The sequence below is a fragment of the Spirillospora sp. NPDC048823 genome, assembly GCF_043198445.1.
In the GTDB taxonomy this organism is placed as follows: Bacteria; Actinomycetota; Actinomycetes; order Streptosporangiales; family Streptosporangiaceae; genus Spirillospora.
In genome coordinates, this window is record NZ_JBICUT010000014.1 from 127397 (window position 1) to 224975 (window position 97579).

Sequence of the window (97579 nt, forward strand, 5' to 3'; positions counted from 1 at the left end):
CCGGGCGTGCGGCCCCGTTGTCGGCGACGGCTGCGATGCTGACCGACATGAGCCCCTGGAACCTCCTCATACTCGATAAGGCGTTGCGCGCCAGTTGGGCCCCGGATACCTGTTCTCCAGACGATCTCGCTCGCGGTGGCTGGCAGCCCGACAACCCCGCGCGGGGCCACTGCGACATCACAGCCCTGATCGTCAATGACATCTTCGGTGGTGACCTAGTGGTGGGCCAGGTCCACGCTGACGGGGAACAGCACGGCTTTCACTGGTGGAACCGCCTGCCGAGCGGCGCCGAACTCGACCTGACGCGCGAGCAGTTCCAGCATGGTCAGACAGTGACCGATGCCCGTATCGTTCAGCGTCCACCAGGGCCATTGCGTCGACGCCATGGGGAGTACCTGATCCTGCGCGAGCGACTCGTCAAGTACCTTGGTTACCTCCCGGGGCCTGCCATGTGACCGAGCGTAGGCATCCCGTTGCACTCGCATCGCATTGGTCAACATGCCGCCTGCCGGACAGCGGAAGCCGACCCGATCCCCTCGGCACATCGCGGCCGGTAAACCGCTTGGGCTACCTCGTGGATGGCGTCCGACAGGCTCCGATCAGCTACCTCTTGACGCCTGATCGAGGTTCGGCGAAAACGGTTTGGCCGCGCCGTGAGGCTTGCAGCGTGAGGCGGACTCGTTCGGCGACGGCGGGATGAAGCCACTCGTCCAGGGACGCCTGATCACACCATTGAAAGCCGATGATCTCGTGCCCGTCCGTCCTCACGCCTGCTGCTTGCTGGAGCGTGAGTCTGGCCGCGTAGTACATCAGGAGGCGGTCGCCGGCGTGCGGCGCCCACGCGATGACCGAGGGTGCGGGAGGTAGCCGGGGCGAGATGGCCAGCTCCTCCCGCACCTCGCGGGCGACTCCGACGGATGGCAGTTCGCCCTCGTGGACGAATCCGCCGGGCAGGTGCCATCTCTTCTTGTAGATGGGGTTGACCAGCAGGACGAGCCCGCGAGAGTCGGTCAGTACGGCATGAGCTGCCGTCTGCGGAGCCGCGATGTTCGTTGACACCTGGGTTCAGTGCAGGCGGGTGCCAGCGATGATGCTTCGGGCGTTCTTGCGGGTGAGGCTCGCGGCGACGAAGGCGCCCAGCTCGTAGGCGTGCTCGGGCGTATCCCACTCGTGGGCGTAGGCGAACGTCGCGCCGTCGCGGCTGAACACCATGCCGATGAGGCTGAGCTGGCCGTCGTCGGTGGTGTGGCAGTGTCCCGCGATCGGGCTGTTGCAGTGCCCTTGGAGTGCGTGCAGCATCGTCCGTTCGGCGAGGATGTGGGTTCGGGTCTCGGCGTCGTCGATGACTTGGAGGAGTTCCACTATCCCTTCGTCGGCCTTGCGGCACTGGACGCCGACGACTCCGGCGCCGATCGCGGGGCACATCTCGTCCAGGCTGAGAAGCTGCGAGATGCGGTGCTCCATGCCGACCTTGGCCAGGCCGCCGCCCGCCAGGACCAGGGCCTCCACCTCCCGTTCTTCGTCGAGGCGGGTGAGGCGCGGGACGACGTTGCCGCGGAACCGCTGAACGTTCAGGTCGGGCCGCGTGCGCAGGAGTTGGGCTTTACGCCGGACGGCGGACGTTCCGATGCGCGCGCCCGGCGGGAGGTCGCTGATGGTGGCGTACTTCGAGCCGTCCGGAAAGACGACGGCGTCGCGGACGTCGTCGCGCTGGAGGTAGGCGGCGAAGACGAACTCCTTGGGCAGAGGGACGTCGCCAGGAACGTCCTTCATACAGTGCACGGCCGCGTCGATCTGGCCCATCATCAGGGCTCTGTCGATCTCCTTCATGAACAGGCCTTTGCCGCCCAGCTCCGACAGGTCGCCCTTGTATCGGTCCGCCGAGGTCTCGATGGGGACGTACTCGATTTCCAGGTTGGGCACGACGGCCGCCAGGGTGTCGATGACGCGACGGGCGTAGGCGCGGGCGAGGTGGCTGGTGCGTCCACCGAGCCGCAGTGCTCGCTCGGGCAGCGCGTTCTCGAAGTACGCGGCGGCGGGAGAGAGGGGACTGCTCGAACCCATGGGAACGATGGTCATGTCAGTGTCTTCCGGGGTGTCGGGACAGTGGACGACGCCTCACCGAGCGTAGCGGCGAGGGTGAGAGCGGCATGGCTGACCACCCGCGATGCCCCTGCGCGTAGGAGCATGGCGTACTCCTCGGCCAGCAGTTCGGGCGCAAGGGTGGTGCATTCTCCGGAGACGGAGAAAGGCAGTAGCGGCACGCCGGCTCGGGCGTGTAGGGCGCAGAGGATGTCGGTGGAGAACAGGGCGGGCTCGATCAGCAGTGAGTCAGCGCCCTCGGACAGCATCATGAGTCCCCGCTCGACTGCCGTGGCGGTGTGGCCCGAGGCGGGGAGCTGGAACGGCCGGTTCCGGGAGTGGATACTCATTGCGGCCCGATAGCCGCCGTAGAGGCGCGAGTTCACGATCAGGTGCGGCATGATGCGGACCCGGTGGAATCCGGCGGAGTTCAGGGCACTCCGGCACGCCGCGATCGAGCCGGGGATCATCGCGGCGGGGCCGATCACGTCGGCCCCTGCCTTGGCTTGGGCTACGGCCTGGTGCGCCAGCGCCGCAATGGTCGCCGTTTGGTCGGGCTGTCCGTTGCGCGTGGTGAGATGGCAATCGCCGCTGGACAGGTAGCCGCACAGGCAGGTCTCCGTCATCACCTGCACACCGACGCGCGTCGACTTGATGGCGCGGATCGCACGCGTCATCACCGAGCCGTCCGTCGTGCCCCGTGTCCCCGAGGCGTCATGCCGATCGGTGGCGAAGACCTTCATAGCGGTGATGCCCGCCTCGTGGGTGCGTGCCGTCACCCGAGGCAGTTGGTCCAAGGTGTAGGTAGGGACCGGACTGGGCGGACGACTGGTGTCTCTTCCGTCTTCCCGGACAAGCACGACCATGACGAGACGATCCGCCGAGAGCCGAGGGCGAGAGTCTTTGACCACGTGCGACCTCGCTTTCTAAAGGAGTTGCTAAAGGAGCGGACGGAAACCGGTGAGAGCGGAGGCGCTCGCCTGGCATCTGGATGGGTCCTGGGACCGCCCGGTCATCGGCGGCCCAGGACCCGCGCCTCGCAGCGCCTCCCTCCCCGCGCTGCGAGCCGTGACCTCTACGACAATCGGGAGCGATGGGGGATCGGGTCCACGCCCAGGGTGCGTATTTGGGCCTGCAACAACTCGTGCCGGACGGAGCCGGTCTGCTCGGGCTCCACGCGCGGTTTCGGGCTTTGCCCGCTTGCCCCGGTCGACTGCCGCACGAGCGTGACATGCTCGTCCACGATCTCTTCCAGTTCCAGACGGACTTGTCGTTGGCACTGATCGATCGTTCGGCGGAACATCCCGTGCATGGTCATCGCCTCGTCCCATGCCTTCGCGACGACGCCGAGGGCCGCTGCGATCGCCTCGTCAGCGGGGCGGCGCTTCATGCTCGCCAACTCCGCTGTTGCGTGCTCCTCCACGTAGACCGTCATCAGCCCGACGCGCAGGTAAGGGATGCCATGCTCGAGCAGCCGGTCGGCGAAGAGAGTGGAGATCAGCGCGCCCATGGCTTCCGGCCGGGCCCCGTACCCCATCGGCCCGATCGTGGCCATCAGGGCCCTCCCACCGTGCGCAGCGCCGCCTTCACCTGGACCATGGCCTCGGTCGGGTTGTCGGCCTCGCACAGCCAAACGCCGCCGCCCCAGCTGAACCACCAACGGTCACCGTCGCTCGCGCGGCGTCGACACTCGATCGCGACCCCACGTGAGGCTGCATCCTTGGTGACGCGTAGGCGCTGCTCACTGAGCGTCTCGGGCGAGAGCTTCTGCCCGCGCAGCAAGTTTGCGAGTGTGGCCAGGAACGCCGCGCTCTCCGCACCGTCTCGGCTGAGGGTGTCCGTCTGCTGGGCGCCGGTGTTCGTGGAGCCGTCCGGCAGGTCGTCGTCACGCTCGTCATGCAGACGGGAGGTGAGGTAGCGGCGCAGGGCCCGCAGACTCGGCGGGCCGTTGGTTCCCAGCTTGGCGACGATCTCCAGTTCCGGTTTGAGGTACCGCCGCGGCGATCGCTCGGAGTCCTGGGCAACCGATATGAGGCCCTCTTCCTCCCAGCGCACGAGTACACCGGACCTGAGCCCGGTGATGACGAACGCCTCGCGCACGGCGATCCACGGGCCGTCGGCGATGGTCATGCCGTTGAGCTCGGCGACCTTGCCGACGTGTTTGCGGGGGTAGTCCGATACCACCAAGGTCATGCCGCTGCTGCCTCTTCCATCTTGGTCCTGATCAGGTGGGCCGTCACCTTCGTGTCGTTCGCCGGCCGGATGGACTCGCCCGTGCGGGTGTCGTAGAACCACCACGCCCCGTCGCGGCAGTAGCGGCACCCGACCGTGACGGCCCGTCCGGGCACGCCCAACGGGATCACGTTGAGGACCACGTATCCCTGCGCGTCGGTGAAGACCGTGACGACGCCCTCCACGTGGGCGAATGACTTCGAGAGCTGCGCCAGGAAGGTGACTCGCTCGCGCTGGGGGATCAGGGGGGTGGGGCTGCTCGTCTGACTCGGCTCCGGACGTTGGGGGACGTAGCGTGCTCCGGAAGGCCGCACGTGTGCTCCCACGGCTCACACTCCGGGGGAGCGGCCGTCGTCGTCCGCGCCTCGGTATCCGTGAATGATCTTCATGAGCGTCTTCTTTCGTGCATGGGGCGTTTGTTCTCTGCGGTGGCGAAGCGCGGAGCGGGCGCCCTGACCGGCTCGCCGAGATCACGGATTGTCGCGAACTACCTCCGTGCTGACTCCGAGTAGAGCACTATGAAAACCGGCACTGCAAGGCTTCAGGATGATTCTCCGCGCCAAATTTCCGCAGGTCGGAGGCTCATTGCGAATCGTGCGGGGGGATGCTTTCATTTCGAGTGAAAGACCGCCCCGGGATGGAGGTGAAGTGGATGATGGAAGCCGCGACGGGATCGACCGTCCCCAGGAGGCAGCTTGGCCGGTACCTCCGCGAACTTCGGACAAACGCGCGTCTAACTGTGCAGGCCGCCGCGAAAGCGCTCGAATGGTCCGAGGCGAAGATGTGGCGGATCGAGACCGGGCAAACGTCCCTGCGGTCTCACGATGTCGAGACCATGTGCCGCGTCTACGGGGCACCCGACGAGCTGAAAGTGGCCCTGATGGGCCTCGCCAAGGAAACCAAGGGAAAGGGGTGGTGGCACGCCTACGGCGACGTCATTCCGGACGGCTTCGACCTGTTCATCGGCCTGGAAGAAGCGGCACGCAGCCGAGAGGAGTACTCCCCCGAGCTGATCCCCGGACTGCTCCAGACCCCCGACTACCTTCACGCGCTCTTCCGAAAGAACCGGCCCGATCTCCAGGCCGAGGAGGTCGAACGACGGGTCCAACTGCGAGTACAACGGCAGGCCCTGGTCACGCGGGTCACAGCACCCCCCGAGCTGAAGGTCGTTCTGAACGAGGCCGTAGTCCGCAGGGTCGTTGGTGGCCCAGCGGTCATGGCGGCCCAGCTCGACCGGCTTGCGGAGGCCAACGAACGTCCCAATGTCTCCATCCGCGTCCTGTCGTTCGCGGAGGGCGCCCATCGAGGGCTCGATACCGGACCCTTCATCATCCTGAGATTCCCGACCAACGGAGCCGGGCGCGATCACGAACCGCCCACGGTGTATGTGCAAGGCTTCACCGGGGCTCTGTATCTGGACAAACCCCGCGAGATCGACCGCTACGCCGAGGCGTTCGCGGTCATCTGGGACAACGCTCTGTCTCCGGAGGACAGCGCGGCGTTGTTCCGGCAGACAGCAAGGGAGATGAACAGACCGTGAGTGCTGACTTCGGTGCGGCCAAGTGGCGCAAGAGCAGTCGCAGCAACACCGAGCAGGAGTGTGTGGAGGTCGCACGTGTGTGGGCCACCATCGGCATCCGCGACAGCAAGAACCCTGAAGGCGGCCACCTCGCTCTCGACCGTCCCACGTTCACTAGTCTCGTTAACCAGGTGAAAGCCGGCGACCTGGACCTGTAACCGAACTACTGGTCGGCTCTCGACGTGAGCCGGTCACTGTCGGCAACATCATGCGTTCTCCAAGGCATGGCTTCGTCCGTCTGTGGTGCGGTTGAGGAGGCGATGAGACGCAAGCGGGCCCGGGTAGGCGGATCGCCACCCGGGGCCAGTGCGCGCCGTCCGGTGGCCGGGACGCCAGTCGGATTCCGCTTTCGTCCCGCAAGGCCCAGACTACCTATATGAAGTGCATTCGACTACAATCACGGCGTCTCTTTGTCTATCATCGGCCTACTCGAGAACCTATGCAAGCCCTTTTCTGTTTCCATTTTTATTCTGTTTAGTCTTGACAGTAGAGCCTGCTCCTCGTTGGACAGATAGTCACCTGTGTCGATTTGTTTATGCAGGTCATCGATGTTCTTTGACAGGATATCCAAGCAGATGTGGGCTGCCGCTTCGAAGCCTTCGGTAAATGTATTATCGTCGTGGCGGTCGAGGGCTTCTCCAAAAAGGTTTTGTAGCCGGTACATGGCATCCTGCATGATCTTATTCGCGCTCGACATGTCACCCCGTCATAATCGTGGTCGATGATAAAATTGATTAATGCTACCACTTATTGAGGTTAGGGAAGGGCTGCGAGGGCGGGTCACTCCCTTGCTTGAGGGTCATGGCTGTGGCTCTGAAGGGTACTCGCTCGTCAGGGCTTCTTCATGTCAATCAGGTCCGAGAGACACGCCCATAGCCGGCCTGAAGTAGACAACTTCAATCACCGCGGCGCTGAACATTGAGCAGAGGACGTGTGGTGCCGATCCAGTCGGGGCGGTGGTAGGTCTCTACGCCGATGGCTGGGTGGCAGGTGGAGCAGCGAGCGGCGATCATTTGGCCGTGGCCGATGACCAGGCCGACGTGGCCAGGGTTGTTGGTGGAGGTGCCGGGACCGGAATTGAAGAAGACGAGGTCACCGGGTTGGGCTTGGTCGTTGGGTACGCGGACGCCGAAGGGCCATTGGGTGAAAGTGGTGCGTGGGATGGTGAGGCCGGCGGCTGCGTAGGCGGCTTGGACGAGGCTTGAGCAGTCCCAGGCGTCGGGGCCGGTGGCGCCGAAGACGTAGGGCTTGCCGCGTTGGGCCATAGCGAAGGCGATGATCTTCGCGATGGTCTCGTTAGGTGCGGTGATGGCGGCGGCTTCGGCGCACTTGGCTGGAGGTGTGACCTCGGTCGGGGTGGCCCTACCGGTGGGCGCCTTCTTGTAGGTGCGGGCGCGGTTGAGAACGTTCTCGACGTAGGTAGTGCTGTGGTTGTAGGCGAAGAGTGCGGCGCGCATCTTGGGCGGTGCGCCGTTGTGGCGGAGGTAGTTTGCTGCGGCGGGGATGGCGTCGGCTGGGTCGTGGCGGTCTTTCTTGCCGTCGTGGTTGCCGTCGACGCTGTAGCTGGCCCAGGTGCCGGAAAGGAACTGCATGGGACCGCCAGCTCCGGCGTGGTTTTCGCCCGACTGGACACCTGGGGCCTTGGACCGTCCGTGATCTGACTCGATGGATCCGACGGCGGCGAGGATCTCCCAGGGGATGCCGTAGTCGGTCGCGGCTTTGCGGTAGAGGGCGAGGTACGCGGCGGGGATTCCGGCGACTGGCGGTGCAGTGGTCTGCTGTCGGCATGCGTCGGGTGGGGACGTCGAGCCGGTGACGGCACCGATAAGGACGACCGCAAGGACGACGAGAGCGACCAGGAGCGCGATTACCGGCAACCAGTGCCCTCCGTCCTACTGGGGACATTGACGGGCCGTGGCGGCGCTGCGGTGGCCAGGTCGGTCAATCGGCGGCGGGGGCCGTCCTGCCCTGCGGGTAGCCATACGGGTCCGGCGGGGCCGCCGGTGGCGGTGTCGGCGGGCGTGTGGACGGCTGTGGCGACCGGGACCGCTGGTGTGCCCAGCAGGCCGCGCAGGTGCGTTTCGCGGCGCGTATTGGGCAGCCAGAACAGGACTGGCGTGGTGATTCCGGTGGCTTCGGTGAGGGCCTCGTAACCGCTGAGCTTCGCGGCGACTTTGGCGAGGGTGACGCTGCCGGTGTCGTGCTCGAGGAAGAAGTCGACCGTCGCCAGCCTTTGGGAACCGGGGGCGGCTTCGGTCCATCGACCGTAGGCGTCGGGGCGGGCGAGGTCTCCCCATAGGTGGGCGCAGCGGCGCTCGGGCCACCATTTATCGAGGTGGGCGTCGGGTGTGCGGCGGGCGTAAGCGTGGAGTTGGGTGAAGAACTCGTTTACGCCGACCTGGTGGGCGAGGTGCCGGGAATGGCTGATCTGAAGTGCGGTGGTGCGGCGATAGCCGAGGCCGGACAGGTTGGTGTCGCGATGGGCGGCCAGGTGCTGGGCGCCCAAGGGGCCGAGAACCCAGTGGTAGGGCGCTGCTCCGACGGGAACCCAGGGCTGGAAGCGTTCGAGGGCCTTGAGGCGGAAGAGTTGCAGGAGCCGGTCACGGGCCTTGCCCGGCGTGGTGAAGAAGATGGCGGCGAGCTGGTGCGTGGTGAGGACGCGATGTTCCCAGACCAGCTCCAAGATCGCCTGGTCGCGGTCGGTGAGACGCGCGCGGAGTTCGAGGAACAGTTCGGGTGTCGCTCGTCTTGGCGTGCTGGCCGTCCGGCGCTGACGGATCGTCTTCTTCACTGGGAGTGGTTCCCTTCGGCGGTTGGGCTCTCGGCGCGCGGGTCGGACGGCGGCCCGCCTTTTCCAATCGCGGGCTTGGTCGTTGTCACACGTGGTGCGAAGCGTTGGCGGGAGGCCGCGCGAATGTGGTCGGCGCGTCCAGGGATCGGGTCGCGGAGTGGGCGCGTGCGGAAGGTGAACGCCTGGGTCGGCTGGCCGGCGGTGACGAGGCGTCCGGCGGCTTGGTAGGCGCCCAGGTGGGCGAGGTCGTGCGCGGACAGGACGGGGCCGGCGTGTCGGGCGAGGTCGTTCGCGTCTTCAGGCGAGGCGGCGAAATAGATCTTGTTGCGGGCGTCGGCGGAGACCGCATCACGCAGGTCCTTGGGCAGTTGGGACAGGTGCTGATGGACCAGGACGAGCGAGAGCCGATAGCCGCGGGCCTCGGCCAAGATGTCGGACACCGAGCCGGGCAGGTTGAGAAAGTTGTGACACTCGTCGATGTAGGCGGCCGAGTCCGGGCGCTCGTCCTCAGGAAGGTCGGCGCGGCGGGTGACGCCTTGCCAGGTGTGCGCCAGCAGAAGTGACCCCATGAGGCGGGCGGCGTCCTCGCCGAGCACGCCTTTGGGGAGGCGGGCCAGGACGAGGCCGCCGTGGTCGAGATGCTGGGCCAGGTCGACGGTGGATCCGGTCGCAGACAGGGCTTGGTGGACGAATGGGCGAAGCAGGACGGCGCGGAGCTTGTTCATCACAGGGCCGATCGTGGCGGCCCTTCCGGCCGGTGACAGCTCGTCGTAACCGGCCCAGAAGCCGCGTAGAAGATCGTCGGAGAGCCGTCCGACCACGCGGGCACGAAAAGCTGAATCGGTGAGGAGCTGCGGTACCTGGGCGAGGGTCGCTCGGGAACCGTGAGCCCGCATGAGGCTCAAGCAAGCCGACCGCAGCAAGTCGTCCAGGCGCGGCCCCCAAGACGAACGAAAGCAGCGATGAAAGATCGACACCACCGAGTCCACCGCGAACGCCGGATCGGGGCCGGACAGGATCCCGACCGAGGGCGGCGGTCCAGGGTCTGACGGGTCGAACACCACCGTCCGCCCTGCCATGCGGCTCGGAAGCCGGTCCAGCACGTCGGCGATCAAGTCGCCCTTGGGGTCGATGACCAGCGCGCCGCGGCCCTCGCGAGCATCGCCCAGGATGAGTGAGGCGAGCAGGGTGGACTTGCCGACGCCGGTCTGTCCGAGGACGTGGACGTGTTGGCGTGCCCCGACGACCGGCATCGCAACGGGGCGGTCGTGGCCCGCGTCGGCGTCTCCCAGCACCCGTGCGGCCCCGTGCGCGGTGTCGGGGCCGGTGGGCACGTCCGGGGACGGGGCGACCGGTCGGGCACCGGCGCGCGTGATCGCGGGTGCGTCCGGATCGAGTGGCAGGTGGGCGAGTGCGGCCAGTTCGGCGGCGCCCAGCAGATAGCCGCGCCCCAAACGGTGCCCGGCCAAGGCGAGTGCCGGGTCTCGGAGCTTGCGGCGGCGTAGGTGCTGGTGGCCGGAGGCGTACAGCGCGGCGACCGAGGCTAGGGCGTGGGCGCGTCCGCGCAGCCACTTGTCGACGTTGGTGGCGTGAGGCATGGCGACGGCGTAACGGATGTCAACCTCGAACCGTGGCTGCGTCGCCTTGGCCAGGATCGCGCGGACCTGCTCAGCCCGTTCCGGGTGAACCCCTGCATGAGCGGCACCGGTTGGGTAGCTGGAGTGACCGGTGCGTGTCCCGGGTGTGAGCAGGTCGAAAAAGAAGCCTCGCGATGTGGCCGGGTTCCCGCCTTTGAGCCTGGACGCGACGCGGTGGGCGCGCGCAAGACGTCGGCCCGTCACGGGGCGGGCGAGGATCTGGACGGCGGCGCATTGGCCCTGGTCGAGTCCGGAAACCGCGCCGAGGAGTGAGCGGACCGGGTCGGCGTGGTGATCGGTCTTCAGCGGATAGGAGTCCTCGCGCGCTAGCACGAGACGGCCTCCGGCCGCCGGGATGGACGGCGGGATGGGCGGAGCGGAAGCACGGGTCGTGGTGGTAGCGCCTGGCCAAGCAGCCCGGATCGTCTCCTCGACCATCCCGGGCGGCACCGTCCCGGGCACCCAGATCTGTACTCGGACCCCGGCTGCGCTGGCGATGTACTCAAACGCCAAGTACGGCTGCCCGAAGATCCAGCGCTTCCATGCCGGGGCGAGCAGGCCGGTCTGGTGGGCCCACCATGCGGGCGCACTGGCCGGATCGACTTGGGGCGGTACGGACACGGTGATCAGGCGGGCGTCGCGTGCCAACCGTTGTGTCTGCCAGCGCCTCAGGGTTGCCCGCGCGATTTTGAAGGCGAGGACGGCGAGGCCGGTCGCGAGAGCGGCTGTCGGCCCGTAGTGGGCGACCAGTACGGGAATGCGTTCGGCCTGGTCGAAGATGCGCGTCCACTCGGGGGCATCGCTGGTCGAGGTCACAGCGGGTCGGTCTCCTGGCCGTCGCTGCCCAGCAGTTCGGCGGGATCGGTGGTGATCACCTTGTGTTCGGCGGGTGAGGAGATGGCGGCGAAGGCTGCCCGGTCGCCGGCGTTTCCGCCGCACAAGAGGCCCTCGCCCCTTTCGGCCGATAGCAAGAACGCTCGTTCGCCTTCGGACAGGCCGAACGCGTCGCCGACGGCGGTGATGGCCTGGGGCGCCTGGCGGAGCAGGATCTGGGTCGCGGAGTTGGCGACGACGGCGCGGCCGAGGTCGGAGGCCAGCAGGTCGGCGGCGTCCTGGGTGACGACCGTCAGCCCGGCCCAGTGCTTTCGGGCGGACTTGGCGAGCCGGTACAGAAAGCGGGCGCCCTCGGCCTCCTTCATCAACATCCACGCCTCGTCGACGATCACGAGGCGGGGGCGGCGGTCGGCAGGATTGGCGACCTTGCGCCAGATGGCGTCCAGCGCGAGCAGGACCCCGACGGACTTGACCTCCTCGGGCAGATCCCGCAGGGAGAACACCACCAGATGCCCATCCGGACGGGTCGTCGTGGCCTGCGCGAACAGCTCCTTGTAGGACCCGACGACGTACGGCGCAAGACGTTCGGCGATCGCCTCGCCCTCAGGATGGGAACTGATCGCGAGTTGTTCGACCAAGTCGGCCAGCAGCGGCGCCGGACGGGTCCAGGTGACGGGCGCGGAGTTGATGCCCTTCGCGGCATAGGCGGCCAGGACGGCGCGGTCGAGGACGGGACGCGCAGCGGGCGTCAAGGCCTCGCCGAGCATCGCGGCGACGAGCGTCTGGGTGAACAGGGCCCGGCGGATCAACGTGTCATCGCCCTGGTCGGTGGGCAGGTCGAACGGGTTGAACGCCACGCCCTTGGCACCGAGGCCCAGATGGGTGCCGCCCGTCGTCTCGGCCAGGGCCCGGTACTCGTCCTCCGGATCGATCACCGACACCTCGACGCCGTGATACAGCAGCCGCAGCGCTTCGAGCTTGGTGAAGTAGCTCTTGCCCGCACCGGACCGCGCCAGGACGACGGAGTTGTGGTTGTCCTGCGCGAACCGGTCCCACACCACGACACCGGAACTGGCGACGTTCACCCCGTACAGCACCTCATTGGAACCGGTCGGCGCGTTCAGGTCCGGGGACGCGAACGGGAACGACGCAGCAAGCGCGCTGGTGTCAAAGGTGCGGCGCTGCCGGATCGCGTCCGTTCCGAGCGGGAGCGTCGACACCCAGCCCTGCATGGCACGGAACGTGGTCGGCTGCGCGTCCAGCAGAAGGGACGCGGCCAGGGCGCGGACCTGCTGAACCTCGCCGTCCAATTCCTCGGCTCCCCAGGCGTGCACGGTGAGGTAGAGGCCGACGCGAAACAGGCGGCCGTCTCCGCGCGCCAGCGACGAAGCCAGATCGGCCGCATCGTCGGCGGCGGCCTCGACACTGAAGTCAGCAAGCCGGCCCGCCTCGGCGTTCGCGCGCGCACCGGACTCCAGCCGGGCGAGCTGCCGCCGGAGCCGCTGCGCGGCGACCATCGGCGGGATCGGCTCCACGTGCAGGGAGACGTCCAGACGCCCGGGATAGGTGAGCAGCGGCTCCAACCAGCCCGCGCCGACCTCGCGCGGATACCCGGTGACGGCGAAAGACGCGCAGCAGCCGTCCGGCAGCTCCAGGGATGAGGCGTTCACACGGAGTGCGGCGGGCGCGAGCAGATCACCCAGCCCCGCGCTCGTACCCAGGGCGTCTCCTTCGGTTGATGCGGGTGGGGTGACGGCGGCACGAATGAGTGCGGGCAGCTTCACCGGATCACCACCTGGGCGGCCGGCTGGCCGCTGGCTCGCACGATCGCGGCCAGAACGTGGGTGAGGTTCTCCCGGTCGAGGCTGCTCAGCGCCGAGGCGGGGAATGCGCCGCCGGTGGCCAGCGCGGCGGCTACCTGGAGGACGGCGGCCTCGCCCGCCGAGCACACCAGGCGCCCACACGCCAGCGCCGTGGTGGCCCGGTCCCACTTCACCCAGGCGAGGCTCTCTCCGTGGGCACCCGGGTCGGTGTCACGCTCGATGAACTGCGAACGGAAATCGGCACGTGTCAGCCAGAACCGGTGGATGATCAGCAGTTCGACCGCCGCGAGTTCCCCGCAGGTGCCTTGCGCGTAGCGGCGAAGCCCCTCGGCGAGCTCGTTGGCCGCCGGTCGCTGCGAACGCCGATGGGTGTGCATCATTCCGAGGCTCCTTCGATGGTGTGGGCAGTGACGGGCTGATCCAGGTCGGCGGGCGGAGCAGGCCGCTGGGAGCCGGGCGAGAACGCGTCCGACAGCACGCGGACGCAGGCGTCGGCGTCCAGGACCTCGGCCGTGACGCCGAACCCGGTCAGCGTCCGGACAGCTTCAACGGCGCGGCGGGTGACGACTGCGGCGCTCGCCTGGCGCGTGCGTCCTCGACGTCCCGTACCAGGGGCGGGCTGGTCGCGGACGACGACGAGCACTTCACGCACGAGCAGCGTGCGTGAGTCGCCCAGTTCGTCGAGGTAGGCGGCGTGGTCTTCGGCCGCTTGCCGCAACGCCGAGTGCGGCAGGTCGGGGGCGGATTCGGCCACCCGGGTGGCGAGGTCGGATAGGTCGACCGGTCGGGCCTGAATCAGAATCTGCACGGGGGCCTCAAGCGAGTTGAGCCATCGTCCGAAGAACCCGACCAGCGCGGCCTGCTCGGCGGCCGTGCGCAGCCCGAACGAGATCGTCCCCGCTCGCACCAGCGCAGCCGTCCCCTCACCGCCCAGGTCCATGACGCCGTCTTGGCGGACGGCACGGACCGGGAACCGCAGGGCGCCCGGCAATTCGCCTCGCACCCTGCACCAGGCCGGAGCCCGCGGAACCGGTTCGGGTGCCGCGACGAGCGTGCGCCGTCGGCGAAGGTGGGACAGCGCAGCGAGAACGTACCGGTCCAGGCCCATGCCGTCGCGCCGGCCGAGCGCCATCGCGCATCCCGCCGTCATCAGCGGGAAGCACAATCCGGCCGTGACCGCGACTGGCAGCAACGGCGAGACGGCGACGAACACCGACGCCGAGGTCACCGCGGTTGCGGCGAGGACGACGAGCTGACGCGCGGTGAGCCCGTACATGATCTTGTCTGGCTGCTCGACGTCGGCCGGGATGCGTGCCGACAGCGGCTCGTGATCGTCTTTCACCGGTTCCTCCTGCCGTGACGCCGGTAGCGGGGTGGGTCGAGCCGCACGAACCTGCGCGGTGCTGGACGACGCGGGGCCTCGGCCCGCCGGTAAGGGCGGGTCGGTGGCTGCGTCGGGATGCGCGGGTGCGGCCGGGCCGGACCACCCGCGCCCGTCCGGCCCGGGACGGGCGGGACGGGCGGCCGGTGCGGTGCGCCCCTGGGTCCCGCGCCGTGTCCGGCGCGGTGGTGGGCGCCGGTGCTCCCGTGCGCGGTGCTACGGGCCGCGTTCGCCGGGCCGGGGCGGGGACCGTGCCGCCGGTCGGGGCCGCGCGGTTCGCGGCATCGGGGGCCATGACCGGGCCCGCGATCGGGGCGCGGTGCCGGGCCGCCGTGCGGGCCACCGGACGGCCCACCACGGGGCCTGTTCGGGCCGTTCCGCCGTCGGTGTCCGCCACCGGGGCCGGAGCGGGTGCGTCCGGCGTTCGCGGTTGCCGCGCGTGCTCCACGGCCGACCCGCGCCGCCTTCCCGACAGCGCCCAGCACCGCGCCGACTCCCTTGTAGACGACGAAGGTCCGTACGAGCTGCGAGAGGATGCGCGGCTGGGCGGGCTGCCAGACGGTGCGCGCTACCCAGCGGGGGATGCAGATCAGGATGTACAGCAGCGCGATCACGAGCAGTAGGTCGATCAGCTCGGCCTGCTCGGTGGGGACACCGTAGAAGGTGTGGTTGTTGTCGTTGTGCTGTGACAGCAGCAGCCGCAGCGCGGTGATGAACACGAACGACTGGCAGACCTGGATCGCCAGGGCGCCGGTGATCCCGCGCCACCACAGCCGGGCGAGGCCATCGGTGAGCGGCAGCGCGTGGAACATCAGCGCGATCGGCGCGACGCCGATCAAAATCATGATGATCGCCAGCCGCATCACGTAGATGAAGGCGAGGATGCAGGCCAGGACGACGACCACGAGCGTGACGAGGACGAAAAAGATGCCCGCGGTGTTGACGGACGCGCCGACACCCTCGGCGAAGATGCGTCCGGCCTCGTCCGGGTCGATCTGGTCGGCGCCGCTCATGAGAATCGAGCGGGCGAGCCCGTTGGCGAGCTGGATGCCGTACCCGATCACGATGAGGCTGATGTTCATCGCGACGAATGAGGCCACCAGGCGCACGATCGCCTGCCCGGGGCCGGCGACGCCGGAGAAGGTCTGACCTGCCATCAGCAGCACGCCGGCGACCAGTACCAGGAGCACGAAGCAGGTATTGGCGATCACGCGGGACGTCGCCCAGATCTCCTCGGCCTGATTCATCGGCGCCGATCCGATCTCAGGCGTACCGAGCTGGGTGCTTGCGAGGAACCCCAGCACCGGCTTGAGGGCGCTTTTGGCCAGCGACCGGAACCAGCCGGTGATCGCTTCCTTGGTGTGGCAGCCCATGTCCACCCAGCCGCAGTCGTCCTCTTCCTCCTGAGCGTCTCCGGAGTCGCCGTCGTCCCCAGGGTCGAATGGGGCAACGGCGGACACCGCGCTCACGTGTTTAGGCGAAGGAGTGTCAGCGGTGGCGTGCAAGACCAGACTCAACACCGACGCACCCGCCAAAAGCCCAGCGGCGATCAGGCCGCACCTTCGCCGAGCCGTGCGGATCCAGGTCCACATGGTCAGGGCCCAACGATGTACTTGAGGATCTGTACCAGTACCGGGGCGAGCGCGGCGATGCCGTAGCCGATGGCGGCATTGCGCAGCGTGCGTTTCCCCGCCTCGGCCTCGCCGGGGTCGCCACCGGCCAGCAGATAGCGGACTCCACCGATCGTGGCGAACAGCGTGGCCAGCGCGACCAGCAGACCGACAATGACATTGCGCAGGTTGGAGATGACCTCCTGAAGACGGGCATTGTCCGGCGGAGCGGAAATGACGTGCGCCTCGGCCGCTGAGGCCAGTGTCGCGGCGATCACCAGGCCGCACACCAGAATGCCCACGCACCACAGCACAACCGCGGCGGCGAGACGACCACGGCTCACTTCAGGCCGGCGAGACGGAAGAAGATCGGACAGCGGACGGATGCTCAACGGGCAGCCCTCCAGGCATGTGCTGAGGCAGCGAGCGGGAATGGCGGTTACGGCCATCGGATGGAAAGTGAGAAACCACGGGGTGAAGACGGGCCGGGCCTTGCGGGTGTCCTCCTTCGGCAAGGGCACTCGGCGAACGGCCTGACGGATGGGGACCGGGTGACCATCCGGCCCGAGCCCGTCTTCAACCCCGGGTTTCTTTCACTAAGTAACTGGACCGCTCACACCCCGGTTTTGGACATCAGCGATGCGAAGTCGTCCCGCAGGCCCCCGTCGCGCATCGCGGCGACGAGACGCTTCTCGGCGCGGCTGCGGCGCTTCACCAGCGCCGCGTAAGACATCCCGATCCGGTCGCCGAGGGCGCCCAAGTTCACGCCCTCCAGTCGGGTCAAAGTGATGATCTCGGCCTCGAACGAGGTGATGACGTCCTGCCGGACGGCCGACTCCAGGAGCAGGTCCACGTGCCCCTCCGACGTGTCGGCGGGGTTGACCCGCGCCAGCGTGCAGGGGTCCACCGGGATCACCTGCGCGTGCCAGTGGTAGGCGCGCTGGACGGCCTTGGCCGACCGCCCCACCAGCCGCTGCGAGATCCGGGGCTGCTCCAAGTCGATCTCGTGTAGCGCCTCGCAGAACGCCGACAGCAGGTCCCCGGCCACCCGCGAGGTGCCGGCCCCCGGGTCGCCCTCCAGACCGCGCAGCCTGGTCCGCACGATCCCCTTCAGCCCGGGGAGCGCGACCCCGACGCATCCCATGACCCAGGACGAGCCCTGGTGGCGGGCGCGCAGCACCAGCTCCCTCCAGACGGCGTCACGGGCCTGCTGCCCGGTGGACGGGTGCAGCAGGATCGCCCGGACCTCGTCCAGCGCGATCACGCGGGCGGGCAGCCCGTGCCCGAGCGCCGCGCCGTCCACCGACAGCGGAGCCGGGCTGCGCGTCAGCAGATCGAACGTCGTCTCGGCGACGTCCAGGACGTGCCCGATCTCGGCACCGGAGCGGCGGGTTGGGCGGTCGGAGCGGTCGGCCGGACGGGCGGCGGTGACGGTGCTGGTCGTGGTCATGGGAACCCCCGAGAGGTCGGTGAAGCGGTCACCGACATCTCGGCAGAGCCCATGTGCAGATCATGAGCAGATGATCAGCAAGCACCCTCGACCCGATGTGCTCATGATCTGCTCAAAATCGCTGTGACCTGCGAAAACGTGATCTGCTGATCGTGTGCACATGCTGTCAGCGCCGTGAGGTCAAGCGCGCACATGTGTTGAGATTGCCGCTGACCAGCATGAACACCTGCACAGCAGAGCGCCGCACCAAGAAGGATCAAAACTCCGAGGCGAGCCGTTGCGACGCCGCTGCATGCGCAGAAAGTGAGAGGTCGCCTGCCGCCATAGCGGCTCGTCGGCAGCGGAGGTGCCGACAGTGGAGAGCGATGCGGAGCGGGCGAACTGCCCTGCTTCTGGACATGCGTGCCGTTAGCCGCATCTCCTATCAATTGCACGGGCGCGATCCGGGAAGCGAGGCGGGGGTACATAGGCGAGTGCGAAGGGGAGTGGTCCAAGCAAGACGGCAATCGGGGGAATGGTGACGAAGTTCGGAACCGCGTTCGCGGTGGGGACGATCGCGTTTGTGGTGCTCACTGGCTGCGGAGGAGGCAACGAGAAGGAAGCCGGACGCACCGGAGCCGGTGAAGAGACCACCGGTCGAAGCCCAGTTCAAACCTCCTCGCCCACTCCTTCCGGCGAGGTGTTGCCCACGCTGGAAGTCGGCAAGCCCCTGCCTGTGAACCTGAGCAACAGCGGAACCGACGAGTCCAGCACGGCCAGCGAGCAGTTCACCCTCAAGAAGATCGACAGGTTTAAGACCTACGCCGACAGGTTTACAGACGAGACACAGCGAGCCCAGAACGGCGAATTCGTATGCCTCGTGCTCGATATCAAGAACGTGGGCACGGCTGAGGGTGACACCTACACCTCCGCGCACTGGGTAGGCGCAGACGGCGAGGTGGTGTCCAGCATTGACACCATCGGTGGTGTCTGCGAGGCCAAGGGCCTGCCCGACAGCATTCTCGGCCAGGACAGCCCCGGACCCGGGCAGTACATATCAGGAACGATCAGCTACGACGTACCAACCGACCAACCAGGCGCGATCGCCGTCGAAGACCGAAACGGAATGCTGCTCTTCCGGATCAACTACGCACCGGAATCGGCTACCGTAAAAGTCACCCAGTAACAGGATGGGGAGGGGAACACGCATGGCTCAGAAGGTCATAGTTCAGATGACAGACGACCTCGACGGGGACGAGGCCCACGAGACGGTGTCGTTCGCCATCGACGGCAAGGCGTACGAGATCGACCTCAGCGAGAAGAACGCCGACAAGCTTCGCAGCACTCTGCACCCGTTCATGGACAGCGGGCGTCGGCTCAAGGCCATCCGAGGCGGCAAGGCCACGGCTCGCGGCACCAGTAGCCGGGAGCGCAGCGCCGAGATTCGCGAGTGGGCGAGATCCGCCGGCATCAAGGTGAACGACCGCGGGCGCATCCCCGCCAACGTCATCGAGCAGTACGAAGTGGCTCACTAGCCGAACGCGCGTAGAGGGGCCCACCTATACCGGGTGGGTCCCTCTACGTGGTGTGCCCAGCATGGGCGATCGCTTGGGGGTGTAAGTCCCCTGGAGGAAGAGGTGGTGCTAACTCCGAGCCGGAGGCAACTGCGTCGTCGTGAGGCGGGGTGGGAAGGAAGCCCGAGGCGAAACCCTGCACCGAGGAACACGAACCGCGTATGAGGCCGGACGAGCTTGGGTGAGCCCGCCATGGAGGGTGAAGCCCGTCATCACCGACAGGGCTGTCAGGTAGACGCGGCGGGCGCAGGGGGAAGGTGGTCGTTCTTACCTGGGGAGATCTGCCGGGGTGTCGGTTGGGCTGTCGTTGTCGCCACGCTGACGGGTCTGGGCCGTGAGGCTGGGGTCTGACCTGGCAGAAGTCAGCAGAGGCCGTAGTACCGGTGAGGGGAACGGACAATCAGCCGGGAAGGGCCGAACGTCTAGTAGAGCGGAGGAATCGGTGCGGCTCGTGCCGGTCGCTTTGATCGCAGTCATCCCACGGATGTGGGCCCGCGGTGTGAGGGGCCGGTGAATCCCGGTGAGTAGCGCAGTGGAGCGTAGCGGCAGGTCGGCGCCCGTCGAGGAGGCCGTGAACCCCGGCCAGGAGGTGTCGTTGTGGGAGCGGATGCTCTCGCCGGGCAACCTGTTCGGGGCGTTGAGGCGGGTTGAGGCCAATCGGGGTGCGCCCGGTGTGGACGGCATGACCACGGAGGAATTGCGTCCGTGGCTGGTCGGGCATTGGGCGGGGGTCCGGGAGGCTTTGAACGCGGGCACGTACCGGCCGTCGCCGGTCCGCCGGGTGGTGATCCCCAAACCCGGAGGGCGTGGTGAGCGGATGCTGGGGGTGCCCACTGTGCTGGATCGGATGATCCAGCAGGCGATTGCGCAGGTGCTCACGCCGGTCTTCGATCCGGAGTTTTCGGGTTCGTCGTTCGGGTTCCGTCCCGGCCGGTCCGCTCATCAGGCGGTCAGGGTCGCGCGGCGGGCCATCGCCGATGGGCATCGCTGGGTCGTGGACGTCGATCTGGAACGGTTCTTTGACCGGGTCAACTTCGATGTGCTCATGGCGCGGGTGGCGCGCAAGGTCATCGACCGAAGACTCCTCAAGCTCATTCGGGCGTATCTGGAGGCCGGGGTGATGGTCGATGGGATCGTTCAGGCGACGCAGGAGGGGACTCCGCAGGGGTCGCCGCTGTCGCCGATCTTGTCGAACATCATGCTGGACGATTTGGATGCCGAGTTGTGGGAGCGCGGTCACCGGTTCGTGCGCTATGCCGACGACGTCCGCGTCTTCGTGCGCAGCAGGCGGGCCGCTCACCGGGTCCTCGACAGCGTAACCAGCGTGGTCGAGGGGCGGTTGAAACTCAAGGTGAACCGGGAGAAGTCCTCGGTCCGGCATGCGTCGGAGGCGACGCTGCTGGGGTTTGGGTTCTACTTCTCCCGCGCCGGGGTGGGCATACGGGTCGATCCCAGGGCGGTCAAACGCCTCAGGGACCGGATCCGGAAGCTGACGTCCCGGAGGTGGAGGGTGCCGATGCCCTACAGGATCGGCATCCTCAACCGGTTCATCACCGGGTGGATGGCCTACTTCCGGCTCGCGCAGCTGTCTCATCGGCTTCGTGAGCTGGACAAGTGGCTGTATCGCCGGATGCGGCAGATCCGCTGGAAGGAATGGAAACGGTACTCGGCCAAACGCCGGAACCTGCGCAAGCTGGGTATCCCCGACCGCATTGCGGCCGAGTGGGCTGCCAGCAGCAAGGGCTACTGGCGGATCGCCGGGTCGGCCGTCCTCCAGCGCTCCCTGCCCACCGCCTACTGGGAAGACCTTGGCCTGCTGGGACTACAAGCCACCTGGCGCAGGCTCAGAACAACGGCTTGACGAACCGCCGGATGCGGGCCCGCATGTCCGGTGGTGTGAGAGGAGGGCCGGGCGACCCGGCCCTCCTACTCGATTATCCGAAGAGGACACCTTGGCGGTGCGGCCAGCACCGGAGCAGAAACCTGGGCCGGGCGTGTCCAAAATCGGGCAGGCCGCCGTCCAGTTACTTAGTGAGACAGGGGACCGGGCGACCATCACGGGTCACCCGATATGACCAGCACCAACAAGCCGAACTCGACACCCGCCAGCGGCGCGCGGCAGCTCCTGCCGCTCAGCGTCTGGCTCTGCCCGGACGACACCACCGAGCAGCCCACCCACGACGCGCGGCCCTGCCAAGGTCCCGCCCACCGGGCACCACGCACCCGCACTTGTGAACGGCACCTGGGCACCATCAGTTCCGGGCTCGCGCGCCACCTCATCACCACCACTACCGGCGAAGGCGACGTCATCGCCGAGGCGTTCACCACCAACTCCGCTGTCCTGGGTGCGGCGGCCGAACTCGACCGGCGCGCCGTCGGATGCATCCCGCACTTCCCGCTCGCCCAGCACATCGGCGCGCGACTACGCGCCCACCTGCCGCACGAACACCTCGGCCGAGTCGCGATGCGGTCGTGCCGCGCCGACCAGATGCACCTGGGGATCGCCGACCACTCCGGACACGTCGCGCTGGTCATCGCGGTCCCGCCCACGGTCGGCAGCCGCACCACCGAACCAAAGCCCAGGCAGGCGCGAGGAGCGTGCCCGGCGTGCCTTTCGGACGTCCTGACCGACAGCGCCTTCCACGCCCAGTCATTCCTGCCGGCCGCCTACCGGGTGCTGCGGCCCGGGGGCCACCTCGCCGTAGTGACCACGGCCAGGCACCACAACGGGCACCTCATCGACCCCGCGCCGGGGATCATCCGCGAGGCGCGCAAGGCCGGGTTCCGCTACAGCCAGCACATCATCGCCGTCCGCGTCCCCGTCGAAGGCGACACCCTTCTCATCCAGGCCGGTCCCGGCAGCCTCGGGCAGCTCCGCGACATCCGTTCCCGGGCCCTGCCACCCGCGGCCCGAGTGCACGCTGACGTCTGCATCCTCACGCGACCGGGCAACAGCGGCCAGGAAGGTGACCGATGAACACCAGCTCCCACACCGAGACCCGCATGCTCGCGTCCGTGCTGCTCACCGGGCAGCAGCCCTCACGCCTCCAGCGCAAGGGCCGCTACACGCCCGAGTCGATGACCCACCCGGCCAAGATGCTCCCCGCGATCGCCGCCCATGTCATCGCCACCTACACCGAACCCGGCGACCTGGTGATCGACCCCATGTGCGGCATCGGAACCACCCTGGTCGAAGCCGTCCACCAGGGACGCCAGGCCACCGGCATGGAGTACGAGGCGCACTTCGCGCAGATGGCCGCCGGTAACCTCCGCCACGCCCGCGCCCAAGGAGCCACCGGCACCGGACAGGTCGTCCACGGCGACGCCCGCAACATCGCCACCGCCCTCGCCGACCTCACCGGAACAGCCGCGCTCGTCCTGACCTCGCCGCCCTACGGGGCGACCACCCACGGGCAGGTATGCACCGGCCGAGACAATGGCGGCGGAAAGATCGACAAGTCCCACAACCGCTACTCCACCGACCGCCGCAACCTCGCCCACCGCCCGACCGCCGAACTCGTCGCCGGATTCGGGCAGATCCTCACCGGATGCGCGGCCCTGCTGCGCCCCGGCGGAGTCATCGCCGTCACGGTCCGCCCCTTCCGCGTCGCCGGCGAACTCGTCGACCTGCCGGGCCAGGTCATCACCGTCGCCGAAGACAACGGCCTGGTCCTGGCCGACCGGTTCGCGGCCCTGCTGTGCGGACTCCGCGACGGGCAGATCGTCACCCGCGCGTCGTTCTTCCAAATGATCGAATCCCGCCGCCTCCGCGAACACGGCATCCCCGCCATGGCCACCGCCCACGAAGACCTCCTGGTTTTCATGCCTGTGGAGAAGGGGCGCCGCACGGCCGGAGAGGCACCCCGCCTTGACCTTGACGGCGGAGGTGTGCCGTCATCCCCGGACCGGCTTGACATCGGGACCACCGACGCCGACATCCGGCGGACAGGGACGCGGTGACCAGGCCGGACAAGCAAACCCGGAGTGACAACGAGGAGCTGACGATGACCTGGCGACTGGTCCAGGCGGAGCCGTCCGTTCAGGCGCAGCTCACCCGGGTGCAGGCACACGCGATCAAGGAGGTACTCACGTGGTGGACCAGGTACGCAGCCCGATCCCACTCGACGTCTTCACCAGAGGAACCCACAGCAGCCGATCCGCAGGACTGACCGGACCCGGCGGAGGGTTCCAGCTGGACGGTCCGCTCAAGGTGGCGTTCGCGGGCCGGACCTCAACCGAGGACAAGCAGGACCCGACACTGTCGCTTCCGCGTCAGCTCGCCAACAGCCAGACCGCCCTGCACACATCCCTGCCGGGACGTGCGGTGATCGTCGCGCACTTCTACGACATCGAGTCCGGGCGCAAGGACCTCGCCGCGCGCGGGTTCGGACGCGGGCACGAGCGGTTCAACATCCCGGTTCCGCGTGACGGCGGCATCCAAGACCTGCTGTTGGAAGCGTCCCAGGGGGATCGGCGGTTCGACGCGGTGATCTGCGAGTCGGTCGACCGGATCGCACGTCGGACCTACATCGGCACTCAGATCGAGAACACCCTGGAGAAGCTCGGCATCCCGCTGTGGGCGTCCGACGAACCGATCACCCTGAACGGAAAACGCTCCTCCCAGGTGCTCACGCGGCGGGTGAAGCAGGGCGTGGCCGAGTGGTACGTCCTGGAGATGCTGGAGAAAGCCTGGGGCGGCTTCGAAGCCCACACCGAACAGGGCTTTAACGTCGGGCGACCTCCGTACGGGTACCTGGCGGACAAGGTTCCTCACCCCGTCGCCGCTCGCCGCGAACAGGGAGCCACCAAACATGTCCTGGCTCCCGACCCGGTGCGCGGCCCCGTAGTGCGGACTATCTTCGAGATCCGCGTCAGTGAGCGCCTCGGCTACCAGGCCATCGCCGACCGACTCAACAACGATCTGGATCGCTACCCGCCGCCCGTCGCAACCGCGAAGCACCGCAGCGTGGGCAGATGGACCTACTCCTCGGTCCGAGAGGTGCTGACCAATCCCAAGTACACCGGCTACATGGTGTGGAACCGCAAGGCGACCACCTCGGCAGGAGGCCGGAACAACCCTCCCGAGGCGTGGATCTGGTCGAGCGCACCCACCCATCCCGCTCTGGTGAGCGTCGAAGCCTTCACTGACGCCCAGAAGGTCGCCCGTGACCGGGAGGGCTCCCGCAGCTGTCCGGGGCCCAACACCGCGCACGCCGACACCCGCCGCTCCTACGGGCTCCGTTCCTACATGACCTGCGGACTGTGCGGGCGGCGGATGTTCGGCAAGGAGAGCCGGGGCCGCATCTACTACATCTGCCGTCCCGCTCGTGCTTACCGTCCCGAAGGGCACCCGGCGAGCATTTGGGTCCGCGAGGAACCGCTCATGGCGGGCCTGACCGAGTTCTTCAACCGTGAGATCTTCGGACCCCACCGCCGTGAACGCCTGCGCGTGCTGCTCGCCCGGGTCGATGACAGGCACCTCCACGAACATCGGGAACGCCTGGTGGCTGTCGAGCGACAGATCGCGGAGTTGAAGCGGCGCAAGGAACGCGTCCTCGACTCCTTGGAGACCGCCGACGACCCCACACCCGCCTTCGTCAACTCCATCAACGAACGCACCACACGCATCGGCGCGGACCTGGAGGCCAAACAGACCACGCTGCGCGAACTGCGGGAGGAGATTCCGGTGGCACCGTGTCCCCAACTCCTGGACCACTACCCGACCGGGACGGTCGACCTAGACCTGCTACCTGAGCCGACCCTGCGGCGCCTGCTGGACGCCTTCGCCGTCCAGATGCGCCACGACAAGCAGAGCAACCAGGTCGACGTTCAGGTCACGATCACGCCCGAAACGGCGGACACGCAACTACGGGCCGCCAATGCGGCGATCATGGGGGACGACGGCGGAGCGGATGGTGGTCTTGCAGCCATGCGCGTGGTACCCCCTACCGGATTCGAACCGGCGCTACCGCCTTGAAAGGGCGGCGTCCTAGGCCGCTAGACGAAGGGGGCCCGGATGTGGCGAGGTTGGCTGCCACGCGACTCGGCCAAGTGTAGAGGACGGGACGGGGCGGCGTGCAAACGGTTACTCGGGATCGGGGGAGCGGGTGGGGGATTCGCTGCTGGTGGGGGTCGGGCTGCGGGACGGCCAGTCGGACGGGAACTCCGACGGGAACGGGGAGGACGGGGACGGGGGCGGGGACGAGGCGGGCGGCTGCGGGCTGATGGGGCGGTCGGGGGCGGGTTCCAGGTGGCGTTCGATGTGGGCGGAGGTGAGGCCGAGGCCGCCGAGGCGCAGGTCGTCCCAGCCCTGGAGGCGGTGGGTGGCGCGGCTGAAGTACAGGACGGACAGTTCGATGGGGGTCGGCTCCTCGTGTTCGAGGCCGCGGAGGCCGGCGCCGCCGGTGGACCCCTGGACGAACAGGCGGGTGCCTGTGGGCAGGAGCTTGGTGGAGCGGGCGTGGGCGTGGCCGCCGAGGATGAGGGGGGTCAGGCCGGTGAAGGCCTCGCCCTCGGTGGGGTCGTGGGTGACGACGAGGTCGGGGGTGGTGCCGGCGGCGCGGAGCCCGTTCGCGAGGCGGAGGCCCTCGGCGCGGATCGCGTCGGCGCCGGTGAAGTCGTCGCGGGTGCTCTTGTCGGGGGTGAAGCGGGGGTCGCCGACGCCGTAGATGCGCAGGCCCTCGACCTCCTGGGTCTTGCCGTTCAACACGACGGCGTTCTCCTGGTCGGCGACGGCCTCCTCGGTGCCCACCGAGTCGTGGTTGCCGCGGACGTAGACGTAGGGGACCTTCAGGTTGGAGATCTCGTCGGCGAACTTGTCCTCGGCTTCGCTGCCGTGGTCCATGAGGTCGCCGGTGTCGACGATGATGTCGACCTTGAACTGGGTGGTGACGGACTTGATCACGTTCCAGGCGGCGGGGTTGAGGTGGATGTCGGAGACGTGCAGGACGCGGATGGTGGACGGGTCCGGCTCGTAGGTCGGGAGGGTCGAGGTGGTCGCGTACAGCTCGGAGACGTTGCCGACGAGGCGGGCGAGCTGGGCGCGGTACTCGGAGAAGCGCTGGACGATGCTGCGGGCGTCGCCGACGATCTGGGGGGCGTTGGCGAGCAGGCCGGTGTAGCGGGGTTCGGCGATGGAATGGGGGTTGAACGTCGCCCAGGTCAGGATGGTGACGGCGACGAGGCCCAGCGCGGTGGACGTCATGCCGAGGATGGCGTGCCGCCAGGACCGGAAGAGGGCCAGGCCGGCGATGAAGCCGGCGGCGAGGGCGATGAGGGCGGCGCGGACGAGGAGGTCGACGACGCCGTCGCGGATCTGGTCGGCGATCCGGTCGGTGAGGCGGTCGATCTCGGTGTCGTTCTCGATCAGCTTCTGGGCCTGCTCGGGGCGCACGTCCTTGAGGCTCGCCTCCAGTGACACCGGGCCCCAGTGGGTGTCGAGCTGGAGGGAGCCGAGCGGCGGCAGTTCCAGGTTCGTCCCGCCGTGCAGGGACGGGTGGAGGCTGAGCTGGACGTCGGTGGGCCCGACGGGGGTCACGGTGCGTCCGCCGAGGAGGAGGCCGACGTAACCGGCGCCCAGGCCGACGACCACGACGAGGAGGAGCCGGGACGCGCGGCCGGTGACGACCGGGCGGACGCGGCGGGTGACCGGGGACCAGAATGCCCGGACGCGGGCGCCGGCCGCCGCGGCGCGGGCTCTGGCGGGGGCGGAGCGGTCGAGGAGGTGGCGGGGGATTCTCAGGAAGCGGGAGACGCTGAGACGCAGGATCGCGAGGGTGCCGGCCAGCGCGGCGCGAACCTTGGGCACGTGTTCCCCTTCTGTCGAGCAGAATGGCCAGTGTGATCGAGTTGTCGCGTGACGCGTTCGAGGACCTGGTGGGCGAGGCCCTCGACACGATTCCACCCGAGTTGACCGCCCGCATGCGCAACGTCGTCATCGTCGTCGAGGACGATGCGCCTGAACGCGGACTTCTCGGCCTGTACCAAGGCGTACCCCTCACTGAGCGCGGCGACTGGTACGGCGCCGTCCTTCCCGATCACATTTCGATCTACCGCAATGAGATTCTCGAAATTTGTGACACCCCGGACGACGTGGTGGAAGAGGTTCGGATCACCGTGGTGCATGAGATCGCTCACCATTTCGGGATCGATGACCGGAGGCTACACGAACTCGGATACTGAGCCGGTGAATTGCGCACTGTAGGTCACACAACTGCCACGCAGCGTGAGTTAATGGAAGGGTCGCCCAACACCGGGCGGGCTGAACTGGAGCGTGCGTGGCGGGAAGGCAGACCGGGCGGCATCGTCGTCCCCCGGAGCAGCAGGCGACCTACCGCGAGGTGTTCGCGGTCGGTGAGTTCCGTGCCCTGTGGCTGGCGCAGGCGCTGTCGTTCATCGGAGACCAGCTGGCACAGGTCGCCCTGGCCGTCCTCGTGTACGACCACACCAGGTCGGCGCTGCTGACCGCGCTGGTGTACGCGCTGACGTACATTCCGCCGATCGTGGGCGGGCCTGTGCTCTCCGGGCTGGCCGACCTGTTCCCCCGCCGCACCGTCATGGTCGTCTGCGATGTGGTGCGGGCGGGGCTCGTGACGTTCATGGCGCTGGTGCCGATGCCGGTCGCCGCGCTGTCGGTCCTGGTGTTCTTGACGGTCCTGTTCGGCACCCCGTTCTCCGCGGCCCGCGCCGCGACCCTCCCGGACGTGCTGGAGGGCGACCGGTTCGTGGCGGGGACGGCGATCAACAACATCACCCACCAGGGCACGCAGATGCTCGGGTTCCTGGCGGGCGGCGCGGTCGTCGCCGTCGTCGGGACGCATGAGGCGCTCGCCCTGGACGCGCTGACGTTCGGCGCCTCGGCCGTCATCCTGATCGGCGGGCTGCGGCGGAGGGCGGCGCCCAAGCGGCGGCGCGGGGGCGACTCGCTCGGCCTGTGGCGCGGCACGCGGGACGGTGCGCGGCTCGTGTTCGGCGACCCGGTGCTGAGGTCGCTGGTGCTGTTCGCGTGGCTGTGCGCGTTCTACGTGATCCCGGAGGGGCTCGCCGCGCCGTATGCGGCGACGTTCGGCGGCGGCGCGGTCACGGTGGGCCTGCTGCTGTCGGCGATGCCGACGGGGATGGTCGTGGGCGCGCTGCTGTTCAGCCGGTTCGTCCGCCCCACGAACCGGCTGCGCGCGATGGGGTGGATGTCGATGCTCGCGTGCCTGCCGCTGATCGGGGCGGGCCTGCACCCGCCGCTGTGGGGCGTCGTCGTGCTGTGGGCGCTGTCGGGCGTCGGCAGCGCCTACCAGCTCGCCGCCAACGCGGCGTTCGTGACCGCGGTGCCGGCGGCGGGACGCGGGCAGGCGTTCGGTCTCGCCCAGTCCGGCATCCTCGCCGGGCAGGGCGCAGGCATCCTCGTCGGCGGCGCCATGGCGCAGGTCCTCGGGCCGGAGACGGTGGTGGCGCTCGCGGGCGTGGTCGGCCTGTCGGCCGCGGCGATGCTCACGCTCGTGTGGAACCGGCTCCGCGGCGGTGTCATCGGCGGCGTCCGGGAGCGCGCCGAGCCCGTCGTCGTCGCCGCGTCCCACGCGGGCGGCGACGACCTGCACGGCGGCGTCAGCCGCTCGGCGTCCGCCTCCTAGGCGCCCGCGATCGAGGGCGCCCGGCCTCCACCGCTCGGGCCGCGTCCTAGGCGTTCGTGCGGTTCTTGTTCTTGTTGACCGCGTCCTTGGACTTCTGGACGGCGTCCTGGATGGTCGGGGAGTCGCTCGCCTTCTTGAACCAGTCCTCGGCGAGCGACTTCGGCGCGCCCTCCTCGGGGATGATCACCCAGGCGATGGCGTACAGCGCGATCCCGGCGCCGCCGAACAGGGTGAAGACGGCGAGTCCGAGCCTGATGATGTTGGCGTCGACGCCGAGGTACTGCGCGGCGCCCGAGCAGACGCCGGCGAGGATCCGGCCGTCGCGCGTGCGTCGCAGCTTCTTGTCGGTGCTTTCCGGGGTTCCGGTGGTGTTCTTCTCCATGTCCATGCCTCGATCATGCCCATCGGCGGGCGACTCTTACATCCGGATTCGCCCTGATCGATCCCTGAGTGAACCCCTGCCCGGTCCCAGTGCCGTCCCCGACGTACCCTCATGGGCGGAACCGCCCCGCAGGAGGAGGCCGACATGGACGTGCTGCGCGTCGACGACCAGCTCACCGACGAGGAACGGATGGTCCGCGACACCGTGCGCGCCTTCGTGGCGGAACGGGTCGCGCCCCGGGTGGCCGGCTGGTTCGAGGACGGCACGTTCCCCGTCCGGGAGCTGGCCCCCGAGCTGGGCAGGCTCGGGCTGCTCGGCATGCACCTGAAGGGCCACGGCTGCGCCGGGATGAGCGCAGTCGCGTACGGGGTGGCGTGCCGCGAACTGGAGGCCGCCGACTCGGGGCTGCGCAGCTTCGTCTCCGTCCAGGGGTCCCTGGCGATGGCGGCGATCCACAAGTACGGGTCGGAGGAGCAGAAGGGCGAGTGGCTGCCGAGGATGGCGGCGGGGGAGGCGGTCGGCTGCTTCGGCCTGACCGAGCCCGACCGCGGCTCCGACCCCGGCACCATGCTGACCCGCGCCCGCCGGGACGGCTCCGACTGGATCCTGAACGGCGCCAAGATGTGGATCACCAACGGGTCCGCCGCCGACATCGCGGTCGTGTGGGCGCAGGCCGACGACGGCATCCGCGGATTCCTCGTCCCGAAGGGCACGCCCGGGTTCACGACGGGCGACATCCACCAGAAGATGTCGCTGCGCGCGTCGGTCACGTCCGAGCTGGTCCTGGACGACGTGAGGGTCCCCGCGGACGCGATGCTCCCAGGGGTGCGGGGTTTGAAGGGGCCGCTCGGCTGCCTGTCCGAGGCGCGCTACGGCATTCTGTGGGGCGCGATCGGCGCCGGACGGTCCTGCTACGAGACGGCCGTCGAGTACGCCAAGACCCGTGAGCAGTTCGGCAAACCCATCGGGTCGTTCCAGCTCACGCAGGAGAAACTCGCCTGGATGGAGGTCGCGCTCGGGCAGGCCGGCCTCGTCGCCCTGCACATCGGGCGCCGCAAGGACGAGGGGACCGTCACGCCGCAGCAGGTCTCGTTCGGCAAGCTCGCGAACGTCCGCGCCGCGCTGGACGTCGCCAGGCAGGCCCGCACCGTCCTCGGCGCCAACGGGATCACGCTCGAATACCCGGTGATCAGGCACATGAACAACCTGGAGAGCGTCCTCACCTACGAGGGGACGCAGGAAGTGCATCTGCTCACGCTCGGGAAGGCCGTCACCGGCCTGGACGCGTTCCGTTAAGGAGGGCTTGAACCCTCCACGTAGGGTTATTGACTGGACGTCCTGCCACGGACCTGGGCAGACTCACCCGCCCAGGTCGGATCTACCAGAGGGAGCGGCATGAGAGTCGGCATCGTCGGGGCCACCGGACAGGTCGGGGCCAAGATGCTCGAAATCCTGGCCGAACGCGGATTCCCCGTCGACGAGCTGCGGCTGTTCGCCTCGGCCCGGTCGGCGGGACGCAAGCTGCCGTGGAACGGCGCCGAGGTCACCGTCGAGGACGCGGCGGCCGCCGACTACTCCGGCCTGGACGTCGTGCTGTTCTCCGCGGGCAAGACCACCTCGAAGGCGCTCGCGCCGAAGGTCGCCGCCGCCGGCGCCGTCGTGATCGACAACTCTTCGGGCTGGCGGCTGGACCCCGACGTCCCGCTCGTGGTCGCCGAGGTCAACCCGCACGCCGTGGCGAACCGCCCCAAGGGGATCATCGCCAACCCGAACTGCACCACGATGGCCGCGATGCCGGTGCTGCGGCCCCTGCACGACGAGGCGGGGCTGTCCGCGCTCGTCGTGTCGACGTACCAGGCCGTGTCCGGCAGCGGCCTCGCGGGCGTCGCCGAGCTGCACGACCAGGCGTCCAAGGTCGTCCAGAACGCCGACCGGCTCACCAACTCCGGCTCCGCCGTGGAGTTCCCGGAGCCGGGCGTGTACGTGCGGCCGATCGCGTTCAACGTCCTGCCGATGGCCGGGTCGATCGTCGAGGACGGCCTGGCGGAGACCGACGAGGAGCAGAAGCTCCGCAACGAGAGCCGCAAGATCCTGGAGATCCCGGAGCTGAAGGTGTCGGGCACCTGCGTCCGCGTACCCGTCTTCACCGGGCACTCCCTGCAGGTCAACGCCCGGTTCGACCGTCCGATCAGCCCGGAGCGGGCCGGTGAGCTGCTGGCGGGCGCCCCCGGCGTCGTCCTGTCGGACGTCCCGACGCCGCTGCAGGCCGCCGGCCAGGACCCGACGTACGTGGGCCGCATCCGCCGCGACGAGACCGTCGACAACGGCCTCGCCCTGTTCTGCGCGGGCGACAACCTCCGCAAGGGCGCGGCCCTCAACACCGTCCAGATCGCCGAACTGGTCGCCGCCGAATAGCGGCCGGGTACGTCTAGCTCGCGCGGCTGCCCCGGACCTCCAGGGAGTCCAGGAGGGCGGCGGTGCTGCGGGCGATCTCTTCGACGGCCCGGTCGAACGCCTCCGCGTTGTGGGACGCGGGGGCGCGGAACCCCGAGATCTTGCGGACGTACTGGAGCGCTGCCGCCCGGACGTCCTCGTCGGTCACGTCGGCGGAGTACGGCGGACGGAGCGTCTTGATGCTGCGGCACATGCCCCCATTGTGCCTCGGGCCCCGGACGTTTCACGGCCGGACGTTCACGGCCCCCCGGCGCTGCGAGCGCCGGGGGGCCGGGCGGGGGGCGGGGTCCCCGGTGGTGCGGCGGTGTGCACGATCCGGGCCGAGATTCGTCCCGTGCGACCGCCTGCGGTCAGCCCTGGGGGGCGGGGGGCTGTCCAAAAATGCACCGTGACGACCGGCCGGGTCAACGGATCAAGCCGCCACTGGATTTTCAATGCCGCTGAACAGGGCCGTGGAAAACTCTGAAACCGGCTCCTGAGCAGCGCGGACGCCCCCCTACTTGGTGATCGTTATGTTGTCCAGCCCGGCCTCCACGAGGCTTCCGGTGCCCGCGTCGGCGGCCTCCACGAGGATGCGGACGGTCTGCCCGGCGTAGGCGGAGACGTCGGCGCTGTGCGTCTGCCAGTTGCCCGACCGGTTCGTCGCCGCGCCCGCCTGGTTCAGGACGGTCGTCGACCCGTTCGGCCCCACGACCGACACCCGCAGGAAGTCGGACGAGGAACTGTTGTCCAGGTGGGCGAGGTACCAGGCGAACGACAGGGTCCGCGTCCCGGCCGGCAGCGGGATCTCCGCCGACCGGATGCTGCTGGTGCCGCCGTCCAGGTCGTAGGACCCGGCGCCGGACCCGGCCGCGGCGCCCGTCGTCAGCGCGCCGCTGCCGCCGGCCGCGGACAGCTGGAGGCTGGTGCCCGACCAGCTCGTCGGCTGCGGGGTACCGCGCTCCCACGTGCCCGCGGTGGCCGAGTCGGTGCCGCCCGGGTCGGCCGTCCAGGAGGTGCCGGATTCGAGGTCGTCGGAGTAGACGGTGTCACCGGGCGGCTCCTGCGTCCCGCCGTCGCCGCCCAGCGTCCAGACGGCGTGGGCGATGGCGTCGGAGTTGCGGTCCAGCGCGGTGTCGTTGATGTTGGACGTGGTGTCGCAGTACGCGTGGTAGCAGCGGTCGAACGCGACGCCGGCCTGGCCGCCCCACATCTGCGCCTGCGCGGACGTCTTGCGTCCTTCGGCGCCGGTGAACAGCCCGCCGGCGGGGATGCCGACCCGGATGAACGGGCCGTAGTCGGAGCGTCCGTCGAACGCGGTGTCCTGGACGGGCACGTTGATGGTGGCGAAGTGGCTCCGCAGCACCTGTTCGATCTCGGCGGAGCCGGCGGGGCCGCCGCTTCCGCTGGACCCGTCGCCGTCGTAGGCGAAGTAGCCGGGGTTGGGGGAGCCGATCATGTCGAAGTTGAGGTAGCCGCCGATGTCCGACCGTTCGCCGGACGACAGGTTGTTGACGTAGTACGTCGACCCGACGAGGCCGAGTTCCTCGGCGCCCCACCAGGCGAACCGCAGGTGCCGGTCGGGCTGGTAGTCCTCCCGGGCGACGGCGAGCGCCGTCTCCAGGATCGCGGCGGAACCGGAGCCGTTGTCGTTGATCCCGGGCCCCGCGGTGACGCCGTCGAGGTGCCCGCCGACCATCAGGGTGTCGTTGGTGTCGCCGCCCGGCCAGTCGGCGATCAGGTTGTAGCCGGTGGCGCCGCTGTAGCTGAACGACTGGATGCTGGTCTGGTATCCGGCCGCGTCCAGCCTGCCCTTCACGTAGTCGAGGGAGGCGCGGTAGCCGGGACGGCCGTGGGCGCGGTTTCCGCCGTTGCTGTCAGCGATGTTCTGGAGCTGCGACAGGTGGGCCTTGACGTTCGCGAGCGGGATGTCGGGGGCGGCCACGGCCGCGGAGGGCGCCGCCGACGCGGTGGCGCCGGGCAGGAGGGCGGCCACCAGCAGGGCCGCCGTGCCCAAGGTCGCGATCTTGCGCGATCTCATGTGTTCCTCCAGTGGGAGAGCGGCCCGTGACGGGGGAGCGGGCCCCGTCACGGGCCGCGGACGGGGGGCGGTCAGGAACTGGTGATCAGGATGTTGTCGATGCCGGCCTCGACGAGGCTGGCGGTGCCGGCGTCGGCCGCGTCGACCACGATGCGGACGCTCTGGCCGGCGTAGGCGGACAGGTCGTACGTCGCCGTCCGCCACGCCCCGCCGTTGTTCGCGGCGGCGCCGGCCTGGTTCAGCACGGTGCTCGACCCGTTCGGCCCGACGACGCGGACCCGCAGGTAGTCGGCCGTCGAGCTGTTGTCCAGGTGGGCGAGGTACCAGGAGAAGCTCAGCGACAGGGTGCCGCTGGGCAGGCTGATCGCCGGCGACCGGACGCTGGTGACGCCGCCGTCGAGGTCGTAGCTGCCCGCGCCCGTCCCGGCCGCCGCGCCGGTGACCAGGTCGGCGCTGCCGCCGGCCGCGCCGATCTGCAGGTTCGTCCCCGACCAGCTGGTCGGCTGCGGGGTGCCGCGCTCCCAGGCCCCCGCGGACGCGGTGTCGGTGCCGTCAGGGTCGGTCGTCCAGCCCTGGCCGGACTCGAAGTCGTCCGAGAAGACCGTGCCCTGCTGGCCGTCGCCGACGGTCAGCGTGAACGTGGCGGTCCGCTCGACGGAGGCGCCCTCGGCGAGGACGGTCAGCCGGTACGTGCCGTCAGCGGTTCCGGACGGGACGTTCACCGTCATCGTGGACGACTGGCCCGTCGTCACGGTGCTCGGCGAGAACGTCGCGGTCGGGCCGGACGGGCTGCTCGTCGCCGACAGCGAGACCTGCTGGGCGCTGCCGCCCGTGGTCTGCGTGCCGACCGTCGCGGTCGCCGTCCCGCCCGCCTGGGTCCGGCCGGTGCCGGGGCTCAGCGAGATGGAGAAGTCGTTCTGCTGGGTGCCGCAGCCCGCCTCGCCGCTCTGCGCCGGGACGTTGACCGCGCTCCAGGCCGCCTTCACCGCGTTGCACTCGGTGGCGGACCCGGGGAACAGCTGCAGTGCCGCGTTGACCGTCTCGACGCGCGCCCTGGCGTGGCTCCAGTTCGACACCTTGCGGTTCAGGCCGCCCATGAAGATCTGGCCGGCCTTCTGGACGCCGATGCCGGTGACGGTCGAGCCGTTGCATGTGGGGCTGCTCGGCCCGTCGCTGGGGTTGGAGCCCTCGGCGAGCAGGTAGAACCAGTGGTTCTGCGGGCCCGCGGCCGCGTGCACCTCGGTGCTCGGGATCGAGGACGAGTAGCAGTTCGGGTCGCCGAGCGCGCCCGGGTTGTACATGTTGCGGATCGGGCCCGAGCCGACCAGGTCGACCTCCTCGCCCACCAGGTAGTCCGGCGGGTCCAGGTTGGACGGCTCGTTCATGTAGAACTCGGTCAGCGCGCCGAAGATGTCGCCGGCCGACTCGTTCATGCCGCCCTTCTCGTTGCCGTTGCCGCCGCCGGCGCCGCCGGGGGTGGTGCTGAAGACGGCGTGGCCGTTCTCGTGCGCGACGACGTCGGCGCCCGTGGCCTGCCGGGTACCGGACGAGTTGCGGCCGTAGTTGGTGTAGCTGCCGTTCCAGTACGCGTTGGCCTGGTTCAGGCCGACGCGCATGGGGAAGCCGCCGCCGCTGCCGTCGATGCCGTTGCGGCCGAGCCACTCGTCCAGCATGTCCCACTCCTTCTGGAGTGCATGCATGGCGTCGACGCAGGCGGTCTCCAGGCTGGTGCCGCTTCCGTTGCCCCAGGCGCTGTCGCTGCCGGTGTAGGTGGATCCGTTCTGGCCGCCGCACCGGACGCCGGAACGCTGCGGGTCGCTCATCGACGTCGCCGCGGTGCTGATGTCGACGGTGCCGTGGTAGTAGCTCACGTCGTCGGCCGCGTCCATGACCTCGTCCCAGGTCCGGACGACCTTGCCGGTCTTGGCGTCGACGAACACGTGCAGCTTCGTCGGAGCCTTCTTCTGGACGCCGCTGACGACGGTCTCGTAGACGAGGCGTCCCGAGCCTTCGGCCATGACCTTCAGGACGGGCGTGGACGCGCTCTCGACCTTGGACACGCGGGCGCGGGAGGTCTTCGCGGCCTGCGCCGCCGAGACCTCCGCCGTGGTCGAGACGTCGAGCTTCCGGGTCTGCCCGACGGACGTGCTCAGCACTCCGCCGCTCGCGTTGGTGGTGACGACGAAGTCGCCGCCGTACACGGGCAGGCCGTCGTAGGTGCGATCGTAGGAGACGTGCTGGAGGCCGTTGAGGCCGGACGTGACGCCGCGCCGGACGATCTTCTCTTCGGGGGCCTTCTTGAACTCTGCGGGCTTCGCCGCGACCAGGCGGTCCGCCGAGGCGGCGGCGACGGTGCGGGGGTCCGGCTTCGCCGGGGCCGCTGGGGCGGTGCGGATCGTCGCACCTGTGGCGGGAACGGACATCGCCACGGCGAGGCCGGCGGACAGTACCGCCGCCCCGAACGCGGTCTGGTGTCTCACGGGGGGTGCTCCTTCCACGTGCCGGGCAGGGCGGGGCACGTGGACGTCCTTGTGGGAGCGTTCCGCGGGCCCGCCGCCCGTCCGGCGGGGTTGGGATGGGGGGACTCATCCGGATGAGCTGCCCCGAAGTGCACTCCCTGGTGTGAAAAGTGTCAATGAATCCATTTAAGACTGGATTTTCAATTCCCGCGGAGCTGTTAATGGAAGTTCGGAAAACAGGGTTTACGCAGCGCGGACGGGCCGGGCCGGTCGAGCCGGCCCGGCCCGTCCGCCGGGGAACGTTCGATGCCGGGTGAGCGTTCGGCGGCCGCCCCGGCCCCGCGCCGCCGCGTCAGGGAGCGATCTTGTGGCAGAGCCAGGAGAGGGCGAGCGGGTAGCGGTAGTCGATGCCGCCGTGCCCGGCGTCGAACAGCTCGAAGTGGATCACGTCCTCGGCGACGCCCGCGTCCAGCAGGGCCCGGTGGAACGCCTGCGCGCCCACGTCCAGATACCACTCGTCGCGCGTCCCGCCGTCGATCCAGATCGCCCGCTGCGAACGCATCGCCTCGGCGTGGCCCGGAACCATCCGCACCGGGTCCCAGGCGAGCCAGCGCTCCCAGACGTCCTGGCGGATCACGCCGTTCACCGGGTCGAACGGCAGCTCGGGCGTGCCGTCGTCGCGCGCGGAATAGCACAGGGCCATGCCGAGGATGTTGAGCAGTTCCATGTCCTCGGGCTTGGTGAACGACGTGCGCCCGTTGAAGTCGGCCCACCACCGCCAGATATCGCCGTCGTACTTGCGCAGATGCCGGACGCATTTGGGGAACTCGGTCAGGTAGCAGTACTCGAACAGGGCGTCGCCCGCGTGCGTCGCGAGCGCGCCGAACAGGTCGGGGCGCAGCATCGGCGTGATCATCGCGCCGTAGCCGCCGCTGGACTTGCCGCTGACCGCCCGGTGCTCCGGCGCGTCCAGTGTCCGGTAGTGCCCGTCCACCCACGGGACGACCTCGTCGCAGATGTAGGAGTGGTAGCGGCCCGTGCCGGGCGAGTCGACGTACTGGCTGCCGCCGTGCGCCGTCCACGCGTCCACGAACACCACGACCGCGGGCGGCGCCTCCCCGGACGCGAACACCGCGTCGGCCGTCTCGGGGAACGGCTGCCGGTAGGGCATCCGGTTACGCCAGATCCCGACATGCCCGGTGAATCCGGTGATGACGTACACGCTGGGGTAGCGGCGCCTCGGCTCGTCGTCGTAGCCCGGCGGTACGTACACCAGGACGGGACGCTCGTGCGGATCCTTCAGCGGGTTGCCGCGCAGCAGCTCACTGCCGACGACGTGCTCTTCCAGGCGTCCGGCGAACTCGGCGGACCACGGCAGCATGCGGACTCCCTCATCGCGGGGCGTTGATCACCTCGACGCTAACCCAGGCCGCCGTGCGCCGCGCAACATCGGGCCCGGGTGTCACACTCCGGTAGTCCGGCCGGTCCAGTGTCGAAAAGGGGAAGGAAGTCCAGATGACCGAACACGCCAGGCGTCTCCGCGAACTGCACCGTCCCGGGGACCCGCTCCTTCTGCCGAACGTCTGGGACGCCGCGAGCGCCACCACCGTCGAGGAGGCGGGATTCCCGGCCCTCGCCACCGCGAGCGCCGCCGTCTCCGCCATGCTCGGCTATCCCGACCACGAGGGCGCGCCGGCCGAGGAGATGTTCGCCGCCGCCGGACGCATCGTCCGCGCCGCCGCCGTCCCCGTGACCGTGGACGCCGAGGCCGGCTATGGGCTGCAGCCCGCCGAGCTGGTCGAACGCCTCCTGGCCATCGGTGCGGCCGGCTGCAACCTGGAGGACACCTACGCCGGGGAACTCGCCGAGCCCGAGACGCAGGCCGGGTACCTCGCCGCCGTCCGGGACGCCGCCGGCGACGCCCTGGTGATCAACGCCCGGGTCGACACGTTCATCGCACAGGCCCCGGATCCGCTCGACGCCGCGATCGCCCGCGGCCGCCTGTACCTGGAGGCCGGCGCCGACTGCGTCTACCCGATCATGGCGCCCATGGACGCCGTCCCGTCCCTGGTCAAGGGGCTGCCGGGGCCCGTCAACGCGAACAACTTCCCCGGCTCGTCCCTCACCGACCTGGCCGCCACGGGCGTCGCCCGCGTCTCCTACGGCCCGATGCCCTACCTCCAGGCACTGGAGGCGCTGAAGACGTTCGCGGCCCGCGTCCTGGCCAAGGAGGACCCCTACATCTGACCCGTGTGAGGGCGCCCACTTCCGGGCGCCCTTGCAAGTACTCACTTACGGTGGCACAGTGAGACGAAAATCGCCTCTATGTATCAGGGAGTGAGGCCGGTATGACCGCGACCGCAGAGGACACGTCCGCGGACGTCCTCCAGGAGTCCATGAGCGGCCTCGCGCTCGCCGCCGCCGCCGCGAACGTCGTCATGCAGCTCGCCCGCCTCCCCGTCGGGCACGGCGTGGCCAACAGCAAGGTCGACAGCGGCCGCGTCGACAAGCACCCGGTCAAGCGGACCCGCACGACCCTCACCTACCTCGCCGTCGCGCTGCTCGGCACCGAAGACGAGCGTAAGGCGATGCGACTGGAGGTCAACCGCGCCCACCGGCAGGTCTTCGCGAAGGAACCCGTCCCGTACAACGCCTTCGACCCCGAACTGCAGCTCTGGGTCGCCGCCTGCCTCTACCAGGGCGTCGAGATCATCCACCGCACCCTCTACGGCGAACCGTCCCCCGAGGAGGTCGCGGAACTGTACCGGGCCGGCGCCCGCCTCGGCACCACCCTCCAGGTCAAGCAGGAGATGTGGCCGGCGGACCGGGCCGCCTTCGAGGCGTACTGGCAGGACGGCCTCAGCAAGATCGAGATGGACGACCTCACCCGGGGCTACCTGCGCGACCTGACCGAACTCCGCTTCGTGCCCGCCCCGCTGCGCCTGCCGTTCGCCCGGACGAACCGCTTCCTGACCCTGGGCTTCCTGCCCCAGCGGTTCCGCGACGAACTCGGCTACACCTGGACGCCCCGCGACCAGCGCCGCTTCGACCGCCTCACCCGCGTCCTGGCGCGCACCAACGGCGTCCTGCCCCGCGCGGCCCGCGAATTCCCCTTCAACTACTACCTCCACGACTTCCGCCGCCGCCTCAAGAAGAACCGCCCCATCGTCTGACCGGGGTCAGGTCGCACGGCGACGCCGTTCGAAGAGGTGCTTCCTGCCCTGCGGTGAGGCGAACATCGCCGCGGCATCATGCCCCACCCCGGGAACGTGCACCAGCTTGTGAACGGGGCGCCGCGCTTTGTCGCTCAGGTATCTGTGGTAGTTCTCGCCACGCTCTCTTCTCGTGCGCCCCTGCGCTTCGGCGGCGGGGTGGACCTCCAGGAGGACCGCGCCGGGATCGGCGTCCTCCGCACCGAGCAGATAGACGACGTCCCTCTCGATGTAACGATCGAAATGGGCCTGGCCCGACTTCTCCTCGCCGACATAGTCGGGGACGCCGCCGCCGAATCCGTACCGCCACTGATCGACTTCGAGATCGTCGTGAGGAATGAAGGATTCGTCCTTCGGGCGGCTCTTGTCGAAATACAGATAGGTCGACGGATTGGCGACGACGAACCGGACGGAGACCTGGAGATCGTCGGGCCCGCGCCCCACGGCCGCGTAACGGTTGACGAACTGGCCGCCCGCCGAGTTGCCGACGATGGTCACCCTGTGAAGATCTTGGAATTGACCCAGCCTGTCCAGGAGTTCGTCCATGACCGTGAACGAGCTGATCTCGCCGAGGCCGCCCTTCCAATCCTCGGTGCCCCAGTGCAGGTAGCCGGCCCGCTCCCCGCGGCCGCGCACGTCGTCCTCGGTGAGGAACTGCGGCGCGACGACCAGCCGGTGCCTGGACGGTTTGATCGACCGGAAGTAGTCGCCGGCGTTCCGCAGCGCACCGTGCACGACGATGACGGCTTCGGTCAGCCCGCGACGCGGCTCGTCCAGTGAGGCGGACGAGAAGTGGGCGAGCCTGCCGCCGCTGATGAGCAGCTCCTGATCGCCCAGTTCTGCGATCGCCTCGTGCTGGATGTCGGCCTGGTTGGCAAAGGTCATCCGTTCCCCTCAAAGAGGCGCCCGCCGTGCTCGGTCCCTACCCATTCGGGCGCCGGTCAGCAGATCATGCAAGATGACCACGGGAAGTTGAAGAAAGAGCGCCGGGGATCGCGGAACCCTTGCACGTGAATGAGGGAGAGCTAACCAGTTGCCGGCGCCCCTGTCTCGCGAATGCCGGTACCGGCCCGGCGGTCGCGGGGACTTTCCTCACCGAGTGGGCGTTAGATCCTGCCTTGTCGGTTTCTCTGGTGCCCACTGGCCACTCAAGGCCCATCCGCACCACGAGCATCGCGGACGAGGGAAGGGTCGACCCGTAGGTGAGGTACCTATGTCCTCGGCGGGAAGCGTCATCGCGGGCGTTGGCGGTGACAATGGGATCGACTCGGCTGGAAGGCATTCCCATGGGCGTCGCGCTGCATATGGAGATCGCCGACAAACTCCGCGAGAGGATCAGGTCGGGGGACCTGGCACCCGGTGATCGACTGCCCACCGAGCCCGAACTGGAGCGCCTTTTCGGCGCTTCCAGAAACACGATCAGGATCGCCGTGACCAATCTCGTCCACGAGGGATTGATCCAAATCCAGCCGGGCCGTGGAATGTTCGTCCCGAAGGGGCCGATCCCGTTCTTCGTGATCCTTTCCCGGGAGGAGGGCGGGGACGGGACGGACTCGCCGCTGGACTCCTACAGCTCCGGCGTCCGGGCGGCGGGGCGCAAACCGAGCATTCGCGACTTCGAGATGAGGATCGAGTATCCCGGCCGGGAGGTCGCCGGATGGCTGGAGATCGACGAGGACACCCAGGTCGTCGTGCGTGGCTCCAGGCGGTTCATCGACGACATCCCGTACTCGCTGCAGAGCTCGTACTACTCGATGGACCTCGTGCGCGGTACCGAGCTTGAGAGCAGGAAGAAGATCCCCCGGGGGACGATCCGGGCGCTCGCGGAGCTGGGGTACGTGCAGACCGGATACCGCGACGAGATCGTCGCCCGGATGCCGACGCCGGAGGAGAGGACGTTCTTCCGGATCGGGCCGGGGATCCCCGTCGTCGTCGTCTACCGCATCGCCTACACCAACGACTCCACGCCGATCCGCCTGACGGTCACCACGTATGCGGCGGATCGCAACCGGCCGTCCTACGACATCGGAGAGGTCCCCGAACGACCCATGGCCACGGGGCAGATCTCCATCGTGGGGTAGCGCTCACGCGTCCACCTGGGGCGGAGGGGCCGCCCCGTAGCTAGGCAGGTGGCTCACATTTCGCGGACACTGCATTGCGGCATGTTCGCCGTCGACATCGCGTCCTTCGGGTCGCGCCACGATCCGGCCGTCCAGCGGCACCTCCGCTCGTCGATCCACCGGATCGTGCGGGAGTCCTGCCAGGCGGTCGGGCTGAGCTGGGACGCCTGCTACTCCGAGGACCGCGGGGACGGCCTGTTCGTCATCGCGGGGCCCGAGGCCGGGATCGACGACCTCCTGGGACCGCTGGCAATCCAGTTGCTCGGCGGCGTCCGGCGCCACAACAGGCTGGCCAACCGGGAGGCGCAGATCCGGCTCCGGGTCGCCGTCAACGCCGGGTACATCCAGTTCGACGACCACGGTGCCACCGGTGTGGCGCTCAACCACCTCTTCCGGCTGCTCGACGCCGCGCCACTGAAGTACAAGCTCGCCGAAGTCTCGGGCGACTTCGCGCTCATCGTCTCCCATCGCCTTTTCGAAGAGGTCGTCGTGCACAGCGTCGGGGTGATCGAGCCGTCTTCGTTCATGTGCGTTCCCGTCAAGGTCAAGGAGACCCACGACCGGGGGTGGGTGTGGATGCCGCCTGCCTCCGGGTCTGTGCGGTCCGGTCTCGACGCGGAGGTCGTGGCGTCCGACGAACGGCTGCTCGGGCTTCTGGCCGCGTTGGTGCGGCAGCTGGACGAGCTCGTTCAGCGGCGGGTCTGACCGGGGTCAGGGGTGGGTGGGGGGTTTGCCGGTGGCGGGTTCGTCGTTGGAGGAGGGTTCGATCACCAGCTCGAACTCGCCGCGGTGCTCCCGGGTGCCCGTCATGACGGCGTCCTCGAGGACTTCGGCGCCCTTGTTCTGACGCTGCATCATCGGGTCGCTCCGGACGTCCTTGGTCAGGGAGACGCAGAGCAGGATCAGCACGAGCGCGAACGGCAGCGCGCCGATGAAAGTGACGTTCTGGATGCCGTTCAAGGCCTTGTCGCCGCCGATCGCGAGCATGACCGCGGCGACGCCTCCGGTCATGGCGCCCCAGAAGATGACGATCCAGCGGGACGGGGTGGTCGAGCCGCGCTGCGACAGGGTGCCCATGACGACCGAGGCCGCGTCCGCGCCGGACACGAAGAAGATCGCGACGAGGATCATCACGATGATCGCGGTGATCGCCTCCCACGGCAGCTGGCCGAGCACGTTGAACGTGATCTGCTCCTCTGAGCCGTTCCCGTACGGGTTGCTGCCGCCGCGCTGCTCGCTGATGGCCGCCCCGCCGAAGATGGCGAACCAGATGAGGCTGACCACGCTCGGCACGAGGATCACGCCGGCCACGAACTGGCGGATGGTGCGGCCGCGGCTGATCCGGGCCAGGAACATGCCGACGAACGGCGTCCAGGAGATCCACCACGCCCAGTAGAAGATCGTCCAGTTGCCGAGATACGTGTCCATCGCCTCGCCGCCCGTGGCGCCCGAGCGGGAGGCCATCTCGCCGAAGTCCTGGATGTACACGCCGATCGAGGTGGGCAGCAGTTCGAGGATGAACACCGTCGGGCCGACCACGAACACGAAGATCGCCAGAACGGCGGCCAGGACCATGTTGATGTTGGACAGGTACTGGATGCCGCGGGCGATGCCGGACACGGCCGACACGACGAAGCAGATCGTCAGGACGATGATGATCAGGATGAGGACGGTGGTGCCGAGGGTCTCGATCCAGCCGGCCTCCTGCATCCCGGTGCGGATCTGCAGGGCGCCGATGCCGAGGGAGGCGGCGGAGCCGAACAGGGTGGCGAACAGGGCGAGGATGTCGATGAGCTTGCTGACCGGGCCGCTGGCGTGGCGGCGCCCGAGCAGCGGCGTGAAGGCCGCGCTGATCAGCTGGCTGCGGCCCCGCCGGTAATGCCCGTACCCGATCGCCAGGCCCAGCACCGCGTAGATCGACCACGGATGCAGGGTCCAGTGGAACATGGTGGTGGCCATGGCCGTCTCGATCGCCGGCTCGCTCTGCGCCGGGTCGGTTCCCGGGGGCGGCTCGACGTAGTGCATCAGCGGTTCGGCCGCGCCGAAGAACATCAGCCCGATCCCCATGCCCGCGCTGAACATCATCGCGACCCAGGAGACGGTGCGGAACTCCGGTTCCTCGTCCTCCCGGCCGAGGGGGATCTTGCCGTACCGGCTGAACGCCAGCCACAGCGAGAAGATCACGAACCCGGTCGCGGCGAGGACGAACAGCCAGCCCACGTTCGCGAGGAGCCAGTTCAGCGTCGACTGCGCCGTCGAACTGAGGCTGTCGGTCCAGGCCGCGCCCCAGAGCACGAAGGCCAGCGACAGCACCGCTGTGACGCCGTAGACGATCCAGTCGGTGCGGGTGCGATTCCCCTTCTCGGGGGAAATGGGGAAGCCGGGCCCGTCGTCCCGCCCGCCTGGCTCGGGCTCGATCGTCTTCATGTTGCTCTGCTTTCCCCAAAGAAACGCTGTTCAGTTACCCGGCAGAGCAATTCATTCTCGACCTGCGCACATCCGGCGGGCCGGGCGTGCGCGTCTCACGCCGCGGCCTTCCGGGCGTCGTTCACCGCCCGGACGAGTTCGTCCACGTCAGCGGACGTGGTGCGGTGGCTGATGACGCAGGCGCGGAGGGCGGCGCGTCCGTCCAGCCGGACGGGACACTGCTGCCCGGACGTGTACGGGTCGACGGTGTCGGGGACATCGGCCGGCATGTAGGACGTGGTGACCCGGAAGGTCTCCGCGAGCCCCTCGGCGTCGGTGGACAGGAGGGCGCCCGCGCCCATCGGGACGCTCAGCCACTTGTGCGCGTCCAGGGTGATCGAGTCGGCGCGCTCGATGCCGGCCAGCGCGGGCCGCAGCCGGTCGGAGAGCGCCGCCGCACCCCCGTAGGCGGCGTCCGCGTGGAGCCGCATGCCGAGGTCGCCGCAGAGGTCGGCCAGCTCGTGCAGCGGGTCGATGACCCCGGCGGCGGTGGTCCCGGCCGTCGCGACGACGAGGAACGGCAGGTCGCCGTTCGCCCGGTCGGCCGCCACCCGGCGGGCCAGGCGGCGCACGTCCAGTCCCAGGCCGGGCCCGGTGGGGACGAGGCGCACGGCGTCCCGTCCGATGCCGGTGGCGTGCGCGATCTTCAACCAGGCGAGGTGGCTCTCCGCGGACGCGTACATGACGGGACGCCCGTTCAGCGCCCGCAACCCCTCGGCGCCGTACCGCGGCCAGGTTCTCGTGAGGGCCAGCAGCACGGCGGTCATGTTCGCCTCCGCGCCGCCGCTGGTGAACGACCCCGCCACCGTCTCGGGCGGGTAGCCCAGCCGTCCGCCGAGGAACCGCAGCAGATGGGCTTCGATCTCCGCCGCCGCGGGCGCGTGCGACCACGCGGCGAGCTGCGGGTTGAACGCGGCGGCCAGGGCGTCGCCGACGACTCCCATCAGGGCCGGCGTGGGGTTGAACAGGCCGAAGTAGCGGGGATGCGTCGTGTGGACGGTCGCGGCCCGCAGCAGCTCGGCGACCTCGTCGATCACCGCCTCGGGATCGGCCGGGCGGTCGAAGTCGTACGCGCCGACGGCGGCCCGGAGGCGCCGGACGTCCACCGGCGCGCTCACGTCCCGCCCGGCGATCAGCTCGCGCTCGTCCCGGAGCACGCCGGCGACGTGCCGCCACAGCCGTTCCGCCACCTGCTGCGGCGGATCGAAGGAAGCACGTCCGACAGGGAAATCGTCCATGCCTTCACCCTTGTGCCCCGGCGGAACCGCTCCAAGTGGCAGAAACGACCATTACCGCTAAATTAATGACATGCACACCCTGGCCGTGGCCGTGGCCGTCACCGAAGGCGTGCCGATCTTCGAGCTGGCCATCCCGTGCGAGGTGTTCGGCTACCACCGGCCCGGGCTCACCACGTCCTGGTACGACTTCCGCGTGTGCGCCGCCGCCGGGCTCGACCTGTGCCTCCACATCGTCCGCACCGACCACGGCGCCGCCGTCGCCGGAGCCCTCGCCAAACGCCTCGTCATGCCCGCACACCGTCCGGGCGGCCAAGCCCAGTACATAGACGCGGGCGCGGCCGTCCAGAACGCGGAAGAGCTGGGCCCCCTCCTCGACTGGGTTCGCGAACGCCTGCACGAACCACTGACCGTCACCATCCTGGCCCGCCAGGCCAACGTCACCACCCGCACCCTCATCCGGCGCTTCCACTCCGTCACCGGGACGACGCCCATGGCCTGGGTGCGCGGCATGCGCATCGACTACGCCCGCGAGCTGCTGGAGACCACGTCCCTGCCCGTGGAACAGGTGGCCCAATGCTGCGGTCTCGGCAGCCCGGCCAACCTGCGCCACCACTTCACCCGCACCGTCGGCGTCCCCCCGACCGCTTACCGGCGCGCGTTCTCGTCCCGTCCCTGGCAGCCGCCGCCGCGGTGACGGCCGCACCGGTACGGCCGCGCGTACGGCCGGTTCACCGTGCGGGCGTGCCCGTCGCCCCCGCGGGGAACTCCTCGATGCCGAGCACCCGCAGCAGCTCCAGCCGTTCGCGGGCCTCGTCGTCCGCCGGGGTGAGCACCACCAGCTGCTGACCCTGGTCCGGGGTGACGAGGGTTTCGCAATCCATCGTCAGCAGGCCCACGCGGGAGTGCCGCACGGTCTTGCGGTCGGCGCGCCGGACCGCCACCTCGTGCTCGGCCCAGAGCCGCCGGAAGTCGGCGCTCGCGGCCCGCAGCCGCTCGACGAGCCCGGCGACCACGGGGTCGCCGGTCCGGCGTCCGGCGGTCGCGCGCAGGTCGGCGACGAGCTGACGGCCCTGATGCTCCTGCTCCTCGGGCGGCTGTGCGGCGCGTGCGGCGGGCTCGGTGAACCAGCGGTACACGACGTAGCGCCGGTCGCCGGAGAAGCCCGTGTGATCGCCCGACAGCAGGACGGACGCCCGGTTCTGGGCGAGGACCTCTCCCAGGTCGGACACCACCATGGCCGGGGTGCCGCCGAGCAGGTCGAGCATGCGCACCAGGCCGGCGCGGGCCAGGCGGGCCGCCCCGTCGGCGGGCGGGGGCCGGTGGCCGGCCAGGTGGAACAGGTGGGCGCGTTCGTCGTCGGACAGGCGCAGCGCCCGGGCCAGCGCGCCGAGCAGCTGGGTCGAGGGCTGACTGCTGCGGCCCTGCTCAAGGCGTACGACGTAGTCCACCGACATGCCGGCGAGCATCGCCACCTCCTCCCGGCGCAGGCCGGCGGTGCGGCGGCGGGGTCCTTCGGCGAGCCCCACCTCGGCCGGGCGGATCGCCTCGCGGCGGCGGCGCAGGAAATCGGCGAGTTCGTCACGGCGCATGGCTCCATGGTGCCTCGCGGCGGACGAGCCCATCCAGGGAGCGGCTCTCCCACGATGAACGCTCCTCTCCCGTGCGCCGCCGCGCGTACGCAAGGTGGGTGACAGAGCGACGACGAAGGAGAAGCACGATGCAGACACGAACGCTGGGCAAGACCGGCCCGGCCGTTTCCGCGCTGGGCCTGGGCGCGATGGGCATGTCGGGCGCTTATGGCGCGGCCGACCGCACGGAGAGCATCGCCACCGTGCACGCCGCGCTGGAGGCCGGCGTCACGCTGTTCGACACCGGCGACTTCTACGGCATGGGCCACAACGAGTCGCTGCTCGCCGAGGCGCTGCGCGGCCGGGACCGTGACGGCTACCGGCTGAGCGTCAAGTTCGGCATGCTGCGGGGTCCGGGCCACGAGTTCAGCGGGATCGACGGCCGTCCCGAGGCGGTGAAGAACTTCCTGGCCTACTCGCTGACCCGGCTGGGCACCGACCACGTCGACATCTACCGTCTCGCCCGGCTGGACCCGGCGGTACCGATCGAGGAGACGGTCGGCGCGATCAAGGAGATGGTGGACGCCGGGCACGTGCGGCACATCGGGCTCTCGGAGGTCGACGCCGCGACGATCCGCCGGGCGCACGCCGTGCACTCGATCGCCGACCTGCAGATCGAGTACTCGCTGATCTCCCGGGCGGTGGAGGCGGAGGTCCTGCCGACGCTGCGGGAGCTCGGCATCGGCCTGACCGCCTACGGCGTCCTCAGCCGCGGCCTCATCTCCGGGCACTGGGCCCCCGGCCGCACCGCCGGCCCGGGCGACGGCCGCGGTTTCAGCCCGCGGTTCTCGGCCGGGAACGTGGAGCACAACCTCGCCCTCGTGGACGCGCTGCGCCGGATCGCCGCGGCGAAGGGGGTCACCGTCGCCCAGCTGGCCATCGCCTGGGTGGCCGCACAGGGCGAGGACATCGTGCCGCTGGTCGGCGCCCGCACCCGCGAGCGGCTGGCCGAGGCGCTGCCCGCGATGGAGGTGGACCTCACCGCGGACGACCTGGCCGAGATCGAGGAGGCGGTGCCGCCGGGCGCGGCCCGCGGCGACCGTTACCCGCCCGCGTTCATGTCCGGCCTCGGCGTGGGGAACTGAGCCCGTCCCCGGTGGAACCCCGCTCCGGCGCCCAGGCCGGTCACGATCGAGGATGCCGCTCAAGCCCGCGACCGGAGCGGGGCGGGGACGGGTTACGGGCGTCACCGGGATGGTGGGGTGGGCGACCGAAATCGGGGAATGAGGGAAGTGTGGCCTTGGTCACACTTGTCGCTTCCGTCCCAGTAGATCACCACTAGAACAGTGTTGTTCCCTTTTGGTCAGTCTTGCCGGTTATAGCGTTTCGTGTTCCCCTAATTTAGGCAATGTCCGGTTGCGGATCACTCCTGGCCGATTCCATTCCACCCGAACACCGCCACCCACCGACGACGCACGCCACCTACGACGACGCACACAGCGACAGCGGAGGTCCGGATGCGCAAGGAGACGCTGGAGAGCTTCGTCCTCGGAGACGTTCTCCGGTCGCAGGCGCAGGTTCACCGAAGGCAGACGTTTCTCAAGTTCCGGGACGGCGAGATCACCTACGGCGAGGTCGACGCGACCGCCGACCGGCTGGCCCGCGCGCTGTCGGGCGCCGGAATCGGGCGCGGCGACCATGTGGGCGTGATGCTGCCCAACTGCGCCGACTTCGTCCATCTGGTCTTCGCGCTGGCGCGGCTGGGCGCGGTCGCCGTGCCGATCAACATCGCCTACCGGGGCGAGCTGCTGCGGCACGTGCTGGACAGCTCGGATTCGGGCTGGCTGGTCATCGACGGCCCGTACGCGGAACGGCTCGTCGACGTCGCGGACCGGCTGCCGAAGCTCGGCGGGGTCGTCGTGCGCGACGCGGCGGCGAACGGCGTGCTGCTCGACAGGCTCGGGAAGCCCGCGCGGGACCTTTCCGCCCTGCCGGACGACGGGGACGGGCCCGTCGAGGTGCCGGTCGGGTTCGCCGACATGCAGGCGATCATGTACACGTCGGGGACGACCGGGCCGTCCAAGGGCGCGATGGTCCCGCACGCGCTGGCACTGACCTGCGCCTACGACTCGCTGGACTTTCTCGACCGGTGGGGCAAGACGATCTACTGCCCGCTGCCGCTGTTCCACGCGGCGGCGCTGTGGGACGGGATGCTGTCGGCGCTGCTGGGCGGCGGGTCGATCGCGATCGTCGAGCGGTTCAGCGCCTCCAGGTTCTGGGACGACGTGCGCCGCTTCGACGCGCAGGTGTGCATGAGCGTGTTCTCGATGATCCCGATCCTGCTGAACCGTCCGCCGACGTCGCGGGACCGCGACCACCGGCTAGAGACGTTCTACATGGGCAAGTCGAACCTGGACGAGCCGATGCGGGAGCGTTTCGGGGTCCGGTCGGTGGAGACGTACACGAGCACCGAGGCGGGCATCGCGACCGGCAGCCCGTACGGGGAGTGGCGGACGGGCTCGTGCGGGCAGGCGCACGAGGAGCGGTTCCAGGTCGCGGTGGTGGACGAGTACGACCGGGAGGTGGGCCCGGGGGAGCCGGGTGAACTGGTGCTGCGGCCGAGGCAGCCGTTCGTGCTGACGACCGGTTACTACGGGAACTGGGAGGCGACGACCCATTGCTTCCGGAACATGTGGTTCCACACCGGAGACCGGGTATGGCGCGATGACGACGGGTACTTCTTCTTCCTCGACCGGATGAAGGACGCCATCCGCCGGCGCGGTGAGAACATCTCGGCCTTCGACCTGGAGACCGAGATCAACCAGCATCCGGCGGTGCTGGAGTGCGCCGCCATCGGCGTGCCCTCGGAGCTGGAGGACGAGGACATCAAGGTGTCGATCGTGGTGCAGCCGGACACCGGCATGGACCCGGCCGAGCTGATCGCCTACTGCGAGGAGCGGCTGCCGCGGTCGATGGTGCCGCGCTACGTCGAGTTCGTGGAGGCGCTGCCGCGCACGCCGACCGACAAGGTCGCCAAGTTCAAGCTGCGGGCGCAGGGCGAGAGCGGGATCACCGAGACGACGTGGGACCGGGAGGCGGGCGGCCGGTGAACTGGGACGACACACCGGAGCAGGCCGCGTTCCGCGAGGAGGCGCGGGCCTTTGTCAAGGAGAGGTTCCCCGCGTCGTACCGCCCGGCGGGCGGCGAGGAGCAGAGCCTTGAGCCGGAGGACGTGGCGGGCTACAACTGGCCCGTCGACCGGGTCGCCGACGATCCGGCCCGCCGCGAGGGCGCGCGGGCATGGGCGGCCGCGCTGGCGGAGCGGGGCTGGATCACGCCGCACTGGCCGCGGGAGTACGGCGGCGCCGGGCTGTCGCCGCTGGAGGAGTTCATCCTGCACGAGGAGATGATGCGGGCGCGGGTGCCGACCGTGAACGGCATCGGCGCGTTCCTCCTCGGCCCGACGCTGCTGGTGCACGGCACGGAGGAGCAGAAGGCCAGGCATCTGCCCGCGATCGCGAAGGGCGAGGCGACATGGGCGCAGGGATTCTCCGAACCGGGCTCCGGTTCCGACCTGGCGTCCCTGCGCGCGCGGGCCGTCCGCGACGGTGACGAGTACGTGGTCGACGGCCAGAAGGTGTGGACGTCCCTCGGCCAGTACGCCGACTGGCTGTTCGTCCTGGTGCGCACCGATCCCGATGCCGGGCGCCCGCACCGGGGCATCACGTTCCTGCTGGTCAAGGCGGATGCGCCGGGTGTGACGATCCGTCCCATCACCGATCTGCGCGGCGCGGCGCCGTTCTGCGAGATCTTCTTCGAGGGCGCCCGGGTCCCGGTGGCGGACCGGGTCGGCGAGGAGAACCGCGGCTGGTACGTCGCGATGTCCGCGCTCGGTTTCGAACGGGCCGGGATCGGCGCGACGATCAAGTACGAGCAGGCGCTCGCCGAGCTGGTCGCCTACCTGCGGTCGCCGGAGGGCGCGCGGTTCGGACGCTCCAGCCCCGCGCTGCGCCAGGAGATCGCCCGCCGGCAGACCGAGATCCGCGTCCTGTACAACCTGGCCCGCTACACGGTGTCGCGGCAGGCGGCGGGCGAGGAACCCGACTTTGAGGCGTCCATCAACCAGCTCTTCGGCGCCGAGCTGCACCAGCGGCTCGCCCGGACCGGCGCGCGGGCGTTCGGACGGTCCGCCGCCCTCTGGGAGCGTGACGGGGCTCCCCTCGGCGCCGCGTTCACCCACATGCGCAGGGACTCGGTGGCGTCCACCTTCCTCGGCGGCACCACCGAGATCCAGCGCAACGTCATCGCCACCCGGGGCCTGCATCTGCCCCGCGGCTGAGCACCCTGCCCCGCAGCCCGACCAACGAGGAGGAGCGAACGCATATGCCCGACGAGAACGCCTACGAGACCGTCGATCTGCGGATCGAGGAGAGAGTCGCCTGGCTGACCCTGAACCGGCCGGACAAGCTCAACGCGCTGACGCCGACGACGATGGCGGAACTGCGCGACATCTTCACCCGCGTCGACGACGACGAGGACGTCTGCGTGGTCGTGCTGCGCGGCGCGGGCGAGCGCGCGTTCTGCGCCGGGATGGACCTCGCCTGGTCGGAGAAGCTGACCCCGCGTGAACGGATCGAGCAGGGCCGGCTCGGGGAGAAGACGTTCGCGATGATGGAGCGGACGTCGGTCCCGGTGATCGCGGCCGTGCACGGCTACGCCGTCGGCGGCGGCCTGGAGCTGGCGCTCGCCGCGGACTTCATCGTCGCCTCCGACAACGCCAAGATGGGCCTCGTCGAGATCACCCTGTCGGCGCGTCCGCCGTACCGCCCGAAGATGACCGAGGACGGCGACCCCGACCAGCCCGAGTTCGGCGGGTCGGCGCCCGGCTGGGGAGGCGTGAAGCGGCTGCCGGAGCGGATCGGCAAGGCCCGCGCGAAGGAGCTGCTGTTCACGGGCGCGCGCATCGGCGCCGACCGGGCCCTGCAGCTCGGCCTGGTCAACGACGTGTACCCGGCGGACGAGTTCGACAAGCGGGTCGGTGAGCTGGCCGAGCGGATCGCGGCGATGAACCGCTACAACCTGCGGCTCGTCAAGGAACTGGTCACCTACGGCTACGACTGGATCGAGCCCCACCCGAGCTAGGAGAACCCGTGCAGATCTACCGCATCGATCATGTCGCGCAGGTGGCGGCCGACCTCGACGCGCAGGTCGGGCTGCTGGAGGGCCTGTTCGGGTTCCGGCGGGTCCGGAGCTGGGACAACCCGGGCGAGGGCGTACGCGGCGCCCGGCTGGAGATCCCCGGCAGCGGGGGGCAGGCGTGGGAGGTGGTGGCGCCCGCCGGCGACGGCTCCGCGCTGCGGACCTGGCTGGACGACCACAACGGGCGTCCCGGCCTGCACCACGTCGGCGCCGAGGTACCCGACCTCGAGGCCGTCCGCGCGGAACTCGAAGTACGCGGCATCAAGCCGACCGACGGGGTCCGGGGGCGGTGGCTGGAGGCGTCGCTGACGCCGCCCGAGCACGGCCCCGGCGTCCTGTTCCGCCTGCGCGGCCCCGGCGGCCTCGACATGTGCGGCGACTCGGCGCACTCCACCACGGAGGTCACCGAGCCGGACGGACCGTCCTCCAGCCCCCACCCACCGCCATTCAACGGACGAGCTGCGCTCGACGGCCCGTCCCTCGGCATCGTGGGACTCGACCACGTCTGCCAGGCGTTCCACGACCGCGACGAACTGGCCCGCTGGTACCACGACCTCGCCGGGTTCGTGCAGGTGTGGCGGACGCCGGACGACGAGCATCCCGACATGGCCGACCTGGTGCTGAACATCCCCGGGTCGACGATCTGCTGGGAGGTCATCACCTCGCGCGGCGAGGACTCGTTCATCGAGAAGTTCCTGAACCGCAGCGGCCCCGCCGCGCACCACGTGACGTTCGAGGTCGCCGACTGGGACGCGGCGATGGCGGCGTGCGAGCACCACGGCACGCCGACGTTCGACGACAACGAGGGCAGCACCGACGGCGCCGCGTGGCGGGACACGTTCATCCATCCGAAGCACACCGGTGGCGTCCTCGTCCAGCTGTTCTGGGAGGAACGGCCGGGCGTGTGGGTCCGCTCCGACAAGATCCCGCCGCCATGGACCTGAGCCTCACCGAGGACCAGGAGCTGATCGCCGGCACCGCCCGCGAGCTCCTGGAGTCACGGGCCGCGACGGCCGGGGCGCGGGCGATGGACGGCGACCCGGCCGGCTACTCCGCCGCGCTCTGGAAGGAGATGGTCGAACTCGGCTGGACGGGCCTCGCCTTCTCGGAGGAGCACGGCGGCGTCGGCGGCGAGTTCCTCGACGTCTGCCTGCTGTTCGAGCAGCTCGGCCACGCGCAGGTCCCGAGCCCGCTGCTGGCGTCGGTGGCGTGCTGCGGCATGCCGGTCGCCCGGTTCGGCACGTCCGAGCAGAAGGAGCGGTGGCTGGGCGCCATCGCGGACGGCCGGATCGTGACCGCCGCGCCCCTGCCCTGGGACCGTCCCGGGGACGGGCCGGCGGCCGCACGTGACGGCGGCGGCTTCGTCCTGAACGGCACCGCCACGTTCGTCCCGTACGCCGCTTCGGCCGAGCACATCCTCGTGGTGGCGCGGCCGGACGGCGAAGCCGGGGCCCGCCCGGCCGGCGCGTTCTGGGTGGACGCCTCGTCCTCCGGCGTGATGCTCCAGCCGCTGGGCACGGTCGGCGCGGACCGCCCCTGCCACGTCGAACTGTCGGATGTCCGCGTGCCGGCCGAATCCGCCATGACCGCGGACGCCGCCGACGCGATCTCACTGTTCGGCGCGGCCGCCACCTGCGCCGAGATGGTGGGTGCGGCACAACGCGTCCTGGACATGACGGTGGGGTACGCGACGGAACGGGAGCAGTTCGGCCGCCCGGTCGGGTCCTTCCAGGCCGTCCAGCACCACTGCGCCGACATGTCCATCGATGTGCTCGGTTCCCGGTTCATCGCCTACGAGGCCATCTGGCTGCTGTCGGTGAACCGGGACGCCGCGCAGGAGGTGTCGATGGCGAAGGCGTGGGTGAGCGAGGCGTACGAACGCGTGTGCGCGCTCGGCCACCAGGTGCACGGCGCCATCGGCTTCACTCGGGAGCACGATCTGCACCTGTTCTCGCAGCACGCCATGGCGGCGTCCCTGGCGTTCGGCGACGGCGACGCCCACTTCGACGCCCTGGCCGACCGCCTCGATCTGCCCTGACCCGGCCGCCGAGACCTGACCCATCCGCAAGCGAACGCCCGGCCGGCCGATCCGGCCGGGCGTCGCACCGGGTGGCCGACACGGGGGAGTCTGGGGTTTCTGGGCCGGTATGCTCCTTGGGCCCCTCCCAGAATCAGATTGCCCATGACACAGACACCTGAGGCGTCCGTCGCCGGCGAAACGATCGTGGAACGCTCTGCGGAGCGTGCGCCCGAGACCGAGACACGGCAGGCGCCGGGCGGCGCGGCCCCACGGCGGCGCGACCCCCACCTGGACAACGCCAAGTATCTGGCGATCCTGCTGGTCGCCGCCGGGCACGGCGTGGCGAGCCTCAGGGACGTCCCGCTCGCGGCGGCGCTCTACAACTTCTTCTACATGTTCCACATGCCGGTGTTCGTCGTGGTCAGCGGCTATCTCTCGAAGAGGTTCACGCTCACCGACGACAAGGCGGTCAAGCTCGTCGGCTCCACGCTCGCCCCGTACCTCATATTCCAGGCCGCCTACAGCCTGTTCGCCTGGCAGGTCGGTGGCCGAGAGTTCAAGGTCGACCTGCTCAACCCCTACTACGTGACGTGGTTCCTGCTGGCGTTGTTCGTCTGGCGGCTGCTCACCCCGGTGTGGAGACGGCTGCGGTATCCGGTGGCGACGGCACTGCTCATCAGCCTCCTCGTGTTCATGACCGACATCGGCAGCAGTCTGGACCTGTACCGGATTCTGGGGCTGGTCCCGTTCTACGTGCTCGGGCTCACGCTCCGGCCCGAACTGCTGGAGATCGTCCGTCGGCCCCCGGTCCGCGTCCTGGGCGCCGTGACCCTCGCCGCCGGGTTCGCGATCGCCTACCTCACCTACGACCGGATGAACGTGCGCTGGGTTCGCTGGACCCATTCCAACAGCGACATGGGCGTCGACGAACTCACCGGCACGATGATGCGGTTGGCGCTGCTCGCCGCGGGCTTCGTGCTCGTCGCCGCGTTCCTGGCCGTCGTTCCGTCCCGCCGCACCTGGTACAGCGACCTCGGCATGGCGACCCTGTTCGGGTATCTGCTGCACGGGTTCCTCACCCGGCTCTTCACATTCCAGAACTGGCATGAATCCGGCTGGTTCGACCACATCCCCGGCGTGCTGTCGGTGGTGGTCGTGTGCTTCGTGGTCGTCACACTGCTGAGCACACACCCGGTCCGCCTCGTGACCCGCTGGGCCGTCGAACCGAACCTCGCACCGCTGTTCACCCGGACGGGGACGGCCCGGCAGGCGGCTCCCCGCGACGCGGGGACACCGGAAAGCGGCCGAAGATCGTAAGACCGCTACGTGAACTGATGGAGGCGGTAGAGTAAAGCGGCAGTATTCTCCCGGTTTGGATCCGATGCCCTAAGTGCCCCCGTGTCGCCCCGCTGGGAGATCCGACCGGTGACTGCTCACCTTCCCTCTAGGTGGCCGTTCGGGCTGCAATCGAGAAAAGGATGGACGCGTTGGCAATGGCACAGCAGGGCGAACAGCGCACCGTCGCCGTCATTCTGGCGGGTGGCAGCGGACAGCGGATGGGGCTCAGCACGCCCAAGCAGCTCCTCAAGATCGCCGGAAAGACGATCCTCGAACACACGCTGAGCGTCTTCGAGGATGCCCCGGACATCGACGAGATCATCATTCTGATGAACCCCGGCTTCCTGCAGGACGCGGCGCAGTGCGTGGAGAAGGCCGGCTGCAAGAAGGTCACCGCGGTCCTTCCCGGCGGGACTTCCCGTAACGCGACAACGCAACTGGCCCTGGACGCGCTCGCCGACCACCCGGCCGACACGACCAGCGTGCTGTTCCATGACGCGGTCCGGCCGCTGCTGTCCCAGCGCATCATCCGCGACTGCGTGGCCGCCCTCCGCGAGCACCGTGCCGTGGACGTCGCCATCCCGTCCGCCGACACCATCATCCAGGTCGACGGGGACGTGATCGTCGACGTTCCGCCCCGGGGGAGCCTGCGCCGCGGGCAGACCCCGCAGGGGTTCAGGCTCTCCGTCATCCGCGCCGCCTACGAGAACGCGTGGCAGGACGAGAACTTCGAGGCGACCGACGACTGCTCGGTGGTGCTGCGCTACCTGCCCGGCACGCCGATCTACGTCGTCCCCGGTGACGAGCACAACATGAAGGTCACCGAGCCGGTCGACATGTTCATCGCGGACAAGCTGTTCCAGCTCGCCCCGACGGACACGCCGACCCTCACCGAGGACCAGTTCGCCGAGGCGCTCGCCGGGAAGACGGTGGTCGTGTTCGGCGCCAGCCAGGGCATCGGCGCCACCGTCGCCGAACTCGCCCAGGGCTTCGGCGCCCGCGTCTTCGGATACAGCCGCGGAGCCACCCGCACGCACGTGGAGCGGCCCGACGACGTCGCCGCCGCGCTGGCGCAGGCGTACTCGGCGACCGGACGCGTCGACCACGTCGTCAACACCGCGGGCATCCTGCGGATCGGCCGGCTCGACGCGATCGACCCCGAGGCGATCGAGGAGGCGCTGCGGATCAACTACCTCGCGCCGATCCACATCGCCCGCGCGGCGTTCCCTTACCTCGCGAAGAGCCGCGGCCAGTTGCTGCTGTACACGTCCAGCTCCTACACCCGCGGCCGCGCCGACTACAGCCTGTACTCGTCCGCGAAGGCGGCGACGGTCAACCTGACCCAGGCGCTCGCAGACGAGTGGTCGGGCGACGGGGTCCGGATCAACTGCATCAACCCGGAGCGCACGAGCACCCCGATGCGGACGGCGGCGTTCGGGCAGGAACCCCCGCACACCCTGCTCAGCGCCGACCAGGTGGCCCGGACGTCGCTGAGCGTGCTGCTCTCCGACCTCACCGGGCAGGTCATCGACGTGCGCCGCGAAGACCCCCTCGCCGGCGGCACATCCGGCTGATCCCCCTGCGCACCCGTCGGCCCGCGGGTGCCCCGGTGCCCTACCCCCAACGCCCCTCAAGGGCCGCGCTGAACAGATGGAGGTTCGCCCGTGCGGCGACTTGTCTCCCGGTTCCGGAAGCTCGCGCGCTTCTCACCGGTGCTGCTACTGCCCATCACGCTCGTGCTGCTGCTGGTGGCGGCCGTGGCGGGATCCCCCGGCTGGTTCCTCGGCGCGGTGATCGCCTGCTACCTCGCCGAGCCGGCCGTCGAGCGGCTGACACCGGACGCGGCGCGGCTGCTGCGCTGGGGCCAGATGGGCGTGGGCGCGCGGATGCTCGTCCGGCAGGCCGCGCTCGTGCTGCTGCTCGTCCGGGCCGGTGACACCGGAGACGCGCTGATCGTCACCGCCGCCGTCGGGTTCGTCGTCCTCGACTGGCTGCGCACCGCCGTCCTGGCGGGGTCGGTCGCGCTCCGCCGGGTCAGCAAGATCCCCTTCGTCACCCGGAACCTGGGGAAGGGGGAACCGGAGTTCCCCAAGGCCGGGCCCGCCTGGCAGACGCGGCTGGTCGATCTCCTCGAAGGCCGGGCCGACGTCCTCCCCGTCCTGCTCGGCACCGCAGGGTTGCTGGTCGACCTTCCCGCGCTGCTCATCACCGGGCTGCTGGTCACGGGGGCGGCCCTGCTGGCCGCGCAGACCGCGCAGACCGGGCTGTTGCGCCGGATGCGCGCTCTGCAGGACGCCGACAGGGTGGGCCGCAATGTGCGGAAGCGGGTGCGCGCCTACAAGCCCGAGGTCATCCTGTACTTCACCGGAACGGCCGTGAACGTGTACCAGGGCAACATGTGGCTGGAGGCGCTGGAGCGGCTGAACCGCAAGGCGATGGTCCTGGTCCGCTCGCCGGAGGCCCTGGCCGCGCTCGCCGCCACGCCGCTGCCGGTCGTCTGCATCACGCGGGCCGACGACGTCATGAACTTCGACTGGTCGAGCGTGCGGGTGGCGCTCTACACCGGCAACACCGGCAAGAACCTCCACATGCTCCGCGAGCCGGACATCAAGCACGTGTTCATCGGCCACGGGGACAGCGACAAGGATTCGAGTTCCAACCCGGTGAGCAAAGTCTTCGACGAGGTGTGGGTGGCCGGTCCGGCCGGCCGTGACCGCTACCGCAACTCCGATGCGGGGGTGCGCGACGAGGCCATCGTCGAGGTGGGACGGCCCCAGCTCGCAGGCGTCGCCACCGGGCCGTCCGGCAACCAGGTGCCGACCCTCCTGTACGCCCCGACCTGGGAGGGCTGGGACGGCGACCACAGCTACAGCTCGCTGCTTCCGATGGGCGAGAAGATCATCGGCACGCTCCTGGAACGGGGATCGCGGCTCCAGGTCATCTACCGGCCGCACCCGTACACGGGGACGCGGCTGGCGTCCGCGGGGGCGGCGCACCAGCGGATCATCAAGATGATCGAACGGGCCAACGAGGGCGGCGGCTCGCACCGCGTCGTCACCGGCGCGGAGGCCTCGCTGCACGAGTGCTTCAACCAGTCGGACGTGCTCATCACCGACATCTCCAGCGTGATCTCCGACTACATGCCGAGTCTCAAGCCGTACGTGGTCACGAACCCGGAGGGCAAGGACGAGGCCGTCTTCCGCGCCGAGTTCCCGTCGGCGTCGGCCTCGTACCTGCTGGGCCCGTCCTGCGCCGAACTGCCCGACATCCTCGCCGTCGCGGCGACGCCCGGCCGGGATCCGCTGGCCGGCGAGCGGCGCGATCTCAGGGACTACCTTCTGGGCCCCGAGCAGCCGGACGCGATGACGCGGTTCGCCGCCGCCGTCGACGCGCTCGCCGAGGCCGGGCCCCGCGCGACCATGTACGGCCAGGCGGGGTCGGCGGTCACCGCCGCCGCCGAACCCGCTTAGAGTGTCCTTCGGACCTGGGTCACGACATCAGGGCTCGGCGACGGTTGGGGGGACCGTGACGGAACACCTGGTCAGCGTGATCGTGCCGGTCTACAACTGCCGCGAGACGGTCGGGCGGACGCTGGAGTCGGCGTTCGCCCAGACGCTGCCCGCCGACCAGGTCGAGATCATCGCCGTCGACGACGGCTCGACCGACGGCAGCGCGGAACTGCTGGACGAGCTGGCCCGCGCCCACGACCGGCTGGTGGTCATCCACCAGCCCAACTCCGGGGGCGCGGGCGCGCCGCGCAACCGGGGCCTCGACCGGGCGTCCGGGCGGTTCGTGTTCTTCCTCGACGCCGACGACCGGCTGGGCCCGGAGGCGCTGGCGCGGATGACGGAGATGGCCGAGCGCAACGGCACCGACATCGTGCTCGGAAAGCAGGTCGGGACGGGCGGGCGCAAGGTGCCCAAGGTCTTCGACCGCACCATCGAACGCACCCATGTGCTCGACCCGGACTGCGACCTGTTCCCCCGGATGTCGATGGCGGCGCTCCAGCTGTTCCGCCGTTCCCTGATCGAGCGCGCCGGGCTGCGCTTCACCGAGGGCCTGCTGTCCCACGAGGACCAGCTCTTCACCGCGGGCGCCTACCTGAACGCCGGCGGCGTGTCGGTCCTCGCCGACTACGACTGCTACTACTGGGACGCCAGGGCGGACGGGACGAGCAGCACCCAGGTCGGCGGCGCCCCGACCGCCGACGTCCACGCGATCGCCGCCCAGGCGATGGCGCTGGTCGCCGAGCACACCGAACCCGGCGAGATCCGCGAGCGGCTGCACCACCGGTACCTGCAGCTGGAGGTGTTCGGGCGGCTCGAACTGCTGTTCCTGGATTCCTCCGACGACGAACGCAAGGTCACCCTCGCCGGGTGCCGGGAGCTGCTGGACACCTGGCTCACCCCCGGACTGCTGGCCCGCTACAACCCCCTGCGCCGGGTGCTCGCCCACTGTCTGCAGCACGATCTCGACGCGGAACTGGAGGAGCTCCTGCGGTTCCACCGGAGCGGGCAACGTCCCCGCGTCCTTCTGGAGGACGCGCGCGCCTTCGCCCGGTATCCGTTCTTCCGGGACGAGGCCACGGGCATCCCCGACACGTGCTTCGAGACATCTCCGGTTCTCCAGCCCGCCCTCACCGGGGCCGCGTGGGATCGGTCCGGACTGGTGGTCAGCGGGACGGTCGTGGTGCGCGGCGTGGACGAGGGGCGGCCCACCGTCCATCTGGTGCTGGAGAACGGCGAAGGTGCCCGCCGGCGGTTCCAATGCGCGACGGGCCCCGGCGGCCCGGACGACGACGGGCGCGCGACGACCTTCACCGCGACGGTCCCGCCGGTGCCGGCCTCCTGGGCGGACGGCCGCTGGACGATGAGCATGGAGGCGGTCCTCGAAGGGCACATCCTCACCGCGCCGCTGACCAAGCCGCGGGGCATGGCCGTCCCGCACGCCGTGCTCGTCGAGGCCGAAGGGCGGTGGCGCCTCGTCCGGCCGCTGCCGCCGCGGGGACGCGGGCCGTTCACCGTCGAGGTGGGCGGCGCCCTGGCTCCCACCGACCTGCGGAACGTCGAGGTCCGCTGGGGGCCCGGCCGCCGGCTGCGCGTTCTGGGCGAACCGCCGCCCGTCCTGGGGCCCGGTCCCGCGCCGAGCATGAGCGTGCTTCTCGGACCCCTCGGACCCCCCGGAGGCGGCGGAGACGCCGGCACCGTGCTCCGGGCTCCGCTCGTGACCGATCCGGACCGGCGGACGCACCATCGCGCCGATGTCGCGCTCACCGGTGCCCGGCCCGGTCGCTGGAGGGCGTCGTTCGAGATCGAGGGGCTGGGCGAGCCGACGCAGATCCGCCTCCCGGACGGAAGCGGTGTTCTCGGACCGGTGACCGCGTCCATTCTGCCGCCGCGCCGCATGTACGTCCGGCTCGACAAGAAGCCGCTCACCGTGCACGTCACGGTTCCGCTGTCGGCACGGCTGCGGCGGGTGAGACGAAGCCTGGGCGCCCGCTCCGGCGCGGCGCCGGAAACCGAGCAGCATGTGAAGAAGGGCAGAGAATGAGTCACCGGATCACGCCGAGCGCCCAGGTCGACCCGAGCGCCGAACTCGGTGAGGGCACCACGGTCTGGGATCTCGCTCAGGTACGTGAGGACGCCAAGCTGGGCGCGGGCTGCATCGTGGGCCGCGGCGCCTACGTCGGCGCGGGCGTGCGGATCGGCGACAACGTCAAGCTGCAGAACCACGCGCTCGTCTACGAGCCCGCCGTGCTGGAGGACGGCGTGTTCGTCGGTCCCGCCGTCGTTCTCACCAACGACCGGGAGCCCCGCTCGGTGGACCCGGACGGGACGCTGAAGCGCGGCGGCGACTGGGAGGCCGTCGGCGTGCACGTCCGCGAGGGCGCGTCCCTCGGCGCCCGCAGCGTGTGCGTCGCGCCGGTGCGGATCGGCCGCTGGGCGATGGTCGCCGCGGGCGCCGTCGTGACCCGCGACGTCCCCGACTTCGCGCTGGTCGCCGGCGTCCCCGCCCGCCGGATCGGCTGGGTCGGCCGGGCGGGGGCACGCCTCACCCAGCGTCCGGACGGCGGCTGGGAGTGCCCGCGAACGGGCGAGGTCTACGCCGAGAGGCCCGCCGGGGACGCGGTGGTCCTCGTCGAGTCCGAGGGCAGCAGTCGGGCGTAAACCCCGTCCAGGACCTCGGCCTGCGCCTCCCAGGTCCATTCGCGGAGCAGTTCGGGACGGCTGTCGTACACGCCGCGGTACCGGTCCGGGTCGGCGAGCACAGCCTCGGCGGCCCGGAGGTAGTCGGCGGCGTCGTCGGCGCGGAAGACCTCCCCCTGCCCGGTGGCCTGGACCATCTCGCCCATCGCCTTCACATCGCTGACGATGATCGGCAGCCTGGCGTGGGAGTACTCGAAGAACTTGGTGATCAGCGCGATCTCGTGGTTGGGCCAGTGGTGGATCGGGATGACCCCGAAGTCGGCCGCCGACAGGAATTCCACGACCTGGTCGAACGGCACGTAGCCCAGCGCGGTCACGCGGTCGGCGACGCCGAGTTCGGCGGCGCGGGCGAGCAGTCCCTGGACATAGTCCGAGTTCGGCTTGGACACCACGAGCGCGACGTGCAGGTCCGGCAGCTTCGGCAGCGTCTCGACCATCACGTCCAGCCCGCGTTGCACCGCGGCGGCGCCGCTGTACACGGCGAGCGGGGTCTCCGGGCCGACGCCGCACAGTTCGCGGAGGCTGGGCACAGGCCCGGCCTCGTCCGGCGTGGGCTCGGCCCCGTCCGCGACCGGCTCGGTGACCGGGGCGTTGAGGACGATCGTGGGCCGCTTCCCCAGCCCGTGCCGTTCGACCAGCAGGTCGCCGAGCGCCTCCGACACGGTCAGGACCTCGTCGGCCACCCCGGAGTACTCCCGCTCGTGTGCGCACATCGCGGGCAGCCAGCGCGGCCCGGCGCGCCACGGGCTGATGCCGGGCAGGAACTCGTGCGCGTCCCACACCAGCTTGACGTCTCTGCCCGCGGCGCGGGCCCGGCGGGCGGCGCGGGCGCCGACACCGAGCATGCGGAAGTCGTTGGCGTGGATGATGTCGGGCCGCAGCTTGTCGATCACCTTGCCGTAGGCGATCTCCCAGTCCCACAGGGTGCGGTCGAGTACCCGCCAGCATCGGTCGCCGAGGAGCTTCTGCCAGAAGCGGATGGCGAGCCTTTCGAGCGGCGAGTGCAGATCCCGCCGGGCTTTGGCCAGGGACTCGGTCTGGCGTTCGCGCAGCGCGACCCAGCGGTCCTGGAGCTTGGCGGCCACCCGCCGGGCCATCAGCCAGAGGGCGCGCGGCGAGGACGCGCCTGACGTGAGGGCGAGGCGTCCGGCGGCGAGATCGGCCCTCCGGGACTGGACGAGCCTGCGGCGGTACTCGGCGATGTGCTCGTCGGAGTACGCGAGCGGACGCCGGAGCTGGGCGCGGACCACGCGCCGGGGGTCGCCCAGCGTCATCGGGACGGGTATGAGGCGCACGTGTGCGTCACCGAGCATCCAGGAACGCGACTTCTTCCCGGGGGCGCGGCCGATGAGGTGCACCTCCCAGCCCGCCGCGGCGGCCGAGTGCGCCGCCTTCTGCACCCGGGAGTCCGCCGTGACCCCGTTGTCGACGATCATGACGATCCGGCCCCGTGACGCCGAGGGGCCGGATCCGTCTTCGATCTCCATTGGGTTCTCCTCCATCGCTCCTCCCGGAGCATCGGTTTCGCGAAGATCAGCGGGCCTGACGGGGCCGGTACGGCAGGGCGCCTCGCGCTACCTGGTCGGGTTTCGCCGGGGCGTAGAAGGCCACGTCGAGACGGCGTCCCGGGCCCTTGGCCACCAGTTCGGCGGCGGGTGTGAGGGATTGCGGGTCCGCGACCACGACCAGGTCCGGGGATCCACCGGCCAGCACGGCCCGGCGCACGGCCCGGGTGCGGACCACGGCGGGGTCGCGCCGGTAGATCCGCGCCAGCCCCCGGTCGACGGGACGCGCGACGCGCCGCCGGAACGCGCGGTCGAGCCGTTCACCCCATTCGCGCAGCGGCCCTCGCGCACACACGCGGAAAAGCAGTCTCGGTATGCGGAAAAGCAGGAGCGAGACCGCGGCCGGACGGTAGCTCTGCTCCAGCACCGGCAGCTCGACGACCACGACACCGTCCGGAAGCGGGTCCTTCTCCCAGCTGGACGGCCGGTCGAGCAGGACGGTCGCGGTGCCGCCCCCGGCGACCACACGCCCCGACTCGGCGACCACCGCTGTGCGGCGGGTCGCCCCGAGGGCCAGGAACACGACGTTCACGTCCGCCTCCCGTCGGTGGCCACGGCGGCCTCTGGAAACCAGCGCCGGTGGTGCGCTTCGGCGACCGTGCGGTACCCGTAGCGTTCGGCCAGGACCGCGCGGGCCTTCCCGAGGTCGAGACCGTCCGGGAAGCGTTTCCTCAGCCGGCGGTATCCGGCGGCGATCGTCTCCGGGTCGTCGTCCACGTCGATCAGCTCTCCGGCGGCGGCCTCGACACCGGCCAGGGTGATCTCCGGGCCGCCGCAGCGGGTGACCAGGACCGGCAGCCCGGCGGCCACGGCTTCGACGATCGAAACGCCGAACGTCTCACCCCGGGACGGGTGGACGAGCAGGTCGTGGTCCTTCATCCGGCGCAGGGTTTCGTCAGGTGAGAGCGCCCCGGTCATGCTCACGGCGCCGTCGATTCCGAGTTCGGTGGCACGGCGTTTCAGCCGGGGAGCGAGCTTGCCCGTGCCCACCAGTGTCAGTGTCAGCGCCGGGTCATCTGCCAGGCACTCGGCGAACGCCTCCAGCAGGAGGTCGACACCCTTGTGCTCGGTGAGGTTGCCCACGTAGAGCCAGCGGCGCAACCCGGTGACGGGACGCGGCCGGGGCAGATCGAAGGACACCGGGTTCGGGACCAGCTCGATCTTGCCCGCGTGCTCCGGAAACGTTTCGGCCAGCGGGTTCCGTACCGTCTCGCCGACCGCGAAGAAACCGGTGCATCGATCGAGAACCTGCTCGTACATCTCCCGTGATTCGGGTTGTTCCAGCAGCGTCGTGAGATACGAGGCGTGCTCGGTGACGAACACGCGCGCGTCGGGCCGGGCGTTCTCCAGTGCCGTCCAGCCGCCGCGCAGGCCGACGTGCGCGTGCACGACCGCCGCCGGTATCGGCTTCCCGCCGAGCGCCTCGCGGAGCCAGTTCGCATGGTGGCGGGCCCGCTCGGCGAAGCTGCCCCCCGTGGGGACGGGATCGGGGACCGGGACACGCCACAGTTCGGCCCCGGCGACGGCCGGCTCCGGGCGGAACGCGCGTGGCAGCAGCACACGATGTGCGTCGGACGCCGCGGCGAGGACGGTCGGATCCGGCATCCGCCACGCGTCGGTGTGATAAATGGTGACCGCGTCGCACGCCGGCGCCGTGGCTTCGACCATCGCCTGGACGAAGACCCCCGCGAAGGCTCGGTCCGCGGACGGATACCAGGGGGTGACGACCGCGACCTGGCGGTCGGCCGGTTCGCTCACCGATCCATCCCGTGGGCCCGGTCGGCGGAGCCGCCGATGACGACGTGTTCCACGCCGGTCCAGCGGGCCGGGTCGGTGATGCGGCGTCCGTCGACGAGGGCCTTGACGCCGGGCAGGTCGTCCGGTGCCAGGTCACGGTAGGCGGCGTGGTCGGCCTGGACGATCGCGGCGGTCACCGGTTCGCCGCGGTGCGGGGGCAGGCCGAGGGCTTCCAGTTCCTGCGGCGTGTACATCGGGTCGGAGACGTAGGGGACGGCTCCGCGTGCGCGCAGCGCTTGGACGGTGGGGAAGACGCCGGAGAAGGCGGTCTCCTTGACGCCGCCCCGGTAGGCCGCGCCGAGGACGAGCACGGGTGCGCCCGTGAGGTCGCCGTAGGCGCCGGTGAGGAGGCCGACGGCGTACTCGGGCATCGCGGTGTTGGCGTCGCGGGCGGCGCGGACGACGGTCGCGTCCGGGTCGTTCCACAGGTACATCCGCGGATAGACCGGGATGCAGTGTCCGCCGACGGCGATGCCGGGCCGGTGGATGTGGCTGTAGGGCTGGGTGTTGCACGCCTCGATCACCTTGGTGACGTCCACCCCGACGGTGTCGGCGTAGCGGGCGAACTGGTTGGCCAGGCCGATGTTGACGTCGCGGTAGGTGGTCTCGGCGAGCTTGGCCAGTTCGGCCGCCTCTGCCGAGCCGAGGTCCCAGACGCCGTTGGGTCGGTCCAGGTCGGGCCGGTCGTCGAAGTCGAGGACCTGCTGGTAGAACTCCACGCCGCGCGCGGCGGACGCGTCGTCGATGCCGCCGACGAGTTTGGGGTAGCGGCGCAGGTCGGCGAACACCCGGCCGGTCAGCACCCGTTCGGGGCTGAACACCAGGTGGAAGCCGGTGCCGGCGGTCAGGCCGGAGCCCTCCGCCAGCATCGGGGCCCAGCGGTCGCGGGTGGTGCCGACCGGGAGTGTCGTTTCGTAGCTGATCAGCGTTCCGGGGCGCAGTCCCGCCGCGATCGACCGGGTGGCGGCGTCCATCCAGCCGAAGTCGGGTGTGCCTTCTCCGTCCACGAACAGCGGGACGACCACGATGACGGCGTCGGACTCGGCGACGGCCGCCGCCGTGTCGGTCGTGGCCGTCAGCAGCCCCGCCCGGACCGCCTCGCCGAGGTGGAGGCCGAGGTCGGCCTCGCCGGGGAACGGCTCGCGGGCGGCGTTGACGTCGGCGACGACGCGTTCGTCCACGTCGGCGCCGATCACGCGGTGGCCCTTGCGGGCGAACTGGACCGCCAGCGGAAGACCGATCTTCCCGAGCGCGACCACGCAGATCCGCATGTGCTACTTACCTCCAAGGGACGTCGCGCGCCGGACCCTGCGGGCCACGGCCCGGGCCGGACGCACCGGTCGCGTCTCGATCACCGTGCCGGGTTTGTCGGCCTGGGTCACCGACAACCGGTGGGGCCTGGCGCGATGCCAGACCAGTTCGCCGCGCGGGCCGGAAAGGTCGGCCGGCACGGGGATGTCGTGTGTCCGCCCGGACGCGTCAACGGCCAGCCGCAGGGTGTGCCTCGTCCTGGCGGGCCCGACGAGCAGCGCCAGGGGAATCCGGACCGTGAACGTCAGCCCCTCCTCGCCCGCGGCCCGGTCGACGGCGTTCAGCTCCACGCGCTGCTCGGTACCGCGCCCGGCGAGGGTGAGGCGGACGGTCGCCGGGTCCTCGGCGCCGGGACCGGTGAAGGGCGTCCGGACGGTGACCTCCAGGTCTCCCCCCGCGTGTCGCGCGCCGACCGCCCGGACCTCGTCCAGCAACCGCCTGCGCAGCCCCTTCGTGATCTCGTACAGCTCGCCCGGCAGGTTCGCGTCCGGATCCTCGAACCCCTGGTAGGCGTAGTACGCGCGCCCCTCCTTGAGCGCGATGGGGAACCGCTTCCCGTCCGCGTCCGCCTGGATGGCGTCGCACAGCCGGTCGACCTCGCCGTGCTGCGCAAGGCGCAGCCGGACACGGCGCCGGATCGGCAGCAGCGCCAGGACCTCGTCGGATACGTGCCGCTCGACGAGGGCGCCGACGCGTGCGCACACGTCGCGCCGCGCGTCGTCGTCGAGCTGGAGCAGGCCCTCACGGAGCGGCTTCGTCAGTTCCCACTTGGCGTGCCGGTGGGTGATCCTGTCCCGTCGCGGTCCCGGCTCGATCAGCCCGGCGACGAAATCGAAGAGCCGCTCGGCGCACTCCAGCCGGGTGTAGACGTCCACGGTGCCCTGCGTGATGTTGCCGTCGTCCTCGCGGAGCATCGCGTAGTAGCAGGTGTAGTCGGCCAGCACCGAGATCTTCCCGGCGCGTACGCACGCCTCGATGGTGAAGGGCTGGTCGCTGCCGATCCGCATGTGCTCGGGAAAGCGCAGCTTGTGCCGTTCCACCAGGTCGCGGCGGAAGAGCTTGCAATTGGACAGCAGCCAGGGAAGCGGGGAGTCGTACAGGTCGACGTCGGGGCGGTTCTCGGTGAACAGATCCTGCCGTATCTCCCGCCCGTTGACGCCCTCCATCTTGCCGACGAGGACGTCCGAGCCCCACTCGTCGGCCGCCGCCACCATCCGCTCCAGCGCCTCGGGGCCGAGGTGGTCGTCGGCGCCGACGAAGTAGACGTAGCGGCCGGACGCCACGTCCAGGGCCCGGTTGCTGGGGGCGGCGGGGCCGCCCGAGTTCGGCTGCCGCAGCACCGTGACGACGTCCGGGTACTCCTCGGCGAACCGGTCGAGTTCGGCTCCGCCGCCGTCGGTGGAGCCGTCGTCGACCGCGACGACCTCCATGCGGTCGCGGCCGATGCTCTGCCCCACCAGCGACTCCAGGCAGGTGGTGAGGTACGGCATCGTGTTGTAGACGGCGACGACGACGCTGACGTCGGGTTCCCGCGTGCCGGACGGCCCGGCGGTCTCCGGGGTCTCAGACGGCACCGAGAGCCTCCGGGGCCTTGAGCGTGACGCTCTCCCCGAGCCTCGCCGACTCCAGGACGGCGGCGGACACCTCGACCGTCCGCAGGCCCTGCCGCAGCGTCACGATGTCGCCGCCGCCCGCGAGGAACGCGTCCCGGAACCGCTCGTGCTCGACCAGCAGCGGTTCCCGCTTCGGGATCGCGTACCGGATCATGTCGCCCTCGGAGACGCCGCGGAACGTCCGCAGCACCTCCCATTCGGTGCTCACCTCGCCGTTGGCGTAGAACGTGAGGTCCGCCGTGAGCGTGTCGGCGACGAAGCAGCCGCGCAGCCCGGTGACGACGGTGGTGCGCTCCTTGAGCGGGCTCAGCCAGTTCACCAGGTGGTTGACCATGGAGCCGTCGGACAGCCGCCCGACGGCCGCGACCATGTCCTCGTGCGGGCGTCCGCTGCGCGCCACCGTGTGCGCGCAGACCGACACGTAGTCCTGGCCGGTCACCCACGCGGTCAGGTCGATGTCGTGCGTGGCGAGGTCCTTGACGACGCCGACGTCCGAGATCCGGTGCGGGAACGGCCCCTGCCGGCGGGTGACGACCTGGAACACCTCGCCCAGCTCACCCGCCTCCAGCCGGGCCCGCATGCTCTGCAGCGCCGGGTTGTAGCGTTCGATGTGGCCGACGCCGGCGACCAGCCCGCGCGACTCGAACGCCGTCACCAGCCGCTCGGCCGCCTCCACCGAGTCCGCCAGGGGCTTCTCGATCAGCGCGCCGACCCCGGCCTCGGCCAGCGCCAGCCCGACCTCCTCGTGCAGCGCCGTCGGGCACGCCACCACCGCGTAGTCGATGCCGAGCGCCAGCAGGTCCGGAAGCGTCTCCAGCAGCCGGACGCCGTGCGGCGCGCTGCCCGGCTGCCCCGCCGGGTCGACGACCCCGACGAGGTCGACGCCGTCGAGCCCGGACAGGACCCGTGCGTGGTTGCGTCCCATCACGCCGAGCCCGACCAGGCCCGCGCGCAGCGGCGCGCTCACTTCGCGTCCCCGGTCGCGGCGCCGGTTCCGCCGGCGGTCTCGTTCACGGCGTCGGCGACGCGCGCCAGGTCGTCCTCGGTGAGCGAGGGATGCACCGGCAGGGACAGCACCTGCGCCGCCGCCCGCTCCGTCTCCGGCAGGTCCCACCGCGGATCGGGCCGCCCGTCCTTCAGGTAGGGCTTCAGCCGGTGGACGGGCGTCGGGTAGTAGACGGCGTTGCCGACCCGCCGCTCCTCCAGGTGCCGCTGGACGGCGTCGCGGTCGCCCGGCACCCGGACGGTGTACTGGTGGTAGACGTGCCGGGCGCCGGCCGCGACCGGCGGCGTGACCGCCGCGGTGATCTTCGCGTCCAGGAACCCGGCGTTCGCGCGGCGCCGGTCGGTCCAGCCGGGCAGCCGCTTGAGCTGCTCGCGCCCGATGGCCGCGGCGACGTCGGTGAGCCGCAGGTTGGCGCCGACGACCTCGTTGGCGTAGCGCTGCTCCATGCCCTGGTTGCGCAGCAGCCGCATCGTCCGGGCCGTCTCCGCGTCGGCGGTGGTGATCATGCCGCCTTCGAGGGCGTGCATGTTCTTGGTCGGGTAGAAGCTGAAGCAGCCCACCGTCCCCATCGCTCCCGCCGGGGTGCCGTTCAGGGCGGCGGCGTGCGCCTGGCAGGCGTCCTCGACGACGGCGAGCCCGTGCTGCTCCGCAAGGGGGCCGATGCGGTCCATGGCGGCCGGGTGGCCGTAGAGGTGCACCGGCATGATGGCGGCCGTGCGCGGTCCGATCGCCGCGGCGACGGCGTCCGGGTCGAGGCAGAACGAGTCCGGGTCGATGTCGGCGAAGACGGGTTCGGCGCCGGCGAGGCGGACGGCGTTGGCCGTGGCCGCGAACGTGAACGAGGGGACGATGACCTCGTCGCCGGGGCCGACGCCCAGCGCCCACAGGCTCAGGTGCAGCGCCGACGTTCCGGAGTTGACGGCGACGCAGTGCCGTCCCGCCACGAGCGCGGAGAACTCCTCCTCGAACGCGGCGACCTCCGGTCCCTGGACGACGCGTCCGCTGCGCAGCACGCGCACCGCGGCCTCGATCTCGGCTTCCCCGATCACCGGACTCGCCGCGGGGATGGGCTCTTCCGACTCCACGGGCATGCACAGGCTCCTTACCGCTGGGGACGTGTCGGCCTCATGGCTTCCTTGCCTGGCGGGAAACGGCGCACGACTGCGCGCGTACAAACTGGGGAAGACTCGCCCGACGCACGGATTCTAGCCAAAATGGGCGGTGATGAGGACGTTCCCCCTTCATTGGCTCCCACGGGGGAGGACGCCGGGTCGCGCGGTCGTCACGGCCGGGGGCCGCCGCCCGGCGGACGTTTCCCCGGAACGCGCCGAGGAGGCCGGGTGATCAAGGTCACAGACGGTGGCGACGCGGCGTAGGTTTGCGGGATGAACGTGGTCATTGCCGTCATCGCGACGCTGCTGGTGACGTGGATTCCGGCGCTGGTGTGGTGGCGGCGGCAGGGACGCGGCGGTGACCTGGGCGGGCCCGCGCGGCGCGCGACGTTCGAGACGCTGCACACCGCGTCCCGGGCCGCGCCCGCGTTCCGGGCCGGGCTGACCGAGCAGGGCGCGCAGAAGGCCGCCCGGCAACTGCGGGCCCTGCTCGACTGCGCCGCGCTGGCGATCACCGACGGAGAGCGGCTGCTGGCCTGGGACGGGGAACACGACCACCACGCGGAGGAAGGCCCCAACCACGCCGAGGTCACCCTGAACAACGGGCGCACCCAGGTCCACGACGTGACCTGCGACCGGCTGGACTGCCCGATCCGGCGGGTCGTGGTGGTGCCCCTCGCCACCGACGACCGCGTCATCGGGACGCTCGCCGCCTACGGGGAGGACACCCCCGCCGGCCTTATCCGCGCCGCCGAGGAGGTCGCCCAGTGGGTGGACGCACAGCTCGAGCTGGCCGAACTCGACCACTCGCGGACGCTGCTGATGGAGGCGGAGATGCGGGCGCTGCGGGCCCAGATCTCACCGCACTTCATCTACAACTCGCTGACCACCATCGCCTCGTTCGTCCGGTCCGACCCCGAGCGGGCCCGGGAGCTGCTGCTGGAGTTCGCCGGGTTCACCCGCTACTCGTTCCGGCGGCACGGCGACTTCACCACGCTCGCCGAGGAACTGCGCTCCATCGACCGGTACCTGCTGCTGCAGCGCGCCCGGTTCGGGGAGCAGCTCCGGGTGACGCTGCGGATCGCGCCCGAGGTGCTGCCGGTCGCCGTGCCGTTCCTGTCCCTGCAGCCGCTCGTGGAGAACGCCGTCCGGCACGGCCTGCAGGACAGGTCGGAGCCCGGGCTCATCACGATCGTCGCCGAGGACGCCGGATCCGACTGCGTGATCAGCGTGGAGGACGACGGGATCGGCATGGACCCCGACGACGTCCGGCGCCTGCTGGCGGGCGAGGTGCGCCCGCCGACCGACGACGGCGACGCGGCCGGGATCGGGCTCGCCAACGTCGACGACCGGCTGCGGCAGGTGTACGGCGACGAGTACGGGCTCGCCGTCGAGACCGGGCCGGGCGCCGGCACGAAGGTCATCGTCCGCGTGCCCAAGTACCGGCCCGGCGTGACCGCGTCCTGAGGCGTGACCGCGTCCTGAGGTGTGACCGTGCGCGTGCCCAAGTACCGGCCCGGCGTGACCGCGTCCTGAGCTCTTGACTCTCGGGCGTGCATTGACTGGAATGTCCGTGCTACGTGGGAAGGGACGGTGTCGTGGGCCTACGTGTCCTGGCCGTGGACGACGAGGCGCCCGCGCTGGACGACCTCGTGCACCTGCTGAGCGCCCACCCGCGCATCGGCGAGATCCACACCGCCCGGGACGGCGCCGCCGCGCTCCGCAAACTCGACCGGGCCCTCGCCGAGGGACGTCCCATCGCCGCGGTCTTCCTCGACATCCGGATGCCCGGCCTGGACGGCACCGTCCTCGGCCGGGTGCTGGCGCAGTTCGCCCGCGCGCCGAAGATCGTCTTCGTCACCGCCTACGAGGGCCACGCCGTCGACGCGTTCGAGATCAAGGCGACGGACTACATCCTCAAGCCGGTCCGGCCCGAGCGGCTGAACGAGGCCATCAGGCGCGTGACCGAGGCCACCGACGAGGACGACGACGAGGCCGCGGACCCGGCCGAGCCGGAGCCGATGCCCGTCGAGCTGGGCGGGGTCACCCGGTTCGTCACCCCCGCCGAGGTTCTTTACGTCGAGGCGCAGGGCGACTACGCGCGGCTGCACACGTCCACCGGAAGCCATCTGGTGCGGATCCCGCTGGCCGCGCTGAGCGAACGCTGGACCGGCGCCGGGTTCGTCCGGGTGCACCGCAGCCACCTGGTCGCGCTGTCGGCGATCAAGGAGCTGCGGCTGGACTCGGGGCGCTGCACCGTCCTGGTCGGCGACGCGGAGCTGCCGGTCAGCCGCAGGCACGTGCGTGAGCTGCGCGACCTGCTCGTGCGCAGGGCGAGGCGATCCCCCTGAGCCCCGGCGAGCCCGCCCCAGGCGAGCCGCCTCCCGCCGGGCCCGCTCCGAATGGGCCGGGTCCGGGCGAGCGGCCGACCGCGATGGCGCCCGGCCGGGTCCTGGTGACCGGGCCGCGGACCCGCGCCGTCCGCCGGCCCCGCTACCCCGTCACCCTGGAGATCGACGAGCAGACCGGTCTCGGCGAGGCGTACATGCGCTCGCTGCTGCGCACCCAGCTCCGGCTCGCGCTCAGGCTGTGCCTGGTGCTGGCCGCCGTGGTGATCGGGCTGCCGCTGCTGTTCGTCCTGGCCCCCGAAGTGCGCGAACAGGAACTGCTCGGCCTGCCGCTGCCGTGGGTGGTGCTCGGCGGGCTGATCTACCCGTGGTTCGTGGCCTGCGGCTGGTGGTACGTCCGGCAGGCCGAACGCAACGAGGACGACTTCGCCGAACTGGTCGACCGGACCCCGGCCCTCAACGACATGCCCGCCGCCGGTGACGTGCCCGCCGCCGGTGACACGCCCGCCGCCGGTGACGTGCCGGCCGCGGGTGACGTGCCCGACTCCCGTGACGCGTCCGCCGGCCGGCCATGAACGCCGCCTACGGACTCGCCGGGGTCCTGCTGGTCGTCGTCGCCACCATCCTCATCGGCGTGCTCGGGCGCATCTCCCGCACCACCTCCGACTTCTATGTGGCGTCCCGCACGGTCACGCCGCTGCGCAACGCGTCGGCGATCGGCGGCGAATACCTGTCCGCCGCGTCGTTCCTCGGCATCGCCGGGCTCATCCTCGCCTACGGCGCCGACATGCTGTGGCTGCCCGTCGGCTGGACGGGCGGCTACCTCGTCCTGCTCGTCCTGGTGTCGGCGCCGCTGCGCCGCTCCGGCGCGTACACGCTGCCGGACTTCGCCGAGGCGCGGCTGGAGTCCATGTCGGTGCGCCGCGTCGCCAGCATCCTCGTCGTGCTGATCAGCTGGCTGTACCTGCTGCCCCAGTTCCAGAGCGCCGGGCTGGTGCTGCGGACGGTGACGGGCTGGCCGGTGTGGACGGGCGGCGTCCTCGTCGCCGTCGTCGTCGCCGTCAACGTCCTCGTCGGCGGCATGCGCAGCGTCACCCTCGTCCAGGCGTTCCAGTACTGGATGAAGCTCACGGCGCTCGCCGTCCCGCTGATCTTCCTGCTGCTGGCCTGGCGGTACGACGGCGCGCCCGGCCTGTCGGGGGACACGCCGCCGCAGTTCGCCGACCGCACCACCGTCTCCGTCGGCCTCGCCGTCACCGTCGACGTCACGACCCCCATCCAGGTCGTCGTGGACGGGCGGGTGGACGGGCGGCCCTACGACGCGGCCCCGCTCACCCTGAACCCCGGCCCGCATCACATCGCGCAGAACACGTCCGTCACGTTCCCCGCCGGCGCCGACGTGCCCCACGTGAGCGACCGGCCCGTCACCACCGACCACGAGTGGGCGATGCCGCTGGACGGCCGCCCCCACTCCCTCTACGCCACGTACTCGCTGATCCTCGCCACGTTCCTCGGGACGATGGGGCTCCCGCACGTCCTCGTGCGCTTCTACACCAACCCCGACGGGCGGGCCGCGCGCCGCACGACCGTGATGGTGCTGTCCCTGCTCGGCGCCTTCTACCTGCTGCCCGCCCTGTACGGGGCGCTCGGACGCCTCTACACCCCCGAACTGCTGATGACGGGACGCGCCGACGCCGTCGTCCTCACCCTCCCCGGGCGGCTCATCGGCGGCGCCGGCGGCGACCTCCTCGGCGCGCTGGTGACCGGCGGCGCGGTCGCGGCGTTCCTGTCCACCTCGTCCGGGATCACCGTGTCCGTCGCCGGGGTGATCGCGCAGGACATCCTGCGCGGCGGGGTGCGCTCGTTCCGCGTCGGCACGCTGCTCGCACTCGTCGTCCCCCTCACGCTGGCGATCACGGCCCGTTCGCTCCCCGTCGCCGACGTCGTCGGGCTGGCGTTCGCCGTCGCCGCGTCCACGTTCTGCCCGCTGCTGGTCCTCGGCGTCTGGTGGCGGAAACTGACCGTGCCGGGCGCGCTCGCCGGCCTCACCGCCGGCGGCGTCCTCGCCGGCACCGCGGTGATCGTGACGATCGCGGCGGGGCCGCCGGGCGGGTTCATCGGCGCGCTGCTCGCCGAACCCGCCGCCTGGACGGTCCCGGTCGCGTTCGCCACCATGATCGTCGTGTCGTGGTGCACGCCGGGACGGGTACCGCCCGGCGTCGCGCGCATGATGGTGCGCCTGCATACACCGGAGTCGCTCGCTGTCGACCGCGGGACGTGGCGACCGAAACGGGTGTGACCGTGCGCCTGCATGCGCCGGAGTCGCTGGCCGTGGACCGCGGGACGTGGCGACCGAAACGGGTGTGACCGTGCGCCTGCACACGCCGGAGTCGCTCGCTGTCGACCGTGGGACGTGGCGAAACGGGTGTGACCGTTCATCGCGTCAAACGAACCGTTCACCGACAGGGCTCGCAGACCAGCGACGATGAACGGCAGCTGAACGCAGCCCCGCGCCCGCCCCCTCGATCGTTCCCGGCCTCGTCCATACCGTGGCGCGTGACCGGCGTCACAAAAGAGGAGGGGCGGTCGTGTCCGTCGATAAGAACGCCTCCGGCACCGTATATGAACGGTTCCAGAGCACCACGGAGTTCCAGGATCTCCGGCGCAGATTCCGTAGATTCGCATTTCCCATGACCGCGGCATTCCTCAGCTGGTACCTGCTCTACGTCGTGATGTCCGGGTGGGCGCGCGGCTTCATGGGCAAGGAAGTCGGCCCGTTCAACATCGCCCTGTACTTCGGGCTGCTTCAGTTCGTGTCGACGTTCGCCATCGCGTGGCTTTACTCGCGGCACGCCGAGCGCAACCTCGACGCGGCCGCCGACAAGATCCGCGCGGACATCGAAGCCGAGACCGCCGGGACCGCGGAGGAGGCCCGATGAGCCACGAAACCCTGTCGATCCTGCTGTTCGTCTCCTTCGTCGCCGCCACGCTGGCGATCACCGTCTGGGCCAGCCGGAACACCAAGGACGCCACCGACTTCTACGCGGGCGGCCGCTCCTTCTCCGGCGCGCAGAACGGACTCGCGATCGGCGGCGACTACATGTCCGCCGCGTCCTTCCTCGGCATCGCCGGGCTCATCGCGCTTTACGGCTATGACGGGTTCCTGTACTCGATCGGGTTCCTCGTCGCCTGGCTCGTGGCGCTGCTGCTCGTCGCGGAACTGCTGCGGAACTCGGGCCGGTTCACGATGGCGGACGTGCTGGCGTTCCGGATGAGCCCCCGTCCCGTCCGCACCGCCGCCGGCGTCTCCACCATCGTCGTGTCGATCTTCTACCTGCTGGCGCAGATGGTCGGCGCGGGCGCCCTGGTCGTCCTGCTGTTCGGCTTCACCAGCGAGTTCGCCAAGGGCGCCACGATCGCGATGGTCGGCATCCTGATGATCGTGTACGTCGTGTTCGGCGGCATGAAGGGCACCACCTGGGTCCAGATCGTCAAGGCGTGCCTGCTGATGACGGGCGCGACCCTCGTGACGATCCTGGTCCTCGCCGAGTTCGGCTTCAACCTGTCCAGCCTGCTGAACGACGCGGCGGCGCAGAGCGGCGAGGGCGGGAAGTTCCTGGAGCCCGGCCTGCGGTACGGCACCGAGGAGCAGGGCCTGTCCGGCAAGCTCGACCTGATCAGCCTCGGCCTGGCCCTCGTCCTCGGCACCGCCGGGCTGCCGCACATCCTGATCCGCTTCTACACCGTTCCGACGGCCCGCGACGCCCGCAAGTCCGTGATGTGGGGCATCGGGATCATCGGCGCCTTCTACCTGCTCAGCCTCGTCCTCGGCTTCGGCGCCGCCGCCCTCGTGGGCAGCGACGAGATCCGCGCCGAGAACGCGGCGGGCAACACCGCGGCACCGCAACTCGCCGAACGCGTCGGCGAACTCGTGTTCGGTTCCGCGGGCGGCACGATCCTGCTGGCGGTGATCGCGGCGGTCGCGTTCGCGACGATCCTGGCGGTCGTGTCCGGTCTCACCCTGGCGTCGTCCTCGTCGTTCGCCCACGACCTGTACGCCCACGTGTTCCGCAAGGGCAAGGCCACCGAGCGCGAAGAGGTCCGCGTCGCCCGCATCTCCGCCTTCGTCATCGGCGCCGTCGCGATCGTCCTCGGCATCTTCGCCCAGCGCCTGAACGTGGCGTTCCTCGTCGCCCTGGCCTTCGCGGTCGCCGCGTCCGGAAACCTGCCCGCGATCCTCTACAGCCTGTTCTGGAAGCGGTTCAACACCCAGGGCGCCGTCTCCGCGATCTACGGCGGTCTCGGCTCGGCGATCTTCCTGGTCGCCTTCTCCCCGGTCGTCTCCGGTTCCGAGAAGGCCCTGTTCACCGACTCCGACTGGAGCTGGTTCCCGCTGAGCAACCCGGGGATCATCTCCATTCCGTTCGGCTTCCTGGCCGGCTTCATCGGCACCGTTCTCAGTAAGGAGTTCAACGCGGCCAAGTACGCCGAGATCGAGGTCCGCTCCCTCACCGGTGCGGGTGCCGAAGAGGCGACCAAACACTGAGATCTGCCGCGCGGGCGACCGTCGCCCGGTCCCGCGCGGCCCGCGGCCCCGCCCCCCGCCCCGGGGCGGGGCCGCCCCCTGTCATCCCCCGTTCCGTGCGTGAGATCGGTTCTACCACCCGTCAGCCGCCCCGTATCGCATCACCGACCGCCCTTTCCATCGTTTGCAGCTGTCCCTTTCGTTGAACCGGCTTGCGGTGCCCGGTGACGATGGCCGTCAAGTAGGGCGAAACTTGGACATTTCCGGACGGATTGCTAAATACTGCCCATGGGCCGCCGGAACTTCGGCAATCCGCACTTCCTTGATGGGGCGTTGTGTCAGCCTAGATACGAGCTGTACACGTATGCGTACGCGTCACTCAGAATCGTGATCTTGCTGTCGACGCACCGAGGACGCCGATGCCTGACTTCTTCGAACCTGCCGCCGGCGCCGAGCACCAGGACGTCCGACGAACCGGCAGGTCGCTGACCCGTGGTGAACGCCGGAAGAGCAGTGGTCGACAGAGCGGCATACGCGCCTTTCACCTGACCATTTCCTTGGTTCCCGCCGCCATTGTGGGACTTCTCGGCCTCGCCGCCGTGGCGGTCCTGTACGACGGAGACGCCGTGAGCCGCCAGACGCGCCTGCTGCTCGCCATGGCGGTCGTAGGGGCCGCGATCACCCTGGGAGCCGCCGTCGCGGCGGCGGAGGCGGCGACCCGCCGGGTGCATCAGCAGCGCACCCGATCGGCCGTCCACCTGCAGCGGCGGCTGGGCGAGCTGGGTTTCCTGGTAGCCCGCGGCCGGCGGGACCTGCAGAGGCTGGCCGAGGGGCTCAGCACCGGTGAGAAGGCCGCACCGTGCAGCGAGGACCTCCCCGTCCCCGACACCGGCGACGCCGTCATGCTCCTCACGTACGAGCTGCAAAGGGCCCAGGCCGCGGCCTGGAACGCCATGCTCGACGTCGCGAGCCGCGAACCCGCCGGCGACGTCGGCCAGCGGGTCGGCGTCTACGTCAACCTCGCCCGGCGGATGCAGTCGCTGTCCCACCGGGCCATCCAGGGCCTCGACGCCCTGGAGAACCAGGTCGAGGACCCGGACCTCCTCAAAGGGTTGTTCAAGGTAGACCACCTCAACACCCGCCTGCGCCGCCAGGCCGAGAGCCTCGCCGTGCTCGGCGGCACCCCGTCGCGCCGCCAGTGGACCAAGCCGGTGACCGTGTACGAGGTGCTGCGCTCGGCCATCGCCGAGGTGGAGCACTACCACCGCGTCAAGGTGGTGCCGCCCATCGACGGGAACCTGCACGGCGGTGCGGTCGCGGACGTCGTCCATCTGCTGGCCGAACTCATCGAGAACGCGACCAAGTTCTCCCCGCCGGAGACGCAGGTGCTCATCCGCGTCGAGAACGTCAGCGCGGGCCTGGCCATCGAGGTCGAGGACCGCGGCCTCGGCATTCCGCGGGGGGACCAGCGGCGGCTGAACGCCCTGCTCGCCGAACCCGAGCGGGCCGACCCCGACGAACTGCTGAAGGACGGGCGCATCGGACTCCTCGTGGTCTCCGCGCTCGCTCGCCGCCACAAGACCCGCGTGCAGCTCCAGGGCAATGTCTACGGCGGCACACAGGCCATCGTCGTCGTGCCCAAGGAACTGGACGGCAGCGACGCAGAGGAGGCCGAGGTGCGGTCCCAGACGAAAGCGGTGACCCCCCGGCCGGCTCCGCCGCAGGCCGTGTTGAGCGCATCGGTGCCCGCCGCGGCCTCACCCTCGCAGCCGGCGTCTCTCCCCGGCTTCGAGGAGGGCGTCGAGGCCCGGCCGAGTCTGACGTTCAGCGACCCCCATGTCCTCGATGCCCGGCTGCCCGACCCACCGGTCCCCGCGCACGACGAGCGCCCGGCCACGCCCGCGCAGCCGTCCGGCTCCCCGGCCGGAGTGCCGGACTCCGGCACCGGGCCGGGCCTTCCGGGCGCCCCCGGTGAACGGCCGCGGTTGCCGCAACGCCAGGCCCAGACCCACCTGGTGCCCGAACTGGCCACGGCCCCCGCTCTCCAAGAGGAAGAGCAGGAGATCGAACCGAACCCCCGGTTGATGGCGGCATTTCAGAAGGGCCTGCGCAGTGCTCAGGAGAATGACGCCGCTGCAGATGGTCCCGACGGTCCGAACTGACGAGGATCACGAATGATAAGGAGCGTCCATTGAGTGCTGTCTCCCCGAACCAGACCCAGGACCTTGCTTGGCTGTTGCGGGGGCTGGGCGAGGAGGTTCCGCTCATACGCGGCAGCGTGCTGCTGTCCTCCGATGGCATGCTGAAGGCGGCCTATGGCTTCGACCGCACCAGTGCGGAACAGTTCGCCGCGCTCGCGTCGGGCCTCTTCTCCATAGCGCGCAGCGCCGGAACGAAGTTCGACCACAGCAACGAGGTACGGCAGGTGGTGGCGGAGCTCAAATCCAGCCAGCTGTTCATCTCGTGGGCCGGTTCCAATTCCGTGCTGGCGGTGCTGGCGAAGGCGGAGGCCGACCCGGCCATCGTCGGTTTGGAGATGGTCCGGCTGATCAAGTCCGTGCAACCCTTCCTGCACACCGCGGCACGGTCGGCGGCATCGACCGTCAATGGAAATCGATCGCTATGACGGCCGGTTCCGACGAGGTCTGGCTCGACGAGGACGCCGGGCCGCTGATACGCCCGTACACGGTGACCGCCGGCCGCACCCATCCGACCGTCGACCTGGACCTGCTGTCCCTGGTGGTGGCGGCCGGCCCGCTTCCGCCGGCCATGGATCCGGAGCACGGCAAGGCGCTTGAGGTGTGCCGCACGCCGACCTCGGTCGCCGAGGTCGCGGCGCATCTGCGGCTTCCCGTGATCGTCACCAAGATCGTCCTTTCCGATCTGGTGGAGCGCAGGGCAATAGAGCTACAAACGGCTTATTCCGCGACCGACCCCACCGACCGAGCCCTTCTGGAGAAACTGCTCGATGGCCTACAGCGAGTCTGAGGTGCCCAGCACCCAGGTCAAGATTCTCATAGCGGGTGGTTTCGGCGTCGGGAAGACGACGTTCGTCGGTGCCGTGAGCGAGATCGAGCCGCTGAGCACCGAGGAACTCATCACCACGGCCAGCGTCGGAATCGACAACCTCGGAGGAGTGGAGGGCAAGTCGACCACGACCGTGGCGCTGGACTTCGGCAGAATCACGCTCGAACAGCACGGGATCGTTCTCTACCTGTTCGGAACTCCGGGGCAGCGGCGTTTCTGGTTCCTGTGGGACGAGTTGTCCGCCGGAGCGCTGGGCGCCATCGTGCTCGCCGACACCCGCCGCCTGGAAGACTGCTTCGAGGCCGTCGACTTCTTCGAGAACCGGGGAACCAAGTTCCTCGTCGCGGTGAACGAGTTCGACAACGCATACCGCTACGGACCCGACGAGGTGCGATCCGCCCTCGGACTCGGTCCGCGCGTGCCGATCGTGCTGTGCGACGCACGGGACCACCTCTCGGCCATTTCGGCGCTGAGGGCCCTGATCCAGCACCTTATCGCAGCCGCCTCCTCCGCCTCCGTCTGACGCAGAACCGCAATGATCATGCTCCGCCATCGCACACCCAGCCATACATGGAGGTCCCCGTGACGTATCAGTCCAGTGACCAGGAATACGAACTCTCCGCCCGTTCATTGATACCGACCGACCATGAGGCGTCCCAGCGTGCGGCGCGGCTGCGGGAGCTCGGCCTGGGGCAGGCACGGGAGCACGAGTTCGATGAGTTCGCCCATGAAGTCGCCGTGGACGCACAGAACCTCGTTGGGCTCCACAACACCCCGGTGGCCTTCGTGAACCTGGTCGGCGACGATCAGTTCATCGGCGGTGTCTACACACCGCCGGCCGCCGCGGCCGTCGTGGGAGGAATCCTCGGGGCGAGGATTCCCCTCAACGCGGGCTACTGCCCGCATGTCGTCGTCCGGCGCAAGGCGCTGATCCTCGACGACGTTCTCGACTATCCGCGCTTCGCCGGTAATCCGATCGTCGACAAGCTCATGGTCCGCAGCTATGCCGGAGCTCCGCTGACCGACCGCACGGGCACGGTTCTCGGCACGATCTGCGTCGTGGACAGCGAACCGCGCCCGTGGGGCAAGGCCGGGCTGGAACTCATGAAGCGGCGGGCGGCGGACCTGGTCGACCGGATCCACCGCCGCGAGGGCCTGCCGGGCTAGTCGCCCGGTACGTCGTCAGCCGACGGCGGTCGCCGCTTCGCCGCCGCCCTGGTCGTGTCGGATCGGGAACGGGGACGGGCTGCCGGACCCGGCGCCGACCGGCCGCGCCGTGCCATTGGTGTCGAGGATGCCGGTGGCCAGCAGGCGGAATTCCGCGGCGACACCGGCGATGTCGTTTCTGAGGAACTCGATGGCGTGCCGGACCCTGGCGGGGTCGGCGCCGGTCTCAGCGGCCCAGCCGAGGACCTGGGTGATCGCGAACAGGTAGGCGATGGCGCGGCCGGCCAGGACCTGATGTTCCTGGCTCAGGCGCTGATCGAGGAAGCTCAGGTCCGCCTGGAGCGTCGTGACGCCGGCCGCCGTGAGCGGCCATTCGGCCAGGAATCCGCTGAGCGGCCGGCCGGCCCGCCGGGTCAGGCAGTGCGCGGCGAGCTGCTGGCTGAGCATGTCGTTGTTGCCGTCGAAGACGGTGAAGACCCGTGAGTCCAGGAACGCCTGACCGGCGATGTTGGTGGGCGATCCGCAGCGGTAGCCTTCACCGCCGGTCAACTGCTGGTAGTGCTGTGCCGCGCTGACCATCCTCTCGGTGGCGACGGTTTTGAGGGCCTGTACGGCGGGGAACGCGGGGGTCATGTCGGCCTTGAGGTCCAGTGCCGTCTGCACGTAGTGGCTGAGCGCCTCGCAGATGGTGGCGGAGGTGTCGATGGCCGCGAGCCTGTAGTTCACGAACCCGATTTTCGACTGCAGCTTCCGCCCTATCTGGCGGCCGTCCGCGTACGCGTGCGCCTCGCGGCTGATGCGGCGCAGGAATCCGGCTCCCGCCGCCGCCAGCAGCGCCCGGGAACCCATGAACAGGTCCACCGAGTTCAGGCCGGTTTCCTCGGCGTCGATCCGCCGGTGCCGGGGGACGATCACGTCGATATCGTTGACTCCGTAGTCGAGCAGCTTCAATCCGAGTGCCTCGAACAGCTCGACGGTGCGGAATCCCTCGTTGCGCCTGACGACGAAGTAGCCGTACTCGCGGCGGTGTGCGTGCTTCGCGACGACCAGCCACCAGTGTGCGGAGGAACTCAGAGCCTGCCAGTGCTTGCGGCCGCGGATCCGGTAGCCTCCGTCGACCTCCTCGAAAGTGGTCGTCATGGCGGACAGGGCCGAGCCGGCGCCCGGTTCGGTGGCGGCGAGCCCGGCCGTCAGCGGCTCGCTGCCGGCGAACAACGGCAGCATCTCCTGTTTGACCTCGTCCCCGGCCCACTTCACGACGGGCAGGAGCGCCAGTGCCGTGTTGACGATCACGTACACGCCGAGCGCCAGGTTCCACTCGGAGGTGGTCTCGACGATCCGGCACATCTCGACGTGGTCGTCGCGGCCTCCGTACTCCTCGGGCAGAGTCGGAAGCCGGACCCCGGCTCTCACAAGGAGCGCCCAGCCGTCGGGGGAAAGGTACTCCTGCGGATAGGTCGCTGAATCGAACTTGGAGGCGACCGTGTCGATGCCGGCGAGGAACTCATGAGTTGACAGAGACAGTAGATCGTGCGTCATGGTGTCCGCTCTCACGGGGTCGGCCTGTCAGTGCAGGGGGAAGCCGTCGGGCTCTGGCGATCAAGAGCATGCTGAAGTCCGGTTCACTGGCAACAGCAGACCAATCAATCACCTTCCGATAAGTCCGATTTCAGGGCATACCTCATCGTCAATCGAGCGGTCACGTTGCACAAGGAACATCTGGCTTACCGTAAGTGTGCCCAAAAACCCGATACCTCGTGTGGCCTGCACACACTCACGGATCAGTAAGGTTTTTTCTCTGCGGGCAAGGGCCGCCCGATGCCCGGCCCGACCGGGTCCGGCGTGGCCGGTGACCCGGACAGGCCAGGGTCGTGGACCCCACCCCGCCGCCGTTAGCGTGGGACCGTGCGGGCGGTGGTCCCGCCGGACGGAGGGGGAGCATGGGATACGGGAGGTCCGCCAAACGCGGTGTGATGCTCGTCGTCGGCGGGACCGTTCTGCTGGCCGGCGTCTCGCTGCTCGTCCTGCCCGGCCCGGGGATGCTGATGGTGCTGGCCGGGCTGCTCATCCTCGCCCGCGAGTTCCCGTCGGTGAACCGCTTCGTCGAACCCGTCCGGATGCGGGCGATCCAGGCGGCGGAGGAGAGCGTCACCTCGTGGTGGCGCCTCACCGGGTCGGTGCTGACGGGGCTGGCCCTGATCGGGGCGGGTGTGCTGTGGGGTCTTGAGCCGAGGCTGCCGCTCAGCGGGTGGAGCACCGGGTCGGGCCTCATCCTGTCCGGAATCATCCTGTTCGCCCTCCTGTACTGGAGTTACCTGCGCGTCAAGGCGCGGCGGGCAGGGGTAAAACGGGACGGCTGAAACCGGCCGGACGAAGTTTGTCCGGCGGATTTGATCCGGCGAGCGGGTATGACCGTGCCATGGGTATGGGCATTGTTCTTCGAGTACTCGTCGCCGCTGGACTAGCGGCAGACGCCATCATCCACTGGCGTTTCGCGCCTGGCATGGCGCCGGGACCCAACACTCCGAGCGACACCATTCCAGGGGACACGCTGTTCTACGCCCAGGCGATCGCGGCCGCGGTGGCGGCCGTGCTCGTCCTGGTGTGGGCGCGCAGGTGGACGTACGCGATAGCGTTCCTGGTCGCCGCTAGCGCCGCCGGCGCCGTCCTGATCTACTACTTCGTCGACTTCGGGCAGCTCGGTCCGATTCCGCGCATGTACGACCCGTCGTGGTACGCGGACAAGACGATCAGCCTGGCGGGTGAGCTCATCGCCGCGATCGCCGCGCTGATCGGATTCTTCACCGTCGGGCGGACCCGGGACCGGGACAGCGAGTCAAGCGCCGTCCCGGCCCCCTGAGGCGGGGGTTCGCCTCGCGGAGGCGGGCGGAAGCACCGAAGGCCGTATCCGGCCGCACGCACTGTGTGCGGCCGGATACGCCAGTTCCTCGACGTCGGCACCGGCCTGCCCACCATGGACAACGTCCACCAGATCGCTCACCGGCAGGCGCCCGGCTCGCGCGTGGTCCACGTCGACAACGATCCGAACGTCTGCGTCCACGCCTGCGCGCTGCTGGCCGACGACCCCGGCACCGTCGCGGTCGTCGAGGAGGATCTGCGGCGCCCGGAGCGGATCCTGGCGCACCGCGAGACCCGCCGCCTGATCGATTTCGACGAGCCGCTGTGCGTCCTGGCTTCGACCCAGTCGGCGACGCGGCCCTGGAACCCCTTGGCCCGCTGCGCCGGATGGCGCCACGCCCAGTACCAGACGTTGCCGACGAGGTTGGTGGTCGTCTCGTTGCCCGCCCCGACCAGCAGGTGCAGGAACGCGATGATTCCAGCGCCGACACCGGCCACCCGTGCATCCTCGGACATTTTGTTGTTTCATGAAGTGTTGATATGTTCGCGCCATGTCCACCAACAGGTCCACCAACGGATCCGCAGGCACGTCCACCGGCACCGCACCGGTCGTCATCGTCGGCGGTGGCCAGGCCGGTCTGGCCACCGCGCACACCGTCCAGGCGCTGGGCATGGGACGCCCGGTCGTCCTGGAGGCCGCGGACCGGCCGGCCGGGTCATGGCCGCGGTACTACGACGGCCTCACCCTGTTCTCCCCGGCCCGGCGCAGTGCCCTGCCCGGCGCGCCCTTCCCCGGCGACCCCGACGGCTACCCCGCGCGTGACGATGTCGTCGCCTACCTCGCCGACTACGCGTCCCGCCTGGACGCCGACATCCGTACCGGTCACCGCGTCGAACGGGTGAGCGCCACGGGCTCCGGCGGGTTCGAGGCCGTCACGGTGGACGGCGAGGTCTTCGCCGCGCCGCTGGTGATCGCGGCGACGGGCGGGTTCAGCCGCCCGCACCGGCCGGAACTGCCGGGGCTGGACGCCTTCTCCGGCACGGTCCTGCACTCGGCCGAGTACCGGCGGCCCGAACCGTTCGCCGGGCGGCGGGTGGTGATAGTGGGCGGCGGGAACTCGGCCGTGCAGATCGCGATCGAGCTGGCCGCCCACGCGCGGGTCACCCTGGCCACCCGCCACCCGCTGCGCTTCATGGCGCAACGCGTCCTGGGACGGGACATTCACCTCTGGCTGCACCGGACCGGGCTCGACACCGCCGGCTGGGCGCGCCCGCTGCTGACCGGGGGCAAGGGCACCCCGGTCATGGACACCGGCACCTACCGGGACACCATCGCCAAGGGGAATCCCGACCGCCGCCCCATGTTCACACGCCTGGACGGCGACCAGGTCGTCTGGAGCGACCGGACCCGGGAGCGGGTGGACGTGGTGCTGCTGGCGACCGGGTACCGGCCGGGCGTGGAGTACCTGGACGGGCTCGGCGCGCTCGACGCCGGCGGGCGGCCACGTCACGACGGCGGTGTCTCCACCACCCATTCCGGGCTCGGGTACGTCGGGCTGGAGTGGCAGCGTTCGTTCGCCTCCGCCACGCTGCGCGGGGTCGCGGCGGACGCCCGCCACGTCCTGAACCGGCTGCGCAGGCAGGGGCGTCCGGGTGCTCGGCGGCCGGCGCGGGCCGGGCGTCCCGCGTGAGCGTGCCCGGCCAGGCCCCCGCACCGGCTCCGGGGGCCGGCCGTGCGCCGCCCGCCGGGAGCGACCGGCGGGCGCGGCCACTAGTCGTGCTGCCGCCTGGCCGGGGCGAGGCTGCCGGGGTGGTCGTCCGGCGACGCGGTGTCCGCCGCGGTGTCCGCCGCGGGGAACGGCCCGAGGGCACGCTTGAGGATCTTGCCGGTGGGGCTGGTCGGCATCTCGTCCACGAACCACACGCGCCGCGGATACTTGTACGCGGCCACCCGTTCCCTGACCCACAGGCGCAGCTCGTCCGCGGTCGCGGGGGCGCGCAGTGCCACGGCGGCCGCGATCTCCTCGCCGACCTCGGGATGAGGGAAGCCGATGACGGCGGCCTGGCGCACCGCGGGATGCTCGTACAGGACCTCCTCGACCTCCCGCGGATACACCGTGTAGCCCGCCCGGATGATCACGTCGCGGCGCCGGTCGACCAGGAAGAAGAACCCGTCGTCGTCGACCCGGCCAAGGTCGCCGGTGTGGAACCAGCCGTCGCGGATCGCGTCCGCGGTGGCCTCCGGGTTGTTCCAGTAGCCCTTCATCACGTTCGGCCCGCGCACGATGATCTCTCCGATCTCGCCGCACGGCAGCTCCCGGCCGTCGTCGCCGACGACCCGCATCTCCACCTCGCGGACCGGCTGCCCGATCGACCCCTGCCGGCGGCCCGGGCCACCCCGGTTGGACGCCGACAGCGGTGAGGTCTCGCTCAGCCCGTAGCCCTCGATGATCGGGCAGCCGTACCGCGTCTCGTACACGCGCAGCACGTCCAGTGGCATCGCCGCGCCGCCGGACACGCAGATCCGCAGCAGCGACAGGTCGGACACGCCCGGCTGGTCGAGCAGCGCGATGTACATGGCCGGGACGCCGTGGAACACCGTCACCCCGTCCCGCCGGATGATCTCCAGCGCGCGGCCCGCGTCGAACCGCGGCAGCAGGGTGAGCCGCCCGCCCGCGTGGATCGTGGCGTTGAGCGCGCACGTCTGGCCGAACGCGTGATACAGCGGGAGCGCGCCTAAGACGACGTCGTCCACGCCGAGCGCGAGCATCCGCGCCACCGTCTCGGCGTTGCCGGCGAGGTTGCCGTGGGTGAGCTCGATCCCCTTGGCGCGCCCCGTCGTCCCGGCGCTGTAGAGGATCACGGCGGTGTCGTCGGCGGCCCTCGGGACGATGTCGGGCTCGGGCGCCATCGTGCGCAGCAGCCTGCGGAACTCGCCCGGCACCACGAACATGAAGTCGGTCCGCGTGTCCGCCGTCCCCTCCTCGACGGTCTCCGCGTACGCGTGCCACGCGATCACCAGCCGGGCCCCGCTGTCGTCGAGATACGCGGCGATCTCCCGCCGCTTCAGCAGCGGATCGAGCGGGACGACCACCGCACCGATCCGCATGGCCCCGTAGTAGACGACGGCGAACTCGGGGACGTTCGGGAGCATCACGGCGACCCGGTCGCCGGGCCGGATCCCGCGTCTTCGCAGCAGCAGACCCGTCCGCGCGCTCAGCAGGTCCAGCGCGCGATAGCTGAGCCCCTCCCGGTCCAGAGTGAGAACCGTCCGTGCACCGAGCCGTTCGGCGGCGGTCCGGAGGCGCTCAGCGAGGTTCATGCGCCGACGGTACGTCGGCGGTCCCGTCCGTCTCATTGGTCGTGGAGACCAGTCTTTTCCGCCCGGAATTGGTGGCGGGTGGCAACACGTCCTGGAGGGCGATGGCGACCAGCAGATCGACCAGATCGGTGAAGTGCCGGAGGTTGCGGCCGGTCCGCTCCTGGATGCGGCGGAGCCGGTACTGGGCGGTGTTGTGGTGGATCTGCAGCTGTTCGGCCGCGGCGCGCAGGTTCAGGTCCGCGGCGGCGAACGCCCGGATCGTGGCGGTCAGCACCCCGCCGCGCATGCGGTCCTCCGACAGCAGTTCCGCGACCCGGGGATCGACCAGGTGCCGGGCGGTGTCGTCGGCCCGCAGCGCCATGTAGTCGAACGGCGAGATCCGCGGCAGCGCCGCCACACCGCCGTCCTCGGGCAGGTAGTCCAGGACGCTTCGCGCCTCCTGGTAGGCGCGGGGGATCTGCGCCATGCCCTCGACGACGGTGCTGATCCCCATCGCCAGGACGATGCCCTCGGCGAGGAGGTTCTCCTGGACGGCCTGGAGCCGGTCGCACAGCTTCCCGACGTCGCCGCCGGGGCCGAGCGACGGCACCGCCACGATCTCCGACTGCCGCACGACCGAGAGCGTGCGGTGCTTGCTGACCTCGGTCCGGGCGATCGCCGCGCACGCCGCGTGCTGGGCGTCCACCTGGGCCTCCGCCCCCACCAGGACGGCCGCCACCACCACCAGCGGGGTGCGCGAGTCGGGGTTCAGGCCGTGCGAGTGCGCGGTCGCGAGCTGCGGCCCGCGCGTGGGCGCCTCCCCGCCCAGCAGCAGCTCCACCAGGTCGCGGCTCTCCCGGACGGTCTCCGCCGCGGCGTACTGCTGGAACTCCGCGTACGCGTTGGCGGCGTGCGTGCTGGCGAAGTCGCAGTACCGCATCAGCGGGGACGCCAGCGTCAGCGCCGCCTCCTGACCGGCGTACGACCGGCCCGCGTGCTCGACGACCGCCTCCCAGAAGACCTGCTGGCCGACCCGGAAGGCGTTGATGTAGTCGGCCAGTGCGAATCCGGCCTGGGCGCGGCGCATCGAGGCGCGCCGCGTGAAGGCGATGTCCTCGAAGGTGACCGTGCGTTCCTCCAGGAGCACGGCGAGTTTGGTGCGGTAGTGCCGGCCCACCTGCTGGCGTACGTCGGCGCAGAAGTCGGCGCCCTTCGCGCTGTAGGCGGGGATCTCCTCGCGCATGGTCTCGACGGCCTTGTCCGCCAGCTCGTCGACGACGTGGAGCAGTTCGGCGAGGATTCGTGAGCGTTCGGTACGGAGTGTCTCCGTATCGCTGATCGTTCCCGTGCTGAGTGCAGCGGACATGTCCGGATGATTGCCGTCTATCTCTCCAGCGTCAACGGTCCGTGACACGTCCGAGACGCACGCTGTGCGGGACGGACAATACCCAGGTCACATCTTGGGTTCCCGTGCCCAATGTGCGCGCTGAGCGGCGGATTTTACGGTGAGGGCCCTGCTCCAGAACACCGTTCTGTGGCGACCGCCCGAGGCGGCGCCGCCGCACCCCGCACAGGAGGCCGGATGCTGGAGGTTCACGATCTTACCGTTCGCTTCGGAGGCATCACCGCCCTGGGGGGTGTCGGCTTCGAGGTACGGCGCGGCGAGATGGTGGGTTTGATCGGACCGAACGGCGCCGGCAAGACGACCCTGTTCAACTGCCTGACCCGCCGCTACAACGCCGACGGGGGCACCGTCACCTACGACGACCGGGACCTGCTCGCCGTCGCGCCCCACGCGATCGCCGAGCTCGGGATCGCCCGCACGTTCCAGAACCTGGGGCTCTTTCCCCGCATGTCCGTGCGGGACAACGTCATGGTCGGCGCACATCACCATGGCCGGGCCGGGTTCGTCAGCGCGAGCCTGCGGCTGCCGTCCGTCCGCAGCGAGGAGCGGAGGCTGCGCGGCGAGGCCGACGACCTGCTGGAACGGCTGGACCTGACCGCGGTCGCCGGCCATCCCGCCGCCGGGCTGCCGTTCGGCACCCTCAAACGGGTCGAGCTGGCCCGCGCCCTGGCCGCCCACCCCCGGCTGCTGCTGCTGGACGAGCCCGTCAACGGCCTCAGCCTCGGCGAGGTCGACGAGTTCGCCGGCTGGCTCCAGTCGATCCGCGACGACTTCGACGTCACCGTGATCGTCGTCGAGCACCACATGGGGTTCGTCATGGGCACCTGCGACCGGGTGGTCTGCCTGGACTTCGGCAAGAAGATCGCCGAAGGCTCACCCGAGGAGGTCCAGCGCGATCCCGCCGTCATCGAGGCCTACCTGGGGACAGCCGCATGAGCGAGCCGAGCGAGGCCACAGAAGCTACAGAAGCCACGGAAGCGACGAACGCCACGGCGGCCGCAGAGGGCACCGACCAGGACTTCCTCGTGGTGGACGACCTCCATGCCGGCTACGGCGACGTGCGGGTGCTGCACGGGGTGAGCCTCCGGGTCGGCAAGGGCGAGATCTGCGCGATCCTCGGGCCGAACGGAGCCGGCAAGACGACCCTGCTGCGGGCGCTGTGCGGGATGATCCGCGGCCGCGGCGCCGTCCGGCTCGACGGGACGGCGCTGTCGGGGCGTTCCCCGGAGACCGTCGCCCGCCGCGGCGTGGCGCACGTCCCCGAGGGACGCGGCACGTTCATGCCGCTGACGGTCGAGGAGAACCTGCGGCTCGGCGCGTACGCGCGGCGGGACCGGGGCGCCGTCCAGGCCGACCTGGAACGCGTGTACGGCTTCTTCCCCGTGCTGAAGGAACGGGTCAAGCAGCCGGCGGGCAGCCTCAGCGGCGGTGAGCAGCAGATGCTCGCGATCGGCCGGGCGCTGATGTCGCGGCCCCGGCTGCTGCTGCTGGACGAGCCGTCGCTCGGCCTGGCCCCGCTGGTGACCAGGGAGCTGTTCGGCATCGTCCAATCGATCAACCAGGAGGAGCGGACCACCGTGGTCGTCGTGGAACAGAACGCACATCTGGCGCTGGGCATCGCCGGGCAGGCGCACGTGCTGGAGAGCGGCCGGATCGTGCTGTCGGGCTCGGCGGCGGAGATCCGGGCGGACGAGCAGGTCGCCCAGTCCTACCTCGGATACCGGATCTAGCCATGGCCGACTTCCTGCAGACCGTCATCGGGGGGCTGAGCGCCGGCGCGATCTACGCGAGCCTGGCCCTCGCCCTCGTGCTGATCTATCAGTTCACCGGGATCGTGAACTTCGCCCAGGGCGAGCTGGCCATGTTCGCGACGTACATCGCGTGGACGTTCATCGACGCCGGCCTCCCGTTCTGGCTCGCACTGATCCTCACGCTCGCGATCTCGTTCGTCGGCGGCATGCTGATCGAACGAGTGATCATCCGGCCGGTGGAGGGCGCCCCCGAGCTGACCCTCGTGATCGTCACCGTCGGCCTGTTCATCTTCGTCAACGCGGCGGCCGGCTGGATCTGGTCGTTCCTGATCAAGGACTTCCCGAACCCGTTCCCGGACGGTGCGTTCCGCGCCGGCGGGGTCAGCCTCGGCTACTCCACGCTCGGCGTGTTCGCCGTGGTGGGCGGGGTCATGGGACTGCTCTACCTGCTGTTCCGCTACACGAAGGTCGGCCTCGGAATGCGCGCGGTGGCCACCAACCCCGAGTCGGCCCGGCTGGTCGGCATCCGGGTCGGCTGGACGCTGGCGCTCGGCTGGGGCCTGGCCGCCCTGGTCGGAGCGGTGTCGGGAGTCCTCGTCGCACCGCTGCTGTTCCTGGAGCCCAACATGATGGGCGGCGTCCTGATCTACGCGTTCGCCGCGGCCACCCTCGGCGGCTTCGACAGCCCGCTGGGCGCCGTGGTCGGCGGCCTGATCGTCGGCGTGGCCGAGACCCTCGCCGGGTCGTACGTGGACGCGATCGGCTCCGACCTGAAGATCGGCGTTCCGCTGGCCGTCATCCTCGGCGTCCTGCTGCTGCGCCCCCAAGGCCTGTTCGGACGAGCGGCGGTGGAACGCGCATGAGCGAATCGACGGAAGCGACATCGGCGGAGGCCACGGAGACCACCCGCGCGGACGCGGAGACACCGGAGTCCGCCAAGGACGAGCGTTCGGCGCCCACGACGCCGCGGGGGCGGCTGATGGCGTTCACCGTGCGGAACTGGCGGTGGATCGCGCTCGGGGTGCTGCTGCTGATGGCCCTGTGGGCGCCGTTCCAGCTGGTCCCGTTCCGGGTTTTCCAGTTCACGATGGTGATGGTCTACGCGGTGGCGCTGCTCGGGCTGAACCTGCTGACCGGCCATGCCGGGCAGATCTCGCTCGGCCACGGGGCGTTCTTCGCGGTCGGCGCCTACGGGGCCGCCGTCATGATGTACCACTGGGATCTGCCGTACCCGCTGACGCTGCCGCTCGCGGCCGCGCTGGCGTTCGCGATCGGACTGGCGTTCGGGGTGCCGGCGACCCGGCTGCGCGGGCTGTATCTGGCGCTGGTCACACTCGCCATAGCGATCTTCATCGTGCCGCTGCTCAAGCGGTTCGAGTCGGTGACCGGCGGATCCATGGGCCTGACGATGGAGAAGCCGGCGCCGCCCGCGTGGACGGGCCTCGCCGCGGACCAGTGGCTGTACTTCCTGGCGCTGGCCGCGACGATCGTGGCGTTCGTGGCGGTGCACGTGCTGCTGCGCTCGCGGGTCGGCCGGGCGCTGCACTCCGTCCGCGACAACGAGACGGCGGCGGAGGTCATGGGCGTGAAGCCCGCCTCCTACAAGCGGCTCGCGTTCGCGTGGAGCGCCATGTTCGCGGGCGCGGCGGGCTGCCTCTACACGTGGACGATCGGGTTCGTCTCACCCGACTCGTTCACCGTCAACCTCTCGATCACGCTGCTGGCGGGCATCGTGGTCGGCGGACTGGGCTCGACCTGGGGGCCGCTGCTCGGCGGCCTGTTCGTGATGTTCGTGCCGAGCTTCTCCCAGGACATCAACAAGGCGGCACCGGGGGTCATCTTCGGGCTGCTGATCATCGCGGTGATGTACGTCGCCCCGACCGGGCTCGCCGGGCTGGCCGGGCGTGCCGCGCACTGGTTCAACAAGACCCGCTCTAACAGGATCCTCCGGAAGGGGTAAGGGCATGCGTCGATCAATGGGAAGAGGCCGGTCGAACAACGGCGGCGGGGTGCTGATGCGGGGTACGGCGGTGTCGGCCGCCGTGCTGCTGGCGGCGACGACCGCGGCGGCCTGCGGCGGACGCGACGACGGCGACGACGGCGGCACCGCGAGCGGTGCGTGCGAGGGGCAGCAGACGACCGGCATCACCGACTCCACGCTCAAGCTCGGCGGCATCTATCCGCTGTCCGGCCCGGCCTCCGCGTACGGCGCCATCCCGAAGGGCATCCAGGCCTACTTCGACTACGTCAACGCCGAGAAGGGCGGCATCGACGGCCGCAAGGTGGAGTTCACCGTCCGCGACGACGGCTACCAGCCGCCGAAGGCCGTCGAGGAGGCGCGCCGGCTGGTCGAGCAGGAGCAGGTGTTCGCGCTGTTCCAGACCCTCGGCACGCCGTCGACGACGGCGACGTGGGACTACACCAACCAGCGGAAGGTGCCGCAGGTCTTCGTGGCGACCGGCGCCTCCAAGTGGGGGGCCGACGACAAGCACCAGTGGACGAGCGGCTGGCAGCCCAACTACCTCTCCGAGGGGCGGGTGTACGCCCAGTTCCTCAAGCAGGAGAAGCCGGACGCCAAGGTCGCGGTCCTGTTCCAGAACGACGACTTCGGCGAGGACCTGGTGGGCGGGTTCAAGAAGGCGATCGAGGGCACCAAGATCAAGATCGTCCAAGAGAAGAGCTACGAGGTCACCGACCCGAGCGTCGAGGCGCAGATGCGGGACCTGGCGGGCTCGGGCGCCGATGTGTTCCTCAACGTCACCACGCCGAAGTTCGGCTCGCAGGCGCTGGCCGCCGACGCCAAGATGACCGACTGGAACCCGCTGCACATCCTCAACAACGTCGCCGCGTCCGTGACGGTGCTGAAGCCGGTCGGCTTCAAGAACGTGCAGGGCGTCGTGTCGTCCACGTACTACAAGGACCCGAACGACCCGCAGTGGGAAGACGACGCGGAGATGAAGCTGTACAAGGCGAAGATGAAGCAGTACGAGCCGGGCGCCGACCCCGCCGTGCCGTACCACGCCTACGGCTGGGCGGTGGCGAGCAGCTTCCACAAGGCGATGGAGGCCGCCAAGTGCAAGACCCGCGAGGGCCTGCGCGACTCGGTGCGCAACCTCAACAACGTCGAGGTGCCGATGCTGCTGCCCGGCGTGACGATGCAGACGGGCCCCGATGACGGCTTCCCGATCGAGTCGATGCAGATGATGGAGTTCAAGGGCGAGCGCTGGAACCTGACCGGCGAGGTCATCGACACCCGCAAGGAGTTCGGCCCGCTCGGAGACTGACCGGTCCCCACCTACCGGTCTCCACCTCCCGGTCCCACCTCCCACCCCACGGCCACCGGCCCGGCTGCGCGCGCAGCCGGGCCGGTGGCGCGTCCGTCAGGGTGGCGCGTCCGTCAGGGAGCCGGGCGCGTGGGGGTGTCGAACCAGTCGCAGCCCTCGGGCCTCGGCTTGTCGCGGCCGTACTCCGAACATGGCAGGGCGGCCAGGACCTTGAGGAGGTTGCCGAACGGCGAGAAGATCGTCCAGCCGGACGGGTGAGCGCAGTCGGGCAGGCGGGCCGGATCGGACTTCACCGCTCCCCAGGACGAGGTGTTGTCCTGCCAGCAGTTGCCGTCTCCCTGCTCGTCCCACCACACGTCCAGGCCGTTGGGCAGCGTCCTCCCATCCGGCGCGACGCCGAACGCGTTGCGGGTGTAGCGGTTGCGGTGCGAGGTGTCGCGGAACTTCGTCCAGTCGTCCTCGCCGCGCAGCGGTGCGGGCACCCAGATCTGCCGGAAGCCGCTGCGCCAGTTGTCGTACAGGCGGTTGTGCGCGTAGTTGTTGTCGTTGCCGCCGCCGAGGAGCAGGCCGGTGCCCACCGGGACCGGCGGGGCTGGGCACACCACGCCGTCCTCGTGGCCCCGGTCCCTGGGGAGCTTGGCGCAGGTGCCGTCCCAGACGTTGCCGTAGTAGTTGACGTTGTTGCTGTAGATCAGGTTGTTCTCGAACGTGGCGTGGTTCTGCGGCAGGCCCGGGTGGCCGGGGAAGGCGCTGTCCATCGAGACGCCCGCCGAGTTGTGGTGGAACTTGTTGTCGTGCGCGTAGACGGAGTCTCCCGCGGTGCCGGAGTAGCCGAGCGCGTTGTGGTGGGAGTCGCAGCGCTGGATCTCGACGGAGTGCCGGCGTCCGTTGAGCGGAGAGGCCGAGCCCGGGTAGAGCCCGGCGTCGCCGTTGTGATGGCCGACGCAGTCGGTGTAGAGGCCGTGGTCGCTGGCGAAGGTGAGGAAGCCGTACTCCTCGTTCCACCGGGCCAGCGCACGGTCGATCACGAAGCCGTCCTGCTCCAGGATGTACACGCCGTTGAACTCGAACAGCTGCGTGGTGATGTTGCGCAGGTAGAAGCCGTCCGCGCGGTCCGCGCGGATGCCGTTGAGCTTGGCCCAGGTCCCGTCGGACTCGAACCCGCCCTCGACGACGACGTCGGTCATCTCGCGGCCGGTGCCCTCCAGCTGGAGGTCGCAGCGCGGGCTGTCGCACGAGTAGTCGTCGTCGTCCGGCGTCTGGTCCCCGAAGACGGCGACGAGCTGCTGGAGGTTCGGGCAGGCGAACTGGTCGGCGTAGGTCAGCAGGTCCTGTTTCGCCAGCTCTGCGCAGTGCGGGCTCGGCTCCGCGCGGCTGGGCTCCTCGCGGTACGTGCCGGGCAGCACGTAGATCGTCGTGCCGCGCTCGGTGACGTCGTTCACCGCGGCCTGGATGTGCTCGTACGAGCATTCGGCGAGGAGCCGTTCGTTGAGCGTTCTCAGCCACCCGCCGTACCCGTTGATCAGCTCGGCCGACTCCGGTTTGCATACCACCAGCCGGGGCGACGCCGGCGCCTTCCTGTACGTCGGGACCTTGCCGGTCCCCGCCGGAAACCTGACCTCGCGTTCGGCGTGGCCGAGTGCCGGTGCCGTCAGCAGCCCCAGGACCACGGTGAACACGACTGCGACGACTGCGCTGCGCTTGCCCATGATCGGGAATATGAACGGTATTCGCGATACTTCACAGGCCCACCCACCGGCCACATCGGGCCATCCGTTCCCGCGTGCCCCGGCGTGCCCCGGGGCGCGTGGGACCGGCGTGGTCCCGGTGCGGCAGGCTGCCCAGGGCCGGCTCAGCCGGTTCCCTCGGCGAGGGGCCGGCCATTGAGCCTCGTCGGGCGGTGGGCGTCGAGGCGGCTGTGGGTCCGGTCGCCGCGTTGTTCGCGGACCATGCGGCGGACGAGGACGGTGCGCCGGTGAAGGCCGCGGCGTTCGGCGAGGCGGGTCGCGCCGGGAACCACCCGGCGGACGCTCTCCGCGACGAAGACCGCGGCGGCGGTGCCGAGCACGGCGGCCTGGTAGGCCCTGCTGTCGGGCGTGCCCAGGAAGTCGGCGTTGCGCTTGCCGAGGACGAGGCGGCTGTGGGCGAACAAATAGTTGGTCAGTACGTGCCGTGCGACGGGGGAGTTCTTCAAAGCGGGCGGGAGCAGCAGCGGGGCCGCGGCGTCCTGCAGCGATCGGGCGAGTTGCCGCGAGTCCTGGTCGGGGAGGTACTCGGTCGCGGCCTCCAGCCAGAGGGTCCGCCACGCGTCGGCCTCCGTGGCGGGGAGCAGGTCGCGGTGGACGCCCATGAGGTGGCCCACATAGCGCCACAGATGCATCGCCGCGGCCCGGTCCCCGGCGGAGAACCGGAGCCCCATGGCGCGCGAGCCGAGCAGCATGACCAGGGAGAACAGCAGCAGGGTTCCGGTGAGCTGGACTTGGTTGATCGGCGCGTCCCAGGCGTCCCGGTCCCAGTCGTCGCGTCCGCGCATCACGGCCCGCACCTGGGCGTGCATGATGCGCACACGGATCGTCTGCTTGAAACCGGTGTCGAAGCGGCCGAGCCCACCGGGGGAGGTGACGTCCACCCACCAGCTCGCGGTCTCGGCCAGCCGGCGGGGCGCCATGGTGTCCAGGTCGCCGGTGCGCACGAGCGTCTTGTTGGCGCGGGAGGCCAGGTAACCGCCGTAGAGAGACGTGCACGGCATCACCGTCGTGAGCCCGATCCGCCCGGTGCGGCTGATCACCCTGGCGCCTCGGTCGAGGAGATCGGCGTCCACCCAGTACGGGACCGCGTCGATCTCCGCGAAGAAGTCCACCAGCTCGCTCGGTGGGTCCTCGACGGCGTCGATGCCCTCGTGCAGGGCGCGTTCGAACAGTCGCCGGCCAGTTCCGCCGGGTAGCCTCGCGATCATCTCCGCCACCGCGTCCGCCGGCGGGTCACCCGCCTCGCTGAACGACCGGAACGCCTTGAGCTGGGCGGACGTCGCCCGGATGTCGCCGGGGGCCAGATGACGCAGGACGAGAGTCCACGGAGGTTTGGACATCCAGATGGGATGCTCCAGGCGCTGCTGGTGGTCCATGCCTTCCTTCCGGTTGTTCGGTCGAATCTCGGTGCGGGGCGGTGGGGGGTTCCAGCGGGGCGGTGCGGGGTTCATGGTGCGGGATGGCGGCGACGGCCAGGATCGCCAGCGCCAGAGCCAGTACCGCCTGGCCGCTCTCGACGGGCCAGGGCTCCCCGTAGACGGGCGTCGCCACGATCAGCAGATAGGTCTTCGCGGTCGCGGTGGCGACGAGCCCGACGACCACCAGGCGGCTGCGCTGCAGGGCGATCTGGAGCTGGCCCATCGCCAGCGGCGCCGCGACCGCGAAGACGTACAGGTATGGGGTCCTGATCAGGGTGCCCGGATCTTCGGCCAGGGATGCGGCTCCCCTGAGCATCAGTTCGCTGGTACCGGTGAGCAGGCCGACGTTGATGGCGAGCGCGACGCCCGTCAGCGGCCGTGCGTGGCTGCCTTTGCGGGCCCGGTCGCTTGCCAGGAACATGATGCACGGCACCAGCAGCGAGGGCAGGGCGACGGCCACGATCAGCGGCGGCGGGGGTGTGCTGATCCCGGCCGGAGCGAGGGTCCCCGGCGTGGCGCGCACGAGCAGTACTGTCGCGCCGACCAGCAGGACCACGCATCCCCATTCGCGCAGGGTGAGCCGTTCGCCGAGGATCGGGACGGCGAAGACGAGCAGCACGCCCAGCCCCGCCAGGAACATCGGCAGTGCCTCGAACAGCGACAGGCCGGTCAGCGCCGTCAGTTGGACGATGGCTCCGACGCCGAGGACGACTGCGCCCGTGATCCACGTCCTGCTGGTGAGCAGGGTCCGGGTCAGGTGCCATGGACGGCTGCCCTGGAGGAGCGGCATACCGGTCGTGGCCATCTTGAAGTAGGTCAGTCCGCTGAAGTAGATGCCGGTGGAGAGGAAGGCGAGGAACTGGTACTGCATCGGCAGGTAGTCGGTGGGTGGGCTGGTGGGTGGGTGGGTGTGGGGGGGGCATGGCGTGGCCTTCCGTGCCGCCCGCGGTCTGGCCGGTCGGCGCGTTGTGGCCGGGCCGCGGGCGGCGGTTTGGGGTGGGTGGGGAAGGTGCCTGTGCGGGTGTGTGTGGGGGTTGGGGTCAGGGGTGTGGGGGTTTTGGTGTG

The 97579-nt window shown here is 70.1% G+C and carries 88 protein-coding genes, 1 tRNA gene and 1 pseudogene; 50 read left to right on the forward strand and 40 right to left on the reverse strand.

Features of this window, described 5'->3' with window-relative positions; genetic code table 11:
- Positions 1–455 (forward strand): hypothetical protein (locus ACGFK0_RS28105; RefSeq protein ID WP_392910040.1); only part of this gene is annotated, 455 nt, incomplete at its 5' end.
- A 148-nt stretch (positions 456–603) separates the two neighbouring features.
- On the opposite strand, the gene ACGFK0_RS28110 is transcribed toward ACGFK0_RS28105, so the two are convergent.
- The 6 genes from ACGFK0_RS28110 to ACGFK0_RS28135 all read right to left on the reverse strand — a co-directional run bounded on the left by ACGFK0_RS28110 (position 604) and on the right by ACGFK0_RS28135 (position 4628).
- On the reverse strand, positions 604–1059 hold the full coding sequence (locus tag ACGFK0_RS28110; protein ID WP_392910042.1) for an NUDIX domain-containing protein: 456 nt from the start codon (positions 1057–1059) through the stop codon (positions 604–606).
- Positions 1060–1065: 6 nt separating this feature from the next.
- Complete coding sequence (gene hemC / locus ACGFK0_RS28115) at positions 1066–2079, reverse strand: hydroxymethylbilane synthase (RefSeq protein WP_392910044.1); 1014 nt, start codon at positions 2077–2079, stop codon at positions 1066–1068.
- Positions 2076–2993, reverse strand: coding sequence for a hypothetical protein (locus tag ACGFK0_RS28120; RefSeq protein ID WP_392910046.1), 918 nt, complete (start codon positions 2991–2993; stop codon positions 2076–2078). Before ACGFK0_RS28120 ends, hemC begins: the two co-directional genes overlap by 4 nt.
- Positions 2994–3157: 164 nt before the next feature.
- The gene (locus tag ACGFK0_RS28125; protein ID WP_392910048.1) at positions 3158–3637 is read right to left on the reverse strand and encodes a hypothetical protein; all 480 of its coding nucleotides are present in this window, start codon (positions 3635–3637) and stop codon (positions 3158–3160) included.
- Positions 3637–4275 (reverse strand): hypothetical protein, encoded by a 639-nt coding sequence (locus ACGFK0_RS28130; protein WP_392910050.1) that lies wholly within the window; start codon positions 4273–4275, stop codon positions 3637–3639. The genes ACGFK0_RS28125 and ACGFK0_RS28130 overlap by 1 nt, the downstream gene beginning before the upstream one ends.
- A complete protein-coding gene (locus tag ACGFK0_RS28135) occupies positions 4272–4628 on the reverse strand; it encodes a hypothetical protein (RefSeq protein ID WP_392910053.1) in 357 nt (118 codons plus the stop codon). The genes ACGFK0_RS28130 and ACGFK0_RS28135 overlap by 4 nt, the downstream gene beginning before the upstream one ends.
- A 323-nt stretch (positions 4629–4951) precedes the next feature.
- Here ACGFK0_RS28135 and ACGFK0_RS28140 point away from each other — a divergent pair, with 323 nt between their 5' ends.
- Positions 4952–5854 (forward strand): helix-turn-helix domain-containing protein, encoded by a 903-nt coding sequence (locus ACGFK0_RS28140; protein ID WP_392910055.1) that lies wholly within the window; start codon positions 4952–4954, stop codon positions 5852–5854.
- Positions 5851–6051: a DUF397 domain-containing protein gene (locus ACGFK0_RS28145; RefSeq protein ID WP_392910057.1), complete on the forward strand. Its 201-nt coding sequence runs from the start codon at positions 5851–5853 to the stop codon at positions 6049–6051. Before ACGFK0_RS28140 ends, ACGFK0_RS28145 begins: the two co-directional genes overlap by 4 nt.
- Before the next feature lie 239 nt (positions 6052–6290).
- Here the strand turns inward: ACGFK0_RS28145 and ACGFK0_RS28150 are convergent, their stop codons facing one another.
- The 10 genes from ACGFK0_RS28150 to ACGFK0_RS28195 all read right to left on the reverse strand — a co-directional run bounded on the left by ACGFK0_RS28150 (position 6291) and on the right by ACGFK0_RS28195 (position 17419).
- Complete coding sequence (locus ACGFK0_RS28150; RefSeq protein ID WP_392910059.1) at positions 6291–6569, reverse strand: hypothetical protein; 279 nt, start codon at positions 6567–6569, stop codon at positions 6291–6293.
- Between the two features lie 220 nt (positions 6570–6789).
- Positions 6790–7770, reverse strand: a complete 981-nt coding sequence (locus tag ACGFK0_RS28155) for an NlpC/P60 family protein (RefSeq protein ID WP_392910061.1) — start codon at positions 7768–7770, stop codon at positions 6790–6792.
- Positions 7761–8684 (reverse strand): replication-relaxation family protein, encoded by a 924-nt coding sequence (locus ACGFK0_RS28160; RefSeq protein WP_392910063.1) that lies wholly within the window; start codon positions 8682–8684, stop codon positions 7761–7763. The genes ACGFK0_RS28155 and ACGFK0_RS28160 overlap by 10 nt, the downstream gene beginning before the upstream one ends.
- Positions 8681–11137 (reverse strand): type IV secretory system conjugative DNA transfer family protein, encoded by a 2457-nt coding sequence (locus ACGFK0_RS28165; RefSeq protein WP_392910065.1) that lies wholly within the window; start codon positions 11135–11137, stop codon positions 8681–8683. The genes ACGFK0_RS28160 and ACGFK0_RS28165 overlap by 4 nt, the downstream gene beginning before the upstream one ends.
- Positions 11134–12939 carry a VirB4 family type IV secretion system protein gene (locus tag ACGFK0_RS28170; protein WP_392910067.1) on the reverse strand — a complete coding sequence of 602 codons (1806 nt, stop codon included), beginning with the start codon at positions 12937–12939 and terminating at the stop codon, positions 11134–11136. The genes ACGFK0_RS28165 and ACGFK0_RS28170 overlap by 4 nt, the downstream gene beginning before the upstream one ends.
- Positions 12936–13358: a hypothetical protein gene (locus ACGFK0_RS28175; RefSeq protein ID WP_392910069.1), complete on the reverse strand. Its 423-nt coding sequence runs from the start codon at positions 13356–13358 to the stop codon at positions 12936–12938. Before ACGFK0_RS28175 ends, ACGFK0_RS28170 begins: the two co-directional genes overlap by 4 nt.
- Entirely contained in the window at positions 13355–14320 is a 966-nt protein-coding gene (locus ACGFK0_RS28180) for a PrgI family protein (RefSeq protein ID WP_392910071.1), read from the reverse strand. The genes ACGFK0_RS28175 and ACGFK0_RS28180 overlap by 4 nt, the downstream gene beginning before the upstream one ends.
- Positions 14317–15828, reverse strand: coding sequence for a hypothetical protein (locus ACGFK0_RS28185; protein WP_392910073.1), 1512 nt, complete (start codon positions 15826–15828; stop codon positions 14317–14319). Before ACGFK0_RS28185 ends, ACGFK0_RS28180 begins: the two co-directional genes overlap by 4 nt.
- A gap of 125 nt (positions 15829–15953) precedes the next feature.
- Positions 15954–16484 (reverse strand): pilin, encoded by a 531-nt coding sequence (locus ACGFK0_RS28190; RefSeq protein ID WP_392910075.1) that lies wholly within the window; start codon positions 16482–16484, stop codon positions 15954–15956.
- A gap of 98 nt (positions 16485–16582) precedes the next feature.
- Positions 16583–17419, reverse strand: a complete 837-nt coding sequence (locus ACGFK0_RS28195; RefSeq protein WP_392910077.1) for a hypothetical protein — start codon at positions 17417–17419, stop codon at positions 16583–16585.
- Positions 17420–17933: 514 nt separating this feature from the next.
- Here ACGFK0_RS28195 and ACGFK0_RS28200 point away from each other — a divergent pair.
- The 7 genes from ACGFK0_RS28200 to ACGFK0_RS28230 all read left to right on the forward strand — a co-directional run bounded on the left by ACGFK0_RS28200 (position 17934) and on the right by ACGFK0_RS28230 (position 24949).
- Complete coding sequence (locus ACGFK0_RS28200; RefSeq protein WP_392910079.1) at positions 17934–18584, forward strand: hypothetical protein; 651 nt, start codon at positions 17934–17936, stop codon at positions 18582–18584.
- Positions 18585–18606: 22 nt separating this feature from the next.
- A complete protein-coding gene (locus tag ACGFK0_RS28205) occupies positions 18607–18933 on the forward strand; it encodes an Lsr2 family protein (protein WP_392910081.1) in 327 nt (108 codons plus the stop codon).
- 610 nt (positions 18934–19543) lie between these two features.
- Complete coding sequence (gene ltrA / locus ACGFK0_RS28210; RefSeq protein WP_392910083.1) at positions 19544–20833, forward strand: group II intron reverse transcriptase/maturase; 1290 nt, start codon at positions 19544–19546, stop codon at positions 20831–20833.
- A gap of 210 nt (positions 20834–21043) precedes the next feature.
- Positions 21044–21949: a hypothetical protein gene (locus ACGFK0_RS28215; protein WP_392910085.1), complete on the forward strand. Its 906-nt coding sequence runs from the start codon at positions 21044–21046 to the stop codon at positions 21947–21949.
- Positions 21946–22932: a TRM11 family SAM-dependent methyltransferase gene (locus ACGFK0_RS28220; RefSeq protein WP_392910087.1), complete on the forward strand. Its 987-nt coding sequence runs from the start codon at positions 21946–21948 to the stop codon at positions 22930–22932. Before ACGFK0_RS28215 ends, ACGFK0_RS28220 begins: the two co-directional genes overlap by 4 nt.
- A 44-nt stretch (positions 22933–22976) precedes the next feature.
- Positions 22977–23141 carry a hypothetical protein gene (locus ACGFK0_RS28225; RefSeq protein ID WP_392910089.1) on the forward strand — a complete coding sequence of 55 codons (165 nt, stop codon included), beginning with the start codon at positions 22977–22979 and terminating at the stop codon, positions 23139–23141.
- Between the two features lie 506 nt (positions 23142–23647).
- Positions 23648–24949 (forward strand): recombinase family protein, encoded by a 1302-nt coding sequence (locus ACGFK0_RS28230; protein WP_392910230.1) that lies wholly within the window; start codon positions 23648–23650, stop codon positions 24947–24949.
- Here the strand turns inward: ACGFK0_RS28230 and ACGFK0_RS28235 are convergent.
- Positions 24909–24984: transfer RNA gene (locus tag ACGFK0_RS28235), tRNA-Glu, on the reverse strand. The two genes, ACGFK0_RS28230 and ACGFK0_RS28235, sit on opposite strands and share 41 nt — an antisense overlap.
- A 73-nt stretch (positions 24985–25057) precedes the next feature.
- Positions 25058–26779 (reverse strand): metallophosphoesterase, encoded by a 1722-nt coding sequence (locus ACGFK0_RS28240; RefSeq protein ID WP_392910091.1) that lies wholly within the window; start codon positions 26777–26779, stop codon positions 25058–25060.
- 23 nt (positions 26780–26802) lie between these two features.
- Here ACGFK0_RS28240 and ACGFK0_RS28245 point away from each other — a divergent pair, with 23 nt between their 5' ends.
- Together ACGFK0_RS28245 and ACGFK0_RS28250 are read left to right on the forward strand one after the other, a co-directional pair.
- Positions 26803–27153 carry a metallopeptidase family protein gene (locus ACGFK0_RS28245; protein WP_392910093.1) on the forward strand — a complete coding sequence of 117 codons (351 nt, stop codon included), beginning with the start codon at positions 26803–26805 and terminating at the stop codon, positions 27151–27153.
- A gap of 95 nt (positions 27154–27248) precedes the next feature.
- Entirely contained in the window at positions 27249–28595 is a 1347-nt protein-coding gene (locus ACGFK0_RS28250; protein ID WP_392910095.1) for an MFS transporter, read from the forward strand.
- Between the two features lie 46 nt (positions 28596–28641).
- Here the strand turns inward: ACGFK0_RS28250 and ACGFK0_RS28255 are convergent, their stop codons facing one another.
- Positions 28642–28983: a PspC domain-containing protein gene (locus tag ACGFK0_RS28255; protein ID WP_392910097.1), complete on the reverse strand. Its 342-nt coding sequence runs from the start codon at positions 28981–28983 to the stop codon at positions 28642–28644.
- 138 nt (positions 28984–29121) lie between these two features.
- On the opposite strand from ACGFK0_RS28255, the gene ACGFK0_RS28260 reads away from it, so the two are divergent.
- A complete protein-coding gene (locus ACGFK0_RS28260; RefSeq protein WP_392910099.1) occupies positions 29122–30273 on the forward strand; it encodes an acyl-CoA dehydrogenase family protein in 1152 nt (383 codons plus the stop codon).
- 99 nt (positions 30274–30372) lie between these two features.
- Entirely contained in the window at positions 30373–31392 is a 1020-nt protein-coding gene (locus ACGFK0_RS28265) for an aspartate-semialdehyde dehydrogenase (RefSeq protein WP_392910101.1), read from the forward strand.
- 13 nt (positions 31393–31405) lie between these two features.
- Here ACGFK0_RS28265 and ACGFK0_RS28270 read toward each other — a convergent pair whose 3' ends face one another.
- The 4 genes from ACGFK0_RS28270 to ACGFK0_RS28285 form a co-directional block, all read right to left on the reverse strand.
- Positions 31406–31624: a DUF2277 domain-containing protein gene (locus ACGFK0_RS28270; RefSeq protein WP_392910103.1), complete on the reverse strand. Its 219-nt coding sequence runs from the start codon at positions 31622–31624 to the stop codon at positions 31406–31408.
- Between the two features lie 303 nt (positions 31625–31927).
- Positions 31928–33451, reverse strand: a complete 1524-nt coding sequence (locus tag ACGFK0_RS28275; RefSeq protein WP_392910105.1) for a M28 family peptidase — start codon at positions 33449–33451, stop codon at positions 31928–31930.
- A 71-nt stretch (positions 33452–33522) separates the two neighbouring features.
- On the reverse strand, positions 33523–35931 hold the full coding sequence (locus ACGFK0_RS28280) for a M4 family metallopeptidase (RefSeq protein ID WP_392910107.1): 2409 nt from the start codon (positions 35929–35931) through the stop codon (positions 33523–33525).
- Positions 35932–36262: 331 nt separating this feature from the next.
- Entirely contained in the window at positions 36263–37291 is a 1029-nt protein-coding gene (locus ACGFK0_RS28285; RefSeq protein WP_392910109.1) for an alpha/beta hydrolase, read from the reverse strand.
- A gap of 134 nt (positions 37292–37425) precedes the next feature.
- Between ACGFK0_RS28285 and ACGFK0_RS28290 the strand changes: the two genes are divergently transcribed.
- Complete coding sequence (locus tag ACGFK0_RS28290; protein ID WP_392910111.1) at positions 37426–38157, forward strand: isocitrate lyase/phosphoenolpyruvate mutase family protein; 732 nt, start codon at positions 37426–37428, stop codon at positions 38155–38157.
- Positions 38158–38258: 101 nt separating this feature from the next.
- Complete coding sequence (locus ACGFK0_RS28295; protein WP_392910113.1) at positions 38259–39083, forward strand: oxygenase MpaB family protein; 825 nt, start codon at positions 38259–38261, stop codon at positions 39081–39083.
- Positions 39084–39089: 6 nt separating this feature from the next.
- Here the strand turns inward: ACGFK0_RS28295 and ACGFK0_RS28300 are convergent, their stop codons facing one another.
- Positions 39090–40007: a hypothetical protein gene (locus ACGFK0_RS28300; protein WP_392910115.1), complete on the reverse strand. Its 918-nt coding sequence runs from the start codon at positions 40005–40007 to the stop codon at positions 39090–39092.
- Positions 40008–40408: 401 nt separating this feature from the next.
- On the opposite strand from ACGFK0_RS28300, the gene ACGFK0_RS28305 reads away from it, so the two are divergent.
- Entirely contained in the window at positions 40409–41203 is a 795-nt protein-coding gene (locus ACGFK0_RS28305; protein ID WP_392910117.1) for a GntR family transcriptional regulator, read from the forward strand.
- A gap of 81 nt (positions 41204–41284) precedes the next feature.
- Entirely contained in the window at positions 41285–41947 is a 663-nt protein-coding gene (locus ACGFK0_RS28310) for a hypothetical protein (protein WP_392910119.1), read from the forward strand.
- 6 nt (positions 41948–41953) lie between these two features.
- Here ACGFK0_RS28310 and ACGFK0_RS28315 read toward each other — a convergent pair whose 3' ends face one another.
- Complete coding sequence (locus ACGFK0_RS28315; RefSeq protein ID WP_392910121.1) at positions 41954–43669, reverse strand: BCCT family transporter; 1716 nt, start codon at positions 43667–43669, stop codon at positions 41954–41956.
- Positions 43670–43764: 95 nt separating this feature from the next.
- Positions 43765–44946, reverse strand: a complete 1182-nt coding sequence (locus ACGFK0_RS28320; RefSeq protein ID WP_392910123.1) for a pyridoxal phosphate-dependent decarboxylase family protein — start codon at positions 44944–44946, stop codon at positions 43765–43767.
- Between the two features lie 70 nt (positions 44947–45016).
- Between ACGFK0_RS28320 and ACGFK0_RS28325 the strand changes: the two genes are divergently transcribed.
- On the forward strand, positions 45017–45640 hold the full coding sequence (locus ACGFK0_RS28325; RefSeq protein WP_392910125.1) for a helix-turn-helix domain-containing protein: 624 nt from the start codon (positions 45017–45019) through the stop codon (positions 45638–45640).
- Between the two features lie 34 nt (positions 45641–45674).
- Here ACGFK0_RS28325 and ACGFK0_RS28330 read toward each other — a convergent pair whose 3' ends face one another.
- Positions 45675–46535, reverse strand: a complete 861-nt coding sequence (locus ACGFK0_RS28330) for a helix-turn-helix transcriptional regulator (RefSeq protein ID WP_392910127.1) — start codon at positions 46533–46535, stop codon at positions 45675–45677.
- A 128-nt stretch (positions 46536–46663) separates the two neighbouring features.
- Here ACGFK0_RS28330 and ACGFK0_RS28335 point away from each other — a divergent pair, with 128 nt between their 5' ends.
- From ACGFK0_RS28335 to ACGFK0_RS28385, 11 genes are all read left to right on the forward strand, one after another.
- On the forward strand, positions 46664–47659 hold the full coding sequence (locus ACGFK0_RS28335) for an aldo/keto reductase (protein ID WP_392910129.1): 996 nt from the start codon (positions 46664–46666) through the stop codon (positions 47657–47659).
- 372 nt (positions 47660–48031) lie between these two features.
- The gene (locus ACGFK0_RS28340) at positions 48032–49624 is read left to right on the forward strand and encodes an AMP-binding protein (protein WP_392910131.1); all 1593 of its coding nucleotides are present in this window, start codon (positions 48032–48034) and stop codon (positions 49622–49624) included.
- Positions 49621–50853 (forward strand): acyl-CoA dehydrogenase family protein, encoded by a 1233-nt coding sequence (locus ACGFK0_RS28345; protein WP_392910134.1) that lies wholly within the window; start codon positions 49621–49623, stop codon positions 50851–50853. The genes ACGFK0_RS28340 and ACGFK0_RS28345 overlap by 4 nt, the downstream gene beginning before the upstream one ends.
- 44 nt (positions 50854–50897) lie before the next feature.
- Positions 50898–51656 (forward strand): enoyl-CoA hydratase/isomerase family protein, encoded by a 759-nt coding sequence (locus ACGFK0_RS28350; RefSeq protein ID WP_392910136.1) that lies wholly within the window; start codon positions 50898–50900, stop codon positions 51654–51656.
- A gap of 8 nt (positions 51657–51664) precedes the next feature.
- Positions 51665–52657, forward strand: a complete 993-nt coding sequence (locus ACGFK0_RS28355; RefSeq protein WP_392910138.1) for a VOC family protein — start codon at positions 51665–51667, stop codon at positions 52655–52657.
- The gene (locus ACGFK0_RS28360; protein ID WP_392910140.1) at positions 52648–53751 is read left to right on the forward strand and encodes an acyl-CoA dehydrogenase family protein; all 1104 of its coding nucleotides are present in this window, start codon (positions 52648–52650) and stop codon (positions 53749–53751) included. The genes ACGFK0_RS28355 and ACGFK0_RS28360 overlap by 10 nt, the downstream gene beginning before the upstream one ends.
- Before the next feature lie 144 nt (positions 53752–53895).
- Positions 53896–55050 (forward strand): acyltransferase family protein, encoded by a 1155-nt coding sequence (locus ACGFK0_RS28365; RefSeq protein ID WP_392910142.1) that lies wholly within the window; start codon positions 53896–53898, stop codon positions 55048–55050.
- Positions 55051–55211: 161 nt separating this feature from the next.
- Complete coding sequence (locus tag ACGFK0_RS28370) at positions 55212–56645, forward strand: SDR family NAD(P)-dependent oxidoreductase (protein WP_392910144.1); 1434 nt, start codon at positions 55212–55214, stop codon at positions 56643–56645.
- 90 nt (positions 56646–56735) lie between these two features.
- On the forward strand, positions 56736–58541 hold the full coding sequence (locus ACGFK0_RS28375; protein WP_392910146.1) for a CDP-glycerol glycerophosphotransferase family protein: 1806 nt from the start codon (positions 56736–56738) through the stop codon (positions 58539–58541).
- Between the two features lie 55 nt (positions 58542–58596).
- The gene (locus ACGFK0_RS28380) at positions 58597–60621 is read left to right on the forward strand and encodes a glycosyltransferase family 2 protein (RefSeq protein WP_392910148.1); all 2025 of its coding nucleotides are present in this window, start codon (positions 58597–58599) and stop codon (positions 60619–60621) included.
- Entirely contained in the window at positions 60618–61238 is a 621-nt protein-coding gene (locus ACGFK0_RS28385) for an acyltransferase (RefSeq protein WP_392910150.1), read from the forward strand. Before ACGFK0_RS28380 ends, ACGFK0_RS28385 begins: the two co-directional genes overlap by 4 nt.
- On the opposite strand, the gene ACGFK0_RS28390 is transcribed toward ACGFK0_RS28385, so the two are convergent.
- From ACGFK0_RS28390 to ACGFK0_RS28420, 7 genes are read right to left on the reverse strand one after another with little or no spacing between them, the layout of a single operon-like run.
- The gene (locus ACGFK0_RS28390; protein ID WP_392910152.1) at positions 61172–62764 is read right to left on the reverse strand and encodes a glycosyltransferase family 4 protein; all 1593 of its coding nucleotides are present in this window, start codon (positions 62762–62764) and stop codon (positions 61172–61174) included. The two genes, ACGFK0_RS28385 and ACGFK0_RS28390, sit on opposite strands and share 67 nt — an antisense overlap.
- Before the next feature lie 46 nt (positions 62765–62810).
- On the reverse strand, positions 62811–63374 hold the full coding sequence (locus ACGFK0_RS28395; protein WP_392910154.1) for a hypothetical protein: 564 nt from the start codon (positions 63372–63374) through the stop codon (positions 62811–62813).
- Positions 63371–64600 (reverse strand): glycosyltransferase, encoded by a 1230-nt coding sequence (locus ACGFK0_RS28400; protein WP_392910156.1) that lies wholly within the window; start codon positions 64598–64600, stop codon positions 63371–63373. Before ACGFK0_RS28400 ends, ACGFK0_RS28395 begins: the two co-directional genes overlap by 4 nt.
- Entirely contained in the window at positions 64597–65910 is a 1314-nt protein-coding gene (locus tag ACGFK0_RS28405) for a nucleotide sugar dehydrogenase (RefSeq protein ID WP_392910158.1), read from the reverse strand. Before ACGFK0_RS28405 ends, ACGFK0_RS28400 begins: the two co-directional genes overlap by 4 nt.
- Positions 65911–65913: 3 nt before the next feature.
- Positions 65914–67524 carry a glycosyltransferase family 2 protein gene (locus ACGFK0_RS28410; protein ID WP_392910160.1) on the reverse strand — a complete coding sequence of 537 codons (1611 nt, stop codon included), beginning with the start codon at positions 67522–67524 and terminating at the stop codon, positions 65914–65916.
- Positions 67514–68530, reverse strand: a complete 1017-nt coding sequence (locus ACGFK0_RS28415) for a Gfo/Idh/MocA family protein (RefSeq protein ID WP_392910162.1) — start codon at positions 68528–68530, stop codon at positions 67514–67516. The genes ACGFK0_RS28410 and ACGFK0_RS28415 overlap by 11 nt, the downstream gene beginning before the upstream one ends.
- Positions 68527–69660, reverse strand: a complete 1134-nt coding sequence (locus tag ACGFK0_RS28420; protein WP_392910164.1) for a DegT/DnrJ/EryC1/StrS family aminotransferase — start codon at positions 69658–69660, stop codon at positions 68527–68529. Before ACGFK0_RS28420 ends, ACGFK0_RS28415 begins: the two co-directional genes overlap by 4 nt.
- Before the next feature lie 294 nt (positions 69661–69954).
- Here ACGFK0_RS28420 and ACGFK0_RS28425 point away from each other — a divergent pair, with 294 nt between their 5' ends.
- From ACGFK0_RS28425 to ACGFK0_RS28475, 11 genes are all read left to right on the forward strand, one after another.
- On the forward strand, positions 69955–71148 hold the full coding sequence (locus ACGFK0_RS28425; protein WP_392910166.1) for a sensor histidine kinase: 1194 nt from the start codon (positions 69955–69957) through the stop codon (positions 71146–71148).
- Between the two features lie 131 nt (positions 71149–71279).
- Entirely contained in the window at positions 71280–72032 is a 753-nt protein-coding gene (locus ACGFK0_RS28430; RefSeq protein ID WP_392910168.1) for a LytR/AlgR family response regulator transcription factor, read from the forward strand.
- Positions 72033–72115: 83 nt separating this feature from the next.
- The gene (locus ACGFK0_RS28435; protein WP_392910170.1) at positions 72116–72604 is read left to right on the forward strand and encodes a hypothetical protein; all 489 of its coding nucleotides are present in this window, start codon (positions 72116–72118) and stop codon (positions 72602–72604) included.
- Positions 72601–74328: a cation acetate symporter gene (locus ACGFK0_RS28440; RefSeq protein WP_392910172.1), complete on the forward strand. Its 1728-nt coding sequence runs from the start codon at positions 72601–72603 to the stop codon at positions 74326–74328. The genes ACGFK0_RS28435 and ACGFK0_RS28440 overlap by 4 nt, the downstream gene beginning before the upstream one ends.
- A 289-nt stretch (positions 74329–74617) precedes the next feature.
- Positions 74618–74968, forward strand: coding sequence for a DUF485 domain-containing protein (locus ACGFK0_RS28445; RefSeq protein WP_392910174.1), 351 nt, complete (start codon positions 74618–74620; stop codon positions 74966–74968).
- A complete protein-coding gene (locus ACGFK0_RS28450; protein ID WP_392910176.1) occupies positions 74965–76575 on the forward strand; it encodes a cation acetate symporter in 1611 nt (536 codons plus the stop codon). Before ACGFK0_RS28445 ends, ACGFK0_RS28450 begins: the two co-directional genes overlap by 4 nt.
- Positions 76576–77180: 605 nt before the next feature.
- Positions 77181–78716 carry an ATP-binding protein gene (locus ACGFK0_RS28455; RefSeq protein WP_392910179.1) on the forward strand — a complete coding sequence of 512 codons (1536 nt, stop codon included), beginning with the start codon at positions 77181–77183 and terminating at the stop codon, positions 78714–78716.
- A gap of 29 nt (positions 78717–78745) precedes the next feature.
- Positions 78746–79180: a roadblock/LC7 domain-containing protein gene (locus ACGFK0_RS28460; protein ID WP_392910181.1), complete on the forward strand. Its 435-nt coding sequence runs from the start codon at positions 78746–78748 to the stop codon at positions 79178–79180.
- Positions 79177–79542, forward strand: coding sequence for a DUF742 domain-containing protein (locus ACGFK0_RS28465; protein WP_392910184.1), 366 nt, complete (start codon positions 79177–79179; stop codon positions 79540–79542). Before ACGFK0_RS28460 ends, ACGFK0_RS28465 begins: the two co-directional genes overlap by 4 nt.
- A complete protein-coding gene (locus tag ACGFK0_RS28470; RefSeq protein ID WP_392910186.1) occupies positions 79523–80104 on the forward strand; it encodes an ATP/GTP-binding protein in 582 nt (193 codons plus the stop codon). The genes ACGFK0_RS28465 and ACGFK0_RS28470 overlap by 20 nt, the downstream gene beginning before the upstream one ends.
- A gap of 59 nt (positions 80105–80163) precedes the next feature.
- Complete coding sequence (locus tag ACGFK0_RS28475; RefSeq protein ID WP_392910188.1) at positions 80164–80748, forward strand: GAF domain-containing protein; 585 nt, start codon at positions 80164–80166, stop codon at positions 80746–80748.
- 15 nt (positions 80749–80763) lie between these two features.
- Here the strand turns inward: ACGFK0_RS28475 and ACGFK0_RS28480 are convergent, their stop codons facing one another.
- Positions 80764–82287: an acyl-CoA dehydrogenase family protein gene (locus ACGFK0_RS28480; RefSeq protein ID WP_392910190.1), complete on the reverse strand. Its 1524-nt coding sequence runs from the start codon at positions 82285–82287 to the stop codon at positions 80764–80766.
- Positions 82288–82688: 401 nt separating this feature from the next.
- Between ACGFK0_RS28480 and ACGFK0_RS28485 the strand changes: the two genes are divergently transcribed.
- From ACGFK0_RS28485 to ACGFK0_RS28500, 4 genes and pseudogenes are all read left to right on the forward strand, one after another.
- On the forward strand, positions 82689–83108 hold the full coding sequence (locus ACGFK0_RS28485) for a PGPGW domain-containing protein (RefSeq protein ID WP_392910192.1): 420 nt from the start codon (positions 82689–82691) through the stop codon (positions 83106–83108).
- Positions 83109–83251: 143 nt separating this feature from the next.
- Positions 83252–83608, forward strand: coding sequence for a hypothetical protein (locus ACGFK0_RS28490; protein ID WP_392910193.1), 357 nt, complete (start codon positions 83252–83254; stop codon positions 83606–83608).
- A gap of 114 nt (positions 83609–83722) precedes the next feature.
- Positions 83723–83884, forward strand: a pseudogene (locus ACGFK0_RS28495) (SAM-dependent methyltransferase); the annotation flags it as partial.
- A gap of 274 nt (positions 83885–84158) precedes the next feature.
- Positions 84159–85298 (forward strand): flavin-containing monooxygenase, encoded by a 1140-nt coding sequence (locus ACGFK0_RS28500; protein ID WP_392910194.1) that lies wholly within the window; start codon positions 84159–84161, stop codon positions 85296–85298.
- A gap of 80 nt (positions 85299–85378) precedes the next feature.
- Here the strand turns inward: ACGFK0_RS28500 and ACGFK0_RS28505 are convergent, their stop codons facing one another.
- Positions 85379–86929 carry a long-chain fatty acid--CoA ligase gene (locus ACGFK0_RS28505; protein ID WP_392910196.1) on the reverse strand — a complete coding sequence of 517 codons (1551 nt, stop codon included), beginning with the start codon at positions 86927–86929 and terminating at the stop codon, positions 85379–85381.
- Positions 86916–88274 (reverse strand): PucR family transcriptional regulator, encoded by a 1359-nt coding sequence (locus ACGFK0_RS28510; RefSeq protein ID WP_392910198.1) that lies wholly within the window; start codon positions 88272–88274, stop codon positions 86916–86918. The genes ACGFK0_RS28505 and ACGFK0_RS28510 overlap by 14 nt, the downstream gene beginning before the upstream one ends.
- A 216-nt stretch (positions 88275–88490) precedes the next feature.
- On the opposite strand from ACGFK0_RS28510, the gene ACGFK0_RS28515 reads away from it, so the two are divergent.
- Genes ACGFK0_RS28515 through ACGFK0_RS28535 form a run of 5 tightly spaced genes read left to right on the forward strand, consistent with a single transcriptional unit; the run spans position 88491 to position 93348 of the window.
- Positions 88491–89249: an ABC transporter ATP-binding protein gene (locus tag ACGFK0_RS28515; RefSeq protein WP_392910200.1), complete on the forward strand. Its 759-nt coding sequence runs from the start codon at positions 88491–88493 to the stop codon at positions 89247–89249.
- Positions 89246–90043, forward strand: a complete 798-nt coding sequence (locus ACGFK0_RS28520) for an ABC transporter ATP-binding protein (RefSeq protein ID WP_392910202.1) — start codon at positions 89246–89248, stop codon at positions 90041–90043. Before ACGFK0_RS28515 ends, ACGFK0_RS28520 begins: the two co-directional genes overlap by 4 nt.
- Before the next feature lie 2 nt (positions 90044–90045).
- Positions 90046–90927, forward strand: coding sequence for a branched-chain amino acid ABC transporter permease (locus tag ACGFK0_RS28525; RefSeq protein ID WP_392910205.1), 882 nt, complete (start codon positions 90046–90048; stop codon positions 90925–90927).
- Complete coding sequence (locus ACGFK0_RS28530; protein WP_392910207.1) at positions 90924–92024, forward strand: branched-chain amino acid ABC transporter permease; 1101 nt, start codon at positions 90924–90926, stop codon at positions 92022–92024. The genes ACGFK0_RS28525 and ACGFK0_RS28530 overlap by 4 nt, the downstream gene beginning before the upstream one ends.
- A 4-nt stretch (positions 92025–92028) precedes the next feature.
- A complete protein-coding gene (locus ACGFK0_RS28535) occupies positions 92029–93348 on the forward strand; it encodes an ABC transporter substrate-binding protein (protein WP_392910209.1) in 1320 nt (439 codons plus the stop codon).
- A gap of 113 nt (positions 93349–93461) precedes the next feature.
- On the opposite strand, the gene ACGFK0_RS28540 is transcribed toward ACGFK0_RS28535, so the two are convergent.
- From ACGFK0_RS28540 to ACGFK0_RS28550, 3 genes are all read right to left on the reverse strand, one after another.
- Complete coding sequence (locus ACGFK0_RS28540) at positions 93462–95057, reverse strand: right-handed parallel beta-helix repeat-containing protein (protein ID WP_392910211.1); 1596 nt, start codon at positions 95055–95057, stop codon at positions 93462–93464.
- A 143-nt stretch (positions 95058–95200) separates the two neighbouring features.
- Positions 95201–96436: an oxygenase MpaB family protein gene (locus ACGFK0_RS28545; RefSeq protein WP_392910232.1), complete on the reverse strand. Its 1236-nt coding sequence runs from the start codon at positions 96434–96436 to the stop codon at positions 95201–95203.
- A complete protein-coding gene (locus ACGFK0_RS28550) occupies positions 96330–97385 on the reverse strand; it encodes a hypothetical protein (RefSeq protein ID WP_392910213.1) in 1056 nt (351 codons plus the stop codon). Before ACGFK0_RS28550 ends, ACGFK0_RS28545 begins: the two co-directional genes overlap by 107 nt.
- Positions 97386–97579 lie beyond the last annotated feature (194 nt).

Coding starts and splice junctions, on each gene's coding strand:
- ACGFK0_RS28275 (WP_392910105.1), bottom strand. CDS start 33,451: ATGAGATCGCGCAAGATCGCGACCTTGGGCACGGCGGCCCTGCTGGTG.
- ACGFK0_RS28290 (WP_392910111.1), top strand. CDS start 37,426: ATGACCGAACACGCCAGGCGTCTCCGCGAACTGCACCGTCCCGGGGAC.
- ACGFK0_RS28490 (WP_392910193.1), top strand. CDS start 83,252: ATGGCGCCGGGACCCAACACTCCGAGCGACACCATTCCAGGGGACACG.
- ACGFK0_RS28125 (WP_392910048.1), bottom strand. CDS start 3,637: ATGGCCACGATCGGGCCGATGGGGTACGGGGCCCGGCCGGAAGCCATG.
- ACGFK0_RS28435 (WP_392910170.1), top strand. CDS start 72,116: ATGGCGCCCGGCCGGGTCCTGGTGACCGGGCCGCGGACCCGCGCCGTC.
- ACGFK0_RS28150 (WP_392910059.1), bottom strand. CDS start 6,569: ATGCAGGATGCCATGTACCGGCTACAAAACCTTTTTGGAGAAGCCCTC.
- ACGFK0_RS28260 (WP_392910099.1), top strand. CDS start 29,122: ATGGACGTGCTGCGCGTCGACGACCAGCTCACCGACGAGGAACGGATG.
- hemC (WP_392910044.1), bottom strand. CDS start 2,079: ATGACCATCGTTCCCATGGGTTCGAGCAGTCCCCTCTCTCCCGCCGCC.
- ACGFK0_RS28230 (WP_392910230.1), top strand. CDS start 23,648: ATGCTGGAGAAAGCCTGGGGCGGCTTCGAAGCCCACACCGAACAGGGC.
- ACGFK0_RS28365 (WP_392910142.1), top strand. CDS start 53,896: ATGACACAGACACCTGAGGCGTCCGTCGCCGGCGAAACGATCGTGGAA.
- ACGFK0_RS28255 (WP_392910097.1), bottom strand. CDS start 28,983: ATGGACATGGAGAAGAACACCACCGGAACCCCGGAAAGCACCGACAAG.
- ACGFK0_RS28310 (WP_392910119.1), top strand. CDS start 41,285: ATGTTCGCCGTCGACATCGCGTCCTTCGGGTCGCGCCACGATCCGGCC.
- ACGFK0_RS28545 (WP_392910232.1), bottom strand. CDS start 96,436: ATGTCCAAACCTCCGTGGACTCTCGTCCTGCGTCATCTGGCCCCCGGC.
- ACGFK0_RS28130 (WP_392910050.1), bottom strand. CDS start 4,275: ATGACCTTGGTGGTATCGGACTACCCCCGCAAACACGTCGGCAAGGTC.
- ACGFK0_RS28505 (WP_392910196.1), bottom strand. CDS start 86,929: ATGAACCTCGCTGAGCGCCTCCGGACCGCCGCCGAACGGCTCGGTGCA.
- ACGFK0_RS28245 (WP_392910093.1), top strand. CDS start 26,803: ATGGCCAGTGTGATCGAGTTGTCGCGTGACGCGTTCGAGGACCTGGTG.
- ACGFK0_RS28480 (WP_392910190.1), bottom strand. CDS start 82,287: ATGACGCACGATCTACTGTCTCTGTCAACTCATGAGTTCCTCGCCGGC.
- ACGFK0_RS28530 (WP_392910207.1), top strand. CDS start 90,924: ATGAGCGAATCGACGGAAGCGACATCGGCGGAGGCCACGGAGACCACC.
- ACGFK0_RS28285 (WP_392910109.1), bottom strand. CDS start 37,291: ATGCTGCCGTGGTCCGCCGAGTTCGCCGGACGCCTGGAAGAGCACGTC.
- ACGFK0_RS28315 (WP_392910121.1), bottom strand. CDS start 43,669: ATGAAGACGATCGAGCCCGAGCCAGGCGGGCGGGACGACGGGCCCGGC.
- ACGFK0_RS28225 (WP_392910089.1), top strand. CDS start 22,977: ATGACCTGGCGACTGGTCCAGGCGGAGCCGTCCGTTCAGGCGCAGCTC.
- ACGFK0_RS28500 (WP_392910194.1), top strand. CDS start 84,159: ATGTCCACCAACAGGTCCACCAACGGATCCGCAGGCACGTCCACCGGC.
- ACGFK0_RS28300 (WP_392910115.1), bottom strand. CDS start 40,007: ATGACCTTTGCCAACCAGGCCGACATCCAGCACGAGGCGATCGCAGAA.
- ACGFK0_RS28385 (WP_392910150.1), top strand. CDS start 60,618: ATGAGTCACCGGATCACGCCGAGCGCCCAGGTCGACCCGAGCGCCGAA.
- ACGFK0_RS28360 (WP_392910140.1), top strand. CDS start 52,648: ATGGACCTGAGCCTCACCGAGGACCAGGAGCTGATCGCCGGCACCGCC.
- ACGFK0_RS28470 (WP_392910186.1), top strand. CDS start 79,523: ATGGCCTACAGCGAGTCTGAGGTGCCCAGCACCCAGGTCAAGATTCTC.
- ACGFK0_RS28540 (WP_392910211.1), bottom strand. CDS start 95,057: ATGGGCAAGCGCAGCGCAGTCGTCGCAGTCGTGTTCACCGTGGTCCTG.
- ACGFK0_RS28205 (WP_392910081.1), top strand. CDS start 18,607: ATGGCTCAGAAGGTCATAGTTCAGATGACAGACGACCTCGACGGGGAC.
- ACGFK0_RS28220 (WP_392910087.1), top strand. CDS start 21,946: ATGAACACCAGCTCCCACACCGAGACCCGCATGCTCGCGTCCGTGCTG.
- ACGFK0_RS28405 (WP_392910158.1), bottom strand. CDS start 65,910: ATGCGGATCTGCGTGGTCGCGCTCGGGAAGATCGGTCTTCCGCTGGCG.
- ACGFK0_RS28535 (WP_392910209.1), top strand. CDS start 92,029: ATGCGTCGATCAATGGGAAGAGGCCGGTCGAACAACGGCGGCGGGGTG.
- ACGFK0_RS28450 (WP_392910176.1), top strand. CDS start 74,965: ATGAGCCACGAAACCCTGTCGATCCTGCTGTTCGTCTCCTTCGTCGCC.
- ACGFK0_RS28465 (WP_392910184.1), top strand. CDS start 79,177: ATGACGGCCGGTTCCGACGAGGTCTGGCTCGACGAGGACGCCGGGCCG.
- ACGFK0_RS28295 (WP_392910113.1), top strand. CDS start 38,259: ATGACCGCGACCGCAGAGGACACGTCCGCGGACGTCCTCCAGGAGTCC.
- ACGFK0_RS28270 (WP_392910103.1), bottom strand. CDS start 31,624: ATGTGCCGCAGCATCAAGACGCTCCGTCCGCCGTACTCCGCCGACGTG.
- ACGFK0_RS28485 (WP_392910192.1), top strand. CDS start 82,689: ATGGGATACGGGAGGTCCGCCAAACGCGGTGTGATGCTCGTCGTCGGC.
- ACGFK0_RS28550 (WP_392910213.1), bottom strand. CDS start 97,385: ATGCAGTACCAGTTCCTCGCCTTCCTCTCCACCGGCATCTACTTCAGC.
- ACGFK0_RS28510 (WP_392910198.1), bottom strand. CDS start 88,274: ATGTCCGCTGCACTCAGCACGGGAACGATCAGCGATACGGAGACACTC.
- ACGFK0_RS28325 (WP_392910125.1), top strand. CDS start 45,017: ATGCACACCCTGGCCGTGGCCGTGGCCGTCACCGAAGGCGTGCCGATC.
- ACGFK0_RS28330 (WP_392910127.1), bottom strand. CDS start 46,535: ATGCGCCGTGACGAACTCGCCGATTTCCTGCGCCGCCGCCGCGAGGCG.
- ACGFK0_RS28370 (WP_392910144.1), top strand. CDS start 55,212: ATGGACGCGTTGGCAATGGCACAGCAGGGCGAACAGCGCACCGTCGCC.
- ACGFK0_RS28200 (WP_392910079.1), top strand. CDS start 17,934: ATGGTGACGAAGTTCGGAACCGCGTTCGCGGTGGGGACGATCGCGTTT.
- ACGFK0_RS28350 (WP_392910136.1), top strand. CDS start 50,898: ATGCCCGACGAGAACGCCTACGAGACCGTCGATCTGCGGATCGAGGAG.
- ACGFK0_RS28525 (WP_392910205.1), top strand. CDS start 90,046: ATGGCCGACTTCCTGCAGACCGTCATCGGGGGGCTGAGCGCCGGCGCG.
- ACGFK0_RS28215 (WP_392910085.1), top strand. CDS start 21,044: ATGACCAGCACCAACAAGCCGAACTCGACACCCGCCAGCGGCGCGCGG.
- ACGFK0_RS28425 (WP_392910166.1), top strand. CDS start 69,955: ATGAACGTGGTCATTGCCGTCATCGCGACGCTGCTGGTGACGTGGATT.
- ACGFK0_RS28520 (WP_392910202.1), top strand. CDS start 89,246: ATGAGCGAGCCGAGCGAGGCCACAGAAGCTACAGAAGCCACGGAAGCG.
- ACGFK0_RS28265 (WP_392910101.1), top strand. CDS start 30,373: ATGAGAGTCGGCATCGTCGGGGCCACCGGACAGGTCGGGGCCAAGATG.
- ACGFK0_RS28420 (WP_392910164.1), bottom strand. CDS start 69,660: ATGCCCGTGGAGTCGGAAGAGCCCATCCCCGCGGCGAGTCCGGTGATC.
- ACGFK0_RS28305 (WP_392910117.1), top strand. CDS start 40,409: ATGGGCGTCGCGCTGCATATGGAGATCGCCGACAAACTCCGCGAGAGG.
- ACGFK0_RS28440 (WP_392910172.1), top strand. CDS start 72,601: ATGAACGCCGCCTACGGACTCGCCGGGGTCCTGCTGGTCGTCGTCGCC.
- ACGFK0_RS28320 (WP_392910123.1), bottom strand. CDS start 44,946: ATGGACGATTTCCCTGTCGGACGTGCTTCCTTCGATCCGCCGCAGCAG.
- ACGFK0_RS28175 (WP_392910069.1), bottom strand. CDS start 13,358: ATGATGCACACCCATCGGCGTTCGCAGCGACCGGCGGCCAACGAGCTC.
- ACGFK0_RS28390 (WP_392910152.1), bottom strand. CDS start 62,764: ATGGAGATCGAAGACGGATCCGGCCCCTCGGCGTCACGGGGCCGGATC.
- ACGFK0_RS28335 (WP_392910129.1), top strand. CDS start 46,664: ATGCAGACACGAACGCTGGGCAAGACCGGCCCGGCCGTTTCCGCGCTG.
- ACGFK0_RS28195 (WP_392910077.1), bottom strand. CDS start 17,419: ATGACCACGACCAGCACCGTCACCGCCGCCCGTCCGGCCGACCGCTCC.
- ACGFK0_RS28515 (WP_392910200.1), top strand. CDS start 88,491: ATGCTGGAGGTTCACGATCTTACCGTTCGCTTCGGAGGCATCACCGCC.
- ACGFK0_RS28340 (WP_392910131.1), top strand. CDS start 48,032: ATGCGCAAGGAGACGCTGGAGAGCTTCGTCCTCGGAGACGTTCTCCGG.
- ACGFK0_RS28140 (WP_392910055.1), top strand. CDS start 4,952: ATGGAGGTGAAGTGGATGATGGAAGCCGCGACGGGATCGACCGTCCCC.